Source organism: Longimycelium tulufanense (genome assembly GCF_014645795.1).
Taxonomy (GTDB): Bacteria; Actinomycetota; Actinomycetes; order Mycobacteriales; family Pseudonocardiaceae; genus Longimycelium; species Longimycelium tulufanense.
The window spans coordinates 1-82,183 of record NZ_BMMK01000027.1; the positions used below are offsets into that span (position 1 = coordinate 1).

73 protein-coding genes and 3 pseudogenes are annotated in these 82,183 nt (G+C 68.9%); 54 read left to right on the forward strand and 22 right to left on the reverse strand.

Annotated elements, in window-relative coordinates:
- Positions 1–90: 90 nt before the first annotated feature.
- The 19 genes and pseudogenes from IEY55_RS23070 to IEY55_RS23145 all read left to right on the forward strand — a co-directional run bounded on the left by IEY55_RS23070 (position 91) and on the right by IEY55_RS23145 (position 18,358).
- The gene (locus IEY55_RS23070; RefSeq protein WP_189060635.1) at positions 91–324 is read left to right on the forward strand and encodes a bacteriophage holin; all 234 of its coding nucleotides are present in this window, start codon (positions 91–93) and stop codon (positions 322–324) included.
- A gap of 24 nt (positions 325–348) precedes the next feature.
- Entirely contained in the window at positions 349–630 is a 282-nt protein-coding gene (gene tatA, locus IEY55_RS23075) for a Sec-independent protein translocase subunit TatA (RefSeq protein WP_189060636.1), read from the forward strand.
- Positions 631–729: 99 nt separating this feature from the next.
- Positions 730–1,650 (forward strand): twin-arginine translocase subunit TatC, encoded by a 921-nt coding sequence (gene tatC / locus IEY55_RS23080; RefSeq protein ID WP_189060695.1) that lies wholly within the window; start codon positions 730–732, stop codon positions 1,648–1,650.
- 176 nt (positions 1,651–1,826) lie between these two features.
- Positions 1,827–2,708 (forward strand): diacylglycerol/lipid kinase family protein, encoded by an 882-nt coding sequence (locus IEY55_RS23085; RefSeq protein ID WP_189060637.1) that lies wholly within the window; start codon positions 1,827–1,829, stop codon positions 2,706–2,708.
- Positions 2,709–2,770: 62 nt separating this feature from the next.
- Positions 2,771–5,557, forward strand: coding sequence for a DEAD/DEAH box helicase (locus IEY55_RS23090; protein WP_189060638.1), 2,787 nt, complete (start codon positions 2,771–2,773; stop codon positions 5,555–5,557).
- 146 nt (positions 5,558–5,703) lie between these two features.
- Positions 5,704–6,342: a DUF4333 domain-containing protein gene (locus tag IEY55_RS23095; RefSeq protein WP_189060639.1), complete on the forward strand. Its 639-nt coding sequence runs from the start codon at positions 5,704–5,706 to the stop codon at positions 6,340–6,342.
- A 57-nt stretch (positions 6,343–6,399) separates the two neighbouring features.
- Positions 6,400–6,753, forward strand: a complete 354-nt coding sequence (locus IEY55_RS32180) for a GNAT family N-acetyltransferase (protein WP_229686659.1) — start codon at positions 6,400–6,402, stop codon at positions 6,751–6,753.
- A complete protein-coding gene (locus IEY55_RS32185) occupies positions 6,713–7,141 on the forward strand; it encodes a putative GNAT family N-acetyltransferase (protein ID WP_229686660.1) in 429 nt (142 codons plus the stop codon). Before IEY55_RS32180 ends, IEY55_RS32185 begins: the two co-directional genes overlap by 41 nt.
- Positions 7,142–7,213: 72 nt before the next feature.
- Positions 7,214–7,588 carry a sterol carrier protein domain-containing protein gene (locus IEY55_RS32190; protein WP_229686661.1) on the forward strand — a complete coding sequence of 125 codons (375 nt, stop codon included), beginning with the start codon at positions 7,214–7,216 and terminating at the stop codon, positions 7,586–7,588.
- Positions 7,589–7,810: 222 nt separating this feature from the next.
- Positions 7,811–8,164 (forward strand): DoxX family protein, encoded by a 354-nt coding sequence (locus IEY55_RS23105; RefSeq protein ID WP_189060640.1) that lies wholly within the window; start codon positions 7,811–7,813, stop codon positions 8,162–8,164.
- Between the two features lie 743 nt (positions 8,165–8,907).
- Entirely contained in the window at positions 8,908–11,616 is a 2,709-nt protein-coding gene (locus IEY55_RS23110; protein ID WP_189060641.1) for a non-ribosomal peptide synthetase, read from the forward strand.
- Between the two features lie 11 nt (positions 11,617–11,627).
- A complete protein-coding gene (locus IEY55_RS23115) occupies positions 11,628–12,548 on the forward strand; it encodes an NAD-dependent epimerase/dehydratase family protein (RefSeq protein WP_189060705.1) in 921 nt (306 codons plus the stop codon).
- Between the two features lie 72 nt (positions 12,549–12,620).
- A complete protein-coding gene (locus IEY55_RS23120) occupies positions 12,621–14,069 on the forward strand; it encodes a methyltransferase (protein ID WP_229686662.1) in 1,449 nt (482 codons plus the stop codon).
- Between the two features lie 37 nt (positions 14,070–14,106).
- A pseudogene (locus IEY55_RS33245) lies at positions 14,107–14,325 on the forward strand (methyltransferase family protein); the annotation flags it as partial.
- A gap of 93 nt (positions 14,326–14,418) precedes the next feature.
- Entirely contained in the window at positions 14,419–15,090 is a 672-nt protein-coding gene (locus IEY55_RS33080) for a methyltransferase (protein ID WP_505735179.1), read from the forward strand.
- 370 nt (positions 15,091–15,460) lie between these two features.
- Positions 15,461–17,026 (forward strand): flavin-containing monooxygenase, encoded by a 1,566-nt coding sequence (locus tag IEY55_RS23130; protein ID WP_189060642.1) that lies wholly within the window; start codon positions 15,461–15,463, stop codon positions 17,024–17,026.
- Between the two features lie 89 nt (positions 17,027–17,115).
- On the forward strand, positions 17,116–17,616 hold the full coding sequence (locus IEY55_RS23135; protein WP_229686664.1) for a MarR family winged helix-turn-helix transcriptional regulator: 501 nt from the start codon (positions 17,116–17,118) through the stop codon (positions 17,614–17,616).
- Positions 17,613–18,029, forward strand: coding sequence for an organic hydroperoxide resistance protein (locus IEY55_RS23140; RefSeq protein WP_189060643.1), 417 nt, complete (start codon positions 17,613–17,615; stop codon positions 18,027–18,029). The genes IEY55_RS23135 and IEY55_RS23140 overlap by 4 nt, the downstream gene beginning before the upstream one ends.
- Positions 17,972–18,358: a hypothetical protein gene (locus IEY55_RS23145; RefSeq protein WP_189060644.1), complete on the forward strand. Its 387-nt coding sequence runs from the start codon at positions 17,972–17,974 to the stop codon at positions 18,356–18,358. Before IEY55_RS23140 ends, IEY55_RS23145 begins: the two co-directional genes overlap by 58 nt.
- Here the strand turns inward: IEY55_RS23145 and mgtE are convergent.
- Positions 18,322–19,602 (reverse strand): magnesium transporter, encoded by a 1,281-nt coding sequence (gene mgtE, locus IEY55_RS23150; protein WP_189060699.1) that lies wholly within the window; start codon positions 19,600–19,602, stop codon positions 18,322–18,324. The genes IEY55_RS23145 and mgtE overlap by 37 nt on opposite strands.
- Positions 19,603–20,070: 468 nt before the next feature.
- Here mgtE and IEY55_RS23155 point away from each other — a divergent pair, with 468 nt between their 5' ends.
- Positions 20,071–20,775, forward strand: coding sequence for a TetR/AcrR family transcriptional regulator (locus IEY55_RS23155; protein WP_189060645.1), 705 nt, complete (start codon positions 20,071–20,073; stop codon positions 20,773–20,775).
- Positions 20,772–21,962, forward strand: coding sequence for a cytochrome P450 (locus tag IEY55_RS23160; RefSeq protein WP_189060646.1), 1,191 nt, complete (start codon positions 20,772–20,774; stop codon positions 21,960–21,962). Before IEY55_RS23155 ends, IEY55_RS23160 begins: the two co-directional genes overlap by 4 nt.
- A 320-nt stretch (positions 21,963–22,282) precedes the next feature.
- Here the strand turns inward: IEY55_RS23160 and IEY55_RS23165 are convergent, their stop codons facing one another.
- Positions 22,283–23,641 (reverse strand): MFS transporter, encoded by a 1,359-nt coding sequence (locus tag IEY55_RS23165; protein WP_189060647.1) that lies wholly within the window; start codon positions 23,639–23,641, stop codon positions 22,283–22,285.
- A gap of 651 nt (positions 23,642–24,292) precedes the next feature.
- On the opposite strand from IEY55_RS23165, the gene IEY55_RS23170 reads away from it, so the two are divergent.
- The 4 genes from IEY55_RS23170 to IEY55_RS23185 all read left to right on the forward strand — a co-directional run bounded on the left by IEY55_RS23170 (position 24,293) and on the right by IEY55_RS23185 (position 27,404).
- On the forward strand, positions 24,293–24,883 hold the full coding sequence (locus tag IEY55_RS23170; protein WP_229686665.1) for a transglycosylase SLT domain-containing protein: 591 nt from the start codon (positions 24,293–24,295) through the stop codon (positions 24,881–24,883).
- Between the two features lie 328 nt (positions 24,884–25,211).
- Positions 25,212–25,916, forward strand: coding sequence for a 3-oxoacyl-[acyl-carrier-protein] reductase (gene fabG / locus IEY55_RS23175; RefSeq protein WP_189060649.1), 705 nt, complete (start codon positions 25,212–25,214; stop codon positions 25,914–25,916).
- Between the two features lie 46 nt (positions 25,917–25,962).
- Positions 25,963–26,730: an enoyl-ACP reductase FabI gene (fabI, locus tag IEY55_RS23180; RefSeq protein WP_189060650.1), complete on the forward strand. Its 768-nt coding sequence runs from the start codon at positions 25,963–25,965 to the stop codon at positions 26,728–26,730.
- A gap of 134 nt (positions 26,731–26,864) precedes the next feature.
- Positions 26,865–27,404: a DUF488 domain-containing protein gene (locus IEY55_RS23185; RefSeq protein WP_189060651.1), complete on the forward strand. Its 540-nt coding sequence runs from the start codon at positions 26,865–26,867 to the stop codon at positions 27,402–27,404.
- A 309-nt stretch (positions 27,405–27,713) separates the two neighbouring features.
- Here IEY55_RS23185 and IEY55_RS23190 read toward each other — a convergent pair whose 3' ends face one another.
- The 4 genes from IEY55_RS23190 to IEY55_RS23205 all read right to left on the reverse strand — a co-directional run bounded on the left by IEY55_RS23190 (position 27,714) and on the right by IEY55_RS23205 (position 31,239).
- On the reverse strand, positions 27,714–28,739 hold the full coding sequence (locus tag IEY55_RS23190; protein WP_189060652.1) for a GNAT family N-acetyltransferase: 1,026 nt from the start codon (positions 28,737–28,739) through the stop codon (positions 27,714–27,716).
- 645 nt (positions 28,740–29,384) lie between these two features.
- Positions 29,385–29,897, reverse strand: a complete 513-nt coding sequence (locus IEY55_RS23195) for a methyltransferase (protein ID WP_308424778.1) — start codon at positions 29,895–29,897, stop codon at positions 29,385–29,387.
- Positions 29,837–30,898, reverse strand: a complete 1,062-nt coding sequence (locus tag IEY55_RS23200; protein ID WP_189060654.1) for a VOC family protein — start codon at positions 30,896–30,898, stop codon at positions 29,837–29,839. The genes IEY55_RS23195 and IEY55_RS23200 overlap by 61 nt, the downstream gene beginning before the upstream one ends.
- 134 nt (positions 30,899–31,032) lie before the next feature.
- Positions 31,033–31,239, reverse strand: a complete 207-nt coding sequence (locus IEY55_RS23205) for a hypothetical protein (protein WP_189060655.1) — start codon at positions 31,237–31,239, stop codon at positions 31,033–31,035.
- A 207-nt stretch (positions 31,240–31,446) separates the two neighbouring features.
- Between IEY55_RS23205 and lpdA the strand changes: the two genes are divergently transcribed.
- Complete coding sequence (lpdA, locus tag IEY55_RS23210; RefSeq protein ID WP_189060656.1) at positions 31,447–32,844, forward strand: dihydrolipoyl dehydrogenase; 1,398 nt, start codon at positions 31,447–31,449, stop codon at positions 32,842–32,844.
- A 250-nt stretch (positions 32,845–33,094) separates the two neighbouring features.
- Here the strand turns inward: lpdA and IEY55_RS23215 are convergent, their stop codons facing one another.
- On the reverse strand, positions 33,095–34,513 hold the full coding sequence (locus tag IEY55_RS23215; RefSeq protein WP_189060657.1) for an RtcB family protein: 1,419 nt from the start codon (positions 34,511–34,513) through the stop codon (positions 33,095–33,097).
- 107 nt (positions 34,514–34,620) lie between these two features.
- Positions 34,621–35,064, reverse strand: coding sequence for an archease (locus IEY55_RS23220; protein ID WP_229686666.1), 444 nt, complete (start codon positions 35,062–35,064; stop codon positions 34,621–34,623).
- A 255-nt stretch (positions 35,065–35,319) separates the two neighbouring features.
- Between IEY55_RS23220 and IEY55_RS23225 the strand changes: the two genes are divergently transcribed.
- A complete protein-coding gene (locus IEY55_RS23225) occupies positions 35,320–36,039 on the forward strand; it encodes a DUF4328 domain-containing protein (RefSeq protein WP_189060658.1) in 720 nt (239 codons plus the stop codon).
- A gap of 100 nt (positions 36,040–36,139) precedes the next feature.
- On the opposite strand, the gene IEY55_RS23230 is transcribed toward IEY55_RS23225, so the two are convergent.
- Together IEY55_RS23230 and IEY55_RS23235 are read right to left on the reverse strand one after the other, a co-directional pair.
- Entirely contained in the window at positions 36,140–36,532 is a 393-nt protein-coding gene (locus tag IEY55_RS23230) for a DUF6319 family protein (protein ID WP_189060659.1), read from the reverse strand.
- A 308-nt stretch (positions 36,533–36,840) separates the two neighbouring features.
- Positions 36,841–38,982 (reverse strand): catalase, encoded by a 2,142-nt coding sequence (locus IEY55_RS23235; protein WP_189060660.1) that lies wholly within the window; start codon positions 38,980–38,982, stop codon positions 36,841–36,843.
- A gap of 425 nt (positions 38,983–39,407) precedes the next feature.
- Between IEY55_RS23235 and IEY55_RS23240 the strand changes: the two genes are divergently transcribed.
- The 6 genes from IEY55_RS23240 (at position 39,408) to IEY55_RS23265 (ending at position 44,912) form a co-directional block, all read left to right on the forward strand.
- Complete coding sequence (locus IEY55_RS23240; RefSeq protein WP_189060661.1) at positions 39,408–39,584, forward strand: hypothetical protein; 177 nt, start codon at positions 39,408–39,410, stop codon at positions 39,582–39,584.
- Entirely contained in the window at positions 39,581–40,846 is a 1,266-nt protein-coding gene (locus tag IEY55_RS23245; RefSeq protein ID WP_189060662.1) for a beta-ketoacyl-[acyl-carrier-protein] synthase family protein, read from the forward strand. Before IEY55_RS23240 ends, IEY55_RS23245 begins: the two co-directional genes overlap by 4 nt.
- Positions 40,839–42,113: a ketosynthase chain-length factor gene (locus tag IEY55_RS23250; protein WP_308424779.1), complete on the forward strand. Its 1,275-nt coding sequence runs from the start codon at positions 40,839–40,841 to the stop codon at positions 42,111–42,113. Before IEY55_RS23245 ends, IEY55_RS23250 begins: the two co-directional genes overlap by 8 nt.
- Before the next feature lie 34 nt (positions 42,114–42,147).
- Positions 42,148–42,411: an acyl carrier protein gene (locus IEY55_RS23255; RefSeq protein ID WP_229686667.1), complete on the forward strand. Its 264-nt coding sequence runs from the start codon at positions 42,148–42,150 to the stop codon at positions 42,409–42,411.
- A gap of 2 nt (positions 42,412–42,413) precedes the next feature.
- Positions 42,414–42,881, forward strand: a complete 468-nt coding sequence (locus IEY55_RS23260; protein ID WP_189060663.1) for an SRPBCC family protein — start codon at positions 42,414–42,416, stop codon at positions 42,879–42,881.
- A 423-nt stretch (positions 42,882–43,304) separates the two neighbouring features.
- Positions 43,305–44,912, forward strand: a complete 1,608-nt coding sequence (locus tag IEY55_RS23265) for a beta-N-acetylhexosaminidase (protein WP_189060664.1) — start codon at positions 43,305–43,307, stop codon at positions 44,910–44,912.
- 64 nt (positions 44,913–44,976) lie between these two features.
- On the opposite strand, the gene IEY55_RS23270 is transcribed toward IEY55_RS23265, so the two are convergent.
- Positions 44,977–45,756: an Fpg/Nei family DNA glycosylase gene (locus tag IEY55_RS23270; protein WP_189060665.1), complete on the reverse strand. Its 780-nt coding sequence runs from the start codon at positions 45,754–45,756 to the stop codon at positions 44,977–44,979.
- A gap of 59 nt (positions 45,757–45,815) precedes the next feature.
- Here IEY55_RS23270 and polX point away from each other — a divergent pair, with 59 nt between their 5' ends.
- The 3 genes from polX to IEY55_RS23285 all read left to right on the forward strand — a co-directional run bounded on the left by polX (position 45,816) and on the right by IEY55_RS23285 (position 49,361).
- Positions 45,816–47,537, forward strand: coding sequence for a DNA polymerase/3'-5' exonuclease PolX (gene polX, locus IEY55_RS23275; RefSeq protein ID WP_189060666.1), 1,722 nt, complete (start codon positions 45,816–45,818; stop codon positions 47,535–47,537).
- 3 nt (positions 47,538–47,540) lie between these two features.
- Positions 47,541–48,509, forward strand: a complete 969-nt coding sequence (locus tag IEY55_RS23280; protein ID WP_189060667.1) for a CapA family protein — start codon at positions 47,541–47,543, stop codon at positions 48,507–48,509.
- Positions 48,510–48,638: 129 nt separating this feature from the next.
- Complete coding sequence (locus IEY55_RS23285; protein ID WP_189060668.1) at positions 48,639–49,361, forward strand: methyltransferase domain-containing protein; 723 nt, start codon at positions 48,639–48,641, stop codon at positions 49,359–49,361.
- Positions 49,362–49,371: 10 nt separating this feature from the next.
- On the opposite strand, the gene IEY55_RS23290 is transcribed toward IEY55_RS23285, so the two are convergent.
- From IEY55_RS23290 to IEY55_RS23300, 3 genes are all read right to left on the reverse strand, one after another.
- Entirely contained in the window at positions 49,372–50,076 is a 705-nt protein-coding gene (locus IEY55_RS23290) for a glycoside hydrolase family 25 protein (protein WP_189060669.1), read from the reverse strand.
- Positions 50,077–50,543: 467 nt separating this feature from the next.
- Entirely contained in the window at positions 50,544–51,281 is a 738-nt protein-coding gene (locus tag IEY55_RS23295) for an anti-sigma factor family protein (RefSeq protein ID WP_189060670.1), read from the reverse strand.
- Entirely contained in the window at positions 51,278–51,835 is a 558-nt protein-coding gene (locus IEY55_RS23300) for a sigma-70 family RNA polymerase sigma factor (RefSeq protein ID WP_189060671.1), read from the reverse strand. The genes IEY55_RS23295 and IEY55_RS23300 overlap by 4 nt, the downstream gene beginning before the upstream one ends.
- Before the next feature lie 194 nt (positions 51,836–52,029).
- Between IEY55_RS23300 and IEY55_RS23305 the strand changes: the two genes are divergently transcribed.
- The 6 genes from IEY55_RS23305 (at position 52,030) to IEY55_RS23330 (ending at position 58,145) form a co-directional block, all read left to right on the forward strand.
- Complete coding sequence (locus IEY55_RS23305) at positions 52,030–52,629, forward strand: hypothetical protein (protein ID WP_229686668.1); 600 nt, start codon at positions 52,030–52,032, stop codon at positions 52,627–52,629.
- Between the two features lie 8 nt (positions 52,630–52,637).
- On the forward strand, positions 52,638–53,453 hold the full coding sequence (locus tag IEY55_RS23310; RefSeq protein WP_189060673.1) for a DUF4142 domain-containing protein: 816 nt from the start codon (positions 52,638–52,640) through the stop codon (positions 53,451–53,453).
- An 8-nt stretch (positions 53,454–53,461) separates the two neighbouring features.
- Positions 53,462–54,547, forward strand: a complete 1,086-nt coding sequence (locus IEY55_RS23315; RefSeq protein ID WP_189060674.1) for a DUF1996 domain-containing protein — start codon at positions 53,462–53,464, stop codon at positions 54,545–54,547.
- An 87-nt stretch (positions 54,548–54,634) separates the two neighbouring features.
- Positions 54,635–55,828, forward strand: a complete 1,194-nt coding sequence (locus tag IEY55_RS23320; protein WP_189060675.1) for a DUF1996 domain-containing protein — start codon at positions 54,635–54,637, stop codon at positions 55,826–55,828.
- A gap of 167 nt (positions 55,829–55,995) precedes the next feature.
- Positions 55,996–56,835, forward strand: a complete 840-nt coding sequence (locus tag IEY55_RS23325) for a ferric reductase-like transmembrane domain-containing protein (protein WP_229686669.1) — start codon at positions 55,996–55,998, stop codon at positions 56,833–56,835.
- Between the two features lie 5 nt (positions 56,836–56,840).
- The gene (locus IEY55_RS23330; protein WP_189060676.1) at positions 56,841–58,145 is read left to right on the forward strand and encodes an NAD(P)/FAD-dependent oxidoreductase; all 1,305 of its coding nucleotides are present in this window, start codon (positions 56,841–56,843) and stop codon (positions 58,143–58,145) included.
- Between the two features lie 136 nt (positions 58,146–58,281).
- On the opposite strand, the gene IEY55_RS23335 is transcribed toward IEY55_RS23330, so the two are convergent.
- The gene (locus tag IEY55_RS23335) at positions 58,282–61,209 is read right to left on the reverse strand and encodes an ATP-binding protein (RefSeq protein WP_189060677.1); all 2,928 of its coding nucleotides are present in this window, start codon (positions 61,207–61,209) and stop codon (positions 58,282–58,284) included.
- Between the two features lie 294 nt (positions 61,210–61,503).
- Between IEY55_RS23335 and IEY55_RS23340 the strand changes: the two genes are divergently transcribed.
- Together IEY55_RS23340 and IEY55_RS23345 are read left to right on the forward strand one after the other, a co-directional pair.
- Entirely contained in the window at positions 61,504–62,832 is a 1,329-nt protein-coding gene (locus IEY55_RS23340; protein WP_189060678.1) for an acyl-CoA dehydrogenase family protein, read from the forward strand.
- Between the two features lie 31 nt (positions 62,833–62,863).
- Positions 62,864–64,069, forward strand: a complete 1,206-nt coding sequence (locus IEY55_RS23345) for an acyl-CoA dehydrogenase family protein (RefSeq protein WP_189060679.1) — start codon at positions 62,864–62,866, stop codon at positions 64,067–64,069.
- 85 nt (positions 64,070–64,154) lie between these two features.
- On the opposite strand, the gene IEY55_RS23350 is transcribed toward IEY55_RS23345, so the two are convergent.
- The 3 genes from IEY55_RS23350 to IEY55_RS23360 form a co-directional block, all read right to left on the reverse strand.
- On the reverse strand, positions 64,155–64,862 hold the full coding sequence (locus IEY55_RS23350; protein WP_229686670.1) for a class I SAM-dependent methyltransferase: 708 nt from the start codon (positions 64,860–64,862) through the stop codon (positions 64,155–64,157).
- Positions 64,863–65,052: 190 nt separating this feature from the next.
- A complete protein-coding gene (locus IEY55_RS23355) occupies positions 65,053–65,250 on the reverse strand; it encodes a DUF397 domain-containing protein (protein ID WP_189060680.1) in 198 nt (65 codons plus the stop codon).
- Positions 65,247–66,095 (reverse strand): helix-turn-helix domain-containing protein, encoded by an 849-nt coding sequence (locus IEY55_RS23360; protein WP_189060681.1) that lies wholly within the window; start codon positions 66,093–66,095, stop codon positions 65,247–65,249. The genes IEY55_RS23355 and IEY55_RS23360 overlap by 4 nt, the downstream gene beginning before the upstream one ends.
- Positions 66,096–66,249: 154 nt before the next feature.
- Here IEY55_RS23360 and IEY55_RS23365 point away from each other — a divergent pair, with 154 nt between their 5' ends.
- The 3 genes from IEY55_RS23365 to IEY55_RS23375 are packed head-to-tail and all read left to right on the forward strand — an operon-like array spanning position 66,250 to position 67,120.
- The gene (locus IEY55_RS23365; RefSeq protein WP_189060682.1) at positions 66,250–66,621 is read left to right on the forward strand and encodes a hypothetical protein; all 372 of its coding nucleotides are present in this window, start codon (positions 66,250–66,252) and stop codon (positions 66,619–66,621) included.
- Positions 66,618–66,854 carry a hypothetical protein gene (locus IEY55_RS23370; protein WP_189060683.1) on the forward strand — a complete coding sequence of 79 codons (237 nt, stop codon included), beginning with the start codon at positions 66,618–66,620 and terminating at the stop codon, positions 66,852–66,854. The genes IEY55_RS23365 and IEY55_RS23370 overlap by 4 nt, the downstream gene beginning before the upstream one ends.
- A complete protein-coding gene (locus tag IEY55_RS23375; RefSeq protein ID WP_189060684.1) occupies positions 66,851–67,120 on the forward strand; it encodes a hypothetical protein in 270 nt (89 codons plus the stop codon). The genes IEY55_RS23370 and IEY55_RS23375 overlap by 4 nt, the downstream gene beginning before the upstream one ends.
- Here the strand turns inward: IEY55_RS23375 and IEY55_RS32620 are convergent.
- A pseudogene (locus tag IEY55_RS32620) lies at positions 67,098–67,628 on the reverse strand (acyl-CoA dehydrogenase family protein); the annotation flags it as partial. The gene IEY55_RS23375 and the pseudogene IEY55_RS32620 overlap by 23 nt on opposite strands.
- Before the next feature lie 280 nt (positions 67,629–67,908).
- Here IEY55_RS32620 and IEY55_RS23385 point away from each other — a divergent pair.
- A complete protein-coding gene (locus IEY55_RS23385) occupies positions 67,909–68,829 on the forward strand; it encodes a hypothetical protein (RefSeq protein WP_189060685.1) in 921 nt (306 codons plus the stop codon).
- A gap of 115 nt (positions 68,830–68,944) precedes the next feature.
- Here the strand turns inward: IEY55_RS23385 and IEY55_RS23390 are convergent, their stop codons facing one another.
- Complete coding sequence (locus IEY55_RS23390; protein WP_189060686.1) at positions 68,945–69,859, reverse strand: LysR family transcriptional regulator; 915 nt, start codon at positions 69,857–69,859, stop codon at positions 68,945–68,947.
- Between the two features lie 755 nt (positions 69,860–70,614).
- Here IEY55_RS23390 and IEY55_RS23395 point away from each other — a divergent pair.
- The 4 genes from IEY55_RS23395 to IEY55_RS23405 are packed head-to-tail and all read left to right on the forward strand — an operon-like array spanning position 70,615 to position 77,508.
- On the forward strand, positions 70,615–73,710 hold the full coding sequence (locus IEY55_RS23395; protein WP_189060687.1) for a lantibiotic dehydratase: 3,096 nt from the start codon (positions 70,615–70,617) through the stop codon (positions 73,708–73,710).
- Complete coding sequence (locus tag IEY55_RS32195; RefSeq protein ID WP_229686672.1) at positions 73,707–75,071, forward strand: lanthionine synthetase C family protein; 1,365 nt, start codon at positions 73,707–73,709, stop codon at positions 75,069–75,071. Before IEY55_RS23395 ends, IEY55_RS32195 begins: the two co-directional genes overlap by 4 nt.
- A gap of 10 nt (positions 75,072–75,081) precedes the next feature.
- Positions 75,082–76,911 carry an ABC transporter ATP-binding protein gene (locus tag IEY55_RS23400; RefSeq protein WP_229686673.1) on the forward strand — a complete coding sequence of 610 codons (1,830 nt, stop codon included), beginning with the start codon at positions 75,082–75,084 and terminating at the stop codon, positions 76,909–76,911.
- Between the two features lie 18 nt (positions 76,912–76,929).
- Positions 76,930–77,508 (forward strand): dienelactone hydrolase family protein, encoded by a 579-nt coding sequence (locus tag IEY55_RS23405; protein ID WP_189060689.1) that lies wholly within the window; start codon positions 76,930–76,932, stop codon positions 77,506–77,508.
- Here IEY55_RS23405 and IEY55_RS33085 read toward each other — a convergent pair.
- Positions 77,484–78,461, reverse strand: a pseudogene (locus tag IEY55_RS33085) (helix-turn-helix domain-containing protein). The gene IEY55_RS23405 and the pseudogene IEY55_RS33085 overlap by 25 nt on opposite strands.
- Positions 78,462–78,793: 332 nt before the next feature.
- Between IEY55_RS33085 and IEY55_RS23420 the strand changes: the two are divergent.
- Both IEY55_RS23420 and IEY55_RS23425 read left to right on the forward strand, forming a co-directional pair.
- Positions 78,794–79,546 carry an SDR family NAD(P)-dependent oxidoreductase gene (locus IEY55_RS23420; protein ID WP_189060692.1) on the forward strand — a complete coding sequence of 251 codons (753 nt, stop codon included), beginning with the start codon at positions 78,794–78,796 and terminating at the stop codon, positions 79,544–79,546.
- Positions 79,547–79,606: 60 nt separating this feature from the next.
- Positions 79,607–80,611, forward strand: a complete 1,005-nt coding sequence (locus IEY55_RS23425; protein WP_189060693.1) for a phosphotriesterase family protein — start codon at positions 79,607–79,609, stop codon at positions 80,609–80,611.
- Between the two features lie 405 nt (positions 80,612–81,016).
- On the opposite strand, the gene IEY55_RS23430 is transcribed toward IEY55_RS23425, so the two are convergent.
- Entirely contained in the window at positions 81,017–82,168 is a 1,152-nt protein-coding gene (locus IEY55_RS23430) for a protein-L-isoaspartate O-methyltransferase family protein (RefSeq protein WP_229686675.1), read from the reverse strand.
- Between the last annotated feature and the right edge of the window lie 15 nt (positions 82,169–82,183).

Sequence of the window (82,183 nt, forward strand, 5' to 3'; positions counted from 1 at the left end):
CGTCACAACCCGATCTTGGACACCCTTCGCCTGTCTCCAGGGACCACCCCGACTTCGGAATTACTCGTCTAGACCCGATACGGTGAGCGGGTGCCTTACCTGGTGAGCCTGGTGCTCGTCGTCTTCGGACTGGTCGTGTCGGGAGCGCTCGTGATGGGCACGTGGCGGGCCCTGCGTCGGCTGGCCCGGGCGCGGGCGGTGTTGCTGGCCCGGGTGGGTGACCGGACCGGCCTGCTGACGGCCCGGGTCGCCGCACTGCGGGTGGCCGTGGCCCAGCGACGTCGTTCCGACCTCGACGAGGCGTCTTCCCCGCGTACCATCTGACGGGGACTACACGGAGGTTCACCAATGTCCTTGCCCGGAGGCTGGGAACTGCTCCTTCTGCTCGGCGTGCTCGTGCTGCTGTTCGGCGCCAAGAAGCTGCCGGACACCGCGCGGGCCATCGGCAAGTCGATGCGGATCTTCAAGGCCGAGACCAAGGGTATGCGGCAGGACGAGGCGGCCGAGAGCGCGGCGGAGCAGGCTCAGCAGCAGCCCGCCCCGCAGCAGCTCCCGCCGGCCCAGCAGACGCCGCCCGCGGCGAACCCGGCCCAGCCGCAGCACAACGCCCGCCCCGACGTCCAGCGCTAGACGGTCGGCACGGTGGGGGACAACCCGCGGCGCAGCTTCGCGCTCCGCCGCCGAGACAAACGGCGCCGGTGGGGCCGTCGGCACAACCCCGACGGCACCATGACGCTCATCGAGCACCTCTACGAGCTGCGGTACCGGCTGACCGTCAGCCTGATCGCGCTGGCGATCGCCACGGTCGTCGGCTTCATGTGGTTCGAGCACGCCGCGCTCGGCCTACCCTCGCTGGGCCACCTGCTCACCGGGCCGTACTGCGAGGTGCCGCCGCAGCCGCACGGACCCCGGGTGGTGCTCGGTGGTTCCGACGAGTGCCGCCTGCTGGGTACGGCGCCGTTCGATGCGTTCATGCTCCGGCTGAAGGTGGCGATGGCCGCCGGTGCCGTGCTGTCCTGCCCGTTCTGGCTCTACCAACTGTGGTCGTTCATCACGCCCGGGCTGTACGCGAAGGAACGGAAGTTCGCGCTGACGTTCGTTGGTTTCGCGGCGTTCCTGTTCGGTGCGGGCGCGGTGCTGGCGTACTTCGTCGTCGCGCAGGGCCTGCTGTTCCTGCTGAGCTTCGGCGGCGAGACCGTGGGATTCTCGCTCACCGCCGACAAGTACTTCGGTTTCATGCTGGGAATGCTGGCGGTATTCGGCGTCAGCTTCGAGCTGCCGCTGCTGGTGGTCATGCTCAACCGGGTCGGGGTGCTGACCTACGAGCGGCTGAGGAACTGGCGGCGGGGCCTCATCTTCGCGCTCTTCGTGTTCGCGGCCGTGGCCACGCCCGGCCAGGACCCGTTCTCGATGCTGGCACTGGCGCTGGCGTTGACGGCGTTGTTCGAGGGCGCGGTGCAGGTGGCGCGGTTGCATGACCGGAGAAAGGCGCGGCAGCGCCTCGAGGAAGGCTGGGACGGCCTGTCCGACGACGAGCCGTCGCCGCTGAACCACACGCCCGAGGCGGCGGAGCAGCCGGAGCCGGTCTCGCCCAGCACGGCGCCGACCGCGACGGATCCGCCACGGCAACGCTTCGACGACGTGACCTGACGCTCGTCGTTGGCCACGGAAATGGGTCGTGCACCACAGGAATTGGGTGCGCGACCCATTTCTCGTTCCCGCACGGAGCTTTCTCGTATCGCCCCCATGTCGAAAGCGTTGCCAGGTGCGGCGAACGCCATCCGGCACTAGCGCCGCTACCGGCCAGTAGGACAAGATGCCCATTCGTGCGAACCGTCCTGCTTGTCAACCCTGCTGCCGCGACCGGTGCCGCCGCCCGGGTGGCCGGCAGCGTTGCCCAGCGGCTCCGGGAGGGTACGGACCAGCTCGCGTTGCGCGTGGCGACCAGCCCCGCCGAGACGCTGGGCCTGGCGGCACGCGCGGTGGCCGACGGTGCCGACACGGTGGTCGTGCTCGGCGGGGACGGCGCCGCACACGCCGCGGTCCAGGCGTGCGCCGGCACCGACACCGCGCTGGCGCTGGTCCCGGCCGGCACGGGCAACGACCTGGCCAACGCGCTGGGCGTCCCCAACAACCCGCTGCTGGCCGCCGACGAGGTCGCCCGCGCGCTGCGCGAGGGCCGGCGCCGGCGGATCGACCTCGGCCGGGTCAGCGGCGGCAGCTGGTTCGCCACCGTGCTGTGTGCGGGCTTCGACTCCGCGGTGAACGAGCGGGCCAACGCGCTGCGCTGGCCAGGCGGCCCACGCCGCTACGACCTGGCGATCCTGCTGGAGCTGGCGCGGCTGCGGCCCCGCCCGCTGGTGGTGGACACCGGTGACGCGACCGTGGAGCTGGACGCCACCCTGGTGGCCGTGGGCAACACCGGGTGCTACGGCGGGGGCATCCCGGTCTGCCCGGACGCCGACCCGGCCGACGGCCTGTTCGACGTCACCATCGTCGGCCGGGTGAGCCGCTCGGCGCTGGTCCGCATCGTGCCGACCCTGCGCACCGGCCGGCACGTCGAGCACCCCGCCGTCACCACGCTGCGTGTCCGCTCACTGCACCTGGGCGGCCGGACGGGGTGGGTGGCCTACGCCGACGGCGAACGGCAGGCCCGGCTGCCGCTCACGGTGCGCTGTGAGCCGGCCGCGCTGGCCGTGGTGGCCTGAGCCGCCACGCAGGCCGCCGGGTTTGCGTGCGGGAAGCCAGCCCAATGTGAAAGCCTGAACGCGTGGCACGTCCGTCCCGACCGTCGACGGTGGCCCCGGCCGAGGCGTTCGCCGCCTCCCGGCGGCGCGCCGAACACCCCCAGTTGACCGAGTTCGCCGCCGAGCTGTCCTTCGAGCTCGACCCGTTCCAGGTCACCGCCTGCGCGGCGTTGGAGGGGGGCCACGGAGTCCTGGTCTGCGCGCCGACCGGCGCCGGGAAGACCGTCGTCGGCGAGTTCGCCGTCCACCTCGCCCTGGCCGAGGGGCGCAAGTGCTTCTACACGACGCCCATCAAGGCGCTGTCGAACCAGAAGTACGCCGATCTCTGCGCGCGACACGGCTCCGCGGCCGTCGGTCTGCTCACCGGGGATACCTCGGTCAACGGCACCGCGCCGATCGTGGTGATGACCACCGAGGTCCTGCGCAACATGCTCTACGCGGGCTCGACGGCTCTGGACGGCCTGGGCTACGTGGTCATGGACGAGGTGCACTACCTCGCCGACCGGTTCCGCGGCGCGGTGTGGGAGGAGGTCATCCTCCACCTGCCCGAGCACGTCCGGGTGGCCAGCCTGTCGGCGACGGTCAGCAACGCCGAGGAGTTCGGCGAGTGGCTGGTGGCGGTACGCGGGGACACCGCCGTCGTGGTCGACGAGCACCGGCCGGTTCCGCTGTGGCAGCACATGATGGTCGCCGGCCGGATGATGGACCTCTTCGCCGGGGAGCGGGTCAACCCGCGTACCGGCCGCCCCGAGCTGAAGATCAACCCCAACCTGCTGCGGCACACCCAGGACCTGGAGCGGTACCTGCCGGCCACCCGCATCCGCGGGCCGCGCGTCGCCCGCCGCGGCGGCCCGGCCCGTGGCCCCCGGTTCCGCCCACCGTCCCGGGTCGACGTGGTGGAGCGGCTGGACGACGCCGGCCTGCTGCCGGCGATCGTGTTCATCTTCAGCCGCGCCGGCTGCGACGCCGCGGTCACCCAGTGCGTGCGGGCCGGGCTACGGCTGACCACCGACGAGGAGGTCGAGCGGATCCGGCGGATCATCGACGAGCACACCGCCGAGTTGCCCGAGGGCGACCTGCTGGTGCTGGGCTACTGGGAGTGGCGGGAGGCGCTGGAACGCGGTATCGCCAGCCACCACGCGGGGCTGTTGCCGGCGTTCAAAGAGACCGTCGAGGAGCTGTTCGTCCACGGCCTGGTCAAGGTCGTCTTCGCCACCGAGACGCTGGCGCTGGGCATCAACATGCCGGCCCGCACCGTCGTGCTGGAGAAGCTGGTCAAGTTCAATGGCGAGGCGCACGTCGACCTCACCCCGGGGGAGTACACCCAGCTCACCGGGCGGGCCGGCCGGCGCGGCATCGACGTGGAGGGCCACGCCGTGGTGGTGTGGCAGCCGGGGATGGACCCCAGGCAGGTCGCCGGCCTCGCCTCGACACGTACCTACCCGCTGCGCTCGTCGTTCCGGCCGGGGTACAACATGGCGGTCAACCTGGTCGAGCGGCTGGGCGCGGCCGCGGCCCGGGAACTGCTGGAGCAGTCCTTCGCCCAGTTCCAGGCCGACCGGTCGGTGGTGGGGCTGGCGCGCCGGATCGAGCGCAACGAGGAGGCACTGGCCGGCTACGCCGACGCGATGACCTGCCACCTCGGGGACTTCGCCGAGTATGCCGGGCTGCGGCGCCAGATCTCGGCCCGGGAGAAGGCCCTGGCCCGGCAGAGCAGCGCCGCCCGCCGCGCCGAGGCGGCCGCCTCGCTGGAGCGGCTGCGCCGCGGTGACGTGATCGCGGTGCCGTCGGGCCGCCGCTCCGGGCTGGCCGTGGTGGTCGACCCCGGCCTGGAGCCGCTGGGCGAGCCGCGCCCCCTGGTGGTGACCGAGGACCGCTGGTCGGGCCGGCTCTCGGTGGCGGACTTCCCGACGCCGGTGGAGCCGCTGGGCCGGGTCCGGCTGCCCAAGCACGTCGACGTGCGGTCCCCGCGCTCCCGCCGGGACCTGGCCTCGACGTTGCGCAACACCGGCATCGAGGTGCCTCGCCCGGGTCGGCGGCGCGGCGGCGCGGGCGACGACCCGGAGCTGGCGGCGTTGCGGCGCGCGCTGCGCTCGCACCCCTGCCACGGCTGCGACCGGCGCGAGGAGCACGCCCGCTGGGCCGAGCGGCACCAGCGGCTGGCCGGGGAGACCGAGCAGCTGCGGCGCCGGGTCGCCGCCACCACCCACTCGCTGGCCCGCGCCTTCGACCGGATCCGGGCGTTGCTGCGCGAGCGCGGCTACCTCGCCGCGGGCGACGACGGCGAGCACGTCACCGACCACGGCCGCTGGCTGGCCCGGCTCTACAGCGAGTCGGACCTGCTCGCGGCCGAGTGCCTGCGGCAGGGGGCGTGGGACGAGCTCAACCCGGCCGAGCTGGCGGCCGTGGTGTCGGCCCTGGTGTACGAGTCGCGCCGGGAGGCGATGTCCGCGCCGCGGCTGCCCGGCGGCGCGGTGACCGGCGCCCTGGAGGTCACCCTGCGGCTGTGGGCGGAGCTGGAGGACGACGAGCGCCGGCACCGCCTGGACCGCACCCGCGAGCCGGACCCCGGGTTCGCCTGGCCGGTCTACCGGTGGGCGCGGGGCGAGTCGCTGGAGAGGGTGCTCACCGCCGCGGAGACCGCCGGGCACGAGCTGTCGGCCGGCGACTTCGTGCGCTGGTGCCGGCAGGTGGTCGACCTGCTCGACCAGCTGCGCGACGTGGTGGGTGCGGGGCATCCGGTGGGGCGGGCCGCGGCCCGCGCGGTGGCCGCGGTGCGCCGCGGCGTCGTGGCGATGGGGGCCGTGTGACCGGCGGCATGACCCGGACGTGTCCGCCTACCGCCACACCCCGTACGCCGGCTGGGTCGGTGACCCCACCTGTGGTTTGATCCCCGGGAGGTGCGGCCCGGCGCACTGTCGCGACACTGTCTCGGATTTGACCGCGGAGGCGAACGATGACCACCCCGTACGGCCCGTCCGGAGGGAACGACCCGCAGCAGTGGGGCCAGCAGCCCTACGGTTCGGGGACCCCGTCCGGGGGCGTCCCGGCACCGGGGCAGGGTGGCTATGGCCAGCCGGGCGGTTACGGCCAGGGCTACGGTGCGGACCCGAGCCAGGGCGGTGCGGCGTACCCGGGTTACGGCCCGCCGGGCCAGCCGCCGCAGCAGTACACCGGCTCCTACGGGCAGCCCGGCGGCTACCCGCAGCAGCCCGGCTATCCGGGTGGGTTCGGCCAGTACGGCGGCATGACCCCGGCGACCGCGCCGAAGAAGAAGTCGGCGATGCCGTGGCTGCTCACCGGCGCGGTGGTGGTCGTCGTCGCGGTCGTGCTCGTGCTCGGCTTCGTGTGGCCGGCCTGGTTCATGACCAAGGTGTTCGACGAGGCCGCGGTGCAGAACGGCGTGCACAAGATCCTCACCGAACACTACAACCTGACCCGGGTGGAGAACGTGAGCTGCCCGGCGGACCAGCCCGTGAAGACGGGCACGACCTTCACCTGCGAGCTCACCGTCGACGGTAAGCCCAAGAAGGTCACCATCACCGTCAAGTCCGACTCGGGCGAGTACGAGGTCCCGCAGCCGCAGGCACGCTGAGCACCGGCCGGAAAATCGGTGGCCGTGCGCATCCGGGTGACGGCAGTATGAGCTGCCGTGCCGCACATTCGGGTCCTCGAGCCCCACGAGTACGAGGTCGCAGTCGCGCTGTTCCTGCGTAGCCTGCACCACAAGCCGCTCGGGGACGAGCACCGGGAGTTCGTGCGACTGTCCACTCAGGACGGTCGCCAGCTGGGTGCGTTCGAGGGCGGCGAGCTGATCGGCACCGCCTACAGCTTCGGGAGCGCGCTCGCCGTGCCGGGCGGCGCGGCGGTGCCCATGGCGGCGGTGACCCGGGTGGGTGTGCGTGCGGACCACACGCGGCGCGGGGCACTGACCGCGCTCATGCGCGGGCAGCTGGCCCGGTGTCGTGATCTGGGGGGAGCCGATCGCGACCCTGCGTGCCAGTGAGCCGGGCATCTACGGCCGTTTCGGGTACGGTGTCGCCAGCCGCTTCCGCGTCGTCGAGGTACGGCCGGGCACAGTGGCGGACGCCGTTCCCCGGGACGGTCAGGTCCGCCTGCTGGAGCCCGCGGAGTTCGAGAAGCGGGTGCGGGAGGTTTACGACCGCATCGGCCTGTCGCGGCCAGGGATGATCGCTCGGCCGGATTCCTGGTGGGCGCGTTACCGGCACCGGCTCGCCACCGGGGACAACCTCGTCGCGGCGGTGCACACCGGTGACGACGGGGACGACGGTTTCGTCGTGTGGGAACCCAAGCCGGGCACGTCCTGGCTGACACACCAACTGCAGGTCGCGGACCTGCATGCCGCGAACCCCTCCGCGCTGGCCACCCTGTGAGCGTTCCTGCTCGGGGTCGACCTGTCCGACGGGGTTGAGGCACGGCGGCCGCTGGACGAGCCCCTGGAGTGGATGCTGGCCGACCGCGACACGGTGCGCACCACCGGGCTGAAGGACGAGACCTGGCTGCGGTTGGTCGACGTCGAGACCGCGCTGTCCGTGCGGAGCTGGGGTGCGGCCGAACCGGTGGTCCTGGAGGTGCGGGACGGCGTCCTGCCGGAGAACCAGGGCTGCTATCGGATTGGCGGGGACGGGGTGACGCGGGTCGACACCGAGCCCCACCTCGGGCTGGACGTCGCGGACCTCGGCGCGCTGTACCTCGGCGACGTGCGACCGTCCACGCTGGCTGCAACCGGCCGAGTCGTCGTCCACGATCCCGCCGCCCTGGCCCTGGCCGATCGTCTGTTCGCCACCGACGTCGTTCCCTGGTCAGGAACCGGATTCTGAAAGTCCACTGTGGATGTCGGGGTGCCGTGCCTGGGGGTCGGCGCCCCGGCCCTGCCCTGCCCGGACGAAGGTGTGAGCACCGCGGGGAAGCCGGGCCGGAAATGACACACCGAAGACCCCTGCCGGATCTTCCAACGAGGGACCAACCTCTCCCATCATAGGGAACGGCTTGATCACCACAGGTCGCGCAATCATGCGGCGCAGCCGACACCGGAGGTCCACGTGCACATCGCCACCATCGTCCTGTCCATCCTGCTCGCGCTGGCATTTCTCGCCATCGGCGGTCCGAAGGCGCTGGCCCTGGAGTCCGCTACGCGGCGGACCGTGGAGATGGGGTTGGACACCAGAATGATGCGTTTGACCGGAATACTCGAGGTTGCTGCGGTGGTGGGTCTGGTGGCCGGCTTGTGGGTGAGGTGGTTGGGGCTGGCTGCTGCGGTCGGTCTCGTGCTTCTGATGCTCGGCGCGCTCGTGTTCCACGCCCGCAGGGGGGACCCGGCGAAGCAAATGGCTCCTGCCGCGGTGTTCCTGGTGCTCTCCGGTGCCCTGGTCACCACGGGGCTGCTGTCGCAATGAGCGGGCAGATGGCGTAGTCAACCGATTCTCCGTAAAGGAGAGAAGCGCGTCGCCGCGGGCTGTCGCAGCTGGCAGCGACGCGCGCGGCGACCTTGCCCACCGTTGAGCTGTGATCCGCTGGGAGCGCTTCGCTCCGCCGCGTGTCAGGTTGTCGAGTGCTGCCCGACCGCGGCACAGGAGGCACCGGGGCGGACTGTTGTTCCGCCTGCGGTGCTGACCACGTCCGCAGGAAGCCTCAATCGGGGCAATGGTCTTCCCAGTGCTGACGGATCTTCCGAGTGGCAGGGAGCAGTCCGGTGCCCGCTCCATGATGCTTACGTCAAATAGCTGCCATGGGCCGATACCTGACGGCGATGGAGGAGATCATCGTTCTTCTGCTGGTTGTTCCTGCATCTGCACCCCCGGATTCGGCTACAAGAAGGCAAGCTCGCGGTTTCGCTGTTACGTCGATTTGGTCGAACTGGTGAGATTCACCCGGCCAGCCGTCGTCCGGAGGTGTGGGCGTGTGCGACCTTGGGTCGGAGCAGCCATGTCTTGGATGGGGGAGTGGCAGGTTTGCCCTGGGGCAAGGAAGATCCGTTGCTCAAGTACGCCATAACTCCTCGATGCCGTTTCGGCACGTCTGCCGTGCGGGGATGCACCTGCCTGCCAGGGTGAGTCGGTGTGCCCCCGCAGACGCGGCGGAAACGTTGGAGAAAGGAACAATGATCGGACTTGGCCACAGTGGTGGCGAGATACCTACGGTGACCGACCTACTGTTCCGCGCCGCCGAAACCTGTCCGCACGCGAACGTTCGCCACATTGCCGACGACAATCTCGATCATTCGGTGGTTCGGACCTACCCGGCGCTGGTGGACGAGGCGCTTCACCTGCTCGGTGGCCTGCGCACCAGGGGGCTGCGGCCGGGCGACACCGTCGCACTCCTTCTGGAGCGGCTGCAGGACTTCGTCCCCGCGTTCTGGGCGTGTGTCCTGGGTGGCTTCGTGCCGTGCCCACTGACCCCGCCGACCGACAGCAGCGAGTTGCCGGCCCGGCTCGACCATCTCAACGGACTGCTGGCCGGTCCACTGCTGGTCACCACCGCCGACCTGCAGCGCACGCTGCCGGCAACCGAGCTCGTGACCGCGTCCGTGGCGGAGCTTTCGGCCAACGCTCGGGAAACCACCGTGCACCGGGCGCGCCCCGAGGAAGTTGCACTCCTCATGCTCACCTCCGGCTCCACGGGAAGCGCGAAGGCCGTCAGGCTCACGCATCACAACCTGCTGGCCTCGCTGCGCGGAAAGACCGGGCGACTGGAGGTGACCGCACGCGACGTCACCCTGAACTGGGTCCCCTTCGACCACATCGCCGCGGTGGAGTTCCACCTGATGCCGCTGTATGCGGGCGCACCGCAGATCCAGGTCGAACCGCAGGTGATCCTGGGAGACCCGCTGCGGCTGCTCCGGCTGGTCGACACGCATCGGGTGACGATGACCTTTGCCCCGAACTTCCTGCTCGCCCAGATCGTCAAGGCGGTGGCGCGAGGCGGGCACCGTCCCGTCGAGCTGTCGTCGCTGCGTCACCTCATCTCCGGTGGAGAGGCCGTAGTGTGTGCCACGGCGCGAGACTTCCTCGATCGGCTGGCGCGGTTCGGGCTTGCCCGGAACGCGCTGGTGCCGGCCTTCGGCATGACCGAGACCTGTGCCGGGAGTGTCTTCTCCACGCAATTCCCCGACGTCGACGCCGGGCTGGAGTTCGCCTCGCTGGGGCTACCCATAGCAGGGCTGCAGATGCGCATCGTCGACGACAACGACGTGCCACTGGCTGACGGGGAAGCCGGTGACCTCCAGGTACGCGGACCGATGGTCTTCGACGGCTATCTCGACAACGACGAGGCCAACCGGGCCGCCTTCACCACCGACAGCTGGTTCCGCACCGGCGACCGCGGAGAGATCCACGATGGACGGCTGAGCCTGGTCGGACGCGGCAAGGACAGCATCATCGTCAACGGGGTCAGCTACTACAGCCACGACCTGGAGACGGTGCTCGAGCGGATGGAGGGGGTCGAAGCCTCCTCCGTGGCCGCGTTCCCGACCCGGAGGCGACACGGCGACACCGAGCAACTCGTCGTCGTCTTCAGCCCGCGCGCTCCCTTCCGGGACGACACCGCACTGCGGCGCCTGCTCAGCGCCATCCGGGACCGGGTGGTCCTGCACTGGGGGTTCCGCCCGGCGCTCGTCCTGCCGTTGCCGAGTTCCACGATTCCCCGCACCAGCCTGGGCAAGATTCAGCGCTCCCGGCTGCGGCAGTGGCTGGAGGCCGGGGACCTCGCTCGCCACGTCGACCGGGTCGGCGCGCTGCTGCAGGGCCGGCCCGACGACCACCGGGCACCCGACACCGAGACCGAGGTGGTGCTGGCCGACGTCTACGCCGAGGTTTTCGGACTCGAACCGGGCGCGGTCAGCGCCACGGCGAATTTCCTCGACCTGGGCGGCACCTCACTGGAGATTCTTCGGCTCAAACGCCGCGTGGAGCAGCGGTTCGGAATGCGGGACCTGCCGATGTCGTGGCTGCTTCGGGCACCGACGGTCCAGGACCTGGCCGGCCACCTGGACGCCCACCCCACCGCCCAGGACTACGACCCGCTCGTTCCACTCCAGCGCAGCGGGCACAAGACCCCGCTGTTCTGCGTGCATCCCGGGGTGGGAGAGGTCCTGGTGTTCGTCAACCTCGCCACGTGCTTTGCCAACGAGCGGCCGTTCTACGCGCTGCGCGCCCGCGGCTTCGGAGCGGGCGAGAGCTACTTCAGCAGCTTCGCCGAGATGGTCGACTGCTACGTACGGGCGATCCGCGCCGAGCAGCCCACCGGACCCTATGCCGTCGCCGGCTACTCCTACGGCGGGGTGGTGGCGTTCGAGATCGCCAAGGAACTGGAGGCGACGGGAGAGCGGGTCGCGTTCCTCGGCATCCTCAACATCCCGCCGCGCATCAGACACCGGATGCACGAGCTGGACTTCACCGAGGGCGCGGTCAACCTCGCGTTCTTCCTGTCCCTGGTCAGCAGGGAACAGGCCGCGGAGCTCCCGCGGCAGCTGCGGGACGGCCTGTCCCGACAGGAACAGCTGAAACACCTTCTGGAGCTGGCACCACAGCGACGGCTGAACGAGCTGGACCTCGACCCGGACAAGTTCGCCGCCTGGGTCGAGGTGGCCCAGTCGTTGGTGCGCCTGGGCCGTACCTACGAGCCGAGCGGAACGGTCAGGTCCGCCAGCGTCTTCTACGCCGAACCCCTGCGCGGCACGAAGCAGGAGTGGCTGGACACCCAGATCAGGGAATGGGACACGTTCGCGCGGCAGCCGAACCGGTACATCGAGGTGCCCGGCGAGCACTACACCCTGATGGGAACCAGGCACCTGGCCACCTTCCACGACATCCTCCGCAAGGAGCTGGACCTGGTGTTGGGCGAGGACTGAACGGAGCGTCGTTGTCCACCAAGAAGATCCTGATCACCGGAGCGACCGGTCAGGTGGCACGGCGGGCAGCCGAGGACCTGGCGAAGGACAACGAGGTGTGGTGCCTGGCCCGGTTCACCGACCCCCGCATCGAACGCGAGCTGGCCGCAGGTGACATCCGAACGTGGCGCTGGGACATGGACGGGGGCACCCTCGAAGGATTGCCCGACGACTTCACCCACGTCATGCACGCGGCCGCCTATCGGGGCGACGGTACCGACTTCGAGGCCGCGGTCACGATGAACTCACTTGCCACCAGCCGGCTCATGACCCACTGCCACCACGCGGAGTCGTTCCTTTTCGTCTCGACGGGTGCGGTCTACGCGCGCAAGGCGCGCGATCATCGCTATGTCGAGACAGATCCGCTGGGCCGGCGCATGGGGTGGCTGCCCACCTACCCGGTCAGCAAGATCACCGCTGAGGCCACGGTGTGCGCCTTCTCCGCGACGTTGGATCTGCCGGCAACGATTGCACGACTGAACGTTGCATACGGCCCACACGGCCACGGTGGGATGCCCGTAGCGCTGTTCCGACGGATGCTGGCCGGCAGGCCCATCGAGGTTCCACATGAGGGGAGCGACTGGTGCAACCCCATCCACACCGACGACGTGGCGCGACAGGTCCCCTTGCTGTGGGAGGCGGCCGCGGTCCCGGCGCGAATGGTGAACTGGGGAGGTGACGAGATGGTCAGCATCCAGGACATGATGACCTTCGCCTCGGAGATCACCGGTGTGCCGGTGACATTTCTGCCCAGCGCGGTGACTCGGGAGACGGACGCCTTCGACAACAGCCTCCGCCGAGCCCTCATCGGGAACTGCGCGGTGAGCTGGCGGGATGGGCTGCCGCCAACGCTGCGGGCCCACGTTCCCACCGTGAGAGGCTCAGGCGCCTGACATGGCCCCAGTCGCATACCAGTGTCGCCCGTGTCGGGCGAATCTCGCGAACATGGAGGGCGAGGAGCCGGAATGACGACCAACGCCGACATCATCCGGGCCTCCTATTCGGCGTTCCGTCGCGGCGACCTCGAGGGCGCACTCGCCGACTTCGCACCGGACGTCGAGTGGACCCACCCGAACGGGATGAACGAATACGGCCTGGGTGGTACGAAGCAGGGGCACCGCGAAGTCCGGTCGTTCATGGCCCGCGCCCGAACCGTCTTCAGTGAGATACGGCCCGAGCCGCACGAGTTCGTAGAGTCCGGTGACCGCGTCATCGTGCTGGGCACCCACCACATGCGGGGTGCGCGCAGCGGCGTGGCCGGCACCGTACGGTTCGTGCACTCCTGGCGGCTGGCCGGCGGTAAGGTAACCCACTTCGAGGACCACCACGACACCGCCGATGTCCGTCGGATCGTGGAACCGCAGACCGCGGCCAGCGACCCGTGCGCGGATATCATCCAGCGGGGCCTGGGATTCTGGAGCGCGAAGGTCCTCCTCGCCGCGGTCGAGCTCGGAGTTTTCACCGAACTGGCTCGCCAGCCCCTCGACGCGGCAGAGCTACGGTCCCGGCTCGGTGTGCACGAGCGGGGAGCGCGGGACTTCTTCGACGCTCTGGTGTCGTTCGGCCTGCTCGACCGTGACGATGAGCAGTACCGCAACACACAAGCCACCCAGGTGTTCCTGAACCGGAACCAGCCCGAGACCTACATCGGCGGTCTCTTCGAGGTGGCCGACCAGTACTGGTACCGGTCATGGGAAAACCTGGTCACGGCACTGCGCACCGGCGTTCCACAGAACAACACCGCCAAAGGTACGACCGACCCGTTCCAGGTGCTCTACGCGGACCCCGCACGGGTGCGGCAGTTCCAACGCGCGATGACCGGTGGCGCGATGCCGGCCAGCATGGCGCTTGTCGAGAGATTTCCCTGGACCAGGTACCGGACGGTGGCCGATGTCGGCTGCGCGGAGGGAGCGTTGCTCGGCCGCCTGTTACGGCGGTACCCACACCTCACCGGCGTTGGTTTCGATCTTCCTCCGGTTGCTCCCACCTTCCAGGAGACGGCGGCACGACTCGGGTTGACCGATCGTATGCGCTTCGTCGACGGCAACTTCTTCACCGACTCACTGCCACCCGCCGACGTCGTCGTCTACGGTCACGTGCTGCACGACTGGGATCTCGACGGCAAACGTCTGTTGCTGGGCAAGGCATATGACGTACTACCGGTGGACGGTGTGGTCGTGATCTATGAGACGTTGATCGACGATGAGCGTCGACGAAGCACCGCCGGTCTTCTCATGAGCCTGCACATGCTCCTGGAGAGCCCCGGGGGGTTCGACTACACCGGCGCCGACTGCATGCGATGGCTGGACGAGGCCGGATTCCACGACTGTCGGGTTGAGCATCTGGCAGGACCGGACTGGATGATCGTCGGCACCAAGCCGAGGAACGGGACGGGTTCCGATGATGCGCGATGAGCAACGGTACGAGGACGGCGGGCAGCACGACGGAGCAATGCGACTGCTGGAGCTGCACGACTACTTCCTTCAAGCCAGAGCGATCCAACTCGCGGCCGAACTCGGCATCGCCGACCTACTGGCCGACGGGCCGCAGAGTGTCGGCCATCTTGCCGCCGCCACCTCGACCGACCGGGATGCGCTACACCGCCTGCTGCGGACTCTCACCGGGTGCGGGATTTTCGCCGGGACAGCATCGGGAGACTACGAGCTGACAGCGATGGGGGCTCATCTCCGCCGCGACCACCCACGCTCCGTGCGGTCGTTCATGGTCCTGGGCGGGACGTTCGTGGGGGTCTTCGTCGACGCCATGCACAGCCTGCGCACCGGCAACGCAACGTTTTCGCAGACCTACGGTGAACCGTTGTTCTCCCACCTCCGCCATCACCCAGACCGGCAGTCCCTCTTTGATGCCGCGATGGCCGACCTCAGTCGGCTGGAAAGCGACGCGGTGCTCAACACCTACGACTTCACCCGGGCACGAACCATCGTGGACGTCGGCGGTGGGGACGGCAGCCTGCTCAGCGCGATCCTGCTCCGATACCGGGAGGCGAGGGGCGTCATCTTCGACCAACCGCACGTCGCCGCAGCCGCGGACAACGGGATCGTCGCCAGTGGCCTCACCGGACGCTGCACGTTCGCGGCCGGGGACTTCTTCGAAAGCGTCCGCCCCGGTGGGGATCTGTACCTGTTGAAATCAATCGTCCACGACTGGCCCGACGAGCAGGCACTGACGATCCTGCGCAACTGCCGCCGGGCGATGGGTCCCCACGGCCGGCTCCTGCTCATCGAACGTGTGCTCCCGGCCAACGACGCCCCGCACCCGAGCAAGACCATGGACTTCGCCATGCTCGTCCTGCTCGGTGGCCGGGAGCGCACCGGCGACGAGTACGCCGCGCTGTGCGGTCAGGCCGGGCTCCGCCTCGACCGGGTCATCGGCACCAGCACACCCTCGAGCATCCTCGAGGTCTACCCGGCCTGACCTGTGCTGCGCTGCTCAGACTCGTCGGCACTTGACGATCGTGGTCTTGTTGTTACACGCGTAGACCTTGGCCCAGCATTCGTTCGTGAAACTCTTGGTGACGCCTTGATGATCATGGTTTTCCCTCCCTTGGCGGCGGGTGGTGAGGGGTGGCCCCGGGGAGCCCCTGGCCGGTCCCCTCGGCCGGGCGCAAGCTAATTGCGCGGCCCCGGGAGCGAGGGCCGTTTCCGCCTCGCGCCACCCGCTCGGGCCAGCCGGTGGAGAGTGATGCCGATCACAATCAGGTTCCTTGACCGGAACGTCGAGGTTGGTGTTACCGTCGGTAACACGTTTCGCGCGGTGGTGTGCGACACACGTTCCGGGAGGTGCGATGGCCGCGGGCGCACGGGCAACGGACGAGCAACCGGACCACCAGGTCGCGATCATCGGTACCGGCTTTGCCGGCCTCGGGATGGCGATCCGGCTCAGGCAGGCCGGCTGCGACGACTTCGTGGTGCTGGAGAAGGCCGGTGAGGTGGGGGGCACCTGGCGGGACAACACCTACCCGGGGTGCGCCTGTGATGTGCCGTCCCACATGTACTCCTTCTCCTTCGACCTCAACCCCTCCTGGTCCCGGATGTACGGCCGGCAGGAGGAGATCTGGGACTACCTGCGACGGTGCACCGACAAGTACGGAGTTCGTCCGCACATCCGGTTCCACTCCGAGGTGGTCTCGGCCCGGTTCGACGAGGACGCCTGTCTCTGGCGCCTGGGCACGGCCGACGGCCGCGACCTCACCGCCCGCGTCCTCGTGGCCGGTGTCGGTCCGCTGCACGTGCCCGCCTATCCGGACGTTCCCGGCCTGGCCCGGTTCCAGGGCGTCACGTTCCACTCCTCGCAGTGGAACCACGACTACGACCTGACCGGCAAGCGGGTCGCCGTCATCGGCACCGGTGCCAGCGCGATCCAGTTCGTGCCCCAGATCGCGCGGCAGGTCGAGCAGCTGCACCTGTTCCAGCGCACCCCGCCGTGGATCATGCCCAAGCCCGACCGCCGGATGCGGTCGGGGATCAAGCACCTGTTCGCGAGGTTCCCGTTGGCGCAGCGGCTGTTGCGCAACACGCTCTACTGGATGCTGGAGGGCCAGCTGCTGGCCTTCAACGGCGACAAGCGGCTCATGAAGATGGGCGAGGCGATGTCCCGGCAGCACATCGCGCGCCAGATCCGCGACCCCGAGCTCCGCAAGGCGGTCACCCCGAAGTACACGATGGGCTGCAAGCGCGTGCTCATCTCCAACGACTACTACCCGTCGCTCGCCCGGCCCAACGTCGAGCTGGTCACCGACGGGATCCGCGAGGTCCGCGAGCACTCGGTGGTCACCGCCGACGGGGCGGAGCGGGAGGTCGACGCCATCATCTACGGCACCGGCTTCAAGATCGGTGACTTCAACTCGACGAAGATCTTCGGGGCCGGTGGGGTCGAGCTGAGCGAGCTGTGGCGCCGCGAAGGCATGGAATCCTACAACGGCGTGGTCACCGCCGGGTTCCCCAACATGTTCATGCTGGTTGGGCCGAACACCGGGCTCGGCCACAACTCGATCGTGTTCATGATCGAATCCCAGGTCCATTACGTGTTGCGCTGCCTGGAGCTGATGGACCGCCACGGGGCCCAGCAGCTCGCGGTACGCCCGGAGGTACAGCGCCGGTTCAACCGGGCGATCCAGAGCCGGATGAAGAACTCGGTGTGGCAGTCGGGGTGCAAGAGCTGGTACCTCGACGAGAACGGGGTGAACCGGACGCTGTGGCCCGGCTTCACGTTCACCTACTGGGCCCGGCTGCGCCGGGCGCGCGCCGCCGACTTCGACCTGGTCAGCCGCAACACCCAGGAACCGGTGCGACGGCTGCTGCCCACGGAACCGGTCCGAGAGTGGGAGCGGGTGCCGGCCGGAGCGCGCTGACTCTGGGCCGACACCGATCGGGGACGGCCGACCCTACTTCCGGCGCAGAAAGATTGTGCACAACTTAATTGGACACTACAGTTGGCCGGGTGACGGGAGCGGAATCCGGACACGGTGCCGAGGACCTGGCCCTGGACCGGCAGCTGTGCTTCGCGCTGTACGCGGCCTCCCGGGCGGTGACCACGCTCTACCGCCCGGTGCTCGACGCGCTCGGCCTCACCTACCCGCAGTACCTGGTGCTGCTGGTGCTGTGGGAGCACGACGACCGCACGGTCGGCGAACTCGGCAAGGCGTTGCACCTGGACTCGGGCACGCTGTCGCCGCTGCTCAAGCGGTTGGAGGCCGCTGGGCTCGTATGGCGTCGCCGCGGCGTCGACGATGAGCGCTCGGTGCGGGTCGGCCTGACCGGGATCGGCCGTGCCCTGCGGGACCGCGTCACCGAGATGCCCTCCCGGATCGCGTGCGCCACCGGCATGGACCCCGACGAGGTGGCCGGGCTGCGCACGGCCCTGACCAGGTTGGCCGACCGGGTCAACCGCACCCGGCTCGAGCCGGGCGTCATCCTCCAGCAACGAGGGGAGCCAACGTGAACGTCCTGTACACGGCCGAGGTGACGGCCAGCGGCGATGGGCGCGCCGGGCACGTGCGGTCCGGCGACGGGGTGATCGACGCGCAGCTGGCCGTACCCGAGGGCCTCGGCGGCCCGGGTGGCGCGGCGACCAATCCCGAGCAGCTGTTCGCCGCCGGATACTCCGCCTGCTTCCACGGCGCCCTGAAGGCGGTCGCCCGTCAGGAGAAGGTCAGTGTCGACGGTTCGGTGGTGACCGCGCGGGTCCACATCGGCAAGGGCGACGACGGCTTCGGGCTGTCGGTCGAGATCACCGTCGACCTACCCGGCAAGGAGCGCACCGAGGCGGAGGCACTGGTCACCAAGGCCCACCAGATGTGCCCCTACTCCAAGGCCACCCGGGGCAACATCGACGTTGCGGTGAACCTCGCCTGACCCCGGTCCCGAACGCGCTGCAGCAGGGCCAGGGTGTCAGCACCACCGACGGCATCGACATCCTCGGCGGGATCAAGGCGCTGGCCAAGTTCGCCCAGCCGATCATCGTGGCCGCGCTGCGTGTCGGCGGGCCGGTCGCCGAGGGCGTCCTGGACGGCACCCTGGCCACGATCTACGGCGCTGACCGCCGGCCCGCACGCGGTGGTGGTTCTCGACCCACTGCCACCACCGGGCAGGGGATGGGGGTGGCTTCGCGGGAAGCCACCCCCTCGTCGTCCGATGCCCCGGTGCCTCACAGGCCCAGAACGACGCGGGCGGTCAGGAAGTAGATGATCAGTCCGGTGGCGTCGACCAGGGTGGTGACCAAAGGCGCGGAGATCACGGCGGGGTCGATGCCGAGCTTGCGTGCCAGCAGCGGCATGGTTGAACCGATCATGGCGGCCCAGGCACAGATCACGACCAGCGAGACCGCCACGGTGATGGCGATGTCGACGCCGACGAGCAGCGAACCGATGGCGAGCGCGACCACCGCGAGCATGGTGCCCAGCAGCAGCCCGACGCGGCATTCCCGCCAGGCCACCCGGAGTACGTCCCCGGTGCGGACCTCGCCGACGGCCAGCGCGCGGACCGCGGCGGTGGCCGCCTGGGCCCCGGCGTTGCCACCGGTACCCACCAGCAGGGGGATGAACAGGGCCAGGGCGGTGACCTGGTGCAGCTCCCCCTCGAAGACCTGCAGCACGTTGACGGTGAGGGTGGCGGCGACGATGAGCAGCAGCAGCCACACGACGCGGGAGCGCGCCAGCTGGGCCACGCTGACCGACATGTAGTGGCCGGGCCAGGGGGTGGTGGCCGACTGGCGGGCGATGTCCTCGGTGTCGGCCTCGGAGATGATCTCGATGGCGTCGTCGATGGTGAGTATGCCGACCACGCGGTCCTCGCTGTCGACCACGGGCAGGTCGATGAGGTTGGCGTCCTGCATCAACCGGGCGGCGGCCTCGGCCTCGTCGGTGGCCTGCACGCGCGGGACTTCTGGATCGACCAGGTCGCTCACCGGCCGGTCGGGGTCGGCCAGGACCAGGTCGCGCAGTGCCACGACACCGGCCAGCCGGCGCTGGTCGTCGACGACGGGCAGGGTGTAGACGGTCTCGGCGTCGGCGCCCCTGGCCCGCACCCGGGCCAGCGCCTGCTCGACGGTGGCGGTGCGGCGCAGCAGCACGGTCTCCGGCGACATGTAACGCCCGACCGCGCCCTGCGGGTACCCCAGCAGCGCCGCGGTCATCGCGCGCTCCTTGGCACTGAGCCCCGCCAGCACCCGTTGGGCGAACTTGGCCGGTGCCTCGCCCAGCAGGCGGGCCCGGTCGTCGGGGTCCATCTCCTCGACCACGTCGCGGAACGCCTGGTCGCGCAGGCCAGAGAGCACATTCTGCTGGTCGGGGGGATCCAGTTCCTCGAACACCGCCAGCGCCCGGTCCTTGTCCAGCAACCGGAACAACAACACCGCGGTCACCGCGTCCTGACGAGCCAACTCGTCGGCGATCACGTGCGGCGGGTGCTCGGCCAGCCAGGCCTGCATCCCGGGCACGTCATTGCGCTCCGTCAGCTCGCGCAGCGCGTCAGCGCCCACCGTGTCTCCCTTCCGAACCCGCAACGATCGTGGCGGCCGTGTGGGGCGGGAAACACCGGCCACGCCGTTGTGAACCGCCGCCGGCCTGCTGGGTCACCGTGCGAGGCGCCGCCCCCCATCGGGCTGACCCCACGCGGACACCCTCCAGCGGTTGGCACGGCACGTCACCGACCACGTACCCCTCCCGTCCGTCCGGTGTGACCGCCGATCAGCCCCAGCACACCACAGGCCGTCGCGGACTCGCCCTTCGGACGGCCTCCTGGCCCGCCCGTTCGGGTGATGCACGGTGTCGGGTGGAGCAATCGCTGACAGCTTCGTTGTCCCCACGCCGACCGGAAGTCTAGCGTCGGGGTTGACCCGATGACCAGATTTGAAACCTGGTCATCGGATCGGCGGCGGGGTTGGCGAGGAGCGGGGATGAGCGGGGCGCGGGCGGAACGGATCCTGGACGTGGCCGGTGACCTGCTGCAGCGCTGGGGCTACAAGCGGGTGACCATCGCCGATGTCGCCCGCGTGGCCGACGTTGGCAAGGGGACCGTCTACCTGCACTGGCGCTCCAAGGAGGACCTGTTCGTCACGGTGCTGGTCCGGGAACGCCTCGCCGTGCTCGCGGAGCTGGTCGAGGCCATGCGCCAGGACCCGGGCACGGTGTTGCTCGACCGGTTCACGTGTGCCGCGCGGGTTGCCCTCACCCACCGGCCCATCGCGGACGCCATGTATCGCAACGACTTCGACACGCTCGGGGCGCTCGCGCGCACCGGCTCCGAGGTGATGCAGGAGTCGCGGCGGTTGTCCGAGGAGGGGATCGCCGACCACGTCCGGCTGCTCCGGGAGCACGGGCTCGCGCGCACCGACCTCGACCTGGACGCCCAGCTCTTCGCCTTCTCGGCGGTGGGTGTCGGGTTCCTCGTCATCGACCGCTTCGTGATCGACGACGAGCAGCGCGAGCTGGACTGGAAGCTCGACGTCCTGGGCAAAACCATCCGCAACGCCTTCGGTCCGGTCGAGAAGCCCGAACCCGACGTCCTGCGCGCGGTGGCGCCCCGGATCAGGGGCATCTACCAGGACCAGATCACCCGGGTCGACAAGCTGATCCGGGCACAGATGGGGGAAGACTCATGACAACCCAGGACAACCTCGTCCTGTCCACACCGAGCCCGACCGAGGGGCTGCCGGCCTTCCGCGACTGGTCCCGCCGGATGCGGGACGAGCACCCGGTGCACTTCGACGAGGCCAGGAACGCCTGGCAGCTGTTCCGCTACGACGACGTGATGCGGGCACACCAGGACCACAACGTGTTCTCGTCACGGTTGGACAAGGTGATGCCGGAGATCGGTGACCTCGGTCGCGGGTCCATCGTCATCATGGACCCGCCGCAGCACCGGAAGGTGCGGACCCTGGTGAGTCAGGCGTTCACCCCGCGCACCGTGCGCGGCCTCGCGCCACGGATCACCGAGATCACCGAGGAACTGCTCTCCGCCGTCGTCGACCGGGACCGGTTCGACCTGGTCTCCGACCTCACCTATCCGCTCCCGGTCACCGTCATCTCCGAGCTGCTCGGGCTACCGGTCGAGGATCGCGAGTTCTTCCGACGCTCGATCGACGCGCGCCTCTCCAGGGATTTCGTCCGGGTCGAGGACGCGTTGACCGACGAGGAGCTCATAGCCTCGATGGAGGAGGCGAACTCCTACATGCTCGACCACGTCCGCGTCCTGCGGCGCCAGCCGGGCGAGGGCCTGATCAGCAAGCTGATCACGGCGGAGGTGGATGGTGAGAAGCTAGACGACGTCGAGATCGTCAACTTCGCCAACCTGTTGTTCGCCGCCGGCCACATCACGACCACGATGTTGCTGGGCAACACCATGTTGTCCCTCGATGAGCATCCGGCGGCCGCGGTGGAGCTGCGGGCCGACCCCGACCTCATCCCCTCCGCCCTGGAGGAGGTGCTCCGCACGCGGACGCCGGTGTCGATGACGTTCCGGGCCACCGCGACCGACGTCGACCTGCACGGTCGGACGATTCCGGCGAACAGCCTGGTCGCGCTGTGGTTGTTCGCCGCCAACCACGACGAGCGGCAGTTCGGTGAGCCGGACACGTTCGACATCCGGCGCGACCCCAACCCGCACCTGGGCTTCGGCCAGGGCATCCACTTCTGCCTGGGCGCGCCCCTGGCCCGTCTGGAGTCGAAGATCGCGCTGGAGATCCTGCTGCGCCGGTTCCCGGAGCTGCGCGTCCTGCGCGACGAGGTGGAGATCTACCCGAACACCCGCATCATCGGGACTCGGCGGCTGCCGGTCGCACCACGCTGAACCACATCCGTACCAAATTCCGTTTCCTCCGTTGCGGTTCCATCGTCGACTCGCGTTGGCCGGGGAACGGGGGAAGAGGGGACAGGGTGCCGGTCGGCCCGCGCATCAGCCTGCGGGCCGACCGGCACCACCGTGTTGTTGAGTGTGTTCAGGCATGCGGCCGAGTGGTTGGCGTCATTGGGAAACAACGCCTGCCTACCCCGCCCGCTCCGGCGCGGCGGATACCCACGGTCCGACCAAGCTGCGCAGACTTGGCGGCGCACCGGACAGTGGCGCCAAGCCGACGTCCGCGCAGCCGCCTCCAGTGCCTTGCCGTTGGCTCACCGTGCCTCGGTCGCCGCTCCCGCTGGCGTCGGCCGCTGCCGCGGGTCCTCCAGCGGAGACCGCCGCGACGTCTCGCGCATGAAGAAGTACACGACGAGGGAGACGAGCACGCAGCCGGATACGTACCAGAAGAAGAGTGATTCGTGTCCGGCCAGCTTCAGCGACAACGCGATGGTCTCGGCGGTACCACCGAAGATGGCCACCGTCAGCGCATAGGGAAGGCCAACGCCGAGTGCGCGAATCCGGGTCGGGAACAGCTCCGCCTTCACGATGGCGTTGATGGAGGTGTAGCCGGTGACGATCGTCAGACCGAACAACATCAGGAGGAACGCCACGACGGGACTCCGGGTACTACCAAGCACTGTCAGCAGCGGGACGGTGAGCAGCGTGCCCGCGATCCCGAACCCGAGCAGCAGCGGCCGCCGACCGATCCGATCGGACCAACGACCCGCCAAGGGCTGCAGCACAACGAAAACCAGCAGTGCGAGGAAGTTGATCAGTGAGACCGTCGGCTTGTCGAAGCCGCTGGTATTGATCATGAACTTCTGCAGGTATGTGGTGTAGGTGTAGAAGGCCACCGTGCCACCCAACGTGAGTCCGGCAACCAGCAGGACCTCCTTGGGATGGTGGAGCAAGGCACGCAGCGTCCCCCGAGATTTCGCGGAGTTGGGTGCGACCGCGGCCGCACGCCGGTAGCTCTCGGACTCGTCCATGCTGCGCCGCAACCACATCACCATGACGGCTCCACCCGCGCCGACGAGGAACGGCACACGCCAGCCCCAGTCATGCATCTGCTGGCTGGTCAGCGCCTGTTGCAGCAGGATCTGCACTGCCAACGCGAGCAACTGGCCCGCGGTCAGGGTCACATACTGGAAACTGGAGTAGTACCCGCGCCGCCCCGGCGTGGCGACCTCGGACAGATACGTGGCCGAGGTGGAGTATTCGCCGCCAACGGACAATCCCTGCAGCAGGCGGGCTGTCACCAGCAGGATCGGTGCCGCCACACCGATGGCGCCGTAACCCGGGTTGCCCGCGATGGCCAGCGAGCCCAGGGCCATCAACGTGACCGACATGGTCAACGCGGCACGACGGCCGAACCGGTCCGCATAGCGGCCCAGCAGCCAACCACCGATCGGTCGCATCAGGAACCCGACGGCGAAGACGGCCGCGGTTTTCAGCCACTGCGCGGTGGTATCGCCCTCGGGAAAGAACGCACTGGCGAAGTAGACCGAGAACGCGGAATAGGCATACCAGTCATACCACTCGATGAGGTTGCCGATCGACCCGCGGACGACGTTGTGTACGACCCGCCGCTCGTCCCCTCGCGCGGCCGGATGCTTCACCCCAGGTGTCATGTGCCCTCCTCGCGGACCTGATCACCGTGGGTGCAACGATGCGGTGAGGGCAAGGAAGAGGGATGTTCCTTACATCCCCGGGCCGCTCGGTGGGATTTGTCCGTTTCGGGCGGGTGGCCCCGGCGGGCGGGCAAGTACGACAACAGTGCTCATATCGCTACTCCTCGTGATGACGGTTCTCGGAATCTGTCAATGCATTGCGTGAGTCATCTCAAAAGATATGCGGCCGTTGACGAGAGCTGTGTCACAGGTTTCGGGCTGGATGTGGCCGGCGTCGTTGAGCTGCGTCACGTCGGATACACAGGGTGAACAGAAACCGGTGGATCGCCTCGACGTCGTCACTCGATGACAACGCCGGTTCGACGGGGAAGTGGATCTGGGTTTTTCTCCCGTACCGGGTTCTCGGGTTGCGTTACGTGTTGTGGTCCGCGTCTCTTTACTGGATCTGAACGGCAAGGTTGCGAATGAGCGTCACGCTGGCATAGTGGACGGCCGGTAAAACCCCCGACCGCCCCTGCCGGAACGCCGCCCCGAATTCCCGGTGTTTACGGCAGGGGGTGCCCCGAATAATCGATCCTTGCACGCTTCGCATTGCGTGTTTTTTGGCGTGCCGAGCGTCGGGTCGATTCAGAACCAGGAGAAAAAACCCCAGTGATCGTCCCGTTGTCACTGGGCGTGCAGGTTGTCGCCGCCGCGCTGACCATTGGACAGCTCGCGGGGGTGACGGCGCCTGACGCGCCCGCCCCGAAGGACGCCGCCCCGAGCACCGCGGCGCACGCTCCGGCTCCCAGGGCCGTTCGGGCAACGCTTCCCCCGCCCCCACGCAGCGCGGTCGAGCTGCGCCCCGCCACCGACGCCGTCCCCGCCACCACCGCCGCACCGGCGGACCTGGCCTTCTGGCTGGACGTGGCCAGCCAGGCGCTCACCGAGGCCGGTGAGGCCGGGCTGTCCCCGGAGGACCGCGACGCCGCGCTCATCATCGCCGAGCACGAGTCGCACAACCAACCCAGGGCACACAACGGCTGGGACTCCAACGCCGCGGCCGGCACGCCGAGCATCGGCCTCATGCAGGTGATCGGGCCGACCATGGCCGCGTACTGCCTGCCCGGCTTCTGCGAGCAGGCCAACCCGGTCGACTCGATTGTCGCCGCCACCCGCTACGCCCGGTCGCGTTACGGCTCGCTGTCCGGTGTCCCCGGCGTCATCGGCGTCCGGTCCGGTGGCTACTACGTCGGCTACTGAGCCTTCAGCCACGCTTTCGCCCACTCTATTCTGGGTGGCGCCATGCCCGTGCGGTCGTCGTGACGGCGACTGCACGGGCATTTCCCTTGCCGGGCAAAGCTCTCGTTTCGCCGCTGGCGTGAATGCAGAGCGGGGGAGTGATGCGCGTAACGCGACACCCGCCGTGGCGCATGCGGCTAGGTGCTGGCCGGGCCCCTTGTGCGGCGGCAAGCCGCGCAGGGCACATCGGCGCCGGTCATATGTTGTGGATCGGGGCCGTTTCGGGGATACCGGCCGGTAGCGGATAGTGTCGCCGCGATCAGTTCCCATCCCGAGCGAAGGAGCAGTCGTGGCACGGTCCGTTCTGGTCACCGGCGGCAACCGGGGCATCGGCCTGGCGATCGCTCGCGCGTTCGCCGAGCAGGGCGACAGGGTCGCCGTGACGCACCGGGGTTCCGGGGCGCCCGACGGCCTGCTCGGGGTCAAGTGCGACGTCACCGACGCCGCCCAGCTGGATGCGGCGTTCAAGGAGATCGAGGCGGCGCACGGCCCGGTCGAGGTGCTGGTGGCCAACGCCGGCATCACCGACGACACCCTCCTGCTGCGGATGAGCGAGGAGCAGTTCAGCCGCGTCATCGACACCAACCTCACCGGCGCCTACCGGGTCGCCCACCGGGCGGCCCGCGGCATGCTGCGCAAGCGCTGGGGCCGGATGGTGTTCATCTCCTCGGTGGTCGGCCTGACCGGCTCCGCCGGCCAGGTCAACTACGCGGCGAGCAAGGCCGGCCTGGTCGGCCTCGCCCGCTCGGTAGCGCGCGAGCTGGGCTCCCGCAACATCACCGCCAACGTCGTCGCCCCCGGCTTCGTCACCACCGACATGACCGCGGAGCTGCCCGAGGAGCGCAAGAAGGAGATCCTCGCGCAGGTCCCGCTGGGCCGCTACGCCGAGCCCGCCGAGGTGGCCGCCGCGGTCACCTGGCTCGCCTCCGACGCCGCCGGCTACGTCACCGGCGCCGTCATCCCGGTCGACGGCGGTCTCGGAATGGGCCACTGACCCGCACTGCCGCCGCTGAATACCCGCCCCATCGGAGGATCGTGAAGTGACCGGACTGCTGGAAGGCAAGCGGCTGCTGATCACCGGCGTCATCACCGACGCCTCGATCGCGTTCCACGTCGCCAAGGTGGCCCAGGAACAGGGCGCCCAGGTCGTGCTCACCGGCTTCGGCCGGCTGCGGCTGGTGGAGACGATCGCCAAGCGGCTGCCCGAGCCGGCCCCGGTGATCGAGCTCGACGTCACCAACGACGAGCACCTGGACACCCTGGCCACCCGGGTAGCCGAGCACGTCGACGGCCTCGACGGCGTGCTGCACTCCATCGCCTACGGCCCGCCCTCCACCCTCGGGGAGGACTTTTTGGCCGCCCCGTGGCAGGACGTGGCCACCGCCGTGCAGGTGTCGGCCTACTCGCTGAAATCGCTGACCACCGCCTGCCTGCCGTTGATGCCTCACGGCGGATCCGTGGTCGGCATGGACTTCGACGCCCGCGTCGCCTGGCCGGCCTACAACTGGATGGGCGTGGCCAAGGCCGCGCTGGAGTCCACCACCCGCTACCTGGCCCGCGACCTCGGGCCGCGGGGTGTCCGGGTCAACCTGGTCGCGGCCGGCCCGGTGCGCACCATGGCCGCCAAGTCCATCCCCGGCTTCTCCGAGCTGGACAGCGCCTGGGAGAAGCGCGCGCCGCTGGGCTGGGACGTCACCGACCCGACCCCGGTGGCCAAGGCGTGCTGCGCCCTGCTGTCGGACTGGTTCCCGGCCACCACCGGCTCCATGGTCTGGGTCGACGGCGGTGTGCACGCCCTCGGCATGTGACCGTTGCGCGCTGGCTGGCCCGGTGTCCGTTGCCCGGACACCGGGCCAGCGCCTGTCTGGAAAACCTTCCTTGCCCGCTCCGGCGGGAGCTGCTCCGTGGTGAGTCCCCGGGCCGAGCGGGGCACCCTGAAGGCATGGGTTCGCCCCTGCTGACGTTCGGGCACGGCACCGCGAGCGCCGAGCAGATCGTCGAGCTGCTCCACGGCGCCGGGGTTCGTGCGCTGGTCGATGTGCGTACGGCGCCGGGCAGCCGGCGTAACCCGCACGTCGTGCGGGAGGAGCTGGACCGGTGGCTTCCCGAGCACGGCATCGGCTACCGCTGGGAAAAACGGCTCGGCGGTTGGCGGAAAGCCCGGCCCGACTCACCTGACGCCGCGCTGCGTGAGCGGGCCTTCGCCGGCTACGCGGCGCACATGAGGTCGCCGGAATTCCACGCCGCGATCGACGAGGTACTCGCCAGTGCCGAACGGGTCGCCGTGATGTGCGCGGAGAGCCTGTGGTGGCGGTGCCACCGGCGGATGATCGCCGACTTCGTCGAACTGTGCCGCAATGTCCCCGTCCTGCACCTCGGGCACGACGGCAAGCTGAAACGCCACGTGCCGATGGACATCGCCCGCCTCCGCCCCGACGGCCTGCTCGTCTACGACGGGGGCCAGGACTCCCTCTTCGGGTAGCCCGTGCGCAGAGTCGACGGCGTCCCAGATCAATGCTGCCGTGCGGTGACTAGCGGAAGATATGGTCTGTGCTTCGGTCGGAAAGGTGTCACGGGCGCTAACCCAGCGGGACCAACACCCGTGACAATGCGGCGGACTGTCGCGCCGAAAGATGACAGCTTGCCGTTGCCGTACTAGCGACGCTGCGTCGATCGTGGTCGGTTTTCGCCCAGCAGTCTTCTCAGCAGGATGTCGATGTCGGTCGAATCGCCTTCCACCATGCGCCTCGACATCTTCCGCGGGTAAACGTTGTGTACACCGCGTGACGGACTATCGGGTTGGTTGCATCGACGGCCCCGACGGCGGCAGCCAGTACCCCGCACTGCAGTAATCAATCGGACCGAAGGTGGACTTGAAGCGGGTCACACCCGTACCGGGGTAGGTGTCACCGAGGTGAAAGAACTCCCGTCCTTCCTCACACGCACGTTCGATGGCCAACGCATGGAGGTAGGTCTGGCCGTGGACGGGGCCGGACACGTTCTTGTCCATGGCGCTGTGCCAAGCGTAGGTGTAGGCACCGTGCGATAAGGTGATCATCGCGGTGGCGGGATTTCCCTTGTGCCACAGCACCCACACCTGACACGTCGACCCGAGATGGCGAGGGACCGCTTGGAAACGTCGTGAGGGGTACTTGCGGTTCACCCGAAGCCGAGTCAGCCATGACGGGCCTCGCCCCTGCTCCGCCCACCGGTCGACAGACCGTCGGTAAAGGCGTTCGAACACCGGAAGCAGCCGGCCGGTCGAATCGCATTCGACGGTCAGCTCGGCGCGTCGCGCCCTGCGGATCTGCTTCCGCTTCGAGTCACTGAAGCCCTTCCAGACCACGTCGATACCGCCGCGCAGATCGATCGTCTGTACAAGGCGGGGATTACGTCGCGCCGAGGTCGGGATGATCGCCGACCACACGTCATCATGGATCGGATGCGGCCGGAAGTAGGTAGGGCGAAGTGACTGGCCGGCCAGCCGCGCGACCACCGCCTCGGCCTGCTCCTTGCTGATTCGTCCCCCCGCACACAGCACGCCGCCGATGTCCCACCCCACCGGCCACGACCCGTGGACCGCCAGCCGGGGCGGGACCCCCCGCTTCCGCACCAGCGGAACGAGGATTCGGTGCCCATCCGGCCACTCGTAGAGCTGGCTGACATCGGTGTACCGGCCGCCGTCGCAGACCGCGTCGAGCCACTCCGGTGTCTGGGTGGGCATTGTGTGGGGATCGGAGTCCGCCAGGCTCCGCCACACCTCCCGTGGTGCCGGGCTGGTCACCCGGACCTCCGCCAGCGACGCTGACCTCGACACGGCCGTCCTCCTCTACCACAGTGCTGTTCGGACCGGATCCCACGACCGACCGGCAACCGGCGTCCTCCCGGGGATGTGTGCTCGCACCGGTGCGGTGAAGTCCAGCACGGCAGGACACCTCATGTCGTGGTTGTGGCTGGAGGGACCGGTCGCGGGCTGGTGGCCGGAAGCAGGTCCCGGGTGTTCAACCCAGGCCCGACGGTCCGGGGTGAACCGGTCCAGCGCCACGCACAGGTCCGCGGGCGGGCCGGCCAGGAAGGCGTCGAAGCGGCGCCCCACCGCGCTGCGGGTCCGGCTGCCAGGCCGACGTCGTAGCGGGTGACGTCGTCGGGAAGGCGCGCCTCGGGCTCGACCCTGCCGGCAATGGCGAACACTCCGGCCGCGCCCAGTTCGACCAGCTCCCGAGCCAGCCGAACCAGACCCGACCGGACACTGTTGACGGTATGCAACCACGTACCGGCCGGGCACGTTGGGGTTTCGTGGTACAGAACGTGATTCGGGAAAACAGGTGCGGGGACATCGGAGCGGAAGGGGAGAGGATCACGACGTGTCACGACTTACTTTGACTGGCTACTTCTACCCGGCATCCGTGTCAATTCACGGTCGACAAGGTCGAACGTGGGTTGCTGGCTGATTTTCGGCACGTCATCCAAGCGGTTCTCGGATCCGCTCGGTGGTCGATGCCGGGCCGTCTGCCGCCCCCGAGCCGGCCGGTTCGACGACGCGGAACTCGACAATCGAGCCGCCGGCAGGTAGCAGGGAGCAGGATCCGAGTGTCAGCCCCGCCCGGGCGGCGAGGTCACCGAGGTGCGCCAGGGTGCGTTTTCCGCCGCCGGTGAGTACGAGCATGCGCAGGTCGTGCGCGGTGGCCACGCGACGGTCGACGCTCGCCGTGGGCGAGTCGTGGGTGTCCTCGCCCATCAGCCTCTCGGCGACGAGCACGCGGTTGCCGGCACCGGCCGCCTCGGCGCAGCGACGCAGCAACACAGTGGCGTGCTCGTCGTTCCAGTCCGCGATGACGCGCGAGAGCAGGTACACGTCACCGCCGGGGGGCAGCGCGGAGAACATGTCCGCCACGACCACGTCGGTACGGTCCGTCAGGCCCTGGTCGGCCAAATACTGTCGTGCCTGTGCCGCGGTTCCGGCCTGGTCCACCACGGTGCCGCGAAGAGGTGGGGATGAGCCAGCAGGATCTCGGCGAGCACGGCTCCGGTGCCCCCGCCAACGTCGACGACGCGGCGCACGCCGCTCCAGTCATACCCCTGGGCGACCCCGTCGGTCGAGCGCGGTACCTCGGCCATCAGCCGGTCGAAGGCTCGGGTGCGCTCCGGATCGGCGGCGAGATCGCTCCAGAACGGCAGCCCGTGCACCGACACGTACGCGGGTCCCGCGGTGCGGATGCTCTCGGTCAGCCGCGGATACGTGGCCTCCAGCCGGCCGGCGATTCCCTCGGCGTCCAGCCACTGCCACCACCCGGAGGGATGGTCCCGGGTGAGCAGACGTGCGGTGGGTGTCAACCCGTACGCCTCGGGGGAGGATTCGACGAAGACACCACGGCAGGCCAGGAACTGCAACAGACGTCGGAGCGCGTGCGGGTCGGCACCGGCCGCTTCTGCGAGACCTGCCAGCCCGACGGTGCCCGACGCGATGTGGTCGGCCAGACCCAGTGCCACCGCGGCGCGGATCGCGAAGGGCGTCAGCGCGTCAGTGAGCGCCTGAAGCTGTCGGTCGGGGTCGGCGTCGACATGACCGGGCACCACGGGTGCGATGGCCTCGCCCTCACCGTGGCCGGTGCCGGCTGGCTGGGTGACCGCCCACCGGTGGCCGTCCAGATCGGCCACCACGTAGCTACGGTCGCCGTTCGGGTGCCCGAAAGGCTCGGTCAGGATCTGTGCCCCGGCGTGCCTGGCGCGTTCGTGGTGGGAGTCCACCTTCTCGACGGAGAGGTGCTGAAGCTGGTGAACGTGCCCGCGTGGCCCCACATAGCCGGGACCCCCGTCGGCGATCGAGACAACGGCGTCGTTCCATGCCAGGTCGACGCGGTCGAGGTCACCGTCGTCATTCACCTTCCGGTTGATTTCGCGAAAGTTGAAAGCCCGCTGGTACCAGTCCAGTGCCGCCGCCACGTCGGACGAGTACAGCTGGAGCGCGATGCCCATCGTTGGTGGTCTCCTCCCCGTAGTGCGGTGGTATGTCGTTTGCGCCTCCGACGGGGCAATCGTGCGGTAGGTCGGTGATGACGTCATAGGTGACGTCTCGGCGCACGGAACAGTTCCTCTGGTGCGTGGCAAGATCAGCCACACGCCAGCGCCGGCTTTGTTGGAATCGAAATACTCCATACTGGTTTTGACAGTGCCGTTGCCGGAAGTTTTCGGCTGACGTGGTGGAGTGCGGGGACGGCCAGAAGGATGAGGCCGGTGAGGGCCAGCGAAAGCGCCGCGTTGCCGAGGGCGAGCAGCTGGCGAACAATGCCGGCGCGCTGACCGAGGAGACGCCCCACGCTCGCTCCTAGTCGATCTTGTACCAAATTTGTACGGAAGCCCCTGGATGGGGCGGTTCGCCGGTCGCACGGGCCCATCCCGGTCACCGTCGGAAGGGCCTGGGACGTGTCCGGCCGTCGCCCCGCGCTCGTCTGGGTGAGGCGCGACGAGGATGGGGCGGACCACCGGAACCGGCGCGAGCCGGGGCCGGAACATATGGTTCGGGCATGACTCACTTCGACGTGGTGGTCCTGGGAGCGGGACCGGGTGGGTACGTCGCCGCGATCCGGTCCGCCCAGCTCGGCCTGCGTACCGCGATCATCGAGGAACGCTACTGGGGCGGTGTCTGCCTCAATGTCGGCTGTATCCCCTCCAAGGCGTTGCTGCGCAACGCCGAGCTGGCCCACATCGTCACCAAGGAGGCCAAGACCTTCGGCATACGCGTCCAGGGCCAGGTCGACTTCGACTACGGCGAGGCGTTCCGGCGCAGTCGCAAGGTCGCCGACGGCCGCGTCAAGGGCGTGCACTTCCTGATGAAGAAGAACGGCATCACCCAGTACCAGGGGCGAGGTACGTTCACCGACGCGAACACGATCCAGGTGGCGGTCAACGGCGGTGGCACCGAGACCGTCACGTTCGACCACTGCATCATCGCGGCGGGGGCGACGCCGCGGCTGCTGCCGGGCACCTCGCTCAGTGCGCGGGTGGTGACTTACGAGCAGCAGATCATGACCGAGGAGCTGCCGGGCAGCATCGTCATTGCCGGTGCGGGCGCCATCGGCGTGGAGTTCGCCTACGTGCTGCACAACTACGGCGTGCAGGTGACGATCGTCGAGTTCCTGGACCGGATGGTCCCGCTGGAGGACGCCGAGGTCTCGGCCGAGCTGGCCAAGCGGTACCGGCGGATGGGCATCGAGGCGCACACCTCCACCCGGGTGGAGGCCATCGACGACAGTGGGCCCAAGGTGCGGGTCACCGTGTCCAAGGACGGCCAGCAGCAGGTCCTGGAGGCGGACAAGGTACTGCAGGCGATCGGCTTCCAGCCCAACGTGCAGGGCTACGGCCTGGAGAACACCGGGGTCCGGCTGACCGAGCGCGGCGCCATCGACGTCGACGGCCGGTGCCGCACCAGCGCGCCGCACATCTTCGCCATCGGCGACGTCACGGCGAAGCTCATGCTCGCGCACGCGGCCGAGGCCATGGGCATCGTGGCGGCGGAGACCATCGCCGACGCCGAAACCATGGAACTCGACTACGTGATGATTCCGCGGGCCACCTACTGCCAGCCGCAGGTCGCCAGCTTCGGCTGGACCGAGGAGCAGGCCCGCGAGCGGGGTTTTGACGTCAAGGTGGTGAAGTTCCCGTTCACCGCCAACGGGAAGGCGCACGGGCTCGGCGACAGCGGTGGGTTCGTCAAGGTGCTCAGCGACGCCAAACACGGCGAGATCCTGGGCGCCCACCTGATCGGGCCGGACGTCACGGAGCTGCTGCCCGAGCTGACCCTGGCCCAGCAGTGGGACCTCACGGTGCACGAGGTGGCGCGCAACGTGCACGCGCACCCGACGCTGGGGGAGGCCGTCAAGGAGGCCGTGCACGGCCTCGCCGGCCACATGATCAACTTCTAGCGCACGCCCACCCGACGGCCCGTCGTCCCCGCCCCGGGACGGCGGGCCGCCCGGCACAACGCCACCCCGACCAGCACCGCCAGCATCCCCATGTCGACCACGAGCAGGACCCACACGGCGCCGATTCTGTGGCGGCACAAGAAGATTGGGCCGACCCTGTCCATGGCGTGGGGATGTCTGCGCGGTGCAGAGTCGCGGCGGGTGCTGCTTGTGGACTTCGATGTCAAGTCCACTGCTCGATCGACAGCGATCATCCCTTGACGACGCCGATGGGGACCAGGCGGGCAACCTTGCGGCACAGCCCGGCACCTTCGGCCGTGTCGACCACGGCGTCCACGTCCTTGTACGCCGAGGGCGCCTCCTCGGCCAGGCCGCGCCAGGAGGTCCCGCGCACCGCGATGCCCCGGGCCTCCAGCTCGTCCCGCAGCCTGCGCCCGCTGACGGAGCGCAACGCCTGGTGCCGGCTGCGCACCCGGCCGGCCCCGTGGCAGGTGGAGTGGAAGGCCCCGCCACCGGCCACCCCGGCGAGCACGAACGAGGCGGTGCCCATCGTGCCCGGGATGAGCACGGGCTGGCCCACGGGCGCCAGGTCGGGCGGCAACTCCGGATCCCCGGGGGGCAACGCCCGGGTCGCGCCCTTGCGGTGCACGCAGAGCCGGCGTCGCTTCCCGTCCACCTCGTGCGTCTCGATGGCGGCCACGTTGTGCGAGATGTCGTAGACCAGGTCCAGCTCGGCGGTCGTGTGCCGGGCGAAGGCGTGACGGGTGGCCTCGGTGAGCAACTGCCGGTTGGCGCGCGCGTAGTTGGTGGCGGCGGCCATGGCACCCAGGTAGGCACGCCCCTCGGGCGAGTTCGCCGGGGCACACGCGAGCTGGCGGTCGGGCACGGTGATGCCGTAGCGCGACATCGCCGCCTCCATCGTCCGCACGTGGTCGCTGCACACCTGGTGCCCGAGGCCACGCGACCCGCAGTGGATCATCACGCACACCTGGTCCGGGTGCAGCCCGAACGCCCTCGCCGCCGCCTCGTCGTAGATCTCCGCGACCACCTGCACCTCAAGGAAGTGGTTGCCGGAGCCGAGGCTGCCCACCTGCCCCAGACCGCGCTCCACCGCCCGGGCACTGACCCGGTCCGGGTCCGCCCCGGCGATGGCGCCGCCGTCCTCGCAGCGTTCGAGATCACGAGCCACCCCGTGCCCGACCTCGACCGCGTAGCGGGCCCCCGCACGCAGCACGTGCTCCAGCTCGCGGTGACCGGACACGTGCCACACGCCGCCCCCGTGCATCCCGCGCGGGATCGTCCGGTCGAGCGCGTCCATCAGGCCGTCCAGGTGCGGGACCAGCTCGGCCCGGTCGAGGCCGGCGGCGAGCAGCCGGACCCCGCAGGAGATGTCGAACCCGACCCCGCCGGGGGAGATCACTCCGTCGGCGTCGATGTCGGTCGCCGCCACGCCCCCGATCGGGAAGCCGTAGCCCCAGTGCACGTCGGGCATCGCATAGGAGGCCCGCACGATCCCCGGCAGCGCCGCCACGTGGATGACCTGCTCCAGGGACTTGTCGTGGTCGGGGTCCGGGAGCAGGGCCCGGGACGCGAACACGACACCCGGCACCCGCATCGTGCCGAAGGGCTCGATGCGGAACCGGTAGGGGCTCTCCGCCACGATCTTCATGGTCGTCTCCCGTGCTCGTGCACCGCCCCCGCGGAACCGGCCGACGGCCGGAACCCGGCGGGCGCACGGCCCGCTCCGCGCCGGTCAGGCGCTCGCCGGCACGGACCTCACACGTCAACGGTGACCGAACAGCACCAACCGTCCAGGGTGGGCTCGAACCGCAGCTCGTGTAGGGACACCGCCTTGGGCACCGGGCCGATGAGGACCGCGCCGGCGATGTCGACCGCCTCGAAGCGCAGCCTGGCCCCCTCCGGGGTGGCGGTCACCTCGGCTCTGCTGGGCAGCTCCCGGGCGGTGTCCAGGTGGTAGATGATCTCGTCGAGCACGGCCACGAGCAGGTCGCTGTCGCTGGTCGCCACGACCGCCCGCTCCCGGGTGCCCACCGGCTGGGCGGCCTCGAGGTCGGCGAAGCTGCCCACCAACGCGCGCACGGCCTCGGCGGCGCACCGCTCCCGCGTCGGGCCCCACGCCTCGAGGCGGAGGTCGGCGGTGTGCGGCACGATCCGGTGCCCGGCGTCCGCTGCTGTGCTCATGGCATGCCTTGCGGGCATGGTGCTCCTCCGGTCCGCCCCCAGTGTCCTCGTTCCCCGCGCCGGGCGCAGCGTCGCACGCGCGTTTTGCGTCGAAGGGAGGACGAACGAATAACGGTTTGCGCGGACGATCGGGCCGGACGGTAAAGTGATCGCCGAAGTTGGGGTTTTGTTTCTGGGTCCCGTTGTGCCTGCGACGGAACGAGCTGCATGGGGATTGTCACATTGGATAATCGTTCGCCGGTCGTTCCGCCGGCCAGCTTCGGTGCGCCCTCGATGTCCGAACTCGTCGACTACCGGCCGGTACGAGGAATCGCGATCGCGGCCGTCGCGTTGGTCCTGCTGTCGGCGTTCCACACCGCGCTCGGCATGGGTGCCCGGTGGTACATCTATTTTGGCGGCGGTGCCGTCGACCCGTTCTCCGTGTGGCAGCGACTCTTCCGCTACCTTGCGTTGCCCGGGCTGTTGCTCGAGATCGCGGCGCCGGTCGTCTTCATTGTTTGGTTGTGGCGGGCCAGGAACAATGCCGAGCTCCGGTGTCGGGCACCGCACCGGTTGGCGCGCGGCTGGACCATCGGGGGCTGGTTCTGTCCGATCGTCCAGCTCTGGTTTCCCCTGATCCTGATGATCGACGTGTGGCGTGCGAGCGACCCGCGTACCCCGGCGGACGCGGGCGAGCTCGGCGTGGGGAGGCGGAGCTGGCTGGTCTACGGCTGGTGGATCGCCTGGATGCTCGCTGCGGCCATCAACGTGGCGTCGGGGTTGGTGTCCTGGGGCCAGACCGGCTGGAGCACGCTCCTCGCCCTGACGACGGTGTCCGCCCTGCTCACCGTCGCCGCGGCGATCATGGTCGCGCTCATCGTCCAGACGGTCACCGGATGGCAGACGACCACGCCGTTCGTCCCGTGGTGGGAGGCGCAGGCAGCACAGCCGGTCACACCCGTGCCGGCGCCGCTACCGACGCCCGCACCGGAGCCGGACGTTCCCCGTGACTGACCCGCGCATGCGAACGGCCCCCGACCTCGTGGGACGGGGGCCGTTCGACACCGGCGGCCCCGCCTTTGCCATCAGGTGAGACGACAGGCGGGGCCCGGCCTCACTCCGACAGCTCGGCGAGTGCGGCCTTCACGCGCTGCAGTTCGGCCTCGAGTTCCTCCATCCGAGCCCGGTGCTGCTCCCGTGCCTCGCTGAGCACGGTCTCGATGCCGTCGAAGATGTCCGAGTGCAGCTCCTTGGCGGCACGGGAGACCGCGGCCGCGGAGATCGGCAGGCCACGCACGACCCGGGTGGTGCCGTGCACCAGGTCGGCCTGCCAGTCGCCGTCCGCCGTGCCGGTCACGGTCAGGGTCAGGGAGACCGTGCGCGTCTTGCGCGCGGTGCTCTTCTTGCGGGTCTTGTTGGCGCCGCCCGAGCCCGCCTCGGCCTTCTCCGGGGCCGGGGACGCGTCGTCGGCAGCGGCGGCCGGCGGCGTGGGCGCAGTGTTGGTCATGACGTCTTCACCCTGTTCCTGCTGGCCCACGGTGTCGTGCTGAGCAGGCGAATCCGAGCCCACGATCGTTTTCCTTCCGACCAGGTCGACTAGCTGGGACCGCGGCTGGACGGGCCGGGCGGACCGCCGAGCCGCAGGGCGCATGTTAGAACACCCGTTCGACGTTGCTTCCAGCGTCCACTATGGACCCGTCCAGAACGTCGTGACCTGGAGCGTTGCCGGTTGCGGCGAATGTCGCAAGGCTTCTGCCGCGAAGCGTCGGGAGCGAGTCGGCGGGCAGTGCCCGCCGACGTCCGTCCAGCCGCCCGTCATGCCGGGACCGCGTCCGTGGGGCGCTCCCACGCCCGGTGCCGGGCCAGCTCCGCGCGGAGCGCCTCGGCGAACTCGGTGGCCAGGTCCTCACCGGCAACGGGGGTGGTCACCACGCCCTGGTCGACCACGACGCCCGCACCGTCCCGGGCCAGGCTGGCGGAAACCCAGGGCTGGTCGAGCAGGTCGACACCGGTACCGAAGGCGGCGACCGGCTTGTGGTGCTTGTATGCCTCGGCAATGAAATGCATGGCATAGCCGTTGTCGGCCAGGGCTCGCACGCTGTCCGGACCGCAGGGAACCACCACACCGTCGTATAGCACCGACGCCATGGTCGTGATGGCTCGGTCGACCGTCAGATCGTCACCCTCGACGGTGTGCACGGTGCCGTCGCTCGGCGCCAGGAGTTCCGGGACGACCTGGTGCTCACGGAGCCATGCCACGAGCCTGCTCACGCCGGCCCCGTCCACGCCGTCCGCCACGAGCACGGCGACCTGCCGGGTGGCGGCCGACTCCATCGCCGTGCTGAGCTGGCTCAGCGCCGGCGAGCTGCGGCCGTGGTTGTCCACCACCGCCGCCGGGGGCTCGGGCCCCCCGATGCCCCGCGCGACCAGGACCGCCAGCTCGTGGTCGACGTGGTTGAGCCGGTCCACCACGGTGGCCCGCACCGACCGGTCCGTGACCCTGCCCAACTCGAACTGGAACGCCGCGACGATGTGCTTGCGCTCGGGCTCACTCATGCTGTTCCAGAACAGGGTTGCTTGGCTGGTGAAGTCGAGGAAGCTGTTGCTGCGACGTCGGATCTTGTGCCCCTCCACCTTCTCCTGGTAGTGCGAGAACACGTCGGGACCGGGCCCGGCGATTTCCGGGTAACCGTCGGAGAGCGCGTTCTCACTGTAGCTGGTCCGTCCTTTGTGGATGAGGTGCTGGTGATAACCGTCGCGTTGGTTGTTGGTGACAGGCACGACCGGACTGTTCACCGGGATCTGGGGGAAATTGGGGCCACCCAGCCGGATGAGCTGGGTGTCGAGGTAGGAGAAGTTCCGGAACTGCAGTAGCGGGTCGTTGGTGAAGTCGATGCCGGGAACGAGGTTCGCGGTATGGAACGCAACCTGCTCGGTCTCGGCGAAGAAGTTGTCCGGGTTACGGTTCAAGGTCAACCGACCCACCGGCTGGACCGGCACCACCTCCTCGGGAATGATCTTCGTCGCGTCGAGCAGGTCGAAGTCGAAGGCAAACTCGTCTTCCTCCGCGACCAGCTGTACTCCCAGCTCATACTCCGGATGGTGGCCGCGTTCGATCGCGTCCCACAGGTCGCGCCGGTTGTAGTCCGGGTCCTTGCCGGCGATTTTCTGGGCCTCGTCCCACACCAGCGAGTGCGTACCCAGCACCGGAGTCCAGTGGAACTTGACGAACGTTCCCTTCCCTTCGGCGTTCACCAACCGGAACGTGTGCACGCCGAATCCCTGCATCATCCGGTAGCTGCGGGGCAGGGCCCGGTCGGAGATCAGCCACATGACCATGTGCAGGGTCTCGGGCTGCTGGCCCACGAAATCCCAGAACGTGTCGTGCGCGGCCTGTGCCTGCGGGATCTCGTTGTGCGGTTCCGGTTTCAGCGCGTGCACGAGGTCGGGAAACTTGATGCCGTCCTGGATGAAGAAGACCGGGATGTTGTTGCCGACCAGGTCGTAGTTCCCTTGCTGCGTATAGAATTTCGTCGCGAAACCACGCACGTCCCGAACCGTGTCGGCCGAGCCGCGCGAGCCCGCGACGGTGGAGAAGCGGACGAAGACCGGGGTCCGCACCGAAGGGTCCGCCAGGAACTCCGCGACCGTGTACGGCACCAGCCGGTCGTCGTAGGGCTGGAAGTACCCGTAGGCCCCGGCGCCACGGGCATGCACCACGCGTTCCGGGATCCGTTCGTGGTCGAAACGCGTGAGCTTCTCCCTGGCATGGAAGTCCTCCAACAGGGTCGGGCCGCGCTCGCCGGCCTTGAGCGCGTCATCGGTGTGGTCGACACGCACTCCCTGGTCGGTGGTGAGCTCGGACCCGGTGAGGTCGACGCGGACCGCGTCGAGCTGGCGTTGCTTGTCGTCCGTGCCCGGGGATGTGTCGTCGGGAGGACCGGGCTGGGCTGCCATGACCTACCTCCAAGATCGCGTTGCTCGTGCGGCGGTGGCTGCCCCGCGGCCTACCCTCGGCCGTCGGCGGGGAAACCGCAGGTGGGGCAGGTCGGTCGAGGGGAGTAACCAGACCGGACGCACTGCGGCGTTGTGCGCAACGGCCAGGACACGGTGGGAGCAGCGCTGCGGGTTTCCGCAACCGCGGTCACTTCGTTCCATGTCGCTCGTCCGGACGCGGTGTCGCGGGAGCGTCCCGGGGATCGACCGGTGCGGCGCCGCTACACATCCGTTATCACCACCGTCATGCGAAGGAGTGGGTGACGACACCTGGGGGGGTGACGGAGGTTGAGGAGCGGGGCCGGTTAGGCGTTGCCTTCCCGCCGAACCCGGCAGGAACTCACTTGCAGAACGCGACTTGTAACCGACTTGCACGGAGGCTTCCGGTGACCCGCAGGACCCGCCCGGTCCGGCTCAGGATCGCCGCGTTGGCGGCCGCCCCGAACCCCGCTACCGTCCGCCGGCTGCTGAGCCGCGTCGAGCAGCGCCGCACCGACCGCACCGACCCTCCTCCGGGCACCCAGCCCCCGCACCGGCCGGACCTGCCGGGGGGCGAACCGTGAGCAGAGCGGCCGTCACCGGCCTGGGCGTGGTCGCCCCGGGTGGCATCGGCGTCAAGGAGTACTGGGAGCTACTCACCGCCGGTCGCACCGCGACCAGGACCATCACCCACTTCGACCCGAACGGCTTCCGTTCCCGGATGGCCGCCGAGTGCGACTTCGAACCGGCCCATCATGGCCTGTCGCCCCAGCAGATCCGGCGCATGGACCGCTGCGCACAGATGGCCGTCGTGGCCGCCCGCGAGGCGTTGACCGACAGCGGCGTGCTCGGTGAGGCCCCACCCGAGCGCATCGGGGTGAGCCTGGGCAGCGCGGTGGGCTGCACCGTGAGCCTGGAGCGGGAGTACGTGGTGGTCAGCGACGGCGGCGCCCGCTGGGAGGTGGATCCCGGCTACGGCGCCCCACACCTCTACCACAGCCTCGTGCCCAGCTCGGTCGCTGCCGAGGTCGCCTGGGTGGCCGAGGCCGAGGGCCCGGTCACCATGGTCTCCACCGGCTGTACCTCCGGCCTCGACGCGGTGGGGCACGGTGCCCGGCTGGTGGCGGACGGTCAGGCCGACGTCGTGGTGGCCGGGGCGGCCGACGCCCCGATCTCCCCCATCACCGTGGCCTGTTTCGACGCCATCAAGGCCACCTCGCCCAGCAACGACGACCCCCAGCACGCCAGCCGGCCCTTCGATCTGGAGCGCAACGGTTTCGTGCTCGGGGAGGGCGCGGCCGTGCTGGTGCTGGAGTCGCCCGAGCACGCCGCCCGCCGGGGCGCCCGCGTCTACGCCACGATCGATGGTTTCGCCAACCGCTGCAACGCGTTCCACATGACCGGCCTGAAGCCCGACGGCGTGGAGATGGCGGAGGCGATCCGGCTGGCGCTGGCCGAGGCCGGGTTGCCCGCCTCAGCCGTCGACTACGTCAACGCGCACGGGTCCGGCACCAAGCAGAACGACCGGCACGAGACCGCGGCGATCAAGCGCGCCCTCGGCCCCCACGCCTACGACACCTGCGTCAGCTCCATCAAGTCGATGGTGGGTCACTCCCTCGGCGCGATCGGCTCCCTGGAACTGGCCGCCTCGGTACTGGCCATCCACCACGACGTCGTGCCGCCGACGGCCAACCTACACACCCCCGACCCCGAGTGCGACCTGGACTACGTTCCCCTGACCGCGCGGGAGAAACCGGTCGACGTCGTGCTGTCGGTGGGCAGCGGGTTCGGCGGCTTCCAGACCGCGGTCGTGCTGCGGGCTCCCGGGGAGGCCACGGGTGAGTGAACCGGGGACGCCGATTGCCGTGGTGACCGGCATGTCCGCGGTGACCGCGATCGGGGTGGGGCTGGAAACCTACTGGGCCAACCTGCTCGACGGTGCCTGCGGCATCCGACCGCTGTCCCGCTTCGACACCACCGGCTACCCCACGCGACTCGGTGCGGAAGTGGTGGACTTCGACAGCAGGGCGGTGCCCGGCCGGCTGGTCGTCCAGACCGACCGCTGGACGCACTTCGGGCTGTGGGCGGGCGAGCAGGCCCTCGCCCATGCCGGGCTCGACCCGGCGCAACTGCCCGGCTACGCCCTGTCCGTGCACACCGCCAGCTCCTCGGGCGGTAACGAGTTCGGCCAGCACGAGATGCAGGGACTGTGGTCGGTCGGCCCGCAACGAGTCGGGGCCTACCAGTCCATCGCCTGGTTCTACGCAGCCACCACCGGCCAGCTGTCCATCCGGCACGGCATGAAGGGCTGGTGCGGGGTCCTGGTGGCCGAGCAGGCCGGCGGCCTGGACACCTGCGCCCAGGCGCAACGGGCCCTGGCCCAGGGCTCGGCCGTGGTGCTCACCGGCGCGACCGAGGCCCCGCTCGCGCCCGCGGTCCTGACCTGCCACATCGCCAGCCGCCTGGTGAGTACCGCCGACGACCCGCAACGCGCGTACCTGCCCTTCGACGAGGCGGCGAACGGGTTCCTGCCCGGGGAGGGCGGGGCGATGCTCGTCGTCGAGCCAGCCGATCGTGCGCGCACCCGCGGCGCCCACCGCTACGGGGTGATCGCCGGCCACGCAGCCACCTTCGACCCGAGACCGGGCAGCGACCGGCCGCCCCGCCTCCGGCACGCCGTCGAACAGGCGCTGGACGACGCCGACGCGCGGCCCGGCGACATCGACGTGGTGTTCGCCGATGCCCATGGCAGCCGGCCGGCCGACCAAGCCGAGGCACGGGCACTCACCGAGGTGTTCGGCCGGTGCGGCGTACCGGTCACCACCACCAAGGCGGCCACCGGGCGACTGGCCGCCGGCAGCCCCGCGCTCGACGTCGTCACCGCGTTGCTGGCGATGCGGGACGGGGTGCTGCCGCACGTGGTCAACGTGCACCGGCCGGCCGTCGACCTCGACCTGGTGCTGGGGGCACCCCGCCCGGCACGACCGCGCACGGCGCTGGTGCTCGCCCGCGGATACGCCGGCTTCAACTCAGCGCTCGTGGTACGGGCCCCGGAGCCGGATCCGCGGCATCCGGGAAGCACCGAGCAGGGGACAGCAAGCAGCGCGCAGTAACCGAGAAAGCACGAGAGCAGGGAAGGAACACCTTTTGCTGGCCGAGAAGTTCACACTCTCCGATCTCATCGAGATCATGCGGGCCCGCGCCGGGGTCGCCGAGGGGGTGCGGTTGGACACCGCCATCGGTGACACCAGCTTCCTGGAGCTGGGCTACGACTCGTTGGCCGTGCTGGAGATCCAGGCCCGGATCGCCGAGCGGGTCGGCGTGTCGATGCCGGACGACGCGGTCTCCCGCATGCCCACCCCGAACGCCGCGGTCGAGTTCGTCAACCAGCAGCTGGCGCAGGGGCGGTGACCATGGCCGGGCACACCGACAACAGCATCGTCATCGCGGCACCGTTCGATCTCGTCTGGGAGCTGACCAACGACGTCACCCGCTGGCCGCGGCTGTTCACCGAGTACGCCGCGGCCGAGGTGCTGGAGCGGACCGAGGACACCGTGCGGTTCCGCCTCACCATGCACCCGCAGCCGGACGGCACCGTGTGGAGCTGGGTGTCCGAACGGCGGATGGACCGGGCCGCCCGCGAGGTCCGCGCCCGCCGGATCGAGCTCGGTTGGTACGAGTACATGCACCTGCACTGGACCTACGCGGAGGTGCCGGGCGGGGTGTTGATGCGCTGGCGGCAGGATTTCGAGGTCCGTTCCGACGCGCCGGTCACCACCCAGCAGATCCAGGAGAAGATCAACCGGAGTACCAAGATCCAGATGGCGCACATCAAGGAGCGGGTCGAGGAGCACCACGCCGAGCTCTGCCGGTCGTCCTGAACGGCCGGAACCGACCCGCGACCGGGCCGGGGGTGCCGGAGGTCCCCTCCCCGCCGGCACCCCCATCCCCTCCCGCGCCCACCATGAGCCGCGGCCCCGGCCACCGCCGGACAGCGTGACCGTCACGAATCCGGTGGCGCGACACCGACTCGGCACGCGGCGGGTAGGCGCCGTTGCTGGTTCCCGGCGTGCTCGAATGGCAGGGTCGGCGCAGCACCGCACGGCGTCCAGTCACACTCCTCCGTTCACTCCGCGACCCTCACCCGGGCGTACTACTACCTAACGTGGCCGCAGCGATGGCCTACGTCGCCATTCGGTGGTCATGCCGCTTACCCCGGTCGGGGAAGCAACATTGACATTCGGTGGATGACTGCTCACTCTGAGTTTGCCCCTGTCAGTGGCTGCCGCCGGGGAAGGACGGTCATGAGTCGCCGAAACGCCGCGGCATGGCGTGTCCTGCTCGCGTTGCTCGCCATCTCCCTGCTGCTGTCCGGTGCCATCTCCTCCGCGTCACCGGTGTCCCCCCGTGCGGCGCTGACCAGCTACGCCGACATCGTCCCGGCTCCGATGGACGCCCGCCCGGGCGACGGCGCCCCGTTCACCCTGCACCCGGGCAGCGTCGTTTCCGTCGAGCGAGGGTCGCCCGAGGCGGCGGATGTCGCAGAGCACCTCGTCGGCATACTCCGCCCGTCCACCGGATACCTGCTGCCCATCGTGCCCGCCACCGAGATCCCGCGGGGGAGCAACGAGGGCATCGCCCTCCTGCTCTCCGATGTCGACCCCGCCGTGGGGGAGGAGGGCTACCGGCTCGACGTGACCGAGCGGTTGGTGGTCATCCGGGCACGCACGGCCGATGGCTTGTTCGCCGGGGTGCAGACCCTGCGCCAGTTGCTGCCGCCGAAGGTGGAGAGCCGGGCGGTGCAGGCCGGGCCGTGGCAGGTTCCGGCCGGTCGCGTGCTCGACCGCCCGAGGTTCACGCACCGGGGTGCCATGCTCGACGTGGCACGGCATTTCATCCCCGCCGAGGACATCAAGCGCTACATCGACCAGATCGCGCTCTTCAAGATCAACCGCCTGCACCTGCACCTCACCGACGACCAGGGCTGGCGCATCGAGATCAAGAGCTGGCCGCGACTGGCGACCTACGGGGGCAGCACCCAGGTGGGCGGTGGTCCCGGCGGGTACTACACGCAGGAGGAGTACCGCGAGATCGTCGAGTACGCGCGGCTGCGACGTATCACCGTGGTGCCCGAGATCGACATGCCCGGGCACACCAACGCGGCCTTGGCCTCCTACGCCGAGCTGAACTGCGACGGCGTGGCACCTCCGCTCTACACCGGCACCGACGTCGGCTTCAGCTCCCTGTGCGTGCCGCGGGAGATCACCTACCAGTTCATCGACGACGTCATCCGCGAGGTGGCGGCCCTGACGCCGGGTCCCTACCTGCACATCGGCGGCGACGAGGCGCACGCCACGGATCCCGTCGAGTACCTGTACTTCATGGCGCGGGTGACGCCGATCGTGCAGAAGTACGACAAGGTGCTGGTCGGGTGGAACGAGATCGCCAAGACCGACCCGCCGGAAGGCTCGCTGGTGCAGTACTGGCACCTGAGCCAGACGAACGACGAGGTGGTCGAGGCCGTACGGCAGGGGAGCCGGGTCGTCATGTCCCCCGCGAAGCACGCCTACCTGGACATGAAGTACCACCCGGGCACCCCGCTCGGGTTGACCTGGGCCGGCTACATCGAGGTCGCCGACGCCTACGGCTGGGATCCGGGCACGTACCTGGCCGGGGTCGACGAGTCGGCGATCGCCGGGGTGGAAGGTCCACTCTGGACGGAGACCATCACCAACCTGGACGAGATCGAGTTCATGGCCTTCCCGCGGCTGGCCGCGCTCGCCGAGCTGGCGTGGTCGCCCAAGGACGTGCACGGCTGGGAGGAGTTCCGGCACCGGCTGGGCGCGCAGGGACCACGGTGGCGCGTGATGGGCGTGGACTTCTACCCCTCATCGCAGGTTCCGTGGCGCTGAGCGAGCACCGGCAGGAGATGTCCGAATCCGGACGTGCCAGGCATTTCTCGTTCCGTACGGCTGCTCAGCCCGGTTGGCAGCGCTGACACCAGACGGTGCCGCGGCCACTGAGCCGACGCCGGGACAGCGGGGTGCCACACCGAGGACACGGGGCGTCCGGGGAGTCCCGGGCGCCGGTGAGCCATGAGCGACGGGGTGGCACCCGGCCGGTGGGGACGGCGGCGCGCAGGACCCGGCGCATCGTGTCGAACAGCACCCGGCGCCGGGCGTCGTCGAGCCGGTCCACCGGAGTCCACGGGGAGATGCGGGCCTGCCAGAGGATCTCGTCGGCGAGCAGGTTGCCCAGCCCGGCCAGAACCGACTGGTCGGTCAGGACGGACTTCACCCGGCCCCGCCGGCCGCGCAGCCGCTCCGTGAAGTCCCGGCGCGTGACGGACAACGCGTCCGGCCCGACCTTGGCCAGCAGCCCGGCGACCTCATCGGGCTCGTGGGCCAGCCGCACGCCCTGCAGCTTGCGCATGTCGCGGTACCGCAGCTCACCCCGGTCGAGCACGAATATCACTCGATCGTGGCGGTGGGGTGCCGCTTCCGTCCCGCACCAGTGCAGGGAGCCGGTCATCCCGAAGTGCAGGAGCACGGTCGGGCCGTCGGTGTGCGCGAGCAGCCATTTGCCGTGCCGCTCCGGCTCGTCGAAACGGTGCCCCCGCAGCGCGCGGTCGAGCGTGCCCGCCCCCACACCCCGGAGCACACCCGGATCGACGACCCGCACCCGCTCGATCCGGCGGCCCACCCCGTGCTCGGCGAGCACCCGGCGGAAGCCCTCCACGTCCGGCAGCTCGGGCACGTCGGCAGAGATACCCGCCGGGGGCGGCGGGTATGCCCACCTCGCCCTAGACTCGGGGCATGGCCCGACCGAACGACGAGGTCGGGGCCCTGCTCCAGGAGTACTCCGACCTCATCTCCATCACCGGAGGCGACGAGTTCAAGGCGCGGGCGTACGAGAAGGCCGCGCGCGCGGTCGCCGGGTACCACGAGGATGTCTCCCGGCTCGACGTCAGGAAGTTGCGGGAGATCCCCAACGTCGGCAAGTCGATCGCGGACAAGGTCGTCGAGTACCTGCGGACCGGTCAGGTGCGGGTCGTGGAGGAGCTGCGCGCGAAGATCCCGGCCGGAGTGCGCGAGATGATCGCGATCCCCACGCTGGGACCGAAGAAGGCGATGCTGCTGTACCGCGATCTGGGCATCTCCTCGGTGGACGAGCTGGTGCACGCCATCCACAGCGAGCGGCTGCGCGAGCTGAAGGGGTTCGGACCGCGTACGGAGGAGAACATTCTGCACGGCATCCAGGTACTGCAGCAGGCCGGCGGTCGGGTGCACCTCAACGTCGCCACCGAGGTCGCCGACGAGATCGTCGCGGAGCTGTCCGCGGTCACCGGCTGCTCCCGCTGCTGTTACGCCGGATCGCTGCGCCGGTTCCGGGAGACCGTCGGCGACGTCGACGTGCTGGCCGCGGCGAAGGACCCGGGCAAGCTGATGCGTGCCTTCTCCCAGATGTCCACAGTGGACGAGGTCATCGCGCACGGGGAGAAGAAGACCTCGGTTCGCACCACCAAGGGGCTCCAGGTGGACCTGCGGGTCGTACCGCCGGAGGCGTGGGGCGCGGCGCTGCAGTACTTCACCGGTTCCAAGCAGCACAACATCCGGACCCGGGAGATGGCGGTGCACGCCAGGTTGAAGCTCTCCGAGTACGGCCTGTTCGACGTCGAGACCGGCGACCTGGTGGTGTCCGAGACCGAGGACGAGGTCTACCAACGCCTCGGGCTGCCGTGGATCCCGCCGCCGCTCCGCGAGGACCGTGGCGAGATCGAGGCCGCGCAGCGGGGCGAGCTGCCCGACCTGGTGAGCCTGGACGACATCCGAGGCGACCTGCACACCCACACCAACCTCACCGACGGACTGTCCACACTGGAGGAGATGGTGCGGGAGGCGGCCCGCCGCGGATACTCCTACTACGCGGTCACCGACCACGCGCCCAACCTCTACATGCAGCGGATGTCCGACGACAAGATGCTGGCGCAGCGCGAGGAGGCGCGGCGACTCGACGGCAAGCACCGCCGGATGCGGCTACTGCACGGCACGGAGCTGAACATCGACCCGGACGGGGAAGTGGACTGGCCGCACGACTTCCTGGCCGGGTTCGACCTGTGCGTCGCGTCCGTGCACTCGCACTTCACCCAGCCCGCAAGGGAGATGACCCGGCGCATCGTGCGCGCCTGCGAGAACCCCTACGTCAACATCATCGGCCACCCGACCGCCCGGCTCATCGGCCGTCGTCCCGGGGTCGATGCCGACCTCGACGAGGTGTTCCGTGCCTGTGCCCGCACCGGCACCGCCCTGGAGATCAACGCCTACCCGGACCGCCTCGACCTCAACGACGAGAACATCCTGCGTGCCAAGCATTTTGGGGTGAAGTTCGCGATCAACAGCGACTCGCACTCGGTGGTGCACCTGGGGTTCCTCCGCTACGGGGTGGGCACCGCGCAGCGCGGCTGGCTCACCGCCGAAGACGTCATCAACACCTGGCCACTGCGTCGACTGCGTACCTTCCTCCGTAAGGGGAGGTGAGCGATGTCGGTGCGGGTCGCGCTCGCGGGCGACACGATGCTGGGTCGTGGCGTTGCCGAGCAGCTCCGCGAACGCCCGGCCCGGGAGCTGTTCGCCCCAGGGGTGCGCAAGGCCGTCGCCGATGCCGACCTGTTCCTGCTCAACCTGGAATGCTGCGTCTCCAAGCGGGGCACGCCGTGGCCCGATCCGGACAAGATGTTCTGGTTCCGCGCGCCACCCGCCGCGGCGGACCAGCTGGCCGCGCTCGGGGTCGACTGCGTGACCCTGGCCAACAACCATGCCCTCGACTTCGGCCACACCGCCCTGCTGGACACCCTGCGGAACCTGGAACGCGTCGGGATCCGTTTCGTCGGCGCCGGCGGGGACCTGGCGCGGGCCCGCGCCGAGGCCGTGTTCACGCTCGGCGGGCTCCGGTTGGCCGTCCTCGGGGTGACCGACCACCCCGCCGACTACGCGGCGGGGTCCCAGACGCCCGGCGTGGCCCACGTGAATTTGCGGCAGGGACCGCCGCGGTGGCTCACCGAACGGGTCCGCCGGCTCCGGGACGAGGGCGACCTGGTGCTCGTCACCCCGCACTGGGGACCCAACATGGTGGCCGAGCCGCTGCCCTACGTCCGGAACTCGGCCGCCAGCCTGGTCGAGGCCGGCGCCAGCGTGGTCGCCGGGCACTCCGCGCACGTCTTCCACGGGATCGCCGGCCCGGTCCTGTTCGACCTCGGCGACTTCCTGGACGACTACGCGGTCCACCCGGTGCTCCGCAACGACCTCGGACTGCTGTTCGTGCTCACCCTCGACGAGCGGGGGCTGGACCACGTGGAGGCCGTGCCCCTCGCGCTGGACTACTGCCACACCCGGCTCGCCGGCCCCACCGAGTACGCCTGGATCCGGGACCGGTTCGCGTTGGCCTGCGCCGCCCTCGACAGCACCGTCACCGACGAGGGCGACCATCTGCGCGTGTGCTGCCGCTCGTAGGAACGTTTCCGGTGGGTGCGGCGGGGTAGTCGTTCGACACCAGGGCCGACAAGCGGAAAGGCGGACACCGCCGACGGCCAGGTGCGCCCGGGCGCTGCACGGACGAACCGGGATCGACGAGGCCGGAGGATGCACGTGGTGCCGACACAGCCACCGTCCGGCCGGCGAGCCCGGCTGTGCGACCAGCTCCTGACGGAAGCGGCGCGAGAACTCCTCGAGCACGACGACCGGGTGCGCGGGCTGGCCATCGACATCGGCTTCGACGGTGGGGTCGCGCACCTGACCGGCACGGTGGACCGACCGGAGCAGCTGAGCATGCTCCGGGAACTACTCGGCAGACTCGTCGGGGTGCACGCTGTTTGGGACCGGGTGGCCGTTGCCGGGCACCGGCCCGTCGTGCTCGACCTCGGTTGTGGAGCTACCAAGCAGTACCCGTCGAACATCGGCGTGGACCGCCGACGGACCTCGGCTGTGGACCTGGTGGCCGACATCGGCGACGGCCTTCCCTTCATTGACGAGTCGGTCGACCGCATCTTTGCCGTGCACGTGCTCGAGCACCTGGTTGACTTCGTGGAGATCGTCGACGAATGCCACCGGGTACTGTGCCGTGGAGGAGTGCTACACGTGCTGGGCCCGTGGTGGCGACACGTCAACGCGGTAGCGGACCCGACCCATGTGCGGCTGCTCGACGTCCAGACCATCAAGGGAATCTGCGAACAGCCGGGCCGAATGCGCCGCTGGTACCCGCTGCACGCCTCGTGCGACGGTGCCACCGTGTTCGCCGACCTCACCCCGGTGAAGGAACCCGCCGACGAACCGGACGAGCAGCGGCTCGCCCGGTTCTTCGACTAGCCGGCTCCCCTTACAGGGTGAGTCCGTGGAGCGGGAAGAGGGCAAGGTTCATGTCCACCCGGCCCTTGATCCCCGGTACCTTCCCGGAGGACGTGTACTGGTGCATCACCACCCGTTCCGTGGGCGAGGAGAACTTCCCCGGACCGCCCCCGTAGTTGGCCACCCACCACGACACGTCGTGGGTGTCCGCCCACGATCCACTGAGGTGGTCACGGATGAAGTTGGTGGAGGCGTAGACCAGAACCGGGTACGTGTCCAGGCGGTAACGCAGCCGGTCCAGGAACCGACCACACCAGTCGCGCAGATCCTTGCCGACGCGTTCGATGTCCAGGCAGGGTGGCAGGGCGCCGAAATAGTGGGCGTCCAGCCGGTACACGTGATCGGCGAAGTGGTCGGCCTCCCGCACCGGATCACCACCGCTGTCCGGCCGGGCGAAGTGATACAGGCCGGTCACCAGGCCGGCGCCGCGCGCTCCCGCGTACTGGTCGTCCAGCGTGGGGGACGTCCAGCTGTGGCCCTCGGTGGCCTTGACGTAAACGAACTCGATACCGGCACCGCTGACCGCGGTCCAGTCCGGCCGCCCCTGGTGGCTGGAGACGTCGATCCCGCGCGGACCCGGTTCGGCGGCCGCGGTCCGGATCGGGCCCAGGGCGAACAACCCGGCCGCCGCGGCGCCCGCCTTCAACAGGGTCCGACGCGTCTGTTGGTGTGTCACGTGAGGTGACAATGAGCGCGGCGAACGGAGGAAACCGCGCTGGACCAAGATCCACACGATCGGGCGGGACCCACCACCGGGTCAGGTTATGTGGCACACCAATGAGCAACCCGTGAGCGCCAAGTCTGCGGCAATCACAGCACCGGACGATCATGGCGGCAACGCGCCTTGCCCGGCACCCAGAGTTCACGGCGACATCGCGTAGCCGCCTCTCCAACGCGAACAGTGATCAACAGCGTGTTCCCGGGTACCGGGGGAGTCGCCCCGGCTGGCGTCATCTCGGGACAGCAGCGCAGGCCAGCACATGGACAAAGCGCCCGATCAGTAGGCGGATCGGCCCCGAACGCATCCGCAACGATGGGCAACCGCCGATACGGCGCCCGGTCCTACCTCCTTCTTGGTCGGTGGGCTCCTGCTCCCCGGCAGGTGCGTTGGGGCCCGTCCGGCGGGAGCCGCCGGACGGGGTCTCAACGGTTGTTCGGCACCTGGACGAGCGTGTCGCCGCGATCGGTCCGGACCTCGAACCGTTCGATGTCCTTGGCCGACAACGCCACGCCACCCTGCCACTGCAACGGATCCGGCGATCCCGGTACGCCGTACCCCTTGTCCGGTACCCGCCAGCCGCCCGCGGAGTGCGTCTCGCCGCCCCGGGACACCGCCACCAACTCGCACCGCAGCGGTCCCCGGACTCCCTTCAGCTCCATGTCGATCCCTGTGCCCCAGGCCCCGGTACGGATCGTGAGCCGTGCGTTGGTGCGGTTGGCCGGGTTGAAACCGACCAGTGTCTGGGCGGCCTCGAGCGGCTGCGGAGGATCCGGTGGAATGGAGGTCGTGGTGCTCGCCCGGTCATGGGTCGGGGGCGAGGAACGCAACGTCTCGTTGATCACCGGTGCGGCGACCACCAGCGTGGCCGCCGCGGCCGCCGCGAAGACCAGGGTGCGGCGCCGGCGTCTGCGCAGCGTCACCACCCGGTCCAACGCGCCCTGCAGTGCCCCCGCCCCGTCCTCCGCCGTCTCGGACGGGGCAGGTATCAACAGGTCGCGTCGCCGGGCCTGCTCCAGCAGGTCGGGCAGAACGGCCAGCTCCACCAGCTCGCTGCGACACCGTGGGCAGTCCACCAGATGTTCTTCGAACGTTTCCGCATCGTCCGGATCGAGCACACCGAGCGCATAGGCGGCGACGTCGATATGGCTCGGTGGTGTCATGTCGGATCCCGCTCCTGGAGTGCTTGTCGGAGCGCCCGCAGCGCGTAGTACACCCTGGACTTGACAGTCCCCGGGGGGACTCCCAGCACCTTGGCCGCTTCCTTGACGGTACGTCCTCTCAAGTAGGTTTCCATGATCGCCTCACGGTGCTCCTGCGTGAGGTGCCGTAATGCCTCGCCCACCACGATGGCCGAAAGCGTGCGGTCCGAGTCGTCCCGCACGGGCACCACCGCTAACCGTGTCAGGTCCACCTCCTCCGGTCTGGCTCGGCGACTTCGGTGACCATCGATGACGATGCGACGCGCCACCGTGAACAGCCATGCGCGTAGCAGCCCCGGCTCCCGGTCCAGCTTGGGCGCGTGACGCCACGCCCGGACCAGGGTCTCCTGCACGACGTCCTCGGCCCATTGCCGGTCGTAGTCGGTCAGCTTCAACGCATGGCCGAACAGCGGACCCCCGAACTCGCGGTACAGCCTCGTGATCAGGTCCTCGTCGTAGTCGCCGGCCCCTTCCGCGTCAGCGCGTGCATGTGGGGTGATCCGGTGCCGGCCCATGGTGACGCTGCCACCTCCCAGCAGTGGGGCACAATTCATCGTCTGTGAGCCATGTCACAGTAGGAGCTTGTCCGAGTCGATATTGAACCGTGTCGGTGGCGTCACCGTACCCCCTAGCGACCACACCCCGCGCGGACCCCGACCATCCTCACACCGGACAGATCGGGTTTCCGTTGTCCAGAAAGGGAATGCGCGTGCGTCTGCGACACGACCGGGCCGCCGTCCTGGCGGCCTTGGGCCTGGCCACCGCGCTGTTCACCGGCGCCTGCTCCGACGGAACTTCCGGTGGTACCAGCGGCCATGGCGACCGGAGTGGTGCCGACAGCTCGGCGCAAGCCGGAAGTTCCACTTCCCAGAACGAGGGCCTGGTGAGGCTGAACGTGGCCAAGGCCAACGGTATTGGCTCGGTCGTGACCGACGGCCAGGGGTTGACCCTGTACCGCTTCGACAAGGACACTGCCAAGCCGCCGAAGTCCAACTGCGAGGGTGAGTGCCTCAAGGCGTGGCCGCCGGTGTTGGCCGACGGTTCGGTCGAGGCCAGTGGCGTTGACAAGAGCCTGATCGGCACGGTGACCCGGTCCGACGGCACCAAGCAGGTCACCCTGGCCGGCTGGCCGCTCTACCGCTTCGCCTCCGACACCGCCCCGGGCGATGTCAAGGGCGAGGGCAAGGGCGGCGCCTGGTACGCCGCGGCCCCGGACGGGAAGAAGGCCAAGGCCAACGGTGGTGGTGGCAAGGACGGCGGGAAGGACAACGGCAAGTCCAGCGGTAACTCCGGCGGCTACGGCTACTGATCTCTCCTATGCGAACAAGAACATCTCTCCTCGGAACCCTGCTACTCCTGGCGTTCGTCGTGCTCCCCGGTGTCGCCGCCGGCCACGACGGCAACACCAACCCCACTCCCCCCGACGTACGCAACGACAAGGTTGTTCCCCTGGCGCAGGGCGTGCTCAACGACGATGACCGCACGCTGCTGAAGAAGGTCCGGCTGGCCGGGTTGTGGGAGCTGCCGATGGCCAAGGAGGCCCCGCAACACAACCCCGGACAACGCACCCGCGAGGTGGCCAAGCATCTGGTCGCCGATCACGAGCCGTTGGACGTGCAGACCCGGAAGCTGGCCGCCAAGCTCGGCGTTCCCATCCCGGACGAGCCCGCCCCCGAACAGAAGGAGTGGATGGCCGAGCTGCGCGCGGCCTCCGGCCCGGAGTTCGACCGCATCTTCGCCAAGCGGCTGCGCGCCGCGCACGGTCAGGTCTACATCGTGGCCGCCAAGGTCCGCGCCGGTACCAAGAACAACGACATGCGTGCCTTCGCCCAGACCGCGGTGAACCTCGTCGGCAAGCATATGGCCCTGCTGGAGAGCACCGGCTTGGTGGACGGCGACTCCCTGGTGGCCGGGGCCTCCAGCCCGACCCCGACGCCCGAGGCAACGACGCCGGAGGCAACGGGGTCCGCCTCGACCGCGAGCCCGAAACCACGGGCGGTCAGTTCCCGCGACGACGGCGGGATGAACATCGGAGTCGGGCTCGTGGTGGCGATCCTGCTCGTGGTGGTCGGGGTGGCCGCCACGCTCGGCATCGTCCGGCTCCTCCAGACCCCCGGCAAGTCATCGAGGTGAGAAAACCCATGGCAGGAGTGGACTTCAGGCGCGGGCGCCACCGGCTGCCCAAGCCCATTCGCGCATTGGCCTTCGCTGCCGCGGCACTGATCATCGGTGGTGTCGCGGTGAGCATGGGGAACGCCTTCGCCTTCAACGGCTTCGGGCAGAACAGTGGGTCCGGGCAGCGCGGTGACAACAACGCCGCGGGCCGGCAGGGGGTTCGGGTAGCGAACGTCGGTCCGTTCCGGAAGGACTTCGTGGACATCCGGAGCGTGCAGCCGAACGTTCGCGACCTGCAGGGACGTTCCGGCTCGACCGGCACGTTCGTGTCGCAGTGCGGTCGCAACGAGGACGGGCACCACAACTCGGACAACTTCATCGTGACGCCGGGGCAACGTAACGGGGCGCACCACACGCACGACTACGTCGGCAACAAGTCCACCAACGCGTTCTCCACCAACCGCAGCCTGCTCCAGGCCGACACGACGTGCCAGACCGGGGACAGGTCGGCCTACTTCTGGCCGGTGCTGCGGTCCCGTGACGGGGTGGAACGGGACCAGAACGCTCCCGGTGGTGGACGGGACGGCAACGTGGGCACCATCCTCACGGCCAGCTCCGTGCAGTTGCAGTTCCGGGGTAACGCGGCCAACAAGGTCAGCCCCATGCCCCGCTTCCTGCGGGTGATCACCGGGGATGCCAAGGCGGCCAGCAGCGGTGACAAGAGCAACGCACGGGCACGGTGGACCTGCTCCGGGTTCGAGGACCGGTTCACCGCCAAGTACCCGATTTGCCCCCAGGGCAGCCAGGTCAAGCGGGTGCTGGACTTCCCCAGCTGCTGGGACGGCCGCAACCTCGACAGTGAGAACCACCGCACGCACATGCGGTTTCCCAACAACAACGGGCAGTGCCCATCCGGCACCAGGGCGGTGCCCCAGCTGCGCATGGTGCTGACCTACGACGTTCCGGCCGGGCAGACGTTCGCGTTGGACACCTTCCCGGAGGAGAAGCACAACCCGGTGACTGACCACGGCGACTTCGCCAACGTCATGCCGAACGAGTTGATGAACTTCGCGGTCAACTGCATCAACAGCGGCCAGCGCTGCGGAGGATGAACGGAAAGACGCCGAAGGGACCTCACCGGTCCCCTCGGCGTCTTTCCTATGTACGGGGACCGGCAATGCATTAACTAGGTGATACATATGGCAAGAACAGGCAGGCAACCACGCCACGGGCGTCACCGGCTTCCCAAGCCGCTCAAGGCCCTGGCGTTCGCTGCGGCGGCCCTCGTTCTTGGCGGGGCCGCCATCACCGTGGGCAACGCCTTCGCCACCGGTAGCTACCAGGCTAAGCCGGGTCGCAACGGGGAGCAACGGAACAACAGCGCCGAGTTCCGTGGTGCGGACCGTGACGGGGGATTCGACGGTCTTGTTCCGAACTTCGACACCAGGTCGAACAGGGGATTCGACCAGGGTGGTCGGCGGAGGTTCGATCAGGGCGGCAACCGGAACCTCGGCGCGACCGGACCGTTCCGGCGGGACTTCGTGGACATCCGGGCCGTGCGGCCGAAGCAGGACTCGTTCCAGGTCCGGGAGTCCGGCTCGGCCGGCACGTTCGTCGCGCAGTGCGGTCGGAACGAGGGCGGCCAGCGCAACTCGGACAACCTCGTGATCAGTCCGGGCAAGGTCAACGCGGCCCAGCACATGCACGACTACGTGGGCAACAAGTCCACCAACGCGTTCTCCACCAACCGGAGCCTGTTGCAGGCCGACACGACGTGTCGCGGTGGTGACAAGTCGACCTACTACTGGCCGGTGGTCCGGGTGCGCACGGGCCAGGACGGCGACCAGTTCCTGCCGGGCGGTGGCCGGGACGGCAACTTCGGCAAGATCGTGACGCCCTCCGACGTCCGACTGGAGTTCCGTGGAAATCCCCTCAGCAAGGTATTTCCAATGCCGCGTTTCTTGCGCATGATCACAGGTGACGCGAAGGCTGGAACGAACGGTAACAAGAACGTGGCGGCGAAGTGGACGTGTACTGGATTCGAGAACCGGACAACTCGGAAATATCCGATCTGTCCGCAGGGTAGCCAGGTCAAGCGAGTCCTGGAGTTTCCCAACTGTTGGGACGGACGCAGCCTGGACAGCAAGGACCACCGGGCACACACCGCGTTCGCCAACAACGGGTTCTGCCCGCGTGGGACCCGACCCGTCCCGCAGCTGCGCATGCTGCTCACCTACGACGTTCCGGCCGGCGTGACCTACGCACTGGACAGTTTCCCCGAGCAACAGCACAATCCCATTACCGACCACTCGGCTTTCCTTAACGTGATGCCTGATCAACTGATGAGGTTCGCGGTCAACTGCATCAACAGCGGCCAGCGCTGCGGCGGTTGATCAATACGTGCGCTCATCCGCTCCGTGCGGCAGGAGGTGCTACCGCAAGGTTCCATTCCCCGGATCTCCCTTCCACACCGCACTATGCCCGTCGTCCGCAGCGGCTTCCCCCGCCCGCCATCCCCGCCGCGGTCGACGGGTTCCCCCGTGACACCGGAGGCCCCGACGTGTTCAGCCGTCTCACCGTGCTGGCGGCAGCTATCACTCCGCACGATTCCGGTGTACGTCAGATGGCGGCGCTCTCCGCGCGACTGGCGTACGTGATGATGTGTCTGACCCTGTGCTGGGGGGTGTTGACCGCGACCGGCTGGGTACGCCGTACGACGGGGCGGCAGGCGTTACGCAGCGGACACATGGTCCTGGCAACACTCACACTGGCGTTCGGAACGCTGCACGCCGCAGCGTTCACGTTTCTCGACGAACATTTCAGCGTTGTACAGCTGATCATCCCGTTCGTCGGCCCGACCCGACACGCGTTCGGGATCATCGGCCTGGAGCTGATGTTCGCGGTCGCGATCACGGTCGGGATGCGGAAACTCATGTTCTACCGCAACTGGCTGCGGATCCATCAGCTCGCGTATCCCGCTGTTGGGCTCACTGTCATCCACTCCTGGTTCGGTGCGGCGGCGAACGGACATCTCAGCCTGTTGTGGTTGGCGGGGCTCACCCTGCTGGTACCGACGGTGACCATCACCATCCTGCGGTTCCTGCCGGTGGAGACCCTCGCCCGGATTGGTCTCGTGGAGGCCGAGCCGGTCGGGCCGACCGGTCCGACGGACGACCCAGGGGGTTCGGCGCGGACGCAACGGATCAACGTCAGCGTCGACAACCAACGTTGTCGACGCTACGGAATCTGCCAGGCCGAGGCGCCACAGGTGTTCCAACTGACTGAAGACGGCCGGCTGCACTACGAGCGCCGGCCGGACCCCCGGGACTCCGCGCAGGCACGCGCGGCCGCCCGGGCCTGCCCGACGAGAGCAATCGAATTGCGGGAAAACACGCGGTGAGGGAGATGGAGCACATTGTCGTGGTGGGCGGAGGGCTGGCCGGCCTCCGCGCCGCCGAGCGCCTCCGTGAGCTGGGTTTCGACGGCAGGCTGACGATCTTCGGGTCGGAGCGGCACGGCCCGTACCACCGACCTGCCCTGTCCAAGGGAATGCTGACCGGAGAGGAGCACCCCCGCGACGTCTCGCTGCCCAGCTACTGCGAGCTGGACGCGGTGTGGCGGCTGAACTCACCGGTGCGGCACCTGGACCCCCGACGCCGCCTGCTGCAGCTGCCCGGTGGGGAGACGGTGCGGTATGACGGCTTGGTCATCGCCACCGGGGTCGAGCCGCGCCACCTGGAAGGCGCGCCGTTCCAGGATCCCCGGGTGCACATGCTGCGCACCCTTGACAACTCGATCACGTTGCAACGCAACATTGCGGCCAGCCGCGGTCCCGTTGTCGTGATCGGCGGTGGTTTCACCGGCTGCGAGGTGGCCTGCAGCATGGTGGACATCGGGCGGGAGGTCGCCATCGTCGGCCGCTCGGCCCCGTTGCTGGGCAACGTTCTGGGCAAGGACCTGGGCGGTCGACTCACCGACCTGCACCGGCACCACGGTGTCCGGCTCGCCTTGGGCGTGCGCATCCTGCACTGGGTTCCCCAGCGGTACGGCATCGCGCTGCACCTGTCCGACGGCCAGTTCATCCTGGCCGCCGCCGTGGTGGTGTCGGTCGGCTCGGTGCCTTCGGTGAGCTGGTTGCGCGGTTCCGACCTGGTGCTGGAGGACGGGGTACTGTGCGAGGCCACCTGCCACGTGGTGGGTGCGACCGACGTGGTGGCCGCCGGGGACGTGGCGCGTTGGCCGAACCTGCGGTTCGACAACACACCGCGCCGGGTGGAGCACTGGCTCAACGCGGTCGAGATGGGACGCCACGCCGCGGAGAGCCTGCTCGCCGGGAGCCGGGACGCGCGCCCGTTCACCCCGATGCCACGGTTCTGGTCCGAGCAACACGGGGTGCGCATCATGGCTGCGGGAATGCCCAAGCTCGGCACCGACACCATCCCGTTGACGGCACCGGACCGCGGCGATCGCGTGGTCACCGGCTACGTGCGGGAGGGCCGCCTCATCGGGATCGTGGGGCTGGACAATCCGCGTGCGGTGTTGGCCTGGACCGACGAGCTGGAACGGCAGACCCAGCCGCGGACGATCCCGACGCGGAACCGCTACCTGCGCACGCCCGACGAGGGATCCCGGTCGCAGCCGCGGATGTCGGCCGGTGAGCGGGAGAAGACCCAGTTCCTGCTCAAGACGCAACTGAGGACGCGAGTCTGATCCGGCTTCGTGGTGGGGAGACGGGAGGACGGCCTGTGCCCGTCTCCCCACCACCGGCTCCATCCCCCAGCAGCCCGCCTCTGTCCGTTGCGGCTGGTCCCATGAGGACATATCGGGTCGGTGCTCGGAATTCTGGTCAGGGTTCACCGAGCAGGTTGCGTTCGGCGAGGTACCGGGTCAGCGCGGTACGGGAGGAGAGTCCCAACCGCGCATAGACGTGCTGCAGGTGGGTGGTGACGGTTCGGCGGCTCAGGTAGAGGCGCTCGGCGATCTCGGCGTTGGACAGCCCGGCAGCCACCAGCCGGGACACCTCCAGTTCCCGGGCGGTGAACGCGGGCACCGGGCGGGACCGCGGTGCGGCCGGCCGCGCTCCCAGCTCGCGCAGCAGCGCCCGGGCGCGATCGGCCAGGGAACGGGCATTGACGCGCCGTGCAACGTCCAGCGCGCGTCGTGCCTCGGCAACCACTGGTTCGTCCGGTCGGCACGCCCGGGCCCAGTCCACTCTGGACCGTGCCGCCTCCACCGGCATACCCAGCTCGTCGAACGCGGCCACGGCCTGCGCGTGCGCGTCGGCCGCCTCCGTCCGGTCGCCCCAGGCAGTGCGCACCAGGCCGCGCAGCCGCGCCGCGTGACCGTTGAGGAACGGCGCGGTGGGTTCCAGGGCCAGGAGCTTCTCCGCGGTGGCCAGTGCCGCGGTGTGCGCTCCGCGCAGGACCTGGGCCTCGCCGAGCAGGGCCAGGATGAACGGGGGATAGCGGGTTGGCGCCGCGCCCAGTTGTTCGGCGGTCGCCAGCGCGGCTTCGGTGTCGCCCGCGTGCAGGGCCAGGACGGCGTCGACGAGGTCGACGGTCTCCCGCACCTCCGGGTCCAGTCGGTGTCCGCCGACGGCGCGCGCCTCGGCCAGCAACTCGGCCGCCACCCGGTGCCGCCCCTGGTGACCGGCGATCAGGGCACGTCCCGCCGAGCCGAGCGCGACCTGGCGCACCTCCCCGGTCCGGTGCCCAGTCGCGACCAGCTGCCCGGCGGTGTCCCAGGCGGGTTCCCACTCGCCCGCCAGGAAGTAACCGAGATACGCGCAGAATCGCGGGCCGGCCTCCAGCGCCGGAACACCGTCCCGACGCGCCTCGTCGAGGGCTTGCTCGGCCAGGGCGATCGCGGCCGGAGCACCGGACAGCGTCAGCTCGAGCAGGAACAGCGGCAGGTGGAACAGGACGGTGAGAGCCGGGTCGCCGGACTGCGGGGTCAACGGGAGGACCTGGTCGGCCGCCCGGCGCGCCTCGGCATACCCGCCGTGGGTGAGCTGCCGGCTCATTCGCGCCACGGCGGCCACCGTGCGGGCCCGCGCCGAGCCCTGCCGGTCGGCCAGGTCGAGCAGCCGTCGCTCGTCGATCACCAGCCCCGCGGCCGGACCCGGGCGGCGGGACGCCAGCACCACCCGGGTCTCGGCCAGCCGGATCAGCTCCTCGGCCGGGGCGTGCGGGCCGAGCAGCCGCTCGGCCTCGGCGACCGCGCGAGCGGCCCCTTCGGGGTCACCGTGGTCGTGCGCGGCCAACGCCCAGCGGCGCAGGCACCGCACCACCCCGGCCGGCTCGCCCGCATCCCGCCACGCCGCGGCCGCGTCGCGCCACGCGGACAGGGCGTCCACCACCCGGCCCGCGATGTCGTAGCCGATCGCGAGCTGCTCGGTGAGCCGGGGGAGCAGGTCGGTCCGACCTTGGCGGTGGGCCAGGTCGAGGGCTGCGGCGAGGTGGTCGACCGCAACGTCCCCGCCCTGCCGGCGAAGGGCTTCCTCACCGGCGGCGTGACAGGCGCGCAGTGCCTGGTCGGGGTCGGCGAGTTCCCCCGCGGCGCGGTACTGACGCGCGAGAACGCCCCGGTCGGGCACCCCGAGCAGGTCGAGCGCCCGGGCAAGGCCGATGTGCAGCGCACGCAGTCGGTCCGGCGGCACCAGGTCGCAGGCCATCTCGGCGTAGTAGGGGTGGGCCAGCCGGTAGCGGAGCCGCCCGGCCACGCTCTCCTTGCCGAGCAGGTCGCGACTGAGCAAGGAGAGGACGGCGTGGAACAGCTCGGTCTCGCTGCGCTGGGGAACGGCTGTGACGATCTCGTGGGTGGCGGCGTCGCCGGCGAGCGCGACGACGCGGAGCAGGTCCAGCTCGGCGGCGGACAGCTGGTCCAGGCGCGCGGCCACGGCATCGCGGAGCGTCGGTGGCACCGGAACCCCGTGGGCGAGCATCCACTCGCCGCGGCCCCGGCGGTAGAGCAGGCCCGCCGTCTGGAGGTACTGCACCAGGACCACCGCGAACAGCGGCAGCCCGGCAGCGTGCCGGGCGACCGCGTTGACCAGCGGCCGCGGTGGTGTGCCGTCGAGCAGGCCGGCCAGCAGGACCGCGAGCTCGTCCCGGTCCAGCCCCTCCAGGTGCCAGCACCGGGCCGCCGAGCCGGGCGCGATGGCGGTGGGCAGGGCACGTAACGCCGCGTCCACTGGCTCGCGGCCGAGCGGCCGACACGCACTCAGCAGCAGGACCGCGGTGTCGGGTACCCCGCGCGCGACGTAGCCCAGCAGCTCGACCGAGGCCACGTCGGCCCAGTGCAGGTCGTCCAGGAACAACGCCACCGGCCGGCGCGCGGCCAGCCGGGCGAGCAACTTGGCCACCGCCTCGAACAGCCGGGCCCGCTCCAGACCGCGTTCCCGGGCCGTGGGCGGGGGCGGGAGGTCCAGGTCGGCGAACAGCCGGCCCAGATCGGGCAGGCCGTGCACCACCCGGGCGCGGTCACTGGCGGGGAGCGCGCGCAGCAGTGGGCCGAGGGCCTCCAACCACACGCCGTAGGCGGCGTGCGGGCCGGGTGGCCGGCCCGCACCGGCCCCGACGGTGAATCCGCGCCGGGCGGCGAGGGCGAGCGCCTCGTGGCAGAGCCGGGTCTTGCCCACCCCGGGCTCCCCGTCGATGACGAGCAGCTCCCCGCGTGCCAGGACGACCCGGTCGACGATGTCGCGCAGGGCATCGATCTCGGTCTCCCGCCCCACCACGGGCAGCTCCGGCCCAGCCAGCACAGCAGTGCCCATCCGCTCCCACCCCCGCTCCGACCACGGCGTCTTCCCAGGTTGCCGCCTTCACACGTGCGGGGGGAGGGGCGGACGGCGCACTCCGCCCAGACAGGCGGCGCAGACTGGGGTTATGCAGGGAACACGGGCGAGCCGCGGAGGGAACGCGGCGGACACCCGACGCGGCTGACGAGGTGGTGACCGGTGCCGCGGGGACTGTGACGTACGTCCCCAAGAGTTTGTTTACCGAGTAGTAAGTCTACTCTAGAGTAGATAGTGCGGTAAGCGACGTGTTCGACCTGGGTGGGAGTCCGGATGGTCAGTACACAGCGGCGGGGACGGCCCCGCCGGGACGCGATCGGCCTCGGCCTGGCCTTCATCAACCGGCTCGCCGGCGTAGGACTGATTGACCGGCTGGGCCTGCGCAAGCCGGTGGAGCGAACGGTCTACCAGGCCGCCAAGACCGGGTTCCGCACCCTGGGCGCGGCCACCCGGACCTTCCAGTCCACGCAGCGGCAGGACAGGCCGGTGCGCCCGCCCGCCGCCGGCGAGGCGGGCCTGTTCGACCTGACCCCGTCCGAGGACCAGCAGCTGATCCGGGAGACGGTGGCCGAGTTCGCCGCCGAGCAGCTGCGCCCGGCCGCCGCCGAGGCGGACACCCGGTGCGCGCCCCCGGACGGCCTGCTCGACCGGGCCGGCGAGCTGGGCGTCACCCTGGTCGGCATCCCCGAGCAGCTCGGCGGCGTCGGCGGTGAGCGGTCGGCGCTCACCAACGTGCTGGTCGCCGAGGCGATGGCGCACGGCGACATGGGCCTGGCCGTCGCGTGCCTGGCCCCGTCGGCGGTGAGCACCGCCCTGGTGCTGTGGGGGGACGAGCACCAGCAGGCCACCTACCTGCCGGCGTTCGTCAGCGAGCACGTGCCGCCGGCCGCGCTGGCACTGCAGGAGCCCCGGCCGCTGTTCGACCCGCTCGACCCGAAGACCCGCGCGCGGCGCGTGGGCGGCGGTTTCGTCCTCGACGGCGTCAAGTCGTTCGTGGCCCGGGCCGCCGACGCCGAGCTGTTCGTGGTGTCGGCGAACCTGGACGGCACGCCGGCCCTGTTCCTGCTGGAGTCCGACACCGCGGGGATCGTGATCGAGGCCGACCCGGGGATGGGCTTGCGTGCGGCCGGCATGGGGCGGCTGCTGCTGGACAACGTGTCGGTGCCGGCCACGGCACTGCTGGGGCGCGCCGACGAGCTCCGCGAGTGCGTACGCCTGTCCCGGCTCGCGTGGTGCGCGCTGGCCGTGGGCACCGGCCAGGCCGTGCTCGACTACGTCGTCCCCTACGTCAACGAGCGGGAGGCGTTCGGCGAGCCGATCAGCCACCGCCAGGGCGTGGCGTTCAGGGTGGCCGACATCGGCATCGAACTGGAGGGCATGCGCCTGGTGACCTACCGCGCCGCGAGCCGCGCCGAGCAGGGCCTGCCGTACGCGCGCGAGGTCGCACTGGCCCGGAAGCTGTGTGTGGACAAGGGAATGGCCATCGGCAGCGACGGCGTGCAGCTGCTCGGCGGTCACGGCTTCGTCAAGGAACATCCGGTCGAACGGTGGTACCGCGACCTGCGGGCCATCGGGGTGGCCGAAGGCGTCGTCCTCGTCTAACGGGACTCGGATCCGTCTGGGAGTAGTGGACATGATCAACCTTGAGGTCCCGAAGAAGTTCGCGGCACTGGTGAACCAGGCCCAGCAGGTGGCGAACGAGGTCTTCCGGCCCAACTCGCGCAAGTACGACCGCGACGAGCACACCTATCCCAAGGAACTGGACATGCTGGCCGCCCTGCTGGACGGCATGAACGCCTCCGGCGAGGGTGGGCACGGGGCCAGCGGCGTGCGGCGCAAGAAGGACGACGGCGAGGGCGTTCGCAACGGTGCCAACCTCTCGACCGTGCTCGGTACGATCGAGCTGTGCTGGGGCGACGTCGGACTGTTGCTCTCGATTCCCCGGCAGGGCCTGGGGAACGCGGCCATCGCCTCCGTCGCCAACGACGAGCAGCTGGCCCGCTTCAAGGACGTGTGGGCGTCGATGGCAATCACCGAGCCCGGTTGCGGCTCGGACTCGGCGGCCATCCGCACCACCGCGGTCCTGGACGGGGAGCACTACGTCCTCAACGGCGAGAAGATCTTCGTCACCGCGGGGGAGCGGTCCGACGCAGTGGTGGTGTGGGCGTCACTGGACCGCAGCAAGGGGCGCGCCGCCATCAAGTCGTTCGTGGTGGAGAAGGGCACGCCCGGCCTGGAAGTGGTGCGGGTCGAGGACAAGCTCGGCATCCGCGCCTCCGACACCGCCACGCTGCGGCTGGACAACTGCCGCGTGCCCAAGGAAAACCTTTTGGGCAGCCCGGAAATCGACGTGGAGCGCGGTTTCGCGGGCGTCATGCAGACCTTCGACAACACCCGGCCGCTGGTGGCCGCCATGGCCGTCGGGGTGGCCCGGGCCGCCCTGGAGACCGCCCGGGAGCTGCTCGCCAAGGCCGGCGTCGAGGTGGACTACGACCGGCCCGCCAACACCCAGCATGCCGCGGCTGCGGCGTTCCTGGCAGCCGAGGCCGACTACGAGGCGGCCTACCTGCTGACGCTGCAGGCGGCCTGGATGGCCGACAACAGCAAGCCGAACTCGCTGCAGGCGTCGATGTCCAAGGCCAAGGCCGGCCGGACAGCCACCGAGGTCACGCTGAAGTGCGTGGAGCTGTGCGGCGCCCTCGGCTACACCGAGCACGAGCTGTTGGAGAAATGGAGCCGGGACGCGAAGATTCTGGACATCTTCGAGGGCACGCAACAGATCCAGCAGCTCATCGTGGCCCGCCGCCTGCTGGGTAAGTCCTCCCAGGAACTGAAGTAGCGGGTCTGGACAGACTGGTCCCTGATCACGGCGCCACCGAATCAGACGGTCGTTTCCGGTACCGCTCGATCGCACAGACGTGGCGCTACCGCCCCGCCTGAGCTGTGACGATGAGGGTGCCGACGTGTTCGCGCTCCGGGGCGGGCTCCACCCGAGCATGGATATCCACGAAGCCATGTCGGTAGAGCAGATCGGCCCACGTTGCGGGCTCATAGGCCCAGCGGTAGATCCACACTCGGCGACCCTTGAAGCCGTTGCCGTACATGCCCTGGATGCCGTAGCTGCCCGGAACCGCTGGGGCGTGGGAGAACACCAGGCGTCCGCCCGGGGACAGGCGCTTGCGGATCAGGGGGAGCAGGCGCTTCGGATCGGTGAACCACAGCGCTCCCCAGATGGAGTAGATCGCGTCCCAGCGCTGGTCGGTGGTGGCAAGGAGGCCGAGGACCTCGGCGTGCAGGTAGCGGGCGCCCGGGATGTCACCCCATCGCTGTCGGGCCTCCTCGCACTGTGCGGCCGAGAGATCGACGCCCGTGGCCTCGACACCCTTGAGCGCCAGGGCGGCGACGGCATTACCCCGGCCGCAGCCCAACTCCAATGCTGAGAGGGGATCGCCCAGCAGTTCGTCACCGGGGCCGTGGCCTTCGTACTGCGTCCATCCGAACGCGTGTTTGAGGGCTTCCTCGCGGGGTTTGTCGGTGACGCCGTGGGCGTAGTGATCCCAGTAGTCGATCTCGTTGGTGATGATCGGCGGCATGGCAGCCTCGTGGACCGAAGGGCTCAGGGGCCGGGTCACGCTACCGCCTCGCCGAAGTCGTCTGCGGGCGACTCTGCGCCCGCCCTCTCAGGTGCCGCCGAACGTGTGAGGGTCCGGAACCCGCTCCGGTTCCGGACCCGCCGGAGCCACACACTCATGCCCGCGGCGCTGATGGGAGAGGACGGCGGAGTCCCGCAAAGAGGACTCCGCCGTTTGGCTTGTAGTCAGTTCAGGACGGCGAGCGGTCCGCTCGTCCAGCCTTGACGGTCTCTACGAACGCAGTGAACGCGGCACGGTTGAACCACAGAATGGGTCCGGAACGGTTCTTACTGTCACGGATGGCCGCTCCGTTCGGGGGTAAGCCTGCGACCTCGACACATGATCCTGTATTGGCTGTCCGGCTACTGAGTCGCCAACGCGTCATCATAACGACTCCAAATGATTCAGTCGGTTAGCTATCCAGCCCAGAGAGTCGGCTGAAGTCATGGCAAAGTTCAAGAGTTGTTCCACTTTCTGTTGGAACGCTGCAACATCCTTCGGGCGATGAAAGAACAGACTAGAGATTTGGTTCTCCGATGTAGCTATCGGCGGGTCATGCTCGAAGTTGATAACCGCAAATTGACCCTCCATGAGAGGGTTCCAATCCGACTCCTGGGGTACGACTCGTAGAGTAACGTTGGTTCGCTGCGCCATTTTGATCAGGAACCGTAGTTGCTCTTCCATCGCCTGTCGTCCGCCAACTAGTGATCGTAGTGGTGCCTCGCCAATGATAGCGGTGAAGTGGAGGGGCTCGCGATGAAGTACCTCACGACGGCTAACACGCATGGCGACACGGGTTTCTGCTTCGGTATGGTTCATGCCGCTGCCACGCATCATCGCGCGTGCGTAGTCCGCTGTTTGGAGTAGTCCAGGAATGACACCTGGGGCAACCTCGATAATAGAGCTTGCTTCGCGTTCAAACTCCATGAGTGCCACAAGCTGTTGCGGTGGGGCGGGCATCCCAACGGAAATCCAGTGCGGGCCGTCTACGTGTTGGGCCAACTCCATAAGCTCTGCTCGCTCGGTCTGGCCTGTTCCTGTGATTTGCAAGAACTGATCAACGCGTTGTGGCGATGGCGGGCGTTGCCCGGTTTCCCATTGCGCAACGGTTGTATGGCTGACATCGCCCAACGCTGCTGCCATCTGCCGCAGCCCCAGTCCGGCGCGTTGCCTTACCTCGCGTAGACGAGATCCCAGCGCATGCGCACGGGGAGTGCCCCTGTCAAGTGCCATGTCGCGCAGCGTATACGCAGCTCAGCGGCCCAGAGAACGTCCCTCCATCGAGCTATGGACCGTCTGTCAAGTTTACGGCAATCTTCAGGATTACACCTCCGATGGTCCCGGCGGCCCGGTTGTCCGGGGCATCGCCCACAGGGAAGTGATCTTGATGTCAGCACTGCACCCGCATCGGGTGAGCTACTACCGCATCCACAAGGGCAAACGCGTCCTGGTCGCGACGGAGGACGTTGACGACTTCGGCTTCTACCTGGGGTGGAACCGGCTCGACCCGGTGGCGCACACGGCCGTGCCGTATGCCGCCGCTCTGCTCGAGGATCACCTGACCCGCCGCACATGGACTCAGCCCGGCTCGGGTGAGCGTTGGTGGGTCACGGTCCACCGCATCCTGCCGGACGGGTCACTGCGCCGGGCCTGTGACGCCGAGGTCTCCGTCACCGTCGACAGCAAGGGGGTCAAGGCGGTGCCGCGTCGTCCCGTTGCCAACCGAGCTTGCCGTTGCGGTCGAAAGGAAGTCGCATGATGATCATCACTCTTGGTATTCCCGCGGTACTGGTGATTTTGGTTGGCGCGATGGCCATGTGTCTCGCTCATCGGTATCCGCCGATTACGGCCGAACCGACCGGAGCGCACGCGGCCGGGGACGACTCGGTCACCGTGAACGAGATCATGGGGCGAATCACCAACGAACGGTTGCGTGCTCGGCGTACGGCGGTCCGGCTGCATTCGTCAACGCGGGTGGGGGCCATCGCATGACCGACGAATACCGGAAACATTTCCGGGCGATGGGTTGGCGGGAGATCCCGCTACCGGCTGGCGCGCACCAGGACTCGATGTGTTTCGCGTGTACCCGCTACAACTGTGGTCACGTACGCGTCATCGACATGATCGTTATCAGCGGTGACTACGCCACTGCCCATCGTGGGGTGCACATCAACAGTATGGATGCACAAATTGCCTGGTGCTATCAGGGCCGCACGAAGAACGCGATCGAGGAGATCACCGCACTGCCGAGGGGGTGAGACGTGCAAGTTGACGTGTGTGGCCGACATGACCAAGGAGGTAGGACGAGGTTGGGGCGCTGACCCAGAACGAAACCGGACCGGAGTTCGGAGCCTGGTTCGTTGGGCTGGACGGCGTGCGGATCGGCAGGTTCGCCACACGCGACGACGCCGACATCAGTGGCGAAAAGATCCTCATGAACGGCGGATCCAGCGACCGATCCACGCCTGTTCGTCCGAGGGCGCTCGTAGAGCTCGCGCAACTCACCGGCGCGTGTTTGTCCAGAATCTTCGCGTCCCGGCTCCATTTCTCCAACAGCTCGTGCTCGGTGTAGCCGAGGGCGCCGCACAGCTCCACGCACTTCAGCGTGACCTCGGTGGCTGTCCGGCCGGCCTTGGCCTTGGACATCGACGCCTGCAGCGAGTTCGGCTTGCTGTTGTCGGCCATCCAGGCCGCCTGCAGCGTCAGCAGGTAGGCCGCCTCGTAGTCGGCCTCGGCTGCCAGGAACGCCGCAGCCGCGGCATGCTGACATCCCGGCAGTGAACCCACGATTACCGGGACGGACTCGCTCCATCTCCTCTGGCGTCACCAGACAACAAGATCACATCCGCGGCCTTGCGCACCCGAGCCGTTGCCCAGGAGTGGCTCACTAATGGCAACTTAAGAAGTTCGCGCTGGAAACATTCGTCTACTTCCTGCAAACCTGTTCGCGGGACCAGGACGCCAGCAACCACGTGGAACTGGGGAAAGAGTTTCGGCCCAGAACCGTCAGTCCCCGGTTCGGTTGCGTTCCGAAGGGATGTGTTCGATGAGAAAGTGCCTCCTGCCGCGGACCCTGACGCGTGCCGGTGCCGTCGGCGCCAGCACTGCGCTGGCGTTCGGGGTCGCGGTGTTGGGTGGTCCGGTACCCGCGACCGCGGTCGCCGCGGAGCAGTCCCGGCCCCCGGCGAAGGTGAACCACCAGGGAATGCCGGGCGACGGGATCGACCAGATGGTGCGTCGCGCGGACGTGAAGAGCAAGTACGGCTACGAGGAGCTGAAGCGGGACGTTCCCGGGATCCAGTACATCTCGGAAACCGGGTGGGACTACGACCCGCAGAACAAGCGTGGCTCGGCGCGGATCATTGATCCCCAGTTCGAGACGGACCGCGAGGGTATGTGGCGGTTCGCGGCGCGGTGCGGAAAGGAGTCGCGCTGCTCCTTCGTGGGGAAGCTGGAGCAGGAGAAGCCGGTGGTGGCGCAGAGCATTCCGCTGACCAATGGCACCCAGAGCCCGGTCACCCGCAGCTACACCATCAACACCAGCGAGGACAGGTCGCGCAGCGAGACCACCGGATGGACGGCGGGCGGCAGCGTGAACATCGGCATCATGCCGAAGGAGGGCGGTGCCAACGGTTCGGTGACCGGGAACTTCTCCTACTCCAAGCAGACCACCGACACCACCAGTTTCGGTAAGTCGACCTCGGAGTCGGCGATGTACCTGGTGCAGCCGGGCAACAAGGGCTGGATCGACGTGCGGGCCAACGCCGACCGTTACATCGGCTGGCTGGTGATGAACTACCCGAACTCGAACAACTCGTACATGATCTTCCCGATCAAGCTGGACATCAAGCGTGCCGGAGCGATGGCGCCGGTCGAGTGGCATGCCAAGGAGGTCAGGGCGGACCCGGCGGACGTGCGGAACGCCCAGCGTTCCGGGGGAGTCGCCCGGTCCACGACGCGAAGCTGACCGTAACCGGGCGGTGGCTCCACAACCCGTGAACCCGCCCGTGACGACCGCGGCTGGTGACGATCGGGTCCGGGCGGTGATCCACCGTCCGGACCCGATCCGTGCGCGTGTCCGCTCAGCGGGCCGCCGTGATGCCGTCGACGGCGGTCACCTCCCGCCTGATCGGCCTGGGCGCGAGTTCGACGAGCGAGGTGGCGGTGAGAACGTTGATGAAGGAAGCCACCTCCTGGCGCCGAACAGCCTGCGAGACGACGAAGAGCTCCCGCACCATCGGCGGATCCACGCGATGGAGCACGAGGTCGGGTGCGAGCCGCGCGAGTGCGTAGGGCACCAGCGCGGCGCCGACCCCGGCGCGGGCCAGATGGATCGCAGCGGTCGCCTGCGGTGCCCTGGCCACGACTCGAGACGTTCCGTTGAGTACCTGGTCCAACAGCCGTCCCAGGGTGTGCCGGGGAGAGACGTAGTGCACCCAGTCCAGGGTGGCCATGCGGTCGATGGTCAGCACGCGGTCCTCGGTCAGCCGGGTGGCGTTCGCGACGACCAACTCCTCCGTGCCGAGGCTGTGTGAGAAGGCCCGGTTGGTGTGGGACGGTCCGATCGCGACCTCGACCTCGCCACAGTCGAGACTGACCAGAAGCTGGTCGTCCTGGACGAATGCCCGCACGATGAGGCGTGCATCGGGTTGCCGCGTCAGCCACTGCCGGAGGTAGGCGGGCAGGTAGCTGTCGATCAGGTAGGACAGGAGGCCGAGGCGGATCGGCGGGGCACCCTCGGCCACTCCGCGGGCGGCCAGCCACGCCTGCCGGGCACTGGCCACGGCCGTGCGGGCGTGTTGGGCGAAGGCCGCGCCGGCTGCGGTCGGGCGAACGCCGTCACGCCCCCGATGGAGGAGTCGTGTCCCCACGCTCCGTTCCAGCGCGTGAATCTGTTGGGACAGTGCGGACTGGGTGATGAAGAGTTGCTCCGCGGCGCGTGAGATCCCCCCTTCGTCCAGTGCGGCCAAGAAATACTCGAGCTGACGGAGGGACACGTTCGGCTCCTGGTTCCAGAAGTCACCACACGGCTCTGACCACGGGATTTCGTCTTCCCAGATAACCCGCCGCCGTGATAATCCATCAAGGCAATGTGTCGTCGATCACGTCATCGGTACATTGTGTTCACCAATTGTCGCCGTCCGTATACCAGGAACGTTGGTTGAACCTGAAAAGAAGATGCGGGGTCGGGATCAGTTCTGCTGATAGTAGGGGAAAACAATATTTATGGGTGCTGTCCAGGATTCTGGTCTACCTTGGGAGATGGTTTTTCGGTCGGCTCCCCGAACCACCTGTAACGGTGGTCGATGAAGACAAGGAAGGTATCAGGATGTCCGAGTTGGACCTTGATGTACGAGTACTGCCGTCGGGGTCGCCCGACCAGGTGGAGCGGGCCGCGTTGACCAACTTCACCTGCAACTACACCTGTGTTGGGTGTACCGCGCGCTGCACCGCCACGTGCGCGACGTGCAATCCGGCCTGTGGGGGTTGATCCGCGGTTCGACGTGGTGAAACAGGTGTGCAGAACCAGCGTCGCACCGAATCGGATGCTGATTTTCGAATTCTGAACTGATCGGCGCGTTCCGGTCGGCCGGGAAAACCCCTGGTTCGTTCTGGTGTTCGAGGACGTGCTGTCCGGTTCATGCAGTGTTGTCGTGGTCGCGGGTGGGTTCGCCGAGCTGTCCCCGCGCCCCCACACACCGCAACCTCACTGGTCGCGCCCGCCGGCTGGCTCTTGACGAGGAGATGTGTCGTGAATGAATGCCGTGCCCGCCGCTGTTCCCGGGTGCTCTTCCGCGGCGGCGACCTCGCACTGCTGCGCGCGCCCGTGCTGCCCGTCGACGGCGCGTCCCGGAACGGTGTGTCGGAAGGCGGCGGCCGGCCCGCGCCGCCAGACCGCGAGCTGGTGCGGGAGGCGCTGGAGGTCGCGAGCCCGGCCGCGGCCGCCCTGCTCGACACCGCCCCCCTGGTGGGCACCCGACAGTCACGCGCTCTCACGCGCTACCTGGTGCGGATGTCCGCCCGCCCGACGCCGTTCGGGCTCTTCGTGGGCGTCGCCCCGGTCTCGTTCGGGGACCGCGCCCACATCAGTCTGGGTAAGGCCCACCGCAAGGTCGTCCGTCCGGACATGGGATGGCTGCGGGGAGTCACGGCGGACCTGGAACGACGTCCTGAGGTGTTGTGCCGGCTCCGGGTCGCGGTCAGCAACCTGTGCTTCCGGCGGGCGGGCCGGCTCGTGCTCCCGTTCCTGTCGGCGACCGAGGATGGTGCTGGGGCCACGGACCAGCGAGACCAGGAGTTGTCGGTCCGGCTCTCCCCGGTTGTCGCCGAGGTGGTGCACGCGGCGGCACGCCCGATCCCGGTGCCAGAACTCAGGGCGAAGATCCGCGAGAGCGTGCCGGCGGCCACCGAACGGGAGATCGACAACTTCCTGGTGTCCCTGGTGGACAAAGGGATCCTAGTGACCGACCTCCATCCGCGGCTGGAGACCGACGATCCGCTGGGACACGTCCTGGATCGGCTGGCCGGAGCCGACGTCCGCGAGGCCGAGGCGCTGCGGGAGGTCCGGTCCGAGATCGAGGCGTACTCGGCGACGGAGGTCGGCGCGGGGCTGCCCGACCACCGGCACCTGACGACCCGGATGACCCGCCTCCGGAAGGCCCCGGACCAGCTTCAGGTGGACCTCGCACTGGACGCTCGGGTGCAGCTCCCCCGAACCGTGGCGCGGGAGGTTGAGCGCGCGGCGACCCTCCTGTGGCGGGTGGCCGGTAAGGAGGAGGCACCGCACCTACGTGACTATCGGGAGGAGTTCCTCGAACGGTATGGCCAGGATCGGCTCGTCCTGGTCCGCGAGCTGCTCGATCCCGACGAGGGGATGGGCCCGCCCGCCACGTACCAGGTGCCGCGCGGTGACCGGTCGGCGGCGGCACCGCGCACGAACCAGTCAGCACGGAACCTCGTGCTGGCCGAGGTCCTCGGTGCCGCGCTCGCCGAACGGCGGCACGAGATCGTCCTCGACGATGCGCTGGTCGATCGGCTGTGCACGACCAGCCACGGCAGGCCGGAGGCGGTGCCCCCGGCCCTGGACGTCCATGCCACGCTCCTGGCGTCCTCGCCACAGGCGTTGGACTCGGGCGACTTCACCCTGCTGTTCAACGTCGCGCCCTGGGGCCGGGTCGCAGGTGCCACGATGGGTCGGTTCGCCCACGTCCTGCCCGAGTCCGAGAACGCGCTCGCCGATCTCGCCGACCGGGTGCGTGACATCCTCCCCGGCGCGGTCGACCTGTCCTGGCGGGTGCGGCGTCCCCGGGAGGAGAACGTCGCGCGGGTCCCGGCACGGCATCGCCGGATGATCGGGGTGGGGACCTTCCCCGCGGACCACGCCCTCGACGTTGACGACCTCCTCGTGGGAGCCGACGGGAGCGGCTTCCACCTCGTCTCCCGATGCTCCGGCCAGGAGCTCACCCCGGTGCTCGGCCACCAGCTCAACTGGGAGTTGGCACCCAACCTCGCCAGGTTCCTCGCCGAGGTGTCCTGGAGCGCGGTGCGTGGCTGGCCGGCCTGGGAGTGGGGGCCGTTGGAGACGTTGCCGTTCCTGCCGCGCGTGCGATACGGCAGGACGGTGCTGGCGCCCGCACGCTGGCATCTCCCCGCGACACTGCGCGACCGCGACGGGCGGAACCGGCAGGACTGGCTCGACGCCTTCGACGCGTGGCGGCGGTGTTGGCGAGTACCCGACCTGGTGGCCGTGGCGCAGGCCGACCAGGTGCTCCCACTTGACCTCACCGTGCCCGCCCAGCGCGACGTGTTGTGGGACGAGGTGGTCCGGCTGCACCGCGACACGCTCCACGAGGTGCCCGGCGGGCTGACCAGAGACGCCCATGGTTGGCTGGGTGGCACCTGCGGGGCACACGTCGGGCAGATCGTCTTCCCGCTGGTCCGCCGCCAGCCAACGAGGTCGGGACGCACGACGGCGCCTGATCGCCCGTCGGCGTCCCGGCCCCACCTCCCCGGTGGGGACTGGATCTACGCCAAGCTCTACTGCTCCGCGGCCCGGCAGACCGAGATCCTGGGACAACAGCTACCCGCACTCCTCGCAGACGTGGACGAGCACGTCGACCGTTGGTTCTTCGTTCGCTACGCGGATCCGGAACCCCATCTGCGGCTGCGATTCCACGGCTCCGCGACCGACCTCAACCGGAAGGTGCTGCCCAGACTCCACGACTGGGCGAGCCAGGTCTGCGCCGCCCGTCTCGCGCGACGCCTGGTACTCGACACCTATCTCCCGGAGACCGAACGTTACGGTGACCCGGCCACCCTCACCCTGGCGGAGCGCGTCTTCCACACCGACAGCGTGGCCGTCGTGCGCCACCTCGAGACGCTGGAGGACGAGAACACCGAGGTGGTCGCGGCGGCGACCTGTCTCCACCTGGTCCGCAACGCACACGGGGATGCGGGGTGGGAGAAGTGGGCTTTGCAAACCTTCCCCCGGTCGGTCGCTGGTCTGGACTGGCGAGAAGTCGCCGACGCGGTGGGCAAATTTGTCGATCCGAGTCGCCCGGGCGAGCCCGGTCCACAGGTCCGCAACGATGACGTGGTTCTCACCGCCTGGCAGCGGCGGGCCGTCGCACTCGAACGGTATGCCGAAGGGCTACGTTCGCTCCCGGACGTGCGTGCCGATCAGAGCCGGTGGAACAACCGGCTGGAGTCCGTCCTTCACATGCACTGCAACCGCATACTGGGTGTGTCGCGCCGACTGGAGACGCGGGCGTACGCCATCGCCAGGAAGATCCTGCATCTTCAGGGCGCTCGTCGTGCCGCTGGGTGCTCGACCACTGTGCCCGCATGAACGCGGAACACCGAATGCGCCACAGGAAGACCGCCGAATCTGTCGCGCTCGAAGTCGCCGATCGGCTCCGCGATCCAGCCGCGGTGGTCGCGACCAGTGTTCGGTCACCCACTGCACCGAGCAGCAACATCACGGCGTCCGCCTGGGACCCGCTCGCACTCGGGAACGGCCATGTTGGCATCTCACTGCTGTTCGCCCACCTCGGCCAGCGACACGGTCGGCCTGATCCCGCGACACACCATCACCTGAGTGCTGCGGTGGTCGAGCTGGAACGGAAGGAACACGGTGGCGGAGGGTCGTTGTTCCGGGGAGCGCCCGCGGTGGCATTCGCCGCCGCAGCCGCCGCTCAGGACCCGGGGCACTACCGGCGACTCCTGTCGACATTGGACGATATGGTCGCGGCACGGGCCAACCAGCTCGTTCGCATCGAAGAAGAGCGAGTGAACCTGGCGAGAGCGGGAACGAGTCCACGCGGCTACGACGCCATCAGTGGGCTTGCCGGGCTCGGACGTTACACCCTCGGCCGCGGTGACTCTCTCCTGAGCTGCACACGTTCGATCCTGCGCTGCCTTGTTCGACTGACCGATCCGGTCACGGTGAAGGGACGGCCCGTCCCAGGCTGGTGGATCGCGGAGAAGCCACCACCCTCGCACGGCACCCCGTTCAACCAGGGATACTTCGACCTCGGGATCGCCCACGGCATCGCCGGACCATTGGCCCTGCTCGCCTTGGCCGCACGACACGGGGTGTCCGTACCCGGGCAGCGGGACGCAATCGAACGGATCGCCCAGTGGTTGCTCGACTGGCAACTGACCGATGACTACGGCCCCTCCTGGCCCACGACCGTCAGTCTGGAGGAGGAGTGCCAGGATCAGCCACCACCCGTGCTTCGAACACGAGGAACAGCGTGGTGTTACGGGGCACCCGGAATTGCTCGAGCACTTCAGGTCGCCGGGCACGTCATGGGGAGACCCGAGTGGGAGCGCAGCGCGGTCGCGGCGACCAATGCGACGCTCTCCCGGGAGCGAGATCGCGCGATGCTCCACGACGCCGGCCTGTGCCACGGCTGGTCAGGACTGCTCCAGTGCGTCATCCGGATCGCGGATCACGCGGACGATCCACTCCTGCGAAGCCGAATTCCCGAACTCGTCGACCACGTCGTCGACCACTTCGACCCCGCGACGGAGTTCGGCTTCCGAGCCTACTCGCCGCTACCGCAGCCGGGGTGGTATCTGGATGACGCAGGCTATCTCGAAGGCGCAGCAGGAATCGCACTGGCCCTGCTCACCGCGGCGGACCTCGATCGGCCTGCCGACTCCAGGAAGGCCATGCCTTGGGATGCGGCCCTCCTCATCACCTAGGGAGAGACCGGTGAAGCGGGACGACATGTCACCACCCGACGATGTCCACACGATCGGCACACTGCGCCGCATCGGCCGGTACGCCCGGCCCATCCGCGGCACGATCCTGCTTTTCGGGACCGTCGTCGTCCTCGACGGCGCCTTCGCGGCCATCAGCCCACTGGTATCGAAATATCTTGTCGACGAAGGCATCCTCAAGGGGGACCTCCAGCTCGTCACCCTGCTCGCGGCGACCATCGCGCTGGCCGGCCTGCTCGACGCCCTGGCCGGCCTGGCCCAGGCCTGGCTGTCGGGCCGGATCGGCGACGGACTGATCTGCCGCATCCGAGTGGAGTTGTTCGAGCACGTCCAGCGGCTCGATCTCGGCTTCTTCACCCGCTCCCGGACGGGGGCGCTCATGGCCAGGGTGAACGGCGACGTGCTCGGGGCCCAGCAGGCGTTCACCGCGATCCTCTCGGGCGTGGTGTCGAACCTGGTGAGCCTGGTCGTGGTGCTGTGCGCGATGTTCTATTTGTCCTGGGTCCTGAGCGCTGTCGCGTTCGTAATCGTCCTTCTGGCCTGGTGGCCCGCCAACCGCATCGGTCGCGTTGTCGAACGACTCACCGCCCGGGAAATGGATCTCAACGCGGAAATTTCCGTGATGACGGCGGAACGATTCACCGTCGGAGGGGCACTGCTCGCCCAGTGCTTCGGACGTCCCCGTGAGGAGGCGGCCACCTTCGAGGGACTCGCCGAACGAACCCGGGATACCGCGATCAGGCGAGCTGTCTACAACCGCGTCTTCTTCGCCATGCTGTCGGCCGCCGCGGCACTGAGCAGCGCCCTCGTCTACGTCGTTGCGGGCGGGAACGTCATGGCGGGGAAGATGAGCGTGGGAACGCTCCTCGCCCTCGTGGCACTGCTCGGCCGGCTCTACGGGCCGCTGAGTGCCCTCTCCACCGTTCGGATGGACGTCGCGACGACCCTGGTGAGTTTCCGGCGAATCTTCGCGGTTCTGGATGTGCCCCCGGCCATTGTCGACCACCGGAGCGCCTCCCTACCGCCGGGAGCGCTGTCCGTCGTCTTCGACGACGTCGGGTTCCGGTATCCCGAGATCGCGCCGAGAACAGGAATCACATCGGTCCTCGACTCAACGGACTGTGCGGACGGGGGTGGGCATGTGCTGCGGCACATCGACTTCGCGGTGGAACCAGGGCGAACTGTCGCGATCGTGGGTCCGTCCGGTTCGGGAAAGAGCACGATCACAAAACTTCTTCTGCGGCTGTACGACCCGACGACCGGGAGCATTCGCGTCGGCGGAGTGCCAACCCGCGACGTGTCTCCGGAGATCCTACGGAAGAGGATCGGCATCGTCAGTCAGGACCCGCATCTCCTTCACGACACCCTCCGTGCGAATCTTCGCTACGCGAAACCGGACGCGACGAACCAGGAGCTAGTCGACGCCCTCAGGGCCGCCGAGGTGTGGCGGACGGTCAACGCGCTTCCCGACGGATTGGATACTGTCGTCGGTGACGGCGGTCACCGACTCTCCGGTGGCGAGCGTCAGCGGGTCGCGATCGCCCGCCTCCTCCTGAAAGCCCCGGACGTCATCGTGCTCGACGAAGCGACCGCGCACCTGGACTCCGAGTCGGAGTACCTCCTGCACCGGAACCTGTCCAGCATTCTCGCCGGCCGAACGGTCCTGATCATTGCCCATCGAATCGCCACAGTCCGGGACGCCGACCAAGTCCTGGTCGTTGACGGTGGGCGCATCGTGCAACGTGGCACGCACGACGAGCTGCTGGATTCGGGCGGACTCTACGCGCGCCTGTGCCGCGAACAGTTGACGCGAACCGCCTAGATGTCGCCGGGAGACGGTATGCGTATTCTTCTGCTCCACTCCGCCTACGGCATCCGACCTGCCGTTGCCGCCACAGCCGACCTGCTCCGGTTGGCGGGATACGTCGTCCACGTCCCCGATCTCTACGAAGGAAAGCCTGTTGCCAGCCCGGAGCACGGCCTGGCGTTGCGGGACGAGATTGGCATGGCTGAGCTGTACCGCCGCGCGGCGAGGGAAGCCGCTGCCACCGGGCCGATCACGGTGTACCTGGGCCTGTCGTTGGGCGCCTGGCTGGGGCAGGAGCTGGCGAACCGGGATCCGTGCGCCGCTGGACTGATCATGTTGCACGGCTTCGGCCCGGCCCCGCGGAGCCCTCGTCCCGGCATGGCGGTCCAGCTTCACCTCGCCGAATGCGATGCTCGGGAGGTGGCGGCGGATCTCAGGGAATGGCAACGTGACATGACCCGCGCCGGCCTGCGGGCCGAGACCTTCCGGTACCCACGAGCGGGACATCTCTATACGGACCACGAACTGGACGACTATGATGCCCCGGCGAGTAGCCTGACCTGGCGGCGAATCAGGTTTCTGCTGTCCTACTTGTGCGCCGCCGCATACTGAGCAGCTTTCCAAGGGTTGTGTCCGTAACCGTCGGGAAGCCACGGTGTGGCGGTGGCCAGCATCTGGTCAGGGGTGCGATGTCGGAAGAACGCGTGGGCTTGGCGGATGCGGTCGGCCATGGTGGCCGGGGTGATGTTGGCGATCCAGTGTGGAGTGCGGCCCAGATGCGTTCGACGGGGTTGTTCTGTGGGCTGTAGCGGACTCGGTGAGCGGCAGCAGGCGGGGGCGGCCAGCCATTCTCGGGTGATGCCGCTGTGGTGGATGGAGTCGTTGTCACAGCGGACCGCGATCCTCGACGCGTCCGGGTAGGCGGCCGGGATCTGGTTCAGGAAGGAACAGAACACCACCGGAAACGCTCTTGACTGGCCGGGTGGTAGCGCCACTCACGGTCCGGTGGCCAGGTTGGTCGCGCCATACAGGGTGCGCCGCAGGTTGCTGCCCGGGGCCGGGGCCACGCCTCGCATCCCCTGGGGGACCCGCCAGGCACTGACCCGGCCAGCAGGTCCAGGTGGGTTTCGTCGTCGGCCACGACCACCGATCCTGCCGGCAGGGCTGCCGCCAGGACGCCTGTTCGCGGGGCCCGTCGGGACATCGCGCGCAGACTGATCGCGCGGCGGCCCAGCGCCCGCCACGGACGGGCTGTCGTCCAGGCTTTGGGGTGGACGGCAGCGCACGGCTCCGCTGGCCCGCTGCGGGCTGCCCAGGCGAGGATATCCTGGCCGGGGCCGGTCCGCGAGCCCGGTGAGGCCCTCGAGGTTCCTACGGCCGATCCAGCGACGCACGGTGTGCGGGTCGTCGTGCAGCAGCCCGGCGACCTGGACCAGGCTCATATCCCGGGCGGACAGCAAGATCATCATGATCCGCACCGTCCGAGGTCACTGGCCGTGCAACGCCTCCAGCACCCGCTGGTACTGGCAGCCGAGACGGTGGCGGACACGTGGACAGGGGCGCATACTGGTGCCGCCCGGTTGGGGAGGCCCATGGGTGTGGGTAAGACCCCACGTGATCACCGACGGGGTTCTCACCCGCGACCTCCCTCACCCTGACGCGTTGCGAGCACAATTTCTGGAAACCTGCTTGGCCACCGCACGACGGGCCGTCACCAGGCCGTGGCGTCGCAGTGTCTGCTGTGGTCATCCCTCAGCCCTGGGCGGAACAGACCCCACTGGTATTCCTGTTCGATCACCGACACGCTCTGATTGGTTTGCGCAAAGTGACTTTGTCGGTTCTCATCAGACTATCCGCAGAAATGCGGTCGATTCGGGCGACGGAAGGAGGCAACACCATGGGTGGACGGGGGGTGCTCATCACTGGTGGCTCGGGTGACATCGGAGCGGCGATCGTGCGACGGTTCGCATCCGACTGTGATCATGTCGCGGTGCACTACGCGTCCGGGCGGGAGCGGGCGGAGGGTGTGGTCGCGTCGCTGCCCGCCGACGGTCATCTTGCGATCCAGGCGGACATCACCCAGCACAACGAGGCTCGGCGTCTCGTCGAGGACGCTGTGGCAGCGCTGGGCCAGTTGGACGTTCTCGTGAATAACGCCGGGATCAGCGAGCCTTTCCACCCCGTGCTCGATTCCTCTTACGAGCAGTGGCAGGAAGGGTGGCGTCGGATCATCCAGCTCAACCTCATCGGTACTACGAACGTCACTTTCTGCGCCGTGCAACACATGCGGGAGCGGGGAGGACGCATCGTCAACGTCGGCTCACGCGGTGCGTTCCGCGGTTCCCCCTACGCACCGGCTTATGCGGCGAGCAAAGCCGGTCTTCACGCCTTCGGGCAGACCCTCGCGCTGACGTTGGCCGGTGTCGGCATCTCGGTCACCACGGTGGCCCCCGGCCCCGTCGAGGGCGGGATGGCAGCGGACTACCTCGCCGGTCCACAGGGGGAAGCGGTCCGGGCAGAGAGCCCCTTCGGCCGGGTGGCGACCCCCGACGAGGTTGCGGACGCCGTGGCCTACCTCGCCTCGCCGGGGGCCGAGTTCGCCAGTGGCACCATCGTGGACCTCAACGGCGCGTCGTATCTGCGTCCCTGACGGCAAGTTGACGCACGCGACAAGTGATCAGCCCGGGAAGGCTTCCAGGGAGGTGAGACGATGGTTCAGGTATCGACCGTTCGCGGGCCGATCGATACGGCCGAACTGGGCCGCACCTACATGCATGAGCACGTGTTCGTGATGACGACCGAGGTCCAGCAAAACTATCCCGAGGAATGGGATGGCGAGGACGAGCGGGTCGCGGACGCCGTGAACAAGCTGAAGGAGCTGGCGGCGCAGGGAGTTCGCACGATCGTCGATCCAACGGTAATCGGACTCGGACGTTACATCCCCCGCATCCAACGCGTCGCCAACCAGGTACCGGAACTGAACATCGTGGTGGCGACTGGGTGCTACACCTACAGTGACGTGCCGTTCTACTTCGTCGGTCGTGGCCCGGGACTGAAGGCACTGGTGGGTGCCGAGGTGCCTGACCCGATGGTCGACATGTTCGTCAGGGACATCGAGGAAGGCATCGCCGACACCGAGGTTCGCGCTGGCGTGCTCAAGTGCGCGATCGACGAGCCGGGACTCACGCCAGGAGTGGAGCGGGTGATGCGCGCCGTAGCCAGGGCACACCACCGGACTGGCATCCCGATCACCGTGCACACCCACCCGGGTAGCGGCTCCGGGCTCGTCGTCAAGCGCGTGATGTGCGACGAGGAGGGGGTCGAGTCGAACCGGATCGTGTTGGGGCACAGCGGGGACACTACGGACGTCGACCACCTCACCGAGCTGGCAGAGGAAGGATTCGTCCTCGGAATGGATCGGTTCGGGGGCTACCTGGGGATCACCTTCGAGGCGAAGGCGAACACCCTTGTCGAGATGTGTCGCCGCGGCTACGCCGGGCAGATGGTCCTCTCCCACGACACCGCTTGTTACATCGACTGGTTCGACCCCGCTTATTTCCGGCTGGCGCCCCAGTGGCACTACCTCCACCTTGGTGAGGAGGTGCTGCCGTTCGTGCGGGAGCGTGGGGTCACTGAGGAGCAGATCACAACCATGCTGGTCGACGTACCGCGCCGATACTTCGAAACCGCGGCAAGCCACTCATCCTCAATTTAGTGACTGCGACCTGAAAAACGGGTTCGTGCGGTGAGTGGTGCCCGATGGTGGTGGTCGTGCCGGATAAGGCGGCCACTGTGAGGTGGTGAGGGATGCGATCTTGGTGTGGTTGTGGGTGAAGACTCCGTAGCCGCACCAGATCTGCGCCCCCGTGCTGCCCATCCAGGCGGGTGCGGTCCCAGCCGTGGCCGCACGAACGGAACGAAGAACACCGGATCGTCCGGTGGCCGGTCCACCCGCTCCAACTCCTCCGGTAGGGCCGACTCCCATCACAGCGACCGTCGCCTGCCATGCGCAGCACGATGGCCTCGATTCCCTTCTAGCCCAAGGTCGAGGCCATCGTCCTACCCCGGTCCAGCCCCGCAGAAAGCCGATCAACGCACCGACTTCTTCAGGTCGAAGTAACTAGCGTGCCAGTACCCAGTTGCTCGGCACGAGAACCGTGCTGTCCTGTGCGAACTGGCACCGCCATTCGTCCAGTTCTGGACGATCGGTGGCGGCCCAGTCCCGCACGAGGCCGAGCGCGTTGTCGAGCAGGTCGCTGTTTCCGGTGATGTAGGTGGCATCCTGGCCCAGGAGTACCGCGCCCCGGTCGTCGGTTAGGCCACAGCCCCAGTGCTCCTGGCCGGTGTGGTCGCGGAGCGCCAGCAAGCGTGCCCGTTGGTCCCGGCAACCGAGGAAGAACCAGAGGTCCGGGTAGCGGGACGGGCTCGCCAGCACCGGCGCATGGCGATCAACAACGCCTCCGGTTCCCTGGACATTGACGAAGTGCAGCGGGTCCGGGCGCGGACACAGTGATCCGCGCGCCCGCATGAAGTCGCACCACAGCACGGCCTCGCCCCGCAGATCCGAGCCGGATCGCAAGCAGCGCATTACAGGGTGGAAACCCGCATGACCGAGCGGGGCCAGGATGATCCCGTCCGACGTCAGCTGTCGAAGCCAGTGGGGTGAGATCCCGTCGATCCCCACCGTGCACACGATGCGGTCGTACGGCCCATGGTCGGGTGCACCCTCGTAGCCGTCCCCGTGCGCGACGATGGCGTTGCTGGTGCCGAGTCGATCGAGCGTCGCCTGGGCGCCGGCTACGACCGATGCGTCGACGTCAACGCTCCGGATCCAACCCTGAGGCCCCACGATCTCTGCCAGCAGGGCGGCGTTGTAGCCGGTTCCAGCACCGATCTCGAGAACCCTCATGCCGGGCGCGAGGCACAGTGCCTCCAGCATGCGCGCGACCACTGACGGCTGGGACGCAGAACTCGCCGGCCAACCGTCCACCCCGAGACGAGTCACCAGCGCCTCATCGGAGTACACCGCCCGCAGCACCTCCGGCGGCACCGGACCTTCCTGGGGCACAACAGTACTCCTGGCACCGGGGGACGATGGTGCGGTGAAGTGGCGGGTGACACAGCGGTGACGCGGAACCCGCAGAAACGCCTTCGCTACCGCTTCGCTTCGGATTGCCCGCGACTCGCGCAGTCTCGCCACCAGACCTGAGATGGCATTCTCTGGCTGATCGTCCCCAGATCCGTGCACAACAGCCCCCTCCGGGCCACTCATGGTGGCGGGGGGGGG

Bases quoted from the DNA above. Each gene is read 5' to 3' on its own strand.
- tatA (WP_189060636.1), top strand. From the start codon at position 349: ATGTCCTTGCCCGGAGGCTGGGAACTGCTCCTTCTGCTCGGCGTGCTC.
- tatC (WP_189060695.1), top strand. From the start codon at position 730: ATGACGCTCATCGAGCACCTCTACGAGCTGCGGTACCGGCTGACCGTC.
- IEY55_RS23095 (WP_189060639.1), top strand. From the start codon at position 5,704: ATGACCACCCCGTACGGCCCGTCCGGAGGGAACGACCCGCAGCAGTGG.
- IEY55_RS32190 (WP_229686661.1), top strand. From the start codon at position 7,214: ATGCTGGCCGACCGCGACACGGTGCGCACCACCGGGCTGAAGGACGAG.
- IEY55_RS23120 (WP_229686662.1), top strand. From the start codon at position 12,621: ATGACGACCAACGCCGACATCATCCGGGCCTCCTATTCGGCGTTCCGT.
- IEY55_RS33080 (WP_505735179.1), top strand. From the start codon at position 14,419: ATGCACAGCCTGCGCACCGGCAACGCAACGTTTTCGCAGACCTACGGT.
- IEY55_RS23130 (WP_189060642.1), top strand. From the start codon at position 15,461: ATGGCCGCGGGCGCACGGGCAACGGACGAGCAACCGGACCACCAGGTC.
- mgtE (WP_189060699.1), bottom strand. From the start codon at position 19,602: ATGCAGGCCTGGCTGGCCGAGCACCCGCCGCACGTGATCGCCGACGAG.
- IEY55_RS23155 (WP_189060645.1), top strand. From the start codon at position 20,071: ATGAGCGGGGCGCGGGCGGAACGGATCCTGGACGTGGCCGGTGACCTG.
- IEY55_RS23160 (WP_189060646.1), top strand. From the start codon at position 20,772: ATGACAACCCAGGACAACCTCGTCCTGTCCACACCGAGCCCGACCGAG.
- IEY55_RS23165 (WP_189060647.1), bottom strand. From the start codon at position 23,641: ATGACACCTGGGGTGAAGCATCCGGCCGCGCGAGGGGACGAGCGGCGG.
- IEY55_RS23185 (WP_189060651.1), top strand. From the start codon at position 26,865: ATGGGTTCGCCCCTGCTGACGTTCGGGCACGGCACCGCGAGCGCCGAG.
- IEY55_RS23200 (WP_189060654.1), bottom strand. From the start codon at position 30,898: ATGGGCATCGCGCTCCAGCTGTACTCGTCCGACGTGGCGGCGGCACTG.
- lpdA (WP_189060656.1), top strand. From the start codon at position 31,447: ATGACTCACTTCGACGTGGTGGTCCTGGGAGCGGGACCGGGTGGGTAC.
- IEY55_RS23215 (WP_189060657.1), bottom strand. From the start codon at position 34,513: ATGAAGATCGTGGCGGAGAGCCCCTACCGGTTCCGCATCGAGCCCTTC.
- IEY55_RS23220 (WP_229686666.1), bottom strand. From the start codon at position 35,064: ATGCCCGCAAGGCATGCCATGAGCACAGCAGCGGACGCCGGGCACCGG.
- IEY55_RS23225 (WP_189060658.1), top strand. From the start codon at position 35,320: ATGTCCGAACTCGTCGACTACCGGCCGGTACGAGGAATCGCGATCGCG.
- IEY55_RS23230 (WP_189060659.1), bottom strand. From the start codon at position 36,532: ATGACCAACACTGCGCCCACGCCGCCGGCCGCCGCTGCCGACGACGCG.
- IEY55_RS23235 (WP_189060660.1), bottom strand. From the start codon at position 38,982: ATGGCAGCCCAGCCCGGTCCTCCCGACGACACATCCCCGGGCACGGAC.
- IEY55_RS23260 (WP_189060663.1), top strand. From the start codon at position 42,414: ATGGCCGGGCACACCGACAACAGCATCGTCATCGCGGCACCGTTCGAT.
- IEY55_RS23265 (WP_189060664.1), top strand. From the start codon at position 43,305: ATGAGTCGCCGAAACGCCGCGGCATGGCGTGTCCTGCTCGCGTTGCTC.
- polX (WP_189060666.1), top strand. From the start codon at position 45,816: ATGGCCCGACCGAACGACGAGGTCGGGGCCCTGCTCCAGGAGTACTCC.
- IEY55_RS23280 (WP_189060667.1), top strand. From the start codon at position 47,541: ATGTCGGTGCGGGTCGCGCTCGCGGGCGACACGATGCTGGGTCGTGGC.
- IEY55_RS23285 (WP_189060668.1), top strand. From the start codon at position 48,639: ATGCACGTGGTGCCGACACAGCCACCGTCCGGCCGGCGAGCCCGGCTG.
- IEY55_RS23295 (WP_189060670.1), bottom strand. From the start codon at position 51,281: ATGACACCACCGAGCCATATCGACGTCGCCGCCTATGCGCTCGGTGTG.
- IEY55_RS23300 (WP_189060671.1), bottom strand. From the start codon at position 51,835: ATGGGCCGGCACCGGATCACCCCACATGCACGCGCTGACGCGGAAGGG.
- IEY55_RS23310 (WP_189060673.1), top strand. From the start codon at position 52,638: ATGCGAACAAGAACATCTCTCCTCGGAACCCTGCTACTCCTGGCGTTC.
- IEY55_RS23315 (WP_189060674.1), top strand. From the start codon at position 53,462: ATGGCAGGAGTGGACTTCAGGCGCGGGCGCCACCGGCTGCCCAAGCCC.
- IEY55_RS23320 (WP_189060675.1), top strand. From the start codon at position 54,635: ATGGCAAGAACAGGCAGGCAACCACGCCACGGGCGTCACCGGCTTCCC.
- IEY55_RS23330 (WP_189060676.1), top strand. From the start codon at position 56,841: ATGGAGCACATTGTCGTGGTGGGCGGAGGGCTGGCCGGCCTCCGCGCC.
- IEY55_RS23335 (WP_189060677.1), bottom strand. From the start codon at position 61,209: ATGGGCACTGCTGTGCTGGCTGGGCCGGAGCTGCCCGTGGTGGGGCGG.
- IEY55_RS23340 (WP_189060678.1), top strand. From the start codon at position 61,504: ATGGTCAGTACACAGCGGCGGGGACGGCCCCGCCGGGACGCGATCGGC.
- IEY55_RS23345 (WP_189060679.1), top strand. From the start codon at position 62,864: ATGATCAACCTTGAGGTCCCGAAGAAGTTCGCGGCACTGGTGAACCAG.
- IEY55_RS23355 (WP_189060680.1), bottom strand. From the start codon at position 65,250: ATGATGACGCGTTGGCGACTCAGTAGCCGGACAGCCAATACAGGATCA.
- IEY55_RS23360 (WP_189060681.1), bottom strand. From the start codon at position 66,095: ATGGCACTTGACAGGGGCACTCCCCGTGCGCATGCGCTGGGATCTCGT.
- IEY55_RS23365 (WP_189060682.1), top strand. From the start codon at position 66,250: ATGTCAGCACTGCACCCGCATCGGGTGAGCTACTACCGCATCCACAAG.
- IEY55_RS23370 (WP_189060683.1), top strand. From the start codon at position 66,618: ATGATGATCATCACTCTTGGTATTCCCGCGGTACTGGTGATTTTGGTT.
- IEY55_RS23375 (WP_189060684.1), top strand. From the start codon at position 66,851: ATGACCGACGAATACCGGAAACATTTCCGGGCGATGGGTTGGCGGGAG.
- IEY55_RS23385 (WP_189060685.1), top strand. From the start codon at position 67,909: ATGAGAAAGTGCCTCCTGCCGCGGACCCTGACGCGTGCCGGTGCCGTC.
- IEY55_RS32195 (WP_229686672.1), top strand. From the start codon at position 73,707: ATGAACGCGGAACACCGAATGCGCCACAGGAAGACCGCCGAATCTGTC.
- IEY55_RS23405 (WP_189060689.1), top strand. From the start codon at position 76,930: ATGCGTATTCTTCTGCTCCACTCCGCCTACGGCATCCGACCTGCCGTT.
- IEY55_RS23420 (WP_189060692.1), top strand. From the start codon at position 78,794: ATGGGTGGACGGGGGGTGCTCATCACTGGTGGCTCGGGTGACATCGGA.
- IEY55_RS23425 (WP_189060693.1), top strand. From the start codon at position 79,607: ATGGTTCAGGTATCGACCGTTCGCGGGCCGATCGATACGGCCGAACTG.
- IEY55_RS23430 (WP_229686675.1), bottom strand. From the start codon at position 82,168: ATGAGTGGCCCGGAGGGGGCTGTTGTGCACGGATCTGGGGACGATCAG.